Source organism: Mesorhizobium sp. YR577 (assembly GCF_900116595.1).
In the GTDB taxonomy this organism is placed as follows: Bacteria; Pseudomonadota; Alphaproteobacteria; order Rhizobiales; family Rhizobiaceae; genus Mesorhizobium_M.
Map to the genome: position 1 here is coordinate 389136 of NZ_FPBI01000001.1, position 110843 is coordinate 499978.

The 110843-nt window shown below is 61.7% G+C and carries 114 protein-coding genes, 1 tRNA gene and 1 riboswitch; of the genes, 62 read left to right on the plus strand and 53 right to left on the minus strand.

Going from position 1 to position 110843, the window contains the following annotated elements:
* Positions 1-70 precede the first annotated feature (70 nt).
* From BM413_RS01990 to phoB, 6 genes are all read left to right on the plus strand, one after another.
* Positions 71-1108 carry a substrate-binding domain-containing protein gene (locus tag BM413_RS01990; RefSeq protein WP_091909657.1) on the plus strand — a complete coding sequence of 346 codons (1038 nt, stop codon included), beginning with the start codon at positions 71-73 and terminating at the stop codon, positions 1106-1108.
* 66 nt (positions 1109-1174) lie between these two features.
* Positions 1175-2641 (plus strand): phosphate ABC transporter permease subunit PstC, encoded by a 1467-nt coding sequence (gene pstC, locus BM413_RS01995; protein WP_091909660.1) that lies wholly within the window; start codon positions 1175-1177, stop codon positions 2639-2641.
* Positions 2638-3954, plus strand: a complete 1317-nt coding sequence (gene pstA / locus BM413_RS02000; protein ID WP_091909663.1) for a phosphate ABC transporter permease PstA — start codon at positions 2638-2640, stop codon at positions 3952-3954. The genes pstC and pstA overlap by 4 nt, the downstream gene beginning before the upstream one ends.
* A gap of 14 nt (positions 3955-3968) precedes the next feature.
* A complete protein-coding gene (gene pstB, locus BM413_RS02005; RefSeq protein WP_091909666.1) occupies positions 3969-4793 on the plus strand; it encodes a phosphate ABC transporter ATP-binding protein PstB in 825 nt (274 codons plus the stop codon).
* A gap of 33 nt (positions 4794-4826) precedes the next feature.
* Positions 4827-5534: a phosphate signaling complex protein PhoU gene (phoU, locus tag BM413_RS02010; RefSeq protein ID WP_091909672.1), complete on the plus strand. Its 708-nt coding sequence runs from the start codon at positions 4827-4829 to the stop codon at positions 5532-5534.
* 122 nt (positions 5535-5656) lie between these two features.
* Entirely contained in the window at positions 5657-6346 is a 690-nt protein-coding gene (gene phoB, locus BM413_RS02015; protein WP_091909675.1) for a phosphate regulon transcriptional regulator PhoB, read from the plus strand.
* A gap of 18 nt (positions 6347-6364) precedes the next feature.
* Here phoB and BM413_RS02020 read toward each other — a convergent pair whose 3' ends face one another.
* Positions 6365-7606 carry an ROK family protein gene (locus BM413_RS02020; RefSeq protein WP_091909677.1) on the minus strand — a complete coding sequence of 414 codons (1242 nt, stop codon included), beginning with the start codon at positions 7604-7606 and terminating at the stop codon, positions 6365-6367.
* A 277-nt stretch (positions 7607-7883) separates the two neighbouring features.
* Here BM413_RS02020 and xylF point away from each other — a divergent pair, with 277 nt between their 5' ends.
* From xylF to BM413_RS02040, 4 genes are all read left to right on the plus strand, one after another.
* Positions 7884-8927, plus strand: a complete 1044-nt coding sequence (xylF, locus tag BM413_RS02025; protein ID WP_091909680.1) for a D-xylose ABC transporter substrate-binding protein — start codon at positions 7884-7886, stop codon at positions 8925-8927.
* 193 nt (positions 8928-9120) lie between these two features.
* The gene (locus tag BM413_RS02030) at positions 9121-10440 is read left to right on the plus strand and encodes a sugar ABC transporter permease (protein ID WP_091909683.1); all 1320 of its coding nucleotides are present in this window, start codon (positions 9121-9123) and stop codon (positions 10438-10440) included.
* Positions 10441-10463: 23 nt separating this feature from the next.
* Positions 10464-11252, plus strand: a complete 789-nt coding sequence (locus tag BM413_RS02035) for an ATP-binding cassette domain-containing protein (protein ID WP_091909686.1) — start codon at positions 10464-10466, stop codon at positions 11250-11252.
* Positions 11253-11336: 84 nt separating this feature from the next.
* Positions 11337-13001 carry a CHASE domain-containing protein gene (locus BM413_RS02040; protein ID WP_091909689.1) on the plus strand — a complete coding sequence of 555 codons (1665 nt, stop codon included), beginning with the start codon at positions 11337-11339 and terminating at the stop codon, positions 12999-13001.
* A 33-nt stretch (positions 13002-13034) separates the two neighbouring features.
* Here the strand turns inward: BM413_RS02040 and BM413_RS02045 are convergent, their stop codons facing one another.
* From BM413_RS02045 to BM413_RS02060, 4 genes are all read right to left on the minus strand, one after another.
* Entirely contained in the window at positions 13035-13361 is a 327-nt protein-coding gene (locus BM413_RS02045; RefSeq protein WP_091909692.1) for a hypothetical protein, read from the minus strand.
* 71 nt (positions 13362-13432) lie between these two features.
* A complete protein-coding gene (locus tag BM413_RS02050; protein ID WP_091909696.1) occupies positions 13433-14461 on the minus strand; it encodes a sensor histidine kinase in 1029 nt (342 codons plus the stop codon).
* 182 nt (positions 14462-14643) lie between these two features.
* Positions 14644-14808, minus strand: a complete 165-nt coding sequence (locus tag BM413_RS02055) for a DUF1328 domain-containing protein (RefSeq protein WP_018429836.1) — start codon at positions 14806-14808, stop codon at positions 14644-14646.
* A gap of 126 nt (positions 14809-14934) precedes the next feature.
* A complete protein-coding gene (locus BM413_RS02060; protein ID WP_091909699.1) occupies positions 14935-15729 on the minus strand; it encodes a response regulator in 795 nt (264 codons plus the stop codon).
* Positions 15730-15949: 220 nt separating this feature from the next.
* Here BM413_RS02060 and BM413_RS02065 point away from each other — a divergent pair, with 220 nt between their 5' ends.
* Positions 15950-16147 (plus strand): NepR family anti-sigma factor, encoded by a 198-nt coding sequence (locus tag BM413_RS02065; protein WP_162931559.1) that lies wholly within the window; start codon positions 15950-15952, stop codon positions 16145-16147.
* Between the two features lie 5 nt (positions 16148-16152).
* A complete protein-coding gene (locus tag BM413_RS02070; RefSeq protein WP_091910293.1) occupies positions 16153-16701 on the plus strand; it encodes an RNA polymerase sigma factor in 549 nt (182 codons plus the stop codon).
* Here the strand turns inward: BM413_RS02070 and BM413_RS02075 are convergent.
* A complete protein-coding gene (locus BM413_RS02075) occupies positions 16687-17076 on the minus strand; it encodes a response regulator (RefSeq protein WP_244537713.1) in 390 nt (129 codons plus the stop codon). The genes BM413_RS02070 and BM413_RS02075 overlap by 15 nt on opposite strands.
* A 145-nt stretch (positions 17077-17221) precedes the next feature.
* On the opposite strand from BM413_RS02075, the gene BM413_RS02080 reads away from it, so the two are divergent.
* The gene (locus BM413_RS02080) at positions 17222-17983 is read left to right on the plus strand and encodes a Crp/Fnr family transcriptional regulator (protein WP_091909707.1); all 762 of its coding nucleotides are present in this window, start codon (positions 17222-17224) and stop codon (positions 17981-17983) included.
* Positions 17984-18023: 40 nt separating this feature from the next.
* On the opposite strand, the gene BM413_RS02085 is transcribed toward BM413_RS02080, so the two are convergent.
* Positions 18024-19112 carry an AI-2E family transporter gene (locus BM413_RS02085; RefSeq protein ID WP_091909710.1) on the minus strand — a complete coding sequence of 363 codons (1089 nt, stop codon included), beginning with the start codon at positions 19110-19112 and terminating at the stop codon, positions 18024-18026.
* Positions 19113-19231: 119 nt separating this feature from the next.
* On the opposite strand from BM413_RS02085, the gene BM413_RS02090 reads away from it, so the two are divergent.
* A complete protein-coding gene (locus BM413_RS02090) occupies positions 19232-19567 on the plus strand; it encodes an ElaB/YgaM/YqjD family protein (protein ID WP_091909713.1) in 336 nt (111 codons plus the stop codon).
* A 24-nt stretch (positions 19568-19591) separates the two neighbouring features.
* Positions 19592-20056, plus strand: a complete 465-nt coding sequence (locus tag BM413_RS02095; protein WP_091909716.1) for a hypothetical protein — start codon at positions 19592-19594, stop codon at positions 20054-20056.
* 10 nt (positions 20057-20066) lie between these two features.
* Here the strand turns inward: BM413_RS02095 and BM413_RS02100 are convergent, their stop codons facing one another.
* Positions 20067-21611, minus strand: a complete 1545-nt coding sequence (locus BM413_RS02100; protein WP_091909719.1) for a sensor histidine kinase — start codon at positions 21609-21611, stop codon at positions 20067-20069.
* A 122-nt stretch (positions 21612-21733) separates the two neighbouring features.
* Between BM413_RS02100 and BM413_RS32995 the strand changes: the two genes are divergently transcribed.
* Together BM413_RS32995 and BM413_RS02105 are read left to right on the plus strand one after the other, a co-directional pair.
* Positions 21734-21910, plus strand: coding sequence for a hypothetical protein (locus BM413_RS32995; RefSeq protein ID WP_162931560.1), 177 nt, complete (start codon positions 21734-21736; stop codon positions 21908-21910).
* A gap of 427 nt (positions 21911-22337) precedes the next feature.
* Positions 22338-23291, plus strand: coding sequence for a PRC-barrel domain-containing protein (locus BM413_RS02105; protein ID WP_091909721.1), 954 nt, complete (start codon positions 22338-22340; stop codon positions 23289-23291).
* A 60-nt stretch (positions 23292-23351) separates the two neighbouring features.
* Here BM413_RS02105 and BM413_RS02110 read toward each other — a convergent pair whose 3' ends face one another.
* Positions 23352-24896: an alkaline phosphatase family protein gene (locus BM413_RS02110; RefSeq protein ID WP_091909724.1), complete on the minus strand. Its 1545-nt coding sequence runs from the start codon at positions 24894-24896 to the stop codon at positions 23352-23354.
* 218 nt (positions 24897-25114) lie between these two features.
* Here BM413_RS02110 and BM413_RS02115 point away from each other — a divergent pair, with 218 nt between their 5' ends.
* The 4 genes from BM413_RS02115 (at position 25115) to BM413_RS02130 (ending at position 27367) form a co-directional block, all read left to right on the plus strand.
* The gene (locus BM413_RS02115) at positions 25115-26047 is read left to right on the plus strand and encodes a VOC family protein (RefSeq protein ID WP_091909726.1); all 933 of its coding nucleotides are present in this window, start codon (positions 25115-25117) and stop codon (positions 26045-26047) included.
* Positions 26048-26119: 72 nt separating this feature from the next.
* On the plus strand, positions 26120-26761 hold the full coding sequence (locus BM413_RS02120) for an alpha/beta hydrolase (protein WP_091909728.1): 642 nt from the start codon (positions 26120-26122) through the stop codon (positions 26759-26761).
* Positions 26758-27057 (plus strand): GNAT family N-acetyltransferase, encoded by a 300-nt coding sequence (locus tag BM413_RS02125; protein ID WP_091909730.1) that lies wholly within the window; start codon positions 26758-26760, stop codon positions 27055-27057. The genes BM413_RS02120 and BM413_RS02125 overlap by 4 nt, the downstream gene beginning before the upstream one ends.
* Before the next feature lie 7 nt (positions 27058-27064).
* On the plus strand, positions 27065-27367 hold the full coding sequence (locus BM413_RS02130) for a GNAT family N-acetyltransferase (RefSeq protein WP_091909734.1): 303 nt from the start codon (positions 27065-27067) through the stop codon (positions 27365-27367).
* Between the two features lie 166 nt (positions 27368-27533).
* Here the strand turns inward: BM413_RS02130 and BM413_RS02135 are convergent, their stop codons facing one another.
* From BM413_RS02135 to BM413_RS02150, 4 genes are all read right to left on the minus strand, one after another.
* Positions 27534-27779: a hypothetical protein gene (locus BM413_RS02135; protein ID WP_091909737.1), complete on the minus strand. Its 246-nt coding sequence runs from the start codon at positions 27777-27779 to the stop codon at positions 27534-27536.
* A gap of 2 nt (positions 27780-27781) precedes the next feature.
* The gene (locus BM413_RS02140) at positions 27782-28993 is read right to left on the minus strand and encodes an aminomethyl transferase family protein (RefSeq protein ID WP_091910296.1); all 1212 of its coding nucleotides are present in this window, start codon (positions 28991-28993) and stop codon (positions 27782-27784) included.
* Between the two features lie 217 nt (positions 28994-29210).
* On the minus strand, positions 29211-30767 hold the full coding sequence (locus BM413_RS02145; protein ID WP_091909742.1) for a phytoene desaturase family protein: 1557 nt from the start codon (positions 30765-30767) through the stop codon (positions 29211-29213).
* On the minus strand, positions 30754-32373 hold the full coding sequence (locus BM413_RS02150) for a phytoene desaturase family protein (RefSeq protein WP_091909745.1): 1620 nt from the start codon (positions 32371-32373) through the stop codon (positions 30754-30756). The genes BM413_RS02145 and BM413_RS02150 overlap by 14 nt, the downstream gene beginning before the upstream one ends.
* Before the next feature lie 161 nt (positions 32374-32534).
* On the opposite strand from BM413_RS02150, the gene BM413_RS02155 reads away from it, so the two are divergent.
* The 5 genes from BM413_RS02155 to BM413_RS02175 all read left to right on the plus strand — a co-directional run bounded on the left by BM413_RS02155 (position 32535) and on the right by BM413_RS02175 (position 37580).
* Positions 32535-33335, plus strand: a complete 801-nt coding sequence (locus BM413_RS02155; protein ID WP_091909747.1) for a methyltransferase domain-containing protein — start codon at positions 32535-32537, stop codon at positions 33333-33335.
* A 15-nt stretch (positions 33336-33350) separates the two neighbouring features.
* Complete coding sequence (gene betI, locus BM413_RS02160; protein WP_244537714.1) at positions 33351-34049, plus strand: transcriptional regulator BetI; 699 nt, start codon at positions 33351-33353, stop codon at positions 34047-34049.
* Positions 34050-34079: 30 nt separating this feature from the next.
* A complete protein-coding gene (locus BM413_RS02165; protein ID WP_091909753.1) occupies positions 34080-35162 on the plus strand; it encodes an ABC transporter substrate-binding protein in 1083 nt (360 codons plus the stop codon).
* An 85-nt stretch (positions 35163-35247) separates the two neighbouring features.
* Positions 35248-36315: an extracellular solute-binding protein gene (locus BM413_RS02170; protein WP_091910299.1), complete on the plus strand. Its 1068-nt coding sequence runs from the start codon at positions 35248-35250 to the stop codon at positions 36313-36315.
* Positions 36312-37580 carry a flavin monoamine oxidase family protein gene (locus BM413_RS02175; protein ID WP_091909756.1) on the plus strand — a complete coding sequence of 423 codons (1269 nt, stop codon included), beginning with the start codon at positions 36312-36314 and terminating at the stop codon, positions 37578-37580. Before BM413_RS02170 ends, BM413_RS02175 begins: the two co-directional genes overlap by 4 nt.
* Before the next feature lie 251 nt (positions 37581-37831).
* Here BM413_RS02175 and BM413_RS02180 read toward each other — a convergent pair whose 3' ends face one another.
* The 4 genes from BM413_RS02180 to BM413_RS02195 form a co-directional block, all read right to left on the minus strand.
* Complete coding sequence (locus tag BM413_RS02180) at positions 37832-38191, minus strand: VOC family protein (RefSeq protein WP_091909759.1); 360 nt, start codon at positions 38189-38191, stop codon at positions 37832-37834.
* Positions 38192-38318: 127 nt separating this feature from the next.
* Positions 38319-39392, minus strand: coding sequence for an ABC transporter ATP-binding protein (locus tag BM413_RS02185; RefSeq protein WP_091910303.1), 1074 nt, complete (start codon positions 39390-39392; stop codon positions 38319-38321).
* A 22-nt stretch (positions 39393-39414) separates the two neighbouring features.
* The gene (locus BM413_RS02190) at positions 39415-40236 is read right to left on the minus strand and encodes an ABC transporter permease (RefSeq protein ID WP_091909761.1); all 822 of its coding nucleotides are present in this window, start codon (positions 40234-40236) and stop codon (positions 39415-39417) included.
* Entirely contained in the window at positions 40233-41150 is a 918-nt protein-coding gene (locus tag BM413_RS02195; protein ID WP_091909764.1) for an ABC transporter permease, read from the minus strand. Before BM413_RS02195 ends, BM413_RS02190 begins: the two co-directional genes overlap by 4 nt.
* Positions 41151-41394: 244 nt before the next feature.
* Between BM413_RS02195 and BM413_RS02200 the strand changes: the two genes are divergently transcribed.
* Positions 41395-42819: an aminotransferase gene (locus BM413_RS02200; protein ID WP_091909768.1), complete on the plus strand. Its 1425-nt coding sequence runs from the start codon at positions 41395-41397 to the stop codon at positions 42817-42819.
* A gap of 209 nt (positions 42820-43028) precedes the next feature.
* Here the strand turns inward: BM413_RS02200 and BM413_RS02205 are convergent, their stop codons facing one another.
* From BM413_RS02205 to BM413_RS02225, 5 genes are all read right to left on the minus strand, one after another.
* On the minus strand, positions 43029-44228 hold the full coding sequence (locus BM413_RS02205; protein WP_091909771.1) for an aromatic ring-hydroxylating oxygenase subunit alpha: 1200 nt from the start codon (positions 44226-44228) through the stop codon (positions 43029-43031).
* A 234-nt stretch (positions 44229-44462) separates the two neighbouring features.
* Entirely contained in the window at positions 44463-45728 is a 1266-nt protein-coding gene (locus BM413_RS02210) for an ABC transporter substrate-binding protein (protein WP_091909774.1), read from the minus strand.
* A 98-nt stretch (positions 45729-45826) separates the two neighbouring features.
* Positions 45827-46876 (minus strand): aldo/keto reductase, encoded by a 1050-nt coding sequence (locus BM413_RS02215; protein ID WP_091909777.1) that lies wholly within the window; start codon positions 46874-46876, stop codon positions 45827-45829.
* Positions 46877-46880: 4 nt separating this feature from the next.
* Positions 46881-47237 carry a TIGR04076 family protein gene (locus BM413_RS02220; RefSeq protein ID WP_091909781.1) on the minus strand — a complete coding sequence of 119 codons (357 nt, stop codon included), beginning with the start codon at positions 47235-47237 and terminating at the stop codon, positions 46881-46883.
* On the minus strand, positions 47230-47946 hold the full coding sequence (locus BM413_RS02225; RefSeq protein ID WP_091909784.1) for a GntR family transcriptional regulator: 717 nt from the start codon (positions 47944-47946) through the stop codon (positions 47230-47232). The genes BM413_RS02220 and BM413_RS02225 overlap by 8 nt, the downstream gene beginning before the upstream one ends.
* Positions 47947-48161: 215 nt before the next feature.
* Here BM413_RS02225 and BM413_RS02230 point away from each other — a divergent pair, with 215 nt between their 5' ends.
* From BM413_RS02230 to BM413_RS02250, 5 genes are read left to right on the plus strand one after another with little or no spacing between them, the layout of a single operon-like run.
* A complete protein-coding gene (locus BM413_RS02230) occupies positions 48162-48974 on the plus strand; it encodes an ABC transporter ATP-binding protein (protein ID WP_091909786.1) in 813 nt (270 codons plus the stop codon).
* Positions 48971-49726 (plus strand): ABC transporter ATP-binding protein, encoded by a 756-nt coding sequence (locus BM413_RS02235; RefSeq protein WP_091909789.1) that lies wholly within the window; start codon positions 48971-48973, stop codon positions 49724-49726. The genes BM413_RS02230 and BM413_RS02235 overlap by 4 nt, the downstream gene beginning before the upstream one ends.
* Positions 49723-50634, plus strand: a complete 912-nt coding sequence (locus BM413_RS02240) for a branched-chain amino acid ABC transporter permease (protein WP_091909792.1) — start codon at positions 49723-49725, stop codon at positions 50632-50634. The genes BM413_RS02235 and BM413_RS02240 overlap by 4 nt, the downstream gene beginning before the upstream one ends.
* A complete protein-coding gene (locus tag BM413_RS02245; RefSeq protein WP_091909795.1) occupies positions 50631-51647 on the plus strand; it encodes a branched-chain amino acid ABC transporter permease in 1017 nt (338 codons plus the stop codon). Before BM413_RS02240 ends, BM413_RS02245 begins: the two co-directional genes overlap by 4 nt.
* A complete protein-coding gene (locus tag BM413_RS02250; RefSeq protein ID WP_091909797.1) occupies positions 51631-53088 on the plus strand; it encodes an aldo/keto reductase in 1458 nt (485 codons plus the stop codon). Before BM413_RS02245 ends, BM413_RS02250 begins: the two co-directional genes overlap by 17 nt.
* On the opposite strand, the gene BM413_RS02255 is transcribed toward BM413_RS02250, so the two are convergent.
* Entirely contained in the window at positions 53052-53639 is a 588-nt protein-coding gene (locus BM413_RS02255) for a DNA-3-methyladenine glycosylase (protein WP_091910306.1), read from the minus strand. The two genes, BM413_RS02250 and BM413_RS02255, sit on opposite strands and share 37 nt — an antisense overlap.
* Before the next feature lie 263 nt (positions 53640-53902).
* Between BM413_RS02255 and BM413_RS02260 the strand changes: the two genes are divergently transcribed.
* Positions 53903-54808: a prohibitin family protein gene (locus tag BM413_RS02260; RefSeq protein ID WP_091909800.1), complete on the plus strand. Its 906-nt coding sequence runs from the start codon at positions 53903-53905 to the stop codon at positions 54806-54808.
* A 358-nt stretch (positions 54809-55166) separates the two neighbouring features.
* Here BM413_RS02260 and BM413_RS02265 read toward each other — a convergent pair whose 3' ends face one another.
* Positions 55167-55844 carry a TetR/AcrR family transcriptional regulator gene (locus BM413_RS02265; RefSeq protein WP_091909803.1) on the minus strand — a complete coding sequence of 226 codons (678 nt, stop codon included), beginning with the start codon at positions 55842-55844 and terminating at the stop codon, positions 55167-55169.
* A 308-nt stretch (positions 55845-56152) separates the two neighbouring features.
* On the opposite strand from BM413_RS02265, the gene BM413_RS02270 reads away from it, so the two are divergent.
* The 6 genes from BM413_RS02270 (at position 56153) to BM413_RS02295 (ending at position 62880) form a co-directional block, all read left to right on the plus strand.
* Positions 56153-57208, plus strand: a complete 1056-nt coding sequence (locus BM413_RS02270) for an ABC transporter substrate-binding protein (RefSeq protein WP_175544227.1) — start codon at positions 56153-56155, stop codon at positions 57206-57208.
* Between the two features lie 166 nt (positions 57209-57374).
* Positions 57375-59144, plus strand: a complete 1770-nt coding sequence (locus BM413_RS02275) for an ABC transporter permease (RefSeq protein WP_091909809.1) — start codon at positions 57375-57377, stop codon at positions 59142-59144.
* Between the two features lie 9 nt (positions 59145-59153).
* Positions 59154-60254, plus strand: coding sequence for an ABC transporter ATP-binding protein (locus BM413_RS02280; RefSeq protein ID WP_175544228.1), 1101 nt, complete (start codon positions 59154-59156; stop codon positions 60252-60254).
* 47 nt (positions 60255-60301) lie between these two features.
* The gene (locus tag BM413_RS02285; protein WP_091909812.1) at positions 60302-61555 is read left to right on the plus strand and encodes an LVIVD repeat-containing protein; all 1254 of its coding nucleotides are present in this window, start codon (positions 60302-60304) and stop codon (positions 61553-61555) included.
* A gap of 24 nt (positions 61556-61579) precedes the next feature.
* The gene (locus tag BM413_RS02290) at positions 61580-62449 is read left to right on the plus strand and encodes an MBL fold metallo-hydrolase (RefSeq protein WP_091909815.1); all 870 of its coding nucleotides are present in this window, start codon (positions 61580-61582) and stop codon (positions 62447-62449) included.
* A complete protein-coding gene (locus BM413_RS02295; protein WP_091909819.1) occupies positions 62449-62880 on the plus strand; it encodes a PPC domain-containing DNA-binding protein in 432 nt (143 codons plus the stop codon). Before BM413_RS02290 ends, BM413_RS02295 begins: the two co-directional genes overlap by 1 nt.
* 202 nt (positions 62881-63082) lie before the next feature.
* Here BM413_RS02295 and BM413_RS02300 read toward each other — a convergent pair whose 3' ends face one another.
* The gene (locus BM413_RS02300) at positions 63083-64135 is read right to left on the minus strand and encodes a cyclase family protein (protein WP_244537716.1); all 1053 of its coding nucleotides are present in this window, start codon (positions 64133-64135) and stop codon (positions 63083-63085) included.
* A gap of 91 nt (positions 64136-64226) precedes the next feature.
* On the opposite strand from BM413_RS02300, the gene BM413_RS02305 reads away from it, so the two are divergent.
* Complete coding sequence (locus BM413_RS02305) at positions 64227-65102, plus strand: beta-keto acid cleavage family enzyme (protein WP_091909825.1); 876 nt, start codon at positions 64227-64229, stop codon at positions 65100-65102.
* A gap of 327 nt (positions 65103-65429) precedes the next feature.
* Here the strand turns inward: BM413_RS02305 and BM413_RS02310 are convergent, their stop codons facing one another.
* The 7 genes from BM413_RS02310 to BM413_RS02340 form a co-directional block, all read right to left on the minus strand.
* Positions 65430-66635, minus strand: coding sequence for an MFS transporter (locus tag BM413_RS02310; RefSeq protein WP_091909828.1), 1206 nt, complete (start codon positions 66633-66635; stop codon positions 65430-65432).
* A gap of 254 nt (positions 66636-66889) precedes the next feature.
* Positions 66890-68563: a thiamine pyrophosphate-binding protein gene (locus tag BM413_RS02315; protein ID WP_244537717.1), complete on the minus strand. Its 1674-nt coding sequence runs from the start codon at positions 68561-68563 to the stop codon at positions 66890-66892.
* A 78-nt stretch (positions 68564-68641) separates the two neighbouring features.
* A complete protein-coding gene (locus tag BM413_RS02320) occupies positions 68642-69685 on the minus strand; it encodes a ketopantoate reductase family protein (protein WP_139238543.1) in 1044 nt (347 codons plus the stop codon).
* A 110-nt stretch (positions 69686-69795) separates the two neighbouring features.
* A complete protein-coding gene (locus tag BM413_RS02325) occupies positions 69796-71472 on the minus strand; it encodes a thiamine pyrophosphate-binding protein (RefSeq protein ID WP_091909837.1) in 1677 nt (558 codons plus the stop codon).
* A 237-nt stretch (positions 71473-71709) separates the two neighbouring features.
* Complete coding sequence (locus BM413_RS02330) at positions 71710-72804, minus strand: Gfo/Idh/MocA family protein (RefSeq protein WP_091909838.1); 1095 nt, start codon at positions 72802-72804, stop codon at positions 71710-71712.
* Positions 72805-73106: 302 nt separating this feature from the next.
* A tRNA-Arg gene (locus tag BM413_RS02335) sits at positions 73107-73183 on the minus strand.
* A 120-nt stretch (positions 73184-73303) separates the two neighbouring features.
* Positions 73304-74467 carry a M20 aminoacylase family protein gene (locus tag BM413_RS02340; RefSeq protein ID WP_091909840.1) on the minus strand — a complete coding sequence of 388 codons (1164 nt, stop codon included), beginning with the start codon at positions 74465-74467 and terminating at the stop codon, positions 73304-73306.
* Between the two features lie 213 nt (positions 74468-74680).
* Here BM413_RS02340 and BM413_RS02345 point away from each other — a divergent pair, with 213 nt between their 5' ends.
* Together BM413_RS02345 and BM413_RS02350 are read left to right on the plus strand one after the other, a co-directional pair.
* Positions 74681-75826: a D-alanyl-D-alanine carboxypeptidase family protein gene (locus BM413_RS02345; protein WP_091909844.1), complete on the plus strand. Its 1146-nt coding sequence runs from the start codon at positions 74681-74683 to the stop codon at positions 75824-75826.
* A gap of 14 nt (positions 75827-75840) precedes the next feature.
* Positions 75841-76953, plus strand: coding sequence for a CobW family GTP-binding protein (locus tag BM413_RS02350; RefSeq protein WP_091909847.1), 1113 nt, complete (start codon positions 75841-75843; stop codon positions 76951-76953).
* Positions 76954-77091: 138 nt separating this feature from the next.
* Here BM413_RS02350 and BM413_RS02355 read toward each other — a convergent pair whose 3' ends face one another.
* The 5 genes from BM413_RS02355 to BM413_RS02375 all read right to left on the minus strand — a co-directional run bounded on the left by BM413_RS02355 (position 77092) and on the right by BM413_RS02375 (position 80963).
* On the minus strand, positions 77092-77325 hold the full coding sequence (locus tag BM413_RS02355) for a sulfurtransferase TusA family protein (RefSeq protein WP_091909850.1): 234 nt from the start codon (positions 77323-77325) through the stop codon (positions 77092-77094).
* A 6-nt stretch (positions 77326-77331) separates the two neighbouring features.
* The gene (locus BM413_RS02360; protein WP_091910309.1) at positions 77332-78633 is read right to left on the minus strand and encodes a L,D-transpeptidase family protein; all 1302 of its coding nucleotides are present in this window, start codon (positions 78631-78633) and stop codon (positions 77332-77334) included.
* A 211-nt stretch (positions 78634-78844) separates the two neighbouring features.
* On the minus strand, positions 78845-79795 hold the full coding sequence (locus BM413_RS02365; protein ID WP_091909853.1) for an acetyl-CoA carboxylase carboxyltransferase subunit alpha: 951 nt from the start codon (positions 79793-79795) through the stop codon (positions 78845-78847).
* Between the two features lie 89 nt (positions 79796-79884).
* The gene (locus tag BM413_RS02370; RefSeq protein WP_091909856.1) at positions 79885-80808 is read right to left on the minus strand and encodes a site-specific tyrosine recombinase XerD; all 924 of its coding nucleotides are present in this window, start codon (positions 80806-80808) and stop codon (positions 79885-79887) included.
* A 5-nt stretch (positions 80809-80813) separates the two neighbouring features.
* Positions 80814-80963, minus strand: a complete 150-nt coding sequence (locus tag BM413_RS02375; RefSeq protein ID WP_091909859.1) for a histidine kinase — start codon at positions 80961-80963, stop codon at positions 80814-80816.
* Positions 80964-81058: 95 nt separating this feature from the next.
* On the opposite strand from BM413_RS02375, the gene BM413_RS02380 reads away from it, so the two are divergent.
* The 5 genes from BM413_RS02380 to BM413_RS02400 are packed head-to-tail and all read left to right on the plus strand — an operon-like array spanning position 81059 to position 84456.
* Positions 81059-81682 (plus strand): shikimate kinase, encoded by a 624-nt coding sequence (locus BM413_RS02380; protein WP_244537718.1) that lies wholly within the window; start codon positions 81059-81061, stop codon positions 81680-81682.
* Positions 81679-82809, plus strand: coding sequence for a 3-dehydroquinate synthase (gene aroB / locus BM413_RS02385; protein ID WP_091909862.1), 1131 nt, complete (start codon positions 81679-81681; stop codon positions 82807-82809). Before BM413_RS02380 ends, aroB begins: the two co-directional genes overlap by 4 nt.
* Positions 82806-83726 (plus strand): HlyC/CorC family transporter, encoded by a 921-nt coding sequence (locus BM413_RS02390; protein WP_091909865.1) that lies wholly within the window; start codon positions 82806-82808, stop codon positions 83724-83726. The genes aroB and BM413_RS02390 overlap by 4 nt, the downstream gene beginning before the upstream one ends.
* Positions 83727-83776: 50 nt before the next feature.
* The gene (locus BM413_RS02395) at positions 83777-84061 is read left to right on the plus strand and encodes a type II toxin-antitoxin system Phd/YefM family antitoxin (protein WP_244537730.1); all 285 of its coding nucleotides are present in this window, start codon (positions 83777-83779) and stop codon (positions 84059-84061) included.
* A complete protein-coding gene (locus BM413_RS02400) occupies positions 84058-84456 on the plus strand; it encodes a type II toxin-antitoxin system VapC family toxin (protein WP_091909868.1) in 399 nt (132 codons plus the stop codon). The genes BM413_RS02395 and BM413_RS02400 overlap by 4 nt, the downstream gene beginning before the upstream one ends.
* Positions 84457-84465: 9 nt before the next feature.
* On the opposite strand, the gene BM413_RS02405 is transcribed toward BM413_RS02400, so the two are convergent.
* The gene (locus BM413_RS02405) at positions 84466-84768 is read right to left on the minus strand and encodes a BolA family protein (protein ID WP_091909871.1); all 303 of its coding nucleotides are present in this window, start codon (positions 84766-84768) and stop codon (positions 84466-84468) included.
* A 143-nt stretch (positions 84769-84911) separates the two neighbouring features.
* On the opposite strand from BM413_RS02405, the gene BM413_RS02410 reads away from it, so the two are divergent.
* From BM413_RS02410 to BM413_RS02430, 5 genes are all read left to right on the plus strand, one after another.
* Positions 84912-85523 carry a J domain-containing protein gene (locus tag BM413_RS02410; protein WP_091909874.1) on the plus strand — a complete coding sequence of 204 codons (612 nt, stop codon included), beginning with the start codon at positions 84912-84914 and terminating at the stop codon, positions 85521-85523.
* A gap of 117 nt (positions 85524-85640) precedes the next feature.
* Positions 85641-86627 carry a cobaltochelatase subunit CobS gene (cobS, locus tag BM413_RS02415; RefSeq protein WP_091910318.1) on the plus strand — a complete coding sequence of 329 codons (987 nt, stop codon included), beginning with the start codon at positions 85641-85643 and terminating at the stop codon, positions 86625-86627.
* A gap of 13 nt (positions 86628-86640) precedes the next feature.
* Positions 86641-87093 (plus strand): hypothetical protein, encoded by a 453-nt coding sequence (locus BM413_RS02420; protein ID WP_091909877.1) that lies wholly within the window; start codon positions 86641-86643, stop codon positions 87091-87093.
* 6 nt (positions 87094-87099) lie between these two features.
* Entirely contained in the window at positions 87100-89001 is a 1902-nt protein-coding gene (cobT, locus tag BM413_RS02425) for a cobaltochelatase subunit CobT (RefSeq protein WP_091909881.1), read from the plus strand.
* 95 nt (positions 89002-89096) lie between these two features.
* Positions 89097-90227 (plus strand): esterase-like activity of phytase family protein, encoded by a 1131-nt coding sequence (locus BM413_RS02430; protein WP_091909884.1) that lies wholly within the window; start codon positions 89097-89099, stop codon positions 90225-90227.
* A gap of 150 nt (positions 90228-90377) precedes the next feature.
* Here the strand turns inward: BM413_RS02430 and BM413_RS02435 are convergent, their stop codons facing one another.
* Positions 90378-91493 carry a saccharopine dehydrogenase family protein gene (locus BM413_RS02435; RefSeq protein WP_139238544.1) on the minus strand — a complete coding sequence of 372 codons (1116 nt, stop codon included), beginning with the start codon at positions 91491-91493 and terminating at the stop codon, positions 90378-90380.
* A 106-nt stretch (positions 91494-91599) separates the two neighbouring features.
* Here BM413_RS02435 and BM413_RS02440 point away from each other — a divergent pair, with 106 nt between their 5' ends.
* Complete coding sequence (locus BM413_RS02440; RefSeq protein WP_091910321.1) at positions 91600-92028, plus strand: Lrp/AsnC family transcriptional regulator; 429 nt, start codon at positions 91600-91602, stop codon at positions 92026-92028.
* Positions 92029-92036: 8 nt separating this feature from the next.
* On the opposite strand, the gene BM413_RS02445 is transcribed toward BM413_RS02440, so the two are convergent.
* The 5 genes from BM413_RS02445 to BM413_RS02465 form a co-directional block, all read right to left on the minus strand.
* The gene (locus BM413_RS02445; protein ID WP_091909890.1) at positions 92037-92708 is read right to left on the minus strand and encodes a spermidine synthase; all 672 of its coding nucleotides are present in this window, start codon (positions 92706-92708) and stop codon (positions 92037-92039) included.
* Complete coding sequence (locus tag BM413_RS02450; protein WP_091909893.1) at positions 92709-93389, minus strand: queuosine precursor transporter; 681 nt, start codon at positions 93387-93389, stop codon at positions 92709-92711. It lies immediately after the preceding gene.
* Between the two features lie 84 nt (positions 93390-93473).
* Positions 93474-93767 (minus strand): 50S ribosomal protein L28, encoded by a 294-nt coding sequence (rpmB, locus tag BM413_RS02455; protein WP_091909895.1) that lies wholly within the window; start codon positions 93765-93767, stop codon positions 93474-93476.
* A 126-nt stretch (positions 93768-93893) separates the two neighbouring features.
* Entirely contained in the window at positions 93894-94337 is a 444-nt protein-coding gene (locus BM413_RS02460; RefSeq protein WP_091909898.1) for a DUF1284 domain-containing protein, read from the minus strand.
* Positions 94338-94346: 9 nt separating this feature from the next.
* Positions 94347-94934, minus strand: a complete 588-nt coding sequence (locus BM413_RS02465; RefSeq protein WP_091909901.1) for a biotin transporter BioY — start codon at positions 94932-94934, stop codon at positions 94347-94349.
* 224 nt (positions 94935-95158) lie between these two features.
* Between BM413_RS02465 and BM413_RS02470 the strand changes: the two genes are divergently transcribed.
* Genes BM413_RS02470 through BM413_RS02480 form a run of 3 tightly spaced genes read left to right on the plus strand, consistent with a single transcriptional unit; the run spans position 95159 to position 97527 of the window.
* Complete coding sequence (locus tag BM413_RS02470) at positions 95159-95941, plus strand: DUF3108 domain-containing protein (RefSeq protein WP_091909904.1); 783 nt, start codon at positions 95159-95161, stop codon at positions 95939-95941.
* A gap of 27 nt (positions 95942-95968) precedes the next feature.
* Entirely contained in the window at positions 95969-96856 is an 888-nt protein-coding gene (locus tag BM413_RS02475) for an aromatic amino acid exporter YddG (protein WP_091909908.1), read from the plus strand.
* Positions 96853-97527, plus strand: coding sequence for a lysoplasmalogenase (locus BM413_RS02480; RefSeq protein WP_091909910.1), 675 nt, complete (start codon positions 96853-96855; stop codon positions 97525-97527). The genes BM413_RS02475 and BM413_RS02480 overlap by 4 nt, the downstream gene beginning before the upstream one ends.
* Here BM413_RS02480 and BM413_RS02485 read toward each other — a convergent pair.
* Complete coding sequence (locus BM413_RS02485; RefSeq protein ID WP_091909913.1) at positions 97499-97942, minus strand: cupin domain-containing protein; 444 nt, start codon at positions 97940-97942, stop codon at positions 97499-97501. The two genes, BM413_RS02480 and BM413_RS02485, sit on opposite strands and share 29 nt — an antisense overlap.
* Before the next feature lie 2 nt (positions 97943-97944).
* Entirely contained in the window at positions 97945-98712 is a 768-nt protein-coding gene (gene gloB, locus BM413_RS02490; RefSeq protein ID WP_091909918.1) for a hydroxyacylglutathione hydrolase, read from the minus strand.
* A 105-nt stretch (positions 98713-98817) separates the two neighbouring features.
* Here gloB and BM413_RS02495 point away from each other — a divergent pair, with 105 nt between their 5' ends.
* Complete coding sequence (locus BM413_RS02495) at positions 98818-99588, plus strand: class I SAM-dependent methyltransferase (RefSeq protein ID WP_091909921.1); 771 nt, start codon at positions 98818-98820, stop codon at positions 99586-99588.
* Here BM413_RS02495 and BM413_RS02500 read toward each other — a convergent pair.
* Positions 99572-100855: an MFS transporter gene (locus BM413_RS02500; protein ID WP_091909924.1), complete on the minus strand. Its 1284-nt coding sequence runs from the start codon at positions 100853-100855 to the stop codon at positions 99572-99574. The two genes, BM413_RS02495 and BM413_RS02500, sit on opposite strands and share 17 nt — an antisense overlap.
* A 72-nt stretch (positions 100856-100927) precedes the next feature.
* Here BM413_RS02500 and BM413_RS02505 point away from each other — a divergent pair, with 72 nt between their 5' ends.
* Positions 100928-101554 carry a TetR/AcrR family transcriptional regulator gene (locus tag BM413_RS02505; RefSeq protein WP_091909927.1) on the plus strand — a complete coding sequence of 209 codons (627 nt, stop codon included), beginning with the start codon at positions 100928-100930 and terminating at the stop codon, positions 101552-101554.
* A gap of 10 nt (positions 101555-101564) precedes the next feature.
* Here BM413_RS02505 and BM413_RS02510 read toward each other — a convergent pair whose 3' ends face one another.
* From BM413_RS02510 to metA, 4 genes are all read right to left on the minus strand, one after another.
* On the minus strand, positions 101565-102770 hold the full coding sequence (locus BM413_RS02510; RefSeq protein WP_244537731.1) for an AI-2E family transporter: 1206 nt from the start codon (positions 102768-102770) through the stop codon (positions 101565-101567).
* Positions 102771-102988: 218 nt separating this feature from the next.
* Positions 102989-103480: a type II toxin-antitoxin system YhaV family toxin gene (locus BM413_RS02515; protein WP_091909933.1), complete on the minus strand. Its 492-nt coding sequence runs from the start codon at positions 103478-103480 to the stop codon at positions 102989-102991.
* Between the two features lie 3 nt (positions 103481-103483).
* Positions 103484-103810 (minus strand): type II toxin-antitoxin system PrlF family antitoxin, encoded by a 327-nt coding sequence (locus BM413_RS02520; RefSeq protein ID WP_091909936.1) that lies wholly within the window; start codon positions 103808-103810, stop codon positions 103484-103486.
* A 218-nt stretch (positions 103811-104028) separates the two neighbouring features.
* Entirely contained in the window at positions 104029-104949 is a 921-nt protein-coding gene (metA, locus tag BM413_RS02525; protein ID WP_091909939.1) for a homoserine O-acetyltransferase MetA, read from the minus strand.
* Positions 104950-105005: 56 nt separating this feature from the next.
* A riboswitch (SAM riboswitch) is annotated at positions 105006-105084 on the minus strand.
* Positions 105085-105203: 119 nt separating this feature from the next.
* Here metA and hisC point away from each other — a divergent pair.
* Positions 105204-106316 (plus strand): histidinol-phosphate transaminase, encoded by a 1113-nt coding sequence (gene hisC, locus BM413_RS02530; RefSeq protein ID WP_091909942.1) that lies wholly within the window; start codon positions 105204-105206, stop codon positions 106314-106316.
* Positions 106317-106320: 4 nt separating this feature from the next.
* Complete coding sequence (locus BM413_RS02535; protein ID WP_091909945.1) at positions 106321-107259, plus strand: prephenate/arogenate dehydrogenase family protein; 939 nt, start codon at positions 106321-106323, stop codon at positions 107257-107259.
* A 12-nt stretch (positions 107260-107271) separates the two neighbouring features.
* On the opposite strand, the gene BM413_RS02540 is transcribed toward BM413_RS02535, so the two are convergent.
* Entirely contained in the window at positions 107272-108258 is a 987-nt protein-coding gene (locus BM413_RS02540; RefSeq protein WP_091909948.1) for a DUF2125 domain-containing protein, read from the minus strand.
* Positions 108259-108397: 139 nt separating this feature from the next.
* On the opposite strand from BM413_RS02540, the gene BM413_RS02545 reads away from it, so the two are divergent.
* Positions 108398-108916, plus strand: coding sequence for a gamma-glutamylcyclotransferase (locus BM413_RS02545; RefSeq protein WP_091909951.1), 519 nt, complete (start codon positions 108398-108400; stop codon positions 108914-108916).
* A 128-nt stretch (positions 108917-109044) separates the two neighbouring features.
* Positions 109045-109992 (plus strand): aldo/keto reductase, encoded by a 948-nt coding sequence (locus tag BM413_RS02550; RefSeq protein WP_091910323.1) that lies wholly within the window; start codon positions 109045-109047, stop codon positions 109990-109992.
* Here the strand turns inward: BM413_RS02550 and BM413_RS02555 are convergent.
* On the minus strand, positions 109989-110777 hold the full coding sequence (locus tag BM413_RS02555; protein ID WP_091909954.1) for a lysophospholipid acyltransferase family protein: 789 nt from the start codon (positions 110775-110777) through the stop codon (positions 109989-109991). The genes BM413_RS02550 and BM413_RS02555 overlap by 4 nt on opposite strands.
* Between the last annotated feature and the right edge of the window lie 66 nt (positions 110778-110843).

Genomic DNA, 110843 nt, shown 5'->3' on the forward strand with positions numbered 1-110843 from the left:
CGGGCGTTAATGCCTCTCCCGACGCAAAGAAACGCGTTGAAGAAAATTCCCCGACAGGAGTTAGGCCCCAATGACCAAATTCTTTCTTACGGCGTCGGCCGCAGCGATCGCGCTTGCCGCTTCCGCCGGCTACGCCGCAGCCCGCGACCAGATCCAGGTCGCTGGTTCCTCGACCGTTCTGCCCTATGCAAAGATCGTTGCCGAGAACTTCGGCGAGACCTTCACCAACTTCAAGACCCCTGTGGTCGAGTCCGGCGGCAGCGGCGCCGGCATCAAGGAATTCTGCAAGGGCGTCGGCGAGAACACCATCGACATCGCCAATTCCTCGCGCAAGATCAAGGACGACGAAGTGAAGTCCTGCGTCGACGCCGGCGTCAAGGACATCCAGGAAGTCAAGATCGGCTATGACGGCATCGTCTTCGCCACCGACATCAATGGCCCGGATTGGGCGCTGGTGCCGGCTGACGTCTACAAGGCACTTGCTGCCCAGCTCGTCGTCGACGGCAAGCTCGTCAACAACCCGAACACCAAGTGGAACCAGGTCAACCCGAACCTGCCCGACTGGGACATCGCTGCCTACATCCCGGGTGAAAAGCACGGCACCCGCGAAGTGTTCGAAGAAAAGCTGATGACCGAAGGCTGCAAGTCCTCGGGCGCGATCGATGCCATCAAGGCCGCCGGCCAGGATGACAAGGCTGCCGCCAAGACCTGCGTCGCCATCCGCAAGGACGGCAAGGCTGTCGACATCGACGGCGACTACACCGAAACGCTCGCCCGCATCGCATCCAACAAGACCGGCGTCGGCGTGTTCGGCCTCGCCTTCTACGAAAACAACGCCGACAAGCTGAAGGTCGCGACCGTCGAGGGCATCGTTCCTTCGACCGAGACCATCGCCAAGGGCGAATATCCGGTGTCGCGTCCGCTGTACTTCTACGTCAAGAAGGCTCACCTCGGCGTCGTTCCGGGTCTCAAGGAATATGTCGACTTCTTCCTCGACGACCAGATGGTCGGCCCGGAAAGCCCGCTTGCCGATTACGGCCTGGTTTCGGCTCCGGAAGGCGAGCGCAAGGAACAGCGCGAAGCCTTCGACGCCGGCAAGACCATGTAATCAGACGACATTTCGGGGCGCGGGATTATCCTGCGCCCCGAAACGCCTGCCATCCCGGAGTAGTCCATGTCCTTGATGCTCGTCTTCGCGCTCGTATTCGTCATAGGCGCCGTCGCCTTTTTCATCGGACGACAGCGTGCCGCCGCCCACGACAATGGCAAGGTCAAGCCGCACTCCCGTGCTCACTATCATGGTTGGTGGGCCTTCCTGCTCGCCACGCTGCCCGCACTTCTCCTGCTGGCCATCTGGAGCATCGGCTCCAGCGTCTATCTCAACAGCCATATCAATGGGCAGTTGCCGGCACAGACCGCCGAAAGCGCTGTTGCCAGCCGCACATTGGCTGCCAGCCTGACCAAGAGCCTCGCCAACGGCCTGCGCAAGCTTGAGCCGGAAGTGGCCAACAATTTGCCGGCTACCTTCGCCGAACTGCAGCCCATGCTTGCAGCGCGCGGCGTGGCGCTGGCGCCGGACACCCAGGACTACATGATACCGATCGCGGTGGATGCCAACCGCACGCAGGACACGATGCAGCTGATCGGCGGCGTCCTGGTTCTCGCACTTGCCGTCGCTGGTGCCGTCTTCGGCCTGTCGCAGATCAAAGTCAGGGCGCGTGCGCGCAACAATGTCGAAAGGCTCATTCTCTGGGGCCTGCTCGGCGCCTCGACCATCGCCATCCTGACGACGGTCGGCATCGTGCTTTCGATGCTGTTCCAGTCGATCAACTTCTTCGAGCGCGTGCCTTTCTTCAGCTTCTTCTTCGGCACCGTCTGGGACCCGCGCTTTGCTGCCGCCGGCGCTGGCGAGTCGGCTGGTCAGTTCGGCCTTATCCCGCTTCTTGCCGGTACGCTCTATATCGCGCTGGTCGCCATGCTGGTTGCCGTTCCGGTTGGCCTGATGTCGGCGGTCTACATGGCCGAATATGCTTCGCCGAAGGTGCGCGCCGTGGTCAAGCCGGCGCTGGAACTGCTCGCCGGCATCCCGACCATCGTCTACGGCATATTCGCACTGGTGACGCTCGGGCCCTTCCTGCGCGACCTCAGTGCAGCCCTTGCCGGCGGCACCTCCTTCATCCAGGCGCAGAGCATCCTGACAGCTGGCCTCGTCATGGGCGTCATGCTCATCCCGGTCGTATCGTCGCTGTCGGATGACATCATCACCGCGGTGCCGCGCGCTATGCGTGACGGTTCGCTCGGCCTCGGTGCTACGCGCTCGGAGACAATCCGCAAGGTCATCCTGCCTGCCGCGCTGCCGGGCATCGTCGGCGCCATTCTGCTCACTGCCTCGCGCGCCATCGGCGAAACGATGATCGTGGTGCTTGCCGCAGGCGTGGCCGCAAACCTGACGCTCAATCCGTTCGAGGCGATGACCACCATCACCGTCAAAATCGTCAATCAGCTCACCGGCGACCTTGAGTTCAACTCGCCGCAGACGCTGGTCGCCTTCGCGCTGGGTATCACGCTCTTCTTCCTGACGCTGATCATGAACATCTTCGCCCTCTACATCGTGCGCAAGTACCGGGAACAGTACGAATGACCGACATTTCCATGGACACAGTGGCTGGTGCCGTCCCCCGTCCGCGCCGCGATATCGGGCTGAAGCGCCGCTACGCCGCCGAACGCCGCTTTCGCATCTACGGCATGCTGGCGATCTCGGTCGGCCTCGTCTTCCTCGCGATCATGCTGTTTTCGATCGTCTCCAAGGGCTACACGGCGTTCTGGCAGACGACGGTGTCCCTGCCAATCAATTTCGACGAGAAGATCCTCGATCCGGACAACAAGCGCGCCACCGATCCGAGCGTGCTGATCTCCGCCAATTACCCCAAGCTGGCCGAGAATGCGCTGGTCGCAAAGCTCGGCATCAACCCGGACGACAAGGTGACGATCCGCAAGCTCAAGGGCTTCCTGTCGGACGGCGCGCGCACGCAACTGCGTGACGTGGTTGCCGCCGATCCCTCGGTCATCGGCACGACGCGCAATGTCGACATTCTCGCCGCCGCCAATCTCGACTCCGCCTTCAAGGGTCAGATCGATCTCAATGTCGATGAGGCGCGGCGCAAGGTTTCCGACCAGCAGGTCATCTGGATGAAGCAGCTGACGGCCGACGGTTCGATGGCCGAGCATTTCAACAAGGGCCTGTTCACCTTCGGCGCGTCCAGCCGTCCTGAAACCTCGGGCATGGGCGTGGCGATCATCGGCTCCTTCTACATGATGGTGATCGTGCTGCTGCTCGCCCTTCCCATCGGCGTTGCCGCCTCGATCTATCTTGAGGAATTCGCCAAGAAGAGCCGCCTGACCGACCTGATCGAGGTCAACATCAACAATCTGGCCGCGGTGCCGTCGATCGTCTTCGGCCTGCTCGGTCTGTCGGTGTTCATCAACTTCCTCGGCCTGCCGCGTTCGGCGGCCTTTGTCGGCGGCCTCGTGCTGACGCTGATGACCCTGCCGACGATCATCATCGCGACGCGCGCCGCCCTTGCCGCAGTGCCGCCGTCGATCCGTTCGGCAGCGTTGGGTCTCGGCGCATCCAAGATGCAGATGGTGTTCCAGCACATCCTGCCGCTGGCAGCCCCCGGCATCCTGACCGGCACCATCATCGGCCTGGCGCGTGCGCTGGGCGAGACGGCGCCGCTGCTCTTGATCGGCATGGTCGCCTTCGTCGCCAATTATCCGACGACGCCTTTCGAGCCGGCGACGGCCTTGCCGGTGCAGATCTACATGTGGGCCAACGAGGCCGAGCGCGCTTTCGTCGAGCGCATGTCGGGCGCCATCATCATCCTGCTCATCTTCCTGATGGCGATGAACATCACCGCGATCGTGCTGCGCCGCCGCTTCGAACGGCGCTGGTAGAAAAGGACCATGTTATGAACATCATGACCGAGAAAGCACTCGAAAGCGCAGTGAGCGATAAAATGAGCGGCACACCCAACGAAATCATCAAGATGCGCGGCAACAAGGTCGGCGTGTTCTACGGCGAAAAGCAGGCGCTGTTCGATGTCGACCTCGACGTGCGCGAGAACCAGGTGACGGCGCTGATCGGCCCTTCGGGCTGCGGCAAGTCGACCTTCCTGCGCTGCCTCAACCGCATGAACGACACCATCGACAGCGCGCGGGTGACCGGCAAGATCACGCTCGACAATGAAGACATCTACGACAAGAACATCGACGTGGTCGAACTGCGCGCCCGCGTCGGCATGGTCTTCCAGAAGCCGAACCCGTTCCCGAAGTCGATCTACGAGAACGTCGCCTACGGACCGCGCATCCACGGCCTGGCCAAGAAGAAGTCGGAACTCGACCATGTCGTCGAGACCAGCCTGAAGAAGGCCGGCCTGTTCAATGAGGTCAAGGACCGCCTGCTCGAGCCGGGCACCGGCCTTTCCGGCGGCCAGCAGCAGCGCCTGTGCATCGCGCGCGCCATCGCGGTGTCGCCCGAAGTGATCCTGATGGACGAGCCGTGCTCGGCGCTCGATCCGATCGCGACTGCAAGGGTCGAGGAACTGATCGACGAACTGCGCCAGAACTACACGATCGTCATCGTCACCCACTCGATGCAGCAGGCGGCGCGCGTTTCGCAGCGCACGGCGATGTTCCATCTCGGCTATCTCGTCGAAGAAGGTGCGACCGACAAGATGTTCACCAACCCCGACGACAAGCGAACCCAGGACTACATCACCGGCCGCTTCGGCTGACGCGAACACGACGCGGATTGCAAGGACAGCATCATGGGCGAACATACCGTCACCTCTTTCGATGAAGATCTGGGACATATCGACCGTCTCATCCGGGATATGGGCGACCTGGCCGGCTCGATGGTCAGCGCTTCGATCCAGGCGCTGGTCCAGTCGGACAATGCGCTCGGCCAGCGCGTCGTTTCGGACGACGCCATCATGGACGCGCGCCAGCGCGAGCTCGACGAGCGCGCGATCACGCTGATCGCCAAGCGCCAGCCGATGGCGCAGGACCTGCGTGCCGTGGTCGGCGCCATCCGCATGGCCGGCGATCTGGAACGGATCGGCGACCTTGCCAAGAACATCGCCAAGCGCGTCAGCGCTGTCGGCCAGAGCGCCACGCCGCGCGACCTTGCCCATTCGATCGAGGCGATGTCGGGCATGGTGCTGGATCAGGTTCGGGAGGTGGTCGACCACTATGTGTCGCGCCGGCCTGAAGAGTTGCAGGCGTTGCGCGCCGCCGATGAGAAGATCGACGTCAAATACACCGCCGTGTTCCGCGAGCTCCTGACCTACATGATGGAAGACCCGCGCAACATAACCGCTTGCACACATCTCCTGTTCTGCGCCAAGAATCTGGAGCGTATCGGCGACCATGTCACCAACATTGCCGAAAACGCCTATTATGTGATGACCGGCAAGCAGCTTCCGCTCAATCGGCCGAAGCAGGATGAAACTTCGATGACTGCACCGGCCGCCTGAGGCGTGCTGGCCACGAAGCTCTAAAAGGGTAAGCTTGTTCCACCGGCGGTGCGAAACCCGCCGGACACCATGCGAAAGGCGAGGGGGCTCGAACCGGATCGCGTTAACAGGACGGCAAATTGATGATCGCACCCAAAGTCATGGTGGTCGAAGACGAAGAGCCGCTGGGCGTGCTGCTTCGCTACAATCTCGAATCGGAAGGCTATCAGGTCGAGATCGTGCCGCGCGGCGACGAAGCCGAGATCCGGCTTCAGGAAAACGTACCCGATCTTCTGGTGCTGGACTGGATGCTGCCGGCGGTTTCCGGCATCGAGCTTTGCCGACGGCTGAGAATGCGCCCCGAAACCGAGCGCCTGCCGATCATCATGCTGACGGCGCGTGGCGAGGAAAGCGACCGCGTGCGCGGGCTTTCCACCGGGGCTGACGACTATCTGGTCAAGCCGTTCTCGACGCCGGAATTCATGGCGCGGGTGCGCGCACTGCTGCGCCGCGCCAAGCCGGAAGTGCTGTCCAGCGTGCTCAAGGTCGGCGATATCGTGCTCGACCGCGAAGCCCACCGCGTCTATCGCAAGAAGAGCGAGATCAAGCTTGGGCCGACGGAATTCCGCCTGCTCGAATTCATGATGCGCCATCCCGGCCGAGTCTTCTCGCGCAGCCAACTCCTCGACAATGTCTGGGGCGAGACGATCTATATCGACGAGCGCACGGTGGACGTGCATGTCGGCCGGCTGCGCAAGGCCGTCAACACGGGCCGCATGCCCGATGTCATCCGCACCATTCGCGGCTCGGGCTACGCCATCCGCGAGGACTGAGCCGTTGCCTGGCGCTTCTCAGGCAACCTTGTGGCCGACTGTTGCCGGGCTTGCGCCCGGCGCAAAAATCTCCTGATCGACAAAGGTCAGCGCCTGCATGGTGCTGCCCTCGCGGATGAGCGGAAGCTCGTTCGGCTCTGTATCGAAGGAAATCGCCTTGTTGTGCTGGCCGCCGGCGGTCTTGTCGATCGCTTCGCGCAGCGCCGGCTCGATCAGATCGAAAGCGGTCGCGCCGATGCCGACGACAGCCACCGGAGCGGGATCGATCAGCGCGAACAGGCTTCCCAGGCCGAAGCCGATCGCTTCGCCGGCCTTGCGGAACGCTTCGCGCTCGGGGCCGGGCCCTGCACGCGCCACATCTGCCAGCATGCGCATGTCGCCATCGCTGATGTCGGCGAGCGGTGCGTCGTCTTCGCTTGCCTGTTTTGCCTTGCGCCATATTGCGTAGTTGCCGGCATAGGCTTCGACGCAGCCGCGGCGGCCGCAGCGGCAGAGCGCGCCATCGGGCCGGTGGATCATATGGCCGAACTCGCCGCCGGAGGATTGCGTGCCGGTGAAGAGTTCGCCCTTCAGCACCATGCCCATGCCGATGCCGTGCGAAAGCAGCACGGCGATGAAGTCGTTGTGGTAGCGCTCGGGCTTGCGCCATCTCAGCGCCACCGCGATCATGTTGCAGTCGTTCTCGACGGTCACGGGAATGCCGGTTGCTTCCTCGATGATGTCGGCGAACGCAATGTGGGTATGCGCCGTAATCGGCGTCCACAGCATGGCTCGGGAGGTGGAATCGGTGATGCCCTGTACTGCCATGCCGATGCGCATCACGCGCCGGCCGGCCGATCTACGCAGCGCGATCTGCCGGCGCACCATGGCCACGCATTCGCCGATCAAGCCGTCGCGGGACATGGTCAGCGTTTCAAGCTTGCGCTCTTCCTCGGACACGACCTTGCCGGAATAGTCGACGATCGCGACCGAAAGGAAGTTCAGGGAAAGGACGACGGTGACGATTTCGGCGGCATCGGGGTTCAGTTCCAGCGCCACCTGTGGCCGCCCGCGCTTTTGTGACGACGCCTCGGGTCCCTTGGCCTCCAGCAGGATGCCCTCGGCGATGAGGTCCGACGAGATTGCAGAAATGGTCGAGTGGCTGAGGCCGGTCGAGCCGGCGATTTCGGTGCGCGACGGCTGTTGCGCCTGGCGCACGGCGGCAATGACCATGGCGCGGTTGCGCTTGCGCAGATCGTCGTGACGGATCGCGACCGACATGTTTTCGTATTCCTCCCGGGAGCCTGTTCATTCCGCCGAAGCGGAACGGCTCCTGCCTTGTTGTTGGACCGCGATCCCTCCTCGGACGAGGGTTCCTGGCCTTTGCAACCGTTGCGAACCATCCCTTCACCGGACAGGCCCGTCAACAGCGGCACAAGGATATTGACAGAACTCTGCGCATGCGTCATTCTTTTTTTCGAGGCTCGAAAAAAAGAGCTTCTGGGTGGGCCCGAGGGCCAAAGTATCGTTGCGCTGTCATGGCGCCAGGGAGGAAATCATGAAGAAGTTTGCAACCGCCATGCTGGCGGGTGTTGCGCTGTCCATGTCGCTGGGCGCTGTTGCGCATGCGAAGGACAAGATCGTCGGCGTGTCGTGGTCGAATTTCCAGGAAGAGCGCTGGAAGACCGACGAAGCCGCGATCAAGGCTGCTCTCGAAGCATCCGGCGACAAGTACATTTCCGCTGATGCGCAGTCGTCGGCTGCCAAGCAGCTCACCGACGTCGAAAGCCTGATCAGCCAGGGCGCCAACGCGCTCATCATCCTGGCACAGGATTCGAGCGCCATCGGACCGGCCGTCGAAAAGGCCGTTGCCGAAGGCATTCCGGTTGTCGGCTATGACCGCCTGATCGAAAACAAGGACGCCTTCTACCTGACCTTCGACAACAAGGAAGTCGGGCGCATGCAGGCCAAGGGCGTGTTCGACGTCAAGCCGGAAGGCAACTATGTCTTCATCAAGGGCTCGGGTTCCGATCCGAACGCGGACTTCCTGTTCGCTGGCGCCATGGAAGTGCTCAAGGACGCGATCGACAGCGGCAAGATCAAGAATGTCGGCGAGGCCTATACCGATGGCTGGCTGCCCGCCAACGCGCAGAAGAACATGGAGCAGTTCCTGACCGCCAACGACAACAAGGTCGATGCAGTCGTTGCCGCCAATGACGGCACTGCCGGCGGCGCGATTGCCGCGCTCGACGCGCAGGGCCTGGCCGGTTCGGTTCCGGTTTCGGGACAGGATGCCGACCATGCAGCGCTCAACCGCATCGCGCTCGGCACGCAGACCGTTTCGGTGTGGAAGGACTCGCGCGAACTCGGCAAGACGGCAGCCGAGATCGCCTCGCAGCTTGCTGACGGAACCGCGATGGACAAGATCGCGAACGCCGTGAAGTTCGACGGCGGCCCGAACAAGGTCGAGATGACCTCGGTGTTCCTGAAGCCGGTTCCGGTCACCAAGGACAATCTGAACGTCGTCATCGACGCCGGCTGGGTTTCCAAGGACGTCGTCTGCCAGGGCGTGAAGGCAGGTTCGGTTCCGGCCTGCAACTAAGCCATTCGGCTTGAATAGCGACGCCGCGGTTTGATCAGAGCCGCGGCGTTTTCTTAAGGGCTTTTGCAAGAAGGCCCGATGTTTTGAAACGACGCGTGACCCCCTTTGGGAAATCGTTCCGGTTTTCAGGGGCATGCGCTAGGATGAAGTCCGGCTATCGGCGAAAGACCGTAACGGCCGGCGGGAGGAAGTCATGACCGACGTGACAACGAGCGAATCTGCGGATCGGGCTCGAGCATCCGAACTCGGCGCTGTCGCCCGGTTTCTCAAGGCCACAGAACTCGATACCCGCATGCTCGGCATGGTCGGCGCGCTCCTGGTTATCTGGATCGGCTTCCATATCCTGTCGAATGGGCTGTTTCTGACGCCCCGCAACCTGTGGAACCTCTCGGTTCAATCATCATCGGTAGCGGTCATGGCCACCGGCATGGTGCTGGTCATCGTCACGCGCAACATCGACCTTTCCGTCGGCTCGCTCCTCGGCTTCGTCGGCATGATCATGGGTGTCACCCAGGCGGTGTTCCTGCCGCGGGTGATGGGCTTTCCGCTCGGCGATCCGTCCATTTGGGTCATTGCGCTGGCTGCCGGCCTCGTCGTCGGCGTGGTGATCGGCGCATTCCAGGGCTTTCTCATCGCCTATCTCGGCATTCCGGCCTTCATCGTCACGCTCGGCGGCCTGCTCGTCTGGCGCGGTGCGGCGTGGTGGGTCACCAGCGGCCAGACGGTCGCGCCCATGGATGCAACGTTCCGCCTGATGGGCGGCGGGCCTGAGGGCGCAATCGGCGCGACGTGGAGCTGGGTCATCGGCTTGGTCGCGTGTGCTGCCGTCATCCTGATGCTGCTTTCGGGCCGTCGCCAGCGCAAGCGCTTCAAGTTCCCGCTGCGGCCGGTCTGGGCCGAAACGTTCCTTGGCGCTGTTACCTGCGCCGTCATTCTCGGCGCCGTCTGGGTCGCCAATTCCTATCCATGGCCGGCAGGCACGGTGAAGAAATATGCCGAGGCCAACAACATAACCATTCCCGAGGGCGGGCTGTTCATCGCCCATGGTATCGCCATTCCGGTGCTGATGGCGATCGCTGCCGGCATCATCATGACCTTCGTCACAACGCGCACCCGCTTCGGCCGCTACGTCTTCGCCATCGGCGGTAACCCGGAAGCGGCTGAACTCGCCGGCATCAACACGCGCTGGGTGACCATGAAGATCTTCATGGTCATGGGCTTCCTCGCCGCCATCAGCGCCGCGATCTCGACCGCGCGCCTGAACGCGGCGACCAACGCCCAGGGCACGCTCGACGAGCTTCTGGTGATCGCGGCAGCCGTTATCGGCGGTACGTCGCTGGCCGGCGGTGTCGGCACGGTCGCCGGCGCCATGCTGGGTGCTGCGCTGATGCAGTCGCTGCAATCGGGCATGGTGCTGCTTGGCGTCGACACGCCGCTGCAGAATATCGTCGTCGGTTTCGTGCTGGTCGTGGCCGTGTGGCTCGACACGCTCTACCGCCGGCGCGTGCAGTAATCGGTAATCCGGGAGGCAATCATATGGATCAGACAAGCACCCCGCTCGTCGACATGAAGAACATCTCGATCGCCTTCGGCGGCATTCGCGCCGTGGACGATGCGTCGGTCGATCTCCATGCCGGCGAAGTCGTCGCCCTGCTCGGCCACAACGGCGCCGGCAAATCGACGCTCATCAAGATACTGTCGGGCGCCTACAAGCGCGACGGCGGCGCGATCTTCGTCAATGGCGAGGAAGTCTCGATCGGCAACCCGCGCGATGCCAAGAAATACGGCATCGAGACGATCTACCAGACCCTGGCATTGGCCGACAATGTCGATGCCGCCGCCAACCTGTTCCTGGGCCGCGAGCTCAGGACGGCCTGGGGCACGCTCGATGACGTCGCCATGGAAGCCGAGGCGCGCAAGGTGATGGGACGGCTCAATCCGCGCTTCCAGCGCTTCAAGGAGCCGGTGAGCAAGCTTTCGGGCGGCCAGCGCCAGTCGGTGGCGATCGCGCGCGCGATCCTGTTCAACGCCCGCATCCTGATCATGGACGAGCCGACGGCGGCCCTCGGGCCGCAGGAAACCGCGCAGGTCGGCGAACTGGTCAAGCAGCTGAAGGCCGACGGCATCGGCATCTTCCTGATCAGCCACGACATCCATGACGTGTTCGACCTCGCCGACCGAGTCTGCGTCATGAAGAACGGGCAGGTCGTCGGCACCGCGCGCACCCAGGACGTCACCAAGGACGAGGTTCTGGGCATGATCATCCTTGGAAAATGCCCGCCCGGTGCAATCCCGGGACCGGGAGCGATGGCCATCGCTGCTTGAACCTGTTGCGCTGAGGCCACGACCAATCCATCGCATGGGCCTGTGCATTGCATTACCCCCGGCACCCTTTAATAAGGGGCTGGTATGAGCAATTCGCAGGCCCGGCCCTTGAAGAAATTTCTCTCCGTCGCGGTTTTCCTGGCTGTCGCGGCCGCGAGCCTGGCGATGGCTGGCTTTGCCTATCATTCGTCCCAGGAGGCCGCGCGTTTCAAGTTCGCGGCGACGGTGGACGATGCCATGAACCGCATCGAGAGCCGCCTCAATCTCCACCTTTCGCTGCTGCGTTCCACGCAGGCCCTTTTCAAGGTTCGCGGGCGTGAGATCGGGCGAACGGAATTCAAGGCATTCTTCGATGCGCTCGATGTTGAAAACAACTTCAAGGGCCTGAGGGGCATCGGCTTTCTCGAGATAGCCAAGCGCGGCGATGAAGCTCAGCTCCAGCAGGACATCCGCAGGATTGGCGGCACCGAAGGGTCGATCTACCCGCCATCGGAGCTGGAGTGGCGTACGCCGATAGTGCTCTACGAGCCGTTGAGTGAGGCGAACATATCCAGCCTCGGCTACGATATGTTCACGGAGGAAGCGCGTCGCGCTGCCATCGAAATGGCAATGACCAGCGGAGCTCCCCGGGCAACCGCACGGATCGTTCTCGGCGAGAATACCGGTTCGGCAGAAAAGGTGCCCGGGTTCCTGGTGTTCGCAAGCGTGGACGAAGATGAGGCGAATACCGGCACGGGAGGCGTCAAGCCAACCGTCTCGGGACTGGTGTATGTGGCGTTCCGCACGGGCGATTTGTTCGAGGCGGCGCTTGGCTCGGCTCCGCTATTACCGGTTCATGCTGAAGTCTTCGACGGCGACGCCAGCGACGACAATCTGTTCTACCGCTCGCCGACACCCCCGGGCGCGGCCTATAGCGAAGACTTTCGCGTGACGCGCAGCATCGTGCTGGCCGGCCGGCCCTGGACGGTCCGCTTCCGCCCGACCGCGGGGTTCTCTGAGCCGTCCTCGCCGACAATTCCGGTCATGCTCGGCCTGTTCGGGCTTCTGCTCGCCGGCGCGATTGCGATGGTCGCACGCTATCAGGAACGCACCTACGATGCCGTCGCGCGCCTGCATGAGACGACCGAAAAGAGCCTGCTGGAAAAGGATCTGATGCTTCAGGAAATGAAGCATCGCATCAAGAATTCCATCACGCGGGTGCTGGCGATGGCGCGGCAGACGGCGGCACATGCGACCGATGTCAACGAGTTCTCCTCGTCCTTTGCCGCAAGGCTCCAGGCGATGGCCGCCTCGCAGGACATGCTGACACGCTCACGCTGGCAGAAGGCGGATCTCGGCGAACTCCTGCGCATCGAACTCGGGCAGGTCTTCGGCAAGGATCTGCCCGACGACATGCTGTCGGGCCCGGTCGTGCTCCTGAACGAGACCACGACGCAGGCGCTCGGCCTGACATTCCACGAGCTTGCCACCAACGCGCTGAAATATGGCGAGGCCGGCAACACGGTTGCTGCGTTGAAAGTGAAGTGGCGGGTTCATGAAGAAGGCGGCGAACGACGCCTCGGCCTGACCTGGACGGAAAGCGGCAACAAGGCGATCTCGCCGCCGACAAGAACGGGGTTCGGCACCAAGCTCATCGATATGAACATAACCCGGGAACTCTACGGCACCATCGAACGCGATTATCGCGCCGACGGTCTTCTGGTCCAGATCGATATCCCGCTGAAAGGTCTTTCAAAGACCAGGGAGTGACGTCAGCGTCACCCCGTCGAGGATCGCGCGATCCTACTGCTGGCGAACGGAATTCTTATCAGTGCGCGCCGGATTTGAGGCGACGACGACATTCGGTGCGCCGATTTCGGCGACGAGCTTGCCACTAGGGAGGACATCCCAGGTCAGCTCGGCGTCTTCCTCTTCCATGGCTGGATCGACCGGAACGCATGTCGCGAAAGTGCGCGTATGTTTGCCCTTGGCATCACGCAGAGCCATCGGAAGAACGCCCTGGCATTCCTCGGCGGTCTCGAAAATGGTCACAGGCGCCGGCATCTCGGTGCATTGCTTGAGATCGCCTGAGCATCCAATTATCAGCAGCAGTGCAGCAATGTGTTCCATGGCTGGATCCTTTCGCCATGTAAACGAGCGAAGCGCCCTTTAAGTTCCAGAGCGGTGAGGCGTTTGTAGCTCTACTCTATCTCGAAGCTGCCGGCGGGAATCTCGAGCCGGTATTCGAGCGTATCGTCCTTGATCGCTAGGTTCGCCGTGCCGTTCATGGAAGCTGGAACGACGCGCTCAAGTGCCACGCTGCCGAACTTTTTTGCGCCCATATCCCTGACTTCCGGACCGATTGTTTCGGTCCACGAAAAGGATAGGGCAGTGTCGTCCTTTACCGGGCGGGCAGAGACCGTGACGACGCCGCCTGGCCGTGAAAGGGCTCCATAACTTACCGAATTTACCGTCAATTCGTGCAGCGCGAGGCCGATATGAAGTGCTGCATTGGGATTGAGATAGGGATTTACGCCGTCGAAGACGACCGAGCGGGACGCTCCGGGGCTATAGCGCCCGACCTGGCTGGTCACCAGCTCACGCAGATCCGCACCGCGCCAGTTCGACGAGGTTATCAGGTCCTGCGAGGAGGCCAGCGATTGCAGGCGGCCCCGAAAGCGCGACAGAAAGGTGTCGATCGTGCCTGAGTAGCGTCCGGTCTGGGTCGCGATGCTCTGTATGATGGCGAGCAGGTTCTTCGAGCGATGGCTCAGTTCCCGAAGCAGCGTCTTGAGCGTCTGCTCCCGCCGTTTCTGTTCCGTCACTTCCACAACCGTGGTTATGACGCCAAGAACCTCGCCGGTCGCGCCCTTGTCGGCATCAATCCAGATATCGAACCATCGAGATCCTTCCTTGTCGGGAATATCCAGAACGAGTGTTTGAGGATTTGCCGTTGCCACAGCCGAGCGCTTGGCCGAAATCATCCGTTCTGCTTGAAGTGCGGGAAGAAAATCGCTGTCGGTGCGTCCGACGACCTCGCTCGGCGACCAGGGCGCCGGCAGGTTCTGCGTCCAGACGATATTCAGGTTCCGATCCTGGTAGATGACGGAAATTCCGGTGTTGCGCAGCGCATGAAGAAGGCTTCTACCAAGCGGGGAGCTTTCTTCTGCGGAGGAGGCCAAAGAGGCGTTGCCGTCCTTGCCTCCTCTTTGCCCTTCCGTGAAATTCATCGTGCGGTATTCCCACTGGCAAGCTGAACGGTTCAATCTGCGATGAGTTCCCGAAAGGTCTGGCGTTCTCCCAAAAAGGTTCCGCCGAGCGGCGCCCTGTTGGGAAGCGCTGCCCGGCGGCTATCTGGAAACCGTTTGAGGGGTGCGGTTTCCAGCATCCCGTCATTTCTGGCGAATGGTCTCTATGCGCGGCGGAAAAGGCCCGCGATCAGCGAGATCACAAGGAACGCCAGGAAAATGAAGAACAGAATCTGCGCAATACCGGCCGAAGTGCCGGCAATACCGCCAAAGCCGAGCGCGCCGGCAATGATGGCTACGACAAGGAATACAAGGGCCCAGTACAACATGATCTAACTCCCTGAATTTCTATGTTTGAAAAACGCGCTACCGCGTTGTTGGTTCCAGAAACAAGATATTCTTAAAGAAAAAGGCCGCCACAGGGACGACCTTCTTCCCCTAAATCTGCGTCACGACTATGCGGCCGCTTTCGCCTGCCGGTCAAAGAACAGCGCCTGGCTGATCAGTGCCTTGACCATATCAGGATTGAACGGCTTGGTGACGAGGAATGCCGGCTCCGGTCGCTCGCCTGTCAGCAGGCGCTCGGGGAAGGCGGTGATGAAGATGACCGGCACGGCGGCGGTGGTCAGGATTTCGTTGACGGCGTCGATGCCCGAGCTGCCATCGGCCAGCTGGATATCCGCCAGCACCATTTTCGGCCGCGCCTTGTTGAACATCGCCGTAGCCTCGGTGTGCGTGCGTGCGGTGCCGACGACACGGTGGCCAAGGCTCTCGACCATCTCCTCGATGTCCATGGCGATCAGCGGCTCGTCCTCGATGATGAGGATGTCGGTAGCCACCTGCCGCGAAATCTCGTTGCTGGCCTGGGTCAGCAGTTCGACGAACTTCTCCTCGGTAACGCCAAGGATTTCGGCGCTTTCCTCATTGGTGAAGCCTTCGACCGCAACGAGCAGGAAGGCCTGGCGCGGCAATGGCGATAGCGCAGTGAGGTTGGCGGCGGCGCGCTGTTCCCACGCGGAGTTGGTTTCCTCCTGCGGTACGCGGATGGCGATCGACGTGAACAGCTTCGTGAAGACCTTGTAGAGCGCGATGCGATCGTTTGAAGCCTCAGGGAAAATGCTTATATCGGCAATGATCGCCTCTAGAACCGCCGCTACCAGCGCATCGCCGCTCTGCTGCGATCCGGAAACCGCACGGGAAAAACGCCGGAGGAAAGGCAAATGCGGGGCAATTGTTGCAGATAGACTCATGATAGGATGCTTCCCTCAACTGATGGGTCGAAATTGACTTAGTTTGAATGACCAGTCCCTTCAACGAGACTTTGACGAAAAAGTTCCCTCACACAGGGAACGAATTTCGGGCTGCCGCGTTTTTGGGGAAATTTGGGCAACCAGATGCCGATACCGTTCGCCTTGTTTTCTCTACAGCGTGACCGGAAGACGCAAGGCAAAAACAGGACGAATCGATAGCATGACCAAGCAAAAGACCGGGACAGAACCCGTCGATCGGCGCCGAAACGGGTCAGGTGATCCACTCGGAACCAACTCGGAAATTGGCCGCAAACTCAAGCAATATTATGACGAACTGGTCTCCGACGAGGTGCCGGATCGTTTCGCTCAGCTGCTCAGCCAGCTGGAACAGGCTGAACCTCTTCAGAAGAAGGGTTGATCAGCATGGCCGTTTCTCCGGCATTCAAGACGGAACTGCTCGCGACCATCCCGAACCTGCGCGCCTTTGCCGTTTCCCTTACCCAGAGCGCTGACAAGGCCGACGATCTGGTGCAGGAAACGCTCGTTAAGGCATGGGACAAGCATGAGAGTTTCCAGATGGGAACCAATCTCAAGGCCTGGCTCTTCACCATTTTGCGCAACGAATTCTATTCGCAGATGCGCAAGCGCGGACGTGAAGTGCAGGACAGCGACGGTGTGATGACCGAGCGCCTGGCGGTTCACCCCAGCCAGCATGGCATGCTCGATCTCAAGGATTTCCGCGGTGCGCTGGAACAGCTTCCGGAAGACCAGCGCGAGGCGATCATCCTGATCGGCGCGTCGGGTTTCTCCTATGAGGAAGCGGCAGAGATCTGCGGCTGCGCCGTCGGCACCATAAAGAGCCGGGTCAGCCGTGCAAGAAACCGCCTTCAGGAAATCCTGGACATATCCGGTGAGGCCGAATTCGGCCCGGATGCGATCTCGGCGCAGGTCATGGGCTCAAACGCCGCCTGAATCAGGCAGGCGGCCGGCGGTCGCTGCCAGCGCTTCGATCAGGTCGGTGCCGGAATAGGGTTTGCCGACGACGAGGACGCCGGGAAAGGCGGTAAAGATTTCATCGACATCCGCATAGCCCGACGCAAAGATGAACGGCACGCCGTTCTCATGGATTTTTTTCGCGAAAGGCAGTGTCGAGGCACCTCCGAGCATGACGTCGAGGATCGCGGCATCGAAGTCTTTCGATGCCTGCTCCTCGTCGATCTCGTCAAGGTTGCGGGCAATCACTGCATCTGCAGCGCCATTGTCCCGGCACAGCTGTTCGACATCCATCGCAATGAGGAACTCGTCCTCAAGGATCAGGATGCGCATACCGGAAAGCAAATTTGCCAATTCAAATCACCTTGTTGAAAGGCGGCAAGTCATGACGGGTAACACCCGCGCTGTCATTTAAAAAAGACATGTATCCGAATACGCGCAACTTGGAACTCACAGACCTCCAATGCGTTGAAATAAATCGGCTTTTGGGGAGAGTTCCGTGGCAGCACAGCAGGCTAGATCATTTTTGGCACGGCAATTTTCCTGCGAGAAGTGCCCGCTGCGGCCTCTCAAGGTGTTTCGCGAGTTCGAAAAAGAGGAGCTCGCCTTCGTCAGCAAGTTCAAGAAGGGCGAACTGGCGGTAGACAAGGGCGCTACAGTCCTGGTCGAGGGAAACCACAGCGCTCACCTTTATACCGTGCTTTCGGGCTGGGGTTTTCGCTACAAGCTGATGTCGGACGGCCGCCGCCAGATTCTCAACTATCTGATGCCGGGCGATCTGATCGGTCTGCAAGGCAGCCTGATGGGGGAGATGCAGCATTCGGTCGAGGCGCTTTCACCGATGCTGCTGTGTGTGTTCGAGCGCGACCAGCTGCATGAGCTCTATCGCAACTATCCCGGCCTTGCCTACGACATAACCTGGATCGCATCGCGCGAAGAACAGATGCTGGACGAAAACCTGCTGAGCGTCGGACGCCGCACTGCACTTGAACGCGCCGCCTACCTCATCGCCTTCATCGGCAGCCGGGCGAAGACCGTCGGCCTGAACGGCAAGCAGACGATGGAAATACCGATTACGCAGCAGCATATCGCCGACACGCTTGGCCTGTCGCTCGTCCACACCAACAAGACGCTGCGCAAGCTGATGGATCGCGAGTTGATCATCTGGCGGGACGGTGGTTGCGAAATCCTGGAGGTGGACGGCCTGATGACGCTTGCCCGTTGGGAGGGGTTGAACGAAGTGCTTCGCCCTTTGGTGTAGATTCAGGTGATGACGGCCTGACCTGAATCCGGGTGTGTGCTCAGTCCGCGCCCCAGTCCAATCCCGGAACGATATTGCGGAAGATCGCGTAGACGATCAGCAGTGCCGGAATGGCTATGAAGCCGCCAAGGGCGCCCCAAAGCCAGATCCAGAAAATCAGCGCCAGAACCACGAGGAAAGGGTTCAGCGTCATCGTTCGGCCGATCACCATCGGCGTGACGAACTGCGCCTCGATGGTGTTGATGGCAAGGTAGATCGCGACCGGCAAGAAGGCCCCGCCCAGCGAATCGAATTCCGAGAGGCCGATCAGAAACAGGATGACGACCATCACCGCCGGGCCGATGAAGACGACGAAATTCGTCAGTATCGCCAGCGCGCCCCAGAGTAGTGCCGAAGGCACGCCGATAAGATAGAGGCCGATGCCAACGGCCAACCCCTCGCCGATGTTGATGAGGCTGATGGACAGCAGATAGCGCGAGACCATCTGCTCGACGTCGCGGAAGATATGCGCGACGCGCCAGCGCAGCCGGCGATTGAAGCAAAGCGTCAATATGGCAGTTCGCGTCTGGTGGCGGGTGGCGACGAAAAAATAGAGGCTGGCGAAAAAGATCAGGATCTGCCCGAAGACGGCCGGCGCCAGCGTCGCCATGCTTTCCACGCCCATGCCCTCGTCGACCGACACGGTCAGGCCCTTGCCACCAGTCAATTCGCGGAGCTGGTCGCGCATGCCGCGCATGGCGTCGAGAGGCCCCTTCAGCTCGGAAAGCTGATGCTGCAGATTTCCCCAGATCTGGGGCAGCCGCCCGATCCAGAACGAAAGCGGTGCTGCAACCGCAAGCGCAAAGAGACAGGCGACGGCGACGAACAGAAGGACGACCAGGATGGCGGAGAGGCCGGGCAACAGGCCGCGCCGCTCGAGTTTCGAGGCAAGCGGCCCGAGCATCAGGCCGACGACGATGCCGAGCGAAACGGGTGCCAGGATATATTGACCGGCCCACAAGGCGAATATGAAAGCGAGCAGCCCAACGAAGATGACCGACACCTGCGAGGATCGGTTAAGGAAGATCTCGATATTCGACTTTGGCGGCAATCTTACGATTGGCGCCTTCTTGGCCGTTCGTTCGGTCATTCAATAATTCCGGCTGGACTTGACCACGGAAACGCACTTTCATCGCGTTTCGTTCCTTCCCGGCGGAACCTCGCCGCATATGAGGCGTTCTGGACCGTACAAACCCAAGGAGTTGAACCATGGCCGCAGCTGCAGGCAAATCCACCCGGAACGACAATGATACGGTCACGACCTCGGATATCGAGGCTGACATCCGTCAGTTGCGCGCCGATATCGCCAAGCTGACCGAGCAATTGGCCACGACCGGGGAACACTCCTACGGCGCCGCGCGCCGCGCCGCCAAGGAAGGCGTTGAACAGCTTCGGGCCCAGGGCGAAGCGACGATCGAAAGCCTGCGCGGCAATGCCAAGGATATCGAAGACCAGATCACCGCCGCCGTGCGGGAGAAGCCGGTCACATCGCTGGCCATCGCAGCCGGCGTGGGCTTCCTGTTCGCGCTGTTGTCGCGCCGCTAGAACGCGCGGCGGGGGACGCAGAATATGCTCGCATCGCTTATTGCCAGTTTCGCTTCGGGCGAAACATTACATGCCGTGCGCCGCGCCAAGCGCGCGGCAATCGCCTATCTGCTGGCGGGCGTTGCCGCGCTTATCGGCCTCAGCTTCCTGATCGCCGGGGCCTATATCTGGACAGCGCACCACTACGGCTGGACACGAGCAGCCGTCGCGTTCGGTGTCGGCTTTCTCGTTCTTGCCGGGCTCGTTCTCCTCATCAACAAGTTGACATCCGGCGCGCAGCGCCGACGTGAAACGCGCAGGCGCAACAAGGATCTGACGGCGCTTGCCGCTGCTTCGGCTCTTGCTGTGCTGCCAGGGCTGTTTCGTGGCAAGGCCGGCCTGGGCGCGATCGTAGCGCCGGCCTTGGCCGTGGTGGCTTACGAAATCTATCGGGAAAACCGCAAATCGCGCCGCCGGTCGGGCGAACAACCGCTCGACGACGCAGACTGATCGCTACACATCAGTCGGCAAACTGCTCGAGCGGCATCGATATTTTCGCCTTCACGCCGCCCGGCAGGAACTCATGGCTCACTTCGCTTGAGATAATCTTCGACAGGCTGCGCCGGATCAGGATCGACCCGAAGCCAAAGCGTTGCGGCGTTTCGACCGCCGGTCCGCCGGCTTCCTTCCACGTCAGTGTCAGGCGTCGGGACTGGCGGGTTTTCTCGACCTTCCAGCCAAGGTTGACAGTTCCGCCGGGTGTGGAAAGCGAGCCGTATTTCATGGCATTGCTGGCCAGTTCGTGCAGGATGAGGCCGAGCCCAAGCGCCTGATCGGGCGACAGGAAGATATCCTCGCCGGAAATTTTGATGCGTGGCGTTTCTTCGTCGTCGAACGGCTTCACCTCGAGTTGGATCAGTTCGTCGAGCGCTATGCCGCGCCATTCCCTGTCCGACAGCATGCCGTGGGCGAGCCCGAGCGCCTGTAGCCTGGCACTGAAGGCGTCCAGAAACTCGCCGGGCTCGCGCGCGTGGCGCACGGTCTGCGTCGCCAGCGCCTGGACGGTCGCCAGCGTGTTCTTTACGCGATGGTTGAGTTCGCGCAGCAGCAGGCGCTGGCGTTCTTCAGCCAGCTTTCTTTCACTGATATCGTAATTGACGCCGAAGACGAGCGTGGCATTGCCAGCCGTATCGCGTTCGACGACCCGCCCGCGCGCGCCGAGCCATCGTGCCGGTTCGATGCCGGCGATCCGGTATTCGCCGACATAGTCTTCATTGCTCGACAGGGCCTGCCTGAAGCTTCTTTCGGCCTGCCGCACGTCGCGGCGGTCGACGGCGCGGAAAATCTGCCGTGCGGTCAACCGTGTGGTTGGCGCCAGACCGAGCAGGACCGGGAAAAGCGTATCGCATTCGATCGCGCCGGTGCGCACATCCCAGGCCCAGCTTGCCAGCGACGCGGCCTCCACTGCAACGGTGCGGCGTTTTTCTTCACGCTCCAGTTCGGCGCGGGCAAGCGCGCCGGTGCGCGTGCCTTCCTTGAGCGCGAAGAGGCTGGAGGCGAGCCCGGCAAGCATCTTCAACTGGTTGAGTTTTTCCGGCGAGGGACGCTGTCGCGGCTTGCGGTCGATGACGCAGAGCGTGCCGATGCGCTCGCCGGAAACGGTGATCGGCGCTCCGGCATAGAAGCGGATGTGAGGTTCGCCGGTGACGAGGCTGTTCGAGGAAAAGCGCGGGTCGGCGGTGGCGTCCGGGATCACCATCACGTCGTCGCCGGCGGTGATGGCATGGGCGCAGAAAGACAGGCTGACCGGCGTTTCCGTGCCCTCCATGCCGATGCACGACTTGAACCATTGCCGCTCGATATCGACGAGGCTGACAAGCGCGATGGGCACGTCCATGAGTGCGGCGGCAAGGCCGGTGAGGCGATCGAAATCGGGGTCGGAAGACGTATCGAGCGTCTGCAAGCCGTATAGAACCGCGCGCCTGTGTTCGTCGCCAACGATCTGCCTGACGTCTGCCGGCAAGGCGTCCAGCGTTTCCGAATTATCCCGATCTGCTTCGTGCATTTCTAACTGCCCAGGCCCGAACTGAAAAAATCCCGCGAACGTCGTCGTGGGAACCACCCCGGTCTGGACGCATTGACCACAAGGAGAAAAAGGCGTGCCTGCGCGCCGTATGGAGGTTTATCTTGCCCAAGACAATTCCGACCGACAAGGCGCGACAGGGCCGGCGCGGCTGGCATGTCCTGCTGATTTTGATATGCGCGTTGCTGCTTGCGGCTGTGGCCTGGTTTGCGGTCGAGTTTTACGGCAAATCCATCGAGCCGGCAGCCGATCAGCCGGCGCCGGCCAGCCAGACGAACTAGACCTGACGTCTCGTCCGGGATTGCCGATTTCAGGGAATTTCCAGTGTGCTGCGCAGAACTGGCGATTTCGCAAGCCGCACTCATATGCGGCAAAAATCCGCAACAACGCGGAATGCAGATCGTGCTCTCAACCCGGTCGAGCACGGCAACAAAACCATTGGGAATGCTCCAGATACATCGAAGAAACGGCTACCCCACGCGCCGGCATAGATAATTGAAATCGTGGGCGCAACGCGCCGAGCGCTGAATGGTTCCGCCGCTGCGCAAATTTTCTGCTTGTCCAAAAGGACAATGCCGGGCGGCAAATTTCGGAACTCGATGGAAGTAACGGCGTTGTGAGGTTGTGATGCCGCGCCCGAGTTTTCCCTGCGACGGTTCGACCGGGGCGCGGCAGTGCATAAGAGATCACGCACAAGGAGAGACTATCATGTTCCGCAATCTTTTGGCTACGACTGCAATCGCCACCCTGATGGCTACCGCTGCATATGCGCAGGAATCCGCTACCCCGGCTCCTGCCAACCCGGCTCCGATGGCTCAGGAGGCCGCACCTGCCGAGACGCCGGTGACCCGCGCTGACGGTCATCTTGCCAGCAACATCATCGGCGAAACCGTCTACAACGGTACCGGGGAACAGGCTGAGAACATCGGCAAGGTCAACGACATCGTCATCAGCAAGGACGGCGCGATCGAGTCGCTCGTCGTCGGCGTCGGTGGTTTCCTTGGCCTTGGCGCCAAGAACGTTGCCGTCAACTATTCCGAGGTCGATTGGGCCGAGCAGAATGGCGACCGCTGGGCCGTTGTGAATACCACCAAGGAACAGCTCCAGGCACTGCCTGACTTCGATCGCCGCGGCTATGATCCTGCACCGGCGCCTGCCGCTGCTACGGATACGACGGCACCGGCAACCGACAATACTGCGATGGCTCCGGCCACCCCGGCACCGTCGAACGACAACACGGCCGCGGCCCCTGCCACTCCGTCGAACGACAACACTGCGCAGGCTCCGGCAGCGACCGATACCACCGAAACCGCTGCAATCGACAAGTCGCAGCTGACCGAGGTGCCGGTCGGTGAAATCCGTTCGGAAGAGCTGACGGGCACCACCGTTTATGGGGCTGAAGACGCCAATGTCGGCAAGATCGGCGATGTCGTTCTGAAGGACGAAAAGGTCGACGCAGTCATCATCGACGTCGGTGGGTTCCTCGGCGTCGGGGCAAAGGAAGTCGCCGTCGGCATGGATAAGCTGGCCTTCATGACGGACAAGGACGGCAACAAGTATCTCTACACCAACTTCACCAAGGATCAGCTTGAAGCGCAGCCCGCTTACGACAAGGCAACCTTTGGTGACAAGCGTGACGAGCAGCTTCTGAAGATGAACTAACCGTCGATCATTGTATCGGTGATTTTGGCCCGCGCCGGCAACGGCGTGGGCTTCTTTTTGTCACCCGCCATAGGCGATCACACCGTGTTCCGTCAGTTCGACCAAAGCCAGCGACTGGTCGAGATGGCGGGCGCGCCATGAAAGCAGCCGCTCGGCGAATTCGAGCCGGACACCGAGAAAATCGGGCTGATTGGCGAGGTTTTTCAACTCGCCCGGATCCTGGTCAAGGTCGAAGAGAAGCGGTGGCAGGCCGCCGCCGAAATGCACATATTTGAACCGTTCGGAGCGGACTACGGAGAGATTACATTCCTGAGGTCTGAGGCCGAAATGACGCTCCGCCGTGCCCTGCGAGATCGAGCGGAAGTCGAACTCCCAATGCGCCGCGTCGCGCCACGTCTCGGGCGTCTGGCCCTTGAGGAAAGGCTTCAGCGAACGGCCGTCGAGATGTGCTGGGACGCTTTCGCCAAGCAGGTCGATCAGCGTCGGCATGATATCGACCGCCTCGGTGAACTGCGTCACGGTCGTTCCGGCAGCCTTGTTGCGCGCCGGGTCGCGGATGATCAGCGGGATGTGAAAACTCTGGTCGTAAAACCCGCCTTTGCCGAGCATGAAATGGTCGCCCATCATCTCGGCGTGGTCTGAGGTCAGGACGATGATCGTGTCATCCCATGCGCCATCTGCCTTCAGCGCCTGCCAGATGCGGCCGAGCTGGGCGTCCACTTCCGAGATCATGCCGTAGTAAAGCGCGCGGATGCGGCGAAAATTGTCCTCGCCCCAGTCGCGCACCTTGCCCTTCGCGCCGGGAATGAATTTCGAGCGCTTCTGCTGCTCATATTCATAGGCGAGATAGGGATGCGCCTTGGCTTCCTTCTTCCAGTCCCTGGCGCGGTGAAATTCCGGCCCGTCGACTGGGTCGTACATGCTGTTGTAGGGCTCTGGCACGATGAAAGGCGGATGCGGGCTGAGGAAGGAGACATGCGCGAACCATGGCTGTGCCTCCTCCTGCTCGCCAAGCCAGCGGATGAATTCACCCGAAAGAAACGCAGCCGGCGTCTCGTCCTTCGAATAGACCGGCGGCGCGTTGGTGACGTCCTTGCTACCGCGGCTCGCGGGCCGATGGATATCGGGAAAGCCGGCGCTGGAATCGATGCCGCGCGCGGCAAGCCAGGACAGCCATTGCTTCTGGTGTTCGGGCAGAAGCTGGCGTGCCGTGAAGCCCGGCAATACACCTTCATAGGTGCGCAGAAACGGATCGCCCGGCGCATGGAAATCCGGGTCGGGCGCGACGTCTGTGTAGCCGAACAGCGTCGGGTCGTAGCCGAAACGGCGGGCGGCGAGCGCGATGTTGTCGTGGCGCGCGTCGAGCGGCGTGCCGTTGCGGCAAACGCGGTTGTTCATCTGGTAGAGGCCGGTATAGAGGCAGGCGCGCGCCGGGGAACAGGGCGCCGCTCCACCGAAATGCCGGCTGAACAGCACGCCCTCGGCGGCCAGCGCATCGGCGTTGGGCGTTTTCACCGTCGGATGGTCAGCGGCGGAAAGGCACTCACCGCGCCACTGGTCGCAGGTGATCAGAAGGATGTTCGGACGTTTGCCTTTGCCTGCCACGCGCTGTTCCCCCAGAATGATGTTCCGCTCATGGAGCCGAAATTTTGGGGCCGCGCAAGTGTCATCGGATGGCTTCGATGGTGAACAGTCTTCGACCAATCGTTCACAAAACGGATACAGTCCATTCTGTCATTGCCGTCTTTCCCCCGAGCCGGTTTGACCGACATATGGGTGCATGAAGCAGCAAGCGCTGCACGGCGAAAACGGGAGCAAAGAACATGCTTGACCAGATCAAAGGCCTGCACCACGTCACATCGATGGCGAAGGATGCGCGCCAGAACAATGACTTTTTCACCCACAAGCTCGGCCTGCGCCGCGTCAAGAAGACGGTCAATTTCGACGCGCCGGATGTCTATCATCTCTATTATGCCGACGAACTTGGCACTCCGGGTTCGGTGATGACCTATTTCCCCTTCCCGAATATCGGCAAGGGCTGCCACGGCACCGGAGAGGTCGGCACGACGGTCTATTCGGTTCCCGAGGGCACGCTCGGCTACTGGGAAAAGCGCTTTGCCGAGCAGGGCGTTACCGGCCTGAAGCGCGAGACCGTGTTCGGCGAGAACCGGCTGGCCTTCGACGGGCCTGACGGCGACGGCTTTGCACTTGTCGAAGCGAAAAACGACAGCCGCGCGCCCTGGACCAAGGGCGGTGTGCCCGGCGACGAGGCGATCCGCGGGTTCCACTCCGTATCGCTGCGCCTCAAGGATGGCGGCGCGACCGAGGAGCTGCTGAAGTTCATGGGCTACGAGGAGGTCGACACCGCCGGCAATGTGAAGCGGCTGGCAGTAAGGGGCGGCAATGGTGCCGATGTCGTAGACATCGAAAGCCTGCCGGGCGTGGGCTTTGCCAATCTCGGCGCCGGCTCGGTGCATCACGTCGCCTTCGCCGTCGAGAACAGGGCCAAGCAGCTTGAAGTGCGCAAGGCGCTGATGGATACGGGCCACCAGGTGACGCCGGTGATCGATCGCGATTATTTCTGGGCGATCTATTTCCGCACGCCGGGCGGTGTCTTGTTCGAGGTCTCGACCAATGAGCCGGGCTTCGACCGCGACGAGGATACGGCGCATCTCGGCGAGGCGCTGAAACTGCCGAGCCAGCATGCGCATCTGCGCGATTATCTCGAAAAGAACCTGCAGCCGCTTGGCGACTGACGATCGCTTGAAAAAAGTCCGAGCCGGATTTTTCCGGCTCGGTTAGGCTATGCCCATAATGCGAGGAACATCATGTCCAAGGATGCCTATACCTACACCTCATTGCCCGGCACATCGGGCGGGCCGCTCGCCTTTCTGTTCCATGGAACGGGCGGCAACGAAAACCAGATGCTGGGCTTGGCGCTCGACCTGTTGCCCGGCGTGGCAGCGATCTCGCCGCGCGGCGACGTCTCCGAGCTTGGTGCGGCGCGCTTCTTCCGCCGCACCGGCGAGGGCGTCTACGACATGGACGATCTGGCCGAGCGGACCAAGAAAATGGCCGGCTTCGTCAAGGCCCATATCAAGGAAGCCAAACCGTCGTCCGTGATTGGTCTCGGCTTTTCCAATGGCGCGAACATCCTGGCATCGCTGCTGTTTGCCGAACCGAAGCTGTTCGATGCGGTGGTGCTGATGCATCCGCTGATCCCGTTCGAACCCGAAGTGAAGGGCAGTCTGACGGCTAAGCGCGTCCTCATCACCGCCGGTCATCACGACCCGATCTGCCCGCCGAACCTGACCTCGCGGCTCGACAGCTATCTGCGCGCCGACGGCGCCGATGTCACATTGGAGTGGCACGAAGGCGGGCACGAAATGCGGCAGAACGAAATCGTGGCGGCCCGCGCATTTCTCGCACCCTATCGCGCCACGGCAAACACAGCAGGAGCCCGGACATGACCGACCAGACACCCGAAATCCAACTGGAAGAGACCGGCTCCAAGGGCCGCTACTTTTTGCGCGGCCCCGGTGGCGCGGAGGCCGAGATGACCTTCAGCAAAGCCGGCGAGCATCTGATGATCATCGACCATACCGAGGTGCCGGACGCGTTTCGCGGGCAGGGTGCCGGCTTGAGGCTGGTGACGCGCGCGGTCGAGGAAGCACGGGCTTCCGGCAAGAAGATCATTCCGCTTTGCCCGTTCGCCAATGCCCAGTTCAAACGGCATCCGGAATGGGCGGATGTGTTGAAGAGCTGAGGCTGGCATGGACGCGCAACCGGTCGATATCCAGTTCGAGCAGACGGCGAAGGGCGGGCGCTATTTTGTCTCCATGCCCAATGGCGAGGAGTCGCGCCTGACCTATGTCGACAGCGGCCCCGGCCATATCATCGCCGACCATACCTTCGTGCCGGTGCCTTATCGTGGCGATGGCGTTGCCGAGCAGCTTGTCGAAAGGCTGTTTGGCGACGCACGGGCGAAGGGGCTGAAGATCACGCCGGCATGCTGGTTCGTGGCCGACGAGTTCGCGCGACTGAGCCCGGCGTGGGACGATGTGCTGAAGCGTTGATGGTTTGTGTGTCCCTGGAGGGACTGCGCCAATGCCGACGTCATCCCGGAACGCTGCGAAGCGCAGCGGAGCAAGCGTATCCGGGACCCATTCCGTAATCTTGATGCCTCACGGAATGGGTCCCGGCTCTTTCTCGCTTCGCTCGGACGGCCGGGATGACATCCTCTTATGTTTCACCCGCGATCTTCTTCAACCACTCCTTGCCCACCCCGCGGTCGCGGATGATCGGCAGCGGGTCTTCCGCGTCCAGCCGCGCGCAGATGCGATAGACCTCGAGCGTTTCGGCGCTCATGTCGCCGCGCTTGTGGAAATACATCGCCGCCGCATATCGGGTGCGGCCCGACCAGTCCTCGCCGAGCGGCGTGTTGACCAGCGCCCACTGCTCGGCAAGTTCGGCGTCGGGCTCTGCCATGGTCAGAAATCCGCCGGCGGGCTGGCGGTGCGCCGGTCGAGCTTGATGAAGGGCCGCGGCACGATCCTGGCCCGCTTCATCAGCCGCTCATATCTGAGTTCGCGCATGGCATAAATCTCGACCCAGAGGTCGTCGGTGATCATGTCGCCATAGGGTCGCGAAAGGCTCGCCAGCGCAATGTTGCGCTTGGCCATCGGCGACCAGATCGCGGCGCTGACCAGCCCGACCTCCTTCTTCTGCTTGTGATAGACGATGGCGTGCTCGGCTGGAATGTTGCCCTCGATCTCCAGCCCGACCAGCATATGGCGCATCGAGGCCTTGGCGCGCGCCTGCGCAATGGCGCGGCGGCCATTGAAATGGCCCTTTTCCAGATCGACCATGAAACCGAGCCCGATCTCGTCGGGCATGCGCACGCGGTCGGGGCGGATTGCGTGTTCGGCCGTGACGAAATCGGCATTGGCGACGATCAGACCAGCCTCCAGCCTTGCGCGGTTGAGCGCCGTGTAGCCGATGGCGCGGATGCCGCGCAGTTCGCCTGCCTTCCAGAGACGATCCCATAGCGAGAGTGCCAGTTCAGCCGGCGCGAAAAGCTCATAGCCGAGATCGCCGGTGAAGCCGGTGCGCGAGATGGTGATGCGGCTACCCTCATGCGGGAATTCGGCGAGGTCGAAGACCTTCAGCTTTTCGACACCGGCAAAGCCGGCCTCGCGCAGGACGGCAAAGGAAGTCGGGCCTTGCAGAGCCAGCCCGGCGACGGTTTCGGTTTCCTCCGATACCGAAACGTCGAAGCCGATGGCGCTGTCGAGCAGCCAGGGCAGATGCCGCTCCTGGCAGCACAGGCGGAAGCGATCAGGCGCCAGCCGGAACAGCGTGCCGTCGTCGAGCACATGGCCTTCATCATCGCACCATGCTGTGTAATGGACACGGCCGGACTTCAGCTTTGCCACGTCGCGCAAGGTGACGCGGTTGAGGAAGTCTTCCGCGTCCGGCCCCTCGATGTGGTATTTCACCATCGGTGAGATGTCGAAGAGCGCGGCCTGGCTGCGGATGGCGAAATATTCCAGTTCCTCGTCCCAAAGGGACGCCGGTGCGCGATAGCCGCCCCAGTCATACCAGTCGTTGGTCTTCATCAACGCGTCGATGCGCGGCTGGAACGGCGTGCCGAGGCGCAGCGTGCGGAAATGGGATTGGGTGGCGAGGCGTGGATTTGCCATCGCCAGTGTCTTTGGCAGCGTTACGCGGTTCACGATGAAAGACCTCCGTGCTCGGACACAAAAGGTTTGCGCTGCCCCTCATCGCCCTGCCGGGCACTTCTCCCCGTATAGTGACGGGGAGAAGGAGAAGCGGTAACGTTGCGGCCAACCTTCTTCTCTCCGTTTACGGGGAGAAGGTGCCGGCAGGCGGATGAGGGGCAGCGCTGACGTTCCATATCTACCCCCTCATCTGCAAAATCCGCCGCGCCGCGTTCAGCCCCGGCACGCCGGAGATGCCGCCGCCCGGATGCGAACCGGCTCCGCAGAGATAAAGTCCGTCGATCGGCGTGTCATAGCCGGCGGCGCCGAAGGCCGGGCGCGACATCATCATCTGGTCGGCCTGCAGCTCACCATGGTGCCAGTGGCCGCCGGGCATACGGTAGCGTGTCTCGATGTCGGCCGGCGTCAGCAGTTCGGCATGACGCACGAGCTTGCCGATGCCGGATGCGTAGAGCTCAAGCTGCGCCATGATCGCCTTAAGGAATTTCGGCTTGCCGGTCTCCCAACCCTCTTTCAGCGCATACGGCGCATATTGCACGGTGGCCGAAAGCACGCAGGCGCCGTTTGGCGCAAGCGATGTGTCGGCAAGGCTTGGCAGCGTGATCTCCATCACCGGCTCTGGTGAGAACTCACCATATTTCGCCGGGTTGAAAGCGCGTTCGACATGGTCGGACGACGGCGCGATGACGAGGCGGCCGCGGTGGCCGGCTGCATCGACGCCCGTGAATTCGGGCGGCCGGTCGAGCGCCAGATGCAGCTTGGCGACATTGCCCTTCATGCGAATATTTTCTATCCGCCGCACGAAGCCGGTATCGAGCTCGCGGGTGCCGACGAGGTCGACGAAAGTGGTGCGCGGGTTGATCGCCGAGACGATGGTCTTCGCGCGGATTTCCTCGCCACTGTCGAGAACCACGCCGGCGGCGCGGCCCTTGTCGATCAGGATCTTCATGGCCGGCGCATCGGCGCGGACGCTGACGCCGGCTGATTTCGCCGCGCTGAGGATCGCGGCGATGACCGCGCCCATGCCGCCGGCAGGCAATGCGTGAGCGCCGGGCTGGCCGCCGATCTCGCCGGCGAGGCGATAGTAGAGGCCGAGCAATGAGGTCGGCGAACGCGGCCCGAGATGGCTGCCCAGCGTGGCGTCGAAGGCGAGCAGGCCCTTCAGCCGGTCGTCCTCCAGATGTTCGTCGGCGACGTCCGAGACATTCATCAGGAGCATGCGCAGGAAGTCACGCATGTCTTCCTTGCCCAGCCGGCGCAGCGACAGGCCGGTCATGGCGAAGGCCGACGTCTCCATCAACGACATGTTGCCGAGATCGGGCGGACGGCGCGCCAGCAGCGGCTTCAAGATGCCGGCGTAACGCAGAAGCTGCGCGCGGAATTCCTGCCATGCTGCCTGTTCGGAAGCGGACGTGCCGGTGAGCGTTTCGCCATAGGCGCCGTGCAATGTCAGCGGGTGGCGGTCGCGCGACAGCGCCACGTTGGGCACGATCGGGCCGAAGGACAAGCCGTGCCGTTCAAGCTCCAGCGTTTTCACCACCTCCGGGTGCAGCCGGTTCAGCAGATGTGCGGAGGAAACGCGAAAGCCCGGCGCGAATTCTTCAGTACGCGCCGCACCGCCGACTTCGATTGCCGCTTCAAGAACCAGCGTCTTGCGTCCGCTTTTGGCCAGCGTTGCCGCCGCGACCAGCCCATTGTGGCCGCCGCCTATGACGATTGCATCAAATGACGTCATGGGCCGGGCTCATATGTTTGGTGCCGCGTGACAGGTCGCGCAGGATCTCACTGGCTGCGTTGCGGCCCGGTGCGCCCATCACGCCGCCGCCGGGATGGGTGGAGGAGCCGCACATATAGAGCCCGTCGACCGGCGAGCGGTATTGCGCGTAGCCGGGCACCGGGCGGTTGAACAGAAGCTGGTCGAAGGTCAGCTCGCCCTGGAAAATGTTGCCCTCGGTGAGGCCGACTTCAGCCTCGAGTTCGCGTGGGGTGCGCACTTCCATATGCACGATGCGGTCGCGGAAGCCCGGCGAATAATCGGCGATCTGCGAGATCACCGTTTCGCCGAAGGCGTCGCGGTCGGCGTCGGTCCAGTCGCGGCCTTCCACCTTGGGCGGACAATATTGCACGAAGCAGCTCATGAAGTGCTTGCCGGGCGGGGCCATGGTCGGGTCGAGCGTGGTCGGGATGACCATGTCGAGGAAGGGGTCTGCCGACCAGCGCCCGGCCTTCCAGTCATCATAGCCGCGCTCCATGCGCTCGACCGAGTCGGTGAAATGCATGTCGCCGCGATAGCAGGGCGAATCCTTCGGCAGGGCCGGAAATTCGGGAAGCGAATCCAGCGCGATGTTCACCTTGCCCGACGAGCCGCGCATCTTGAAGTTTTTCACGCGCCGCAGGAAGATTTCGGGCAGTTCCTTTTCCTCGACCAGCTTGAGGAAGGTTCGCTTCACATCGGCATTGGAGACGACGAGATCGCCGTAGATCTCCTCGCCGTCGGCCAGCACCAGCCCGCGCGCCTTGCCGTTCCTGACCAGAACCTGCTCGACCTCGGCTCCGGTGCGGATGGTGCCGCCCGAAGCGCGGAACGAGTCCGCCAGCGCCTTGGTCACCGCGCCCATGCCGCCGCGGGCATAGCCCCAGGCGCCGACCGAGCCGTCGACCTCGCCCATATAGTGGTGCAGCAGAACGTAAGCCGTGCCGGGCGACATCGGCCCGAGTGCCGTACCGATGATGCCGGACAGCGCGAAATTGGCCTTGATCACGTCGGTCTCGAAATACTCGTCGAGGAAGTCGGAGATCGACATGGTCCAGAAGCGCAGTGTGTCGGCCATTTCGGCAGCGCCCAGCCCGGCGAATTTCTTGCCGAGATAGAGCAGCTCGGAAATGTCGCGCGGGCGAAAGCTCGTCGGGTCGGGCGCGGTGCGCATCAGCAGTGGCTGGATGAAACGGCATTGCCGCGTCACGTCGCGGGCGTAGCGATCGTAGGCCTCGGCGTCGCGGGCGGAGAAGCGGGCGAATTCGCGGCGATGGGCATGGTGGTCGCGGTAGTTAGCGAGATAGTCACCGTCCTGCGTGAACACCGCGCCGCCCTCATAGGAGATCACCTGAAGGCCGAAGCGCGGCAGTTCCAGGTCGCGCATGATCTCGGGCCGGAACAGCGAGCAGACATAGGAGCAGTTGGAGTAGAGGAAGCCCGGCGTGAGCGACCGGCTGACGGCGGCACCGCCGATCCACTCGTTTTTTTCCACCACCAGCACGTCGAGCCCGGCGCGCTGGAGATAGCAGGCGTTGACCAGTCCGTTGTGCCCCGCGCCCATGACGATGGCGTCCCATTTCTTCATGCAGGTTCCCGCTTTTATTTTCTGCAAATCTGGCACGGAGGTGGCGCCTCTGTCCAGAGATTTTGAATGAATGTTCAACAAATGACATTGCGTTTTGACGCGAGTGGAGTAGGCTTTGGAAAAATTTCGACGTTGAAAACCTTTGGCTTGGATGGGGAGCAATGATCGAGACGGCAGACGCCGCGCCGGAATATGACGACACCGCCATCCGCTTCCTGGAGGCGCTGTGGGGCGAGGGCTATCTGTCACCGGGCGGGCCGGGGGAAGTCGACCGCGTCGTCGAAGGCCTTTCACTGAGAGATCGGAAAATCCTGGACATAGGCTGCGGCGCGGGCGGCATTGCGCTGCACTTCGTCGAGAACCATGACGCCGGTCATGTGACAGGATTCGACGTGGAAGAACCCGTCATCGCCGTCGCCACAAAGCGCGGGGCTGAGCGCGGCCTGTCGGCGCGGACCAAGTTCGTGCAGGCGCCGCCGGGGCCGCTGCCTTTTGCCGATGCCTCCTTCGACATGGTGTTTTCCAAGGATGCGCTTCTGCATGTGCCGGACAAGCATGCCCTGTTTGCCGAAATCTTTCGCGTGCTGAAACCGGGCGGCGTGTTTGCCGCGTCGAACTGGATGATCGGCCATGACGGCGAGCCGTCGCCGGAGATGAAAGCCTATATCGCCGCAGAAGGGCTCTCCTTCACCATGCGCTCGCCGGCGCATTATCGAAAGGCGATGGAGGATGCGGGTTTCCGCGACATTGCGGTTACCGATCGCAATCCCTGGTATCGGGAGGTGGCGCGCGGCGAGTTGGCGCGGCTGAAGGGGCCGCTCTACGAGCCGGTCGCGGCTGCGGTCGGCAGCGATTATGTCGACAAGAACATCAAGACCTGGGAAGCCATGCAGAAGGTTCTTGACAGTGGCGAGCACCGTCCCACTCATCTGCGCGGATGGAAGCCGGACGAGGGACGTTAGCCGGCGATGTGGAGCATGGCAGCAGCAATGAAGACGGCGACAGTCAAGGAAGCAGGCCCCGAAAGAAGCGAGGCCGAAAAGCGTGGGCGCAAGGCGTCCAAGGAAACGCGGCAGTTGCAGCTTATAGAGGCGACGATCGATTCGCTGGCCAAGCGCGGCTATTCCGACACCACGATGGCCGATGTCGCCGATGGCGCCGGCCTGTCGCGCGGCATCGTCAACTTCCATTTCGAGAGCAAGGAAAAGCTGCTGATCGCGACCTTGCAGCATATGTATGACGAGTATTCCGCGCATTGGCGCGCAGCACTCATGAAGGCCGGCGACGATCCGGCGCGCCAGCTTCAGGCGCTGGTCGCCGCCGATTTCGACCGCTCGGTCTGCAACAAGCGCAAGCTGGCCGCATGGTGCGCCTTCTGGGGCGAGGCCAAGTCGCGCCCGACCTATCAGGCGCTCAGCGGCTCGCGCGACAAGGATTATCAGCAGACGGTCGTCGATCTCTGCGTCCGCCTGAAACATGACGGCGGCTATGGCTACGAGCCTGAGGCAACCGCGCTCGGCCTGAGTGCCATGCTGGAAGGCCTGTGGCTGCGCCTGATGATGGCGGCGGAAAACGTCACGCGCGAGACCGCGCATCAGGCGGCCACGGACTATCTCGCTTCGGTCTTTCCGAAGCATTTTTCGCGCGAGGAGGCTGGCGCGCGCAAGATCGCATGACCCCATAATCATAAGACAGAGGATGGAACGATGACGCGACTTATCAGAAGGCTTTCAACCACGCTTGCCCTTGCCGGCGCGCTTTCGGCCTATGCCGTGGGCATGGCCACTGCGGCCGACAAGGACCTGATCATCTTCGACTGGTCCGGCTATGAGGAGCCGTCCTTCCATCCAGGATATGTCGAGAAAAACGGCGATTCGCCGACCTTCACCTTCTTCGGCGACGAGGACGAAGCCTTCGAGAAAGTGCGCGCAGGCTTCAAGGCTGACCTCGGCCATCCCTGCTCGCAAAGCGTGACCAAATGGCGTGAGGCCGGCCTGCTGCAGCCGCTGGATACGTCGAAGATCACCGGCTGGAACGATCTAAACCCCGGCATCATGGCGATGAAGAACCTCGCCACCACCGAGGACGGCAAGGCCTGGTTCATGCCTTGGGACTGGGGCAACACCGCGCTCACCTACAATTCCGAAAAGGTCGACGAGAAGGACGTCCAGTCGCTGAAGGCCTTTGCCGATCCGAAGTTCAAGGATCGCGTCTCGATCGGCGACAATGTCGACGACGCCTATGCGCTGGCGAGCCTTGTCATCGGCCTGAAGGACTGGACGCAGATGACCGACGAGCAGTTCAAGCAGGCGTCCGATTTCCTGCGCGAGGTGCACAAGAACGTCCGCCTCTACTGGACCGACACCACCGAAATTGTGCAGGCGATGAGCGGCGGCGAGGTCGATCTCGCCTGGGCGTGGAATGACGCAGCGGTACAGTCCGCAGCCGCCGGCGCGCCGATCAAGAACAAGCGCGACACGGCGGAGGGCATTTCCACCTGGGTCTGCGGCTATGTCCGCTACAAGGATGCGCCGGGCTCCGAGCAAAAAGCCTATGATTATCTCAACGCGGTGAACGACCCCAAGGTCGCACAGTATATGGTCGGCGACTGGGGATACGGCCAGGCCAATGCCAAGGGCATGGCGACCGTCGATCCCGAAGTGCTGGCGGAAAAAGGCTATGCCGATGTCGACAAGTTCATCGACAAGACGCTGTTCCAGTCGCCCGTGCCGAGCGAACTCAAGCAGAAGATGATCGCCGAGTTCGAGAAGATCAAGGCGGGCTACTGAGCCACCGGATCGTCAGCTTTCCTGTTGACGCCGTCAGCGGGAAAGCATTCTCTGGACGGGACGTTTCAGCGCGGGGGTGTTGGTCATGCAGCCAGTCGTTCGTCGTCTATTCCTTGCCGCGGTTTTCGCGGCGGGGCTGTCCGCCCCGGCCCTGGCGGCGGACGATCCGATCGTCTTCGAATGGTCGGGCTATGAGGACCCGCTGCTCAACCCGGCCTATACGGCCAAATATCCCGAGCCGCCGCAATTCGCCTTCTTCGGCGATGAGGATGAAGCTTTTGAGAAGATGCGCGCCGGCTTCAAGGCCGACATAGGCCATCCCTGTTCGCAGAATGTGGTGAAGTGGCGCGAGGCCGGGCTGCTGCGTCCGCTCGATACCGCCCGCATTCCCGGCTGGAACGATATCCTGCCCGGCATCAAGGGCATGAAGGACCTGATGACCTCGGATGATGGGCAGGCGTGGTTCCTGCCGTTCGACTGGGGCAACACGGCGCTCATCTACCGCACCGACAAGGTCACGCCCGAAGAAGCGCAGTCGCTGCGGATATTCGCCGACCCAAAGTTCAAAGACCGCGTCTCGATCGGCGACAATGTCGACGATGCCTATGCCTTGGCCAGTCTCGTCATCGGCTTGCGAGACTGGACGCAGATGACCGACGAGCAGTTCAAACAGGCGTCCGATTTCCTGCGCGAGGTGCACAAAAACGTCCGCCTCTACTGGACCGACAGCACCGACATCAACCAGGCCTTCGGCAACGACGAAATCGACCTCGCCTGGGGCTGGAACGAGACGGTCGTTTCGGGGAAGAAGGAAGGCGTCGCGATCGACATGAAGCGCGACACCAAGGAAGGGCTTTCCACCTGGGTCTGCGGCTATGTGCTGCTGAAGGACGCGCCGGGCAGCCTCGACAAAGCCTATGATTTCATCAACGCCCGCAACACGCCCGAGGTTTCGAACTACATGGTCGGCGAGTTCGGCTACGGCCACGCCAATGCCAAGGGCATGGCGGCGATCGACCCTGCCGTGCTGACGGAAAAGGGTTTTCAGGACATCGGCAAGTTCCTCGACAAGACGCTGTTCCAGTCGCCTCTGCCCAATGAACTCAAGGCGAAGATGATCGCCGAGTTCGAGAAGATCAAGGCGGGGTATTGAGCAGCAAGCGCTACGATGCCGTCATTGTCGGGGCCGGTTTCACCGGCCTGTCGGCGGCGCTTGCGTTGCGCGGCGCAGGCCGCAGCTTCGTCGTGCTGGAGGCGCGCGACAGGGTGGGCGGGCGCGTCGAGGCCATGGTCAACGGCCTTGGCGAGGCGATTGACACAGGCGGGCAATTCCTGTGCGAAGACATGCCGGAGGTGATGGCGCTGGCGAAGCAGCACGGAAAGACGCTGGTGGAATCCTATGTCCAGGGCGGCATGGCCGTTCAGCCTGGGCCGTCGGGTGAATCCGACTTCGACAATTTGTACGAACGCGTGACGGCGATACGCGATCGCATGAACGGTATCGATCCCGACGATCCCTCCATCGACGGTCTCAGCGTCGGCGCATGGCTGGACAAGCAGCCCGACCGCGCCGATGCGAAAAGCGGCTTCCAGTCCTCCATCGAGGGCCTGTGGTGCCAGCCGATCGAGAATGTTCCGCTATGGTATCTCATCAGCAATGATCGCCGCATCACCAATGAGGTCTTCGAACTCCAATATTTCCTGAAGGAGACGATGCATTCGCTGGCCGCCGATCTGGCGCGGCCGCTGGGAGCGTCGCTGCGGCTTGGTTGTCCGGTCGATCGGATCGAAACCGGAGAAGGTGGCGTGGTCGTGCATGCCGGCGGCGAAAGCTTTTCCGCCCGCGAGGTGATCGTGTCGGTGCCGCCGGTGGTGGCTCGGCGCATCGTCTTCGCGCCGCCTTTGCCCGCCGATACGCATCATGCGCTGGAGGTCTGGAAGAGCGGGACGGTGATAAAACTCCTGCTGCGCTACCGCGAGCCATTCTGGCGTTCGGCGGGTCTCAGCGGCAGTGTGTTCTGGCTGGAGCCGCACGGGCTCTATGCCTGCGATGCCAGCCGTGACGATGACCATGCGGCACTCGTGGTGTTCGTTGGCGGCAGGCTGGCGCTCGAATGGGGCGCGTTGGGCGCGGATGGTTTGCGGCAGGCGTTGCTGGCGAAGCTATCGAAGGCATTGGGGCAGGATGCAGCACAGCCGCTCGACATGATGTCGCGCGACTGGTCGAACGATCGCTGGAGTGGCGGCGCCTATTCCGATGTCGTCGCAGATCCCGCAGCAAGAGATGCGGAAGACGTGTTGCGTCGGGGAGCAGGGCCGGTCAGCTTCGCCTGCTCGGAGCTGTCGCCATCCTTCCCCGGCTATATCGAAGGCGCGATCATTGCGGGGCGGATCGGGGCAAGGGTGGTGGTTGGTTGAAGGAGCGGTTGTGAGGCTCTCTGCCGTTTTCCCAAGGTAGTTGGTGCGTCCTTCGAGGCTCGCTGCGCTCGCACCTCAGGATGAGGAAGGGAGTGCGCTTCAGGATGTGAGGGTTTGCGCGCTTCACCCCAAGGTCGGAAAAGTCTGCTCAACAGGACTTGGTGCAAGGATGGAAGCGCCAACCTCCCTCATCCTGAGGTGCGAGCGTAGCGAGCCTCGAAGGACGCACGGCCATTACAGCCGGCCAGCGTCTACTCCTGGATCAACTCAATTCTGTTGCCGAACGGATCGCTGACGAAGCAGCGCGCGATGCCTTCAAGTGTGTCATCCGGCGTTACCTTACATCCCGCCGCCTCGAGCTTCCTCGACAAGTCAGCAAGATCGTCCACCAGCAATGCCGGATGCGCCTTGCGGGCGGGTCTGAAATCGGCCTCGACGCCGAGGTGGATTTTCACCGTGCCTTGCTCGAACCAGCAACCGCCGCGCGCCGCAAGCGGGGCGGGTTTTGCCACTTCGGGAATGCCGAGCAGTTCGCTGTAGAAATACCGCGCCGCGTTTTCCTCGCCGGCCGGCATGGCAAGCTGGACGTGATCGATGGCGGTTATGGTCATGGGGTGTCCGTCAATGATTGACCGGGTAGCGATCGGAAGCTTTCAGGATCGTCTGTCAGGGACGGTAACGCAACTGGCTGACGGAGATGGGAGCCCGAAGGGCAAAACCGGAAAAGAGAGGCCGCAATCAATCCGCCATCGCCACCAGCGCGTCGGGATCGTAGGCCAGCCTGATCGGCGCACCGACAGGAATGTCGTCGGCGCCGAAATTGTTGGTCTCGGTCACCGACAGCGGCTTTTCCAGCCCCGGTATGTCGACGATGAGGTGGGTGATCTCGCCGAAATAGTGACGGTCGACGACCGTGCCGGCGACCTCATGCTTGTCCTTGGCGTCGTCCCACAGCACCCGCAGGCGCTCCGGGCGGATGCCGAGCGTGGCGGCCTTGCCGTTGCGGACGAAGGCTGCCGGCTTCTCGGTTTTCACGCGGCCGAAGCCGAGCGTGTCGACGGTCATCGACGCGCCGTTCTCCTCGACGATCTCGGCCTTGACGAAGTTCATGCCGCCGAGGAAGTCGGCGACCTGGCGGTTGACCGGGCGCTGGTAGATCTCCTTGGGCGAGGCGACCTGCGCGATCTTTCCGCCGAACATCACGGCGATGCGATCGGACATGGCGAGCGCCTCATACTGGTCGTGGGTGACGAGGATGAAGGTGATGCCGACCGCCTGCTGCAGCCGGCGCAATTCCACCTGCATCTGCTCGCGCAATTTTTTGTCGAGGGCCGACAGTGGCTCGTCGAGCAGCAGCACTTTTGGCCGCATGACAAGGGCGCGGGCCAGCGCCACGCGCTGGCGCTGGCCGCCGGAGAGTTCGGTTGCACCGCGCTTGCCCAGGCCTGTCAGCGACACCTGCGCCAGGGCCTCCTCGACGCGGCGCTTTTCCTCCGTCGCTTCCAGCCGCAGGCGCTTCAGGCCGTAGCCGACATTCTGCTCGACATTGAGATGCGGGAAGATGGCGTAGCTCTGGAACACCATGTTGGTGGGGCGGCGGTTGGCTGGGATGCCCAGCATCTCCTGCCCATCCACCGCAATGCTGCCGCTGGTCGGATTGTCGAAGCCGGCGATCATCCTCAGGAGCGTGGTCTTGCCGCAACCGGAGGGGCCGAGCAGCGAGAAGAACTCGCCTTCCCGGATCGTCAGCGAGGCATCGTCCAGCGCCTTGAAGGCGCCGTAGCTGCGCGTGACATGCGAAATCTCGATCATCGGCCGTTCGGATTTGGAACGTTCAGGCAAAGACGCCTCCCGTGTTCTGGGTGCGTCGCGCGGCGCGGCGGCGCAGGATTTCGGCAAGGGTCAGAAGCACGAAGGAGCCCACCAAAAGCAGCGTGCCGAGCGCCAGCACGCCGGGCAGCTTCGAGGCGAAGCGCAACTGGCCCCAGATATAGACGGGCAAGGTCGATTCCGTGCCGGTGAGGAAAAAAGCCATGATGAATTCGTCGAGCGAGATGGTGAAGGAGACGAGCAGGCTGGAAATGATCGCCGGCGCCACCATCGGCAGCGTCACGCGCCGGAAGGTGCCGAAAGCGGATTCACCGAGGTCGGCGGAAGCTTCCTCGAGGCTGCGGTCGAAACCCTCGAAGCCGGAGGTCAGCACGCTCAGCGAATAGGGGATGCAGACCAGCACATGGCCGAGCACGACCGTCACCAGCGACAGGCTGAGGCCCAGCTGCAGCATCACCAGCAGCATGGAAACCGCGACGATGATTTCCGGCAGCACCAGCGGCGCCATCAGCAGGCCGTTGATGGTGCGCCGGCCGGGAAAGCGGTAGCGCGTGATGGCGCGAGCAGCACAGATGCCAAGAACGGTGGACAGGATGGCGGCGGAAACACCGACCATCAGGCTGTTCCACGCAGCGTCCAACAGCGCCGGCGTGTGCGGCAGTTCTTCGTACCATTTGAGCGTAAAACCGCTCAGCGGGAATTTCGGCGAGGCCGATGTGTTGACCGAGAATATCGGCAGGAAGATCACTGGCAGATAGAGAAAGACGATGTAGAGGAAGGCATAGGCCGGCAGCCAGTTCGACAGGATCTTGCGCAGCCCGCTCATCGCGCCAGCCTCGCTGCCGAGCGGATGATCAGCACGGTGGCAGCCGCCATCAATGTGACGATCGCCATGGTCGTCACCGAAAGGGCGGCCCCCAGCGGCCAGTTTGCGCCCTTGCCGAACTGCGCCTGGATGGCGTTGGCGATCATGACGCCGTCTTTGCCGCCGACGAGGCGCGGGGTGACGAAATCGCCCACCGTCGGGATCATGACGATGAGGATCGCCGAAACAATGCCGGGCACCGACAGCGGCAGCGTCACGCGCATGAAACGGCGCAGCGGGCCGTCGCCGAGATCGGTCGCCGCCTCGATCAGCGTGCGGTCGATCTTTTCCAGCGAGACGAAGATCGGCAGAATGGCGAAGGCTGCCCAGGCATGGGTCAGCGTGATGACGACAGCGCTGGTGTTGTAGAGCAGGGCGGTCGAGGGTTCGTCGATGATGCCAAGGCCGAGCAGGCCGGAATTGAGCACGCCATTGTAGCCGAGGATGACCTTCCACGACATGACGCGCAGCAGGTAGCTCGTCCAGAAGGGTATGGTGATCAGGAACAGCCAAAGGCCCTTGTGCCGTCCGCCGTGGAAGGAAATGTAGAAGGCGATCGGATAGGCCAGCACGACGGTGAAAAAGCTGACCAGCAGCGAGATCCACAGCGAGCGCATCAGCAGGTCGCGGTAGATCGGCTCGGTCAGCGCGATGCGGTAGTTTTCCAGCGTGAAGGTGCGGTCGATGGTGAGGTAGTTCTGCGTCCAGAAACTATGCGCGATCACCACCAGGATCGGCACGACCAGAAGAACCAGCGCGTAGAGGAATGTCGGGCTGATAAGGGCAAAGCCCTGGGCCGATTCCGATTGCAGAAGGGAGGTTCTTCGAGCCCGCGCGGGTTGCAGCGCAGGTGCCCCTTCCGCAGCCGCCGTCATTGCAGGGGCTCACATAAAAATGCTGGCTCTGTGTCCGGCATGGCCATCCCATTTTTGCGCCGGCGTCACATTCCCTCGGTGCGCCGGCTTTCTTTCATCATGAGCCCATCCGTGGATTGAAATCAAGCGCTATTTCTGTGATATTGATTGAACGGACATTCAATATGATCCGAATGAAGGCTTGTTTCTCCATTGATGCCGGACTGCGGCAAATGTGACGGGCAGGCCGGGAAAGCGAGGGAAAATGGCTGCGGTGAAGGACATGTGGAAGGCCGGGGGCGGCATCGAGATGCTGGCAAGCGAGGATGCAGTCGATCTCGCCAAGCGCCATCTGGTTCAGCCATGGCCGCAGGCCGGCGAGATCGGCGCGGAGGCGCGCAGCCTGATCGGCAGCGGCGACGGCATCTACATCACCGACGGCGACGGCAAGCGCCTGATCGACGGGCCCGCGGGCATGTGGTGCGTCAATGTCGGCCACCGCCGCGAGGAGCTTGCCCGCGTCATGTACGACCAGGCGATGCAGCTTTCCTACAACACGCCATGGTACACGATGAACGAGCCTTCGGCGGTGCTGGCCGAGCGCATCGCGGGTCATGCGCCGGGCGATCTCAGCCATGTCTTCTTTACCACCGGCGGCTCGTCGGCGGTGGAAAGCGCGCTGCGCTTCATGCAGTTCTACAACAATGTCCGCGGCCGGACGGAAAAGAAGCTTATCCTGTCGCGCGGGGGCGCCTATCACGGCTCGACCTATCTGTCGGCATCGCTCAACGGCCGCCCGCGCGACCGCGACTGGATGGACGGCGCGGATGAGTTGATCGTCAAACTGTCGTCGCCCGATCCGTTCCGGCGTCCCGCCGGGATGAGCGTTGCGGCCTTCTGCGATCGGCTGGTGGCGGAATTCGAGGAAACGGTGAAGCGCATCGGCGCCGACAGGATCGGCGCTTTCGTCGGCGAGCCGGTGCAGGCCTCAGGCGGTGTCATCGTTCCGCCGGAAGGCTACCTCAGGCGCATCCGAAAAATCTGCCGCGACAACGATATCCTGTTCATCGCTGACGAGGTCGTCACGGCCTTTGGCCGGCTCGGACATGTGTTTGCGTCGGGAGATGTCTTCGGCATCGATCCCGACATCATCACCTTCGCCAAGGGCGTCACCTCGGGCTATTTCCCGCTCGGCGGCATGATCGTATCGGAGCGCCTGCTCGAAGATCTGCGCCGCTCGAACCATCCGACGGCGATGTATGCGCACGGCCTGACCTATACCAGCCATCCCGTCGGCTGCGCCGTGGCGCTCGCCAATCTCGATTTGCTCGAGGGCGGCGTGCTGGCCCATGCGCAAGACGTCGCGCCCTATTTCCAGGCGCAGCTGAAGACGCTGGAGGAGCTGCCGCTGGTCGGAGAGGTACGCGGCGTCGGGCTTATGGCCTGCGTGGAATGCGTCGCCGACCGCGACAGCAAGGATCCGCTGGAGCTCGACCGCAATGTCGGCCAGCGCATCGACGCGCATTGCCACGAACTCGGCCTGCTGGTGCGCCCGCTGATCAACATGTGCGTGATGTCGCCGCCGCTCACCATCACCAAAGAGCAGATCGACGACATGGTCGGCATCCTGCGCGAGGGCATCTCACGGACGATGGACGATTTGCGGAAAGAGGGTGTTTGGCGGGGGTAGTGCTCTTCTCTCCGCAACGTCGGGGCGTTTGAAGCACCCCCACCCCTGACCCCTCCCCACAAGGGGGAGGGGGACGACTTGAGCGCTTTTGCCAGCAAGAACGGTGAATATCCGGGCTGGACGGTTGTGCAGCAGAGTTCCCCTCCCCCTTGTGGGGAGGGGCTAGGGGTGGGGGTGCTTCCGATGCAATTGCCCCCAAGGGGAGCAGCTCAACCCCGCGACCGCAGGGCCTCATTCAGGCCCGCCATTTCCTTCTCGTCGGGCGCTGTCTCCAGATCGAGCACCGGTATCTGCGCGCGCAGGTGGTCGTGGTGGGTGCGCACGCCGTATTCGAGGTCGGAGAGGTAGAAGCCGGCGAAGGCTTCCGACAGCATGGACTCGTTCGACCAGACCGAAAGCTGCACGTCTTCCGACATGGTTTCGCGGTCGATGCGGAAGGAGAGATAGCGGGCAGCTGCCTGTTCGCGCGTCTCGTCGCGGTATTTGTAGATCGCGCCGCGCAGCAGTGTCTCGCCGGTCGAAAGCGGGAATTCCTGATAGAACTGCACCGATTCCGGCATCACCGAAATCACCGCATTGGGAAACAGGCCGTAATAGACCCAGGCCTTCTTCAGCTTGTCCGGCAGGTGTGACGGTTCGGGCGCGATGTGGACGTATTGCTTCACGCTCCAGCGGCGGCCGGCATGTGGATTGTAGGTGGCGAAGGAGCGCGAGACGCCCTTGACGAAGGGCTCGTCGAAATAGGTCGAGCCATAGAGATCCTGCAGCGCCGGGTGCGCCATGGCGACGTGGTAGCCTTCATTGTCGACATCGCGAACGGACTTCCAGTTGACCGGGCTGGTCTGCGTCCAGATGCCGTAGGAAGGCTCCATATCGGCGATGCCGTAGTGGGACAATTCCGCCTCGAAAGGCTTCAACAACTCGGCAACCGACGGCTGCGGCCCTTTGCGGAAACGCACGAAGATCAGGCCCATCCAGATTTCCAGCTCAAGCGGCGTCAGGCCGAATTCGGCCTTGTCGAGTTCGGGGAAGCTGCCGGGGCGGGCGGCACCGCGCAGCGTGCCGTCGAGATTGTAGACCCAGCCGTGGAAGGGGCAGACCAGCGCATTCTTGCAGGTGCCCTGATTGTCGGCGACGACGCGGCTGCCGCGATGACGGCAGATGTTGTGAAAAGCCCGCACGACGCCGTCCTTGCCGCGCACGATCAGCGCGCGCTCGCCAACCACGTCCATGGTCAGGTAATCGCCTCCGTTCGGCACGTCAGAGACATGGCCGGCGATCTGCCAGTGATTGCGGAAGATATGTTCCTTCTCAAGCTCCAGCAGAGCGGGGCTGTGATAGGCCCAGCCGGGTAACCCGCGCCGGTCCCAGTCGTTGGGAACCTTCACGTCACGAATATGCGGGTTCATCGGCGCGCCCCTTTTCTTATTGAATTATCATTCAATAAGATCATATTTCCCATTAAATTGCAATGCTTTACGCAAAATCATAAGGTTTTCGAGGTGACAGATGTAAGCCCTGCAGCCGGAAAAAGCTCGACTTTTCCGCGTCTTAACCGGGCGTCGCGGTCACAAAAGAAATCGCGCCGGCGAGGGGCCGGCGCGATGCCTGATTTCAGCGAAAAAGAGGGACGGCCTGTCGTCCTACTTCTGGATTTCGGCCTTGATCTTGGCGACTTCCTCGGCGCTCATTTCGCCGACGGTCTTCACCTCGCCGCCCTGGATGCGCCACAGCCGGAACGGGCCGGTGATGTCGCCGTACTGGTCGAAGGTGACCGGGCCGATGACACCTTCATATTTGATCGGCTTGCCTTCCTTGATCAGGCCGAGCGCCTTGGCGAACTCTTCCTTGCCGGCATAGATCGGCTCGCCGCCATCAGCCACGACTTCGGGGATTGCGGTCTTGATTGCAGCGGACTCAGGCTTGCCGGCCTTGGCGATGGCAAGGGCCACGATCGCGCCGGCATCGTAGGAGCGGTCGGCAGCCGGTGCGTCGGGCTTGATGCCGCCAGAAAACGCCTCGTAATTGGCATTGAAATATTCCGTCGACTTGGTCGGGCTGGTGCCCGACGAGATGCCATAGGCTTCTTCCAGATATTGGGCGCCGACGCTGGAGATGAATTCGCTCGAATTCATACCGTCGTTGAGCATGAATTTCTGCGGCCCGCCGCCCGAAATCCAGGCGCGAGCGATCGTTGCGCCATCGACCGGGTAGCTGATCAGGTAGAGCGCTTCCGGCTCGCCGGCCATGGCCGCACTTGCCTCGGACGAATAGCTCGCCTGCTTTTCGTTGTAGGGCGTCACCGAGGTGATGGTGCCGCCGAGCTTTTCGTAGACTTCCTTGAATTCGCGCACCAGGTTGACGCCGAAATCGTTGTTGACGTGGATGATGGCGATCTTCTTCAGGCCCTGGCCGAGCGCGTGCTTGGCAGCGGCAACGCTTTGCAGGGCGTCCGAGGTGATGGTGCGGAAGAAGACGCCGTTGGTCTTGCCGTCACGGCCAAGCTGGGTGAGCGTCGGCGACGACGATGCCGGCGAAACCTGCACAACGCCGGCCGGTCCTGTGACCGACGTCAGGATCGGCAGCGACACCGACGAGATGATGCCGCCGATGATGACCGGCACCTTCTTGATGTTGACCAGCTGTGTCGCCTGGTCGACCGCAACCGTTCCCTGGCTCTGGCTGTCGCGCGTGTCGGTCACCAGCTTGCAGCCATTGACGCCGCCGGCTTCGTTGAAATCGCGGAACGCCATGTCGACCGATTTCGCGCCGGCTTGGCCGTATTCGCCAGCAGGTCCCGTCAGTTCCATGACGAGGCCGACGGTGATGTCGCAATCGGCCGCAAGCGCGGGCAGCGCCGAGGCACTGAGTGCCGTCAGCATGCTGGTGAGCAGAAGCATTTTCCTCATGTTCGTATTCCCCTTTTTGTTCGGGCCGGCTCGTTGCACGGCCGCTTGCATCGTTCAGTTTCGGTCGTAGTGTCGCGCCGTCTCCCGAGGCGCGGTGGTCAGGCAGCTCCCTTGTTGAGATTGTATTTCATGATCGCGCCGTGGCGGCCGGTGCGGTCGCGCTCCAGCGTATAGACGTCGCCTTCGAGCGGGTTGGCCTGTGCCAGCACCGCGTCGATTTCGGCCTGATCCTCCGCCGTCAAAGCGAGATCGGAAATCGCCAGATTGGAAGGCAGATGCGTGCGGTTGCGCGCTCCGACGATGACGCCGGCTACGCCCGGCCGCGTCAGCATGGCAGCACTCGCCACTGTGGCGATGTCGGTGCCGTGCCGGTCGGCGATGCCGCGTAGCGTCTTCAGCAAGGTCTGGAACAGATCCCAGCCACCGAAATCGTCGATGATAAGCTTGTATTTGACGAGCGAGCGGTTCTCCAGCGCGTCATCCGGCTCGGCAATGCCCAGCCATTTGTCGCTCAGAAAGCCGCCGGCAACGGTGCCGTAGCACAGCAGCGAGACACCGTTTTCGCCTGCTGCCTTCACCATCCGCTTTGCCGGGCGGCTGTCGAGCAGCGAATACTGCACCTGCATGGAGACCAGCGGCACGCCGCCGCCGATGATGGCCAGCATATGGTCGGTGTCGAAATTGGTGCCGCCGATGTGGCGTATCTTGCCGGCCTTGCGCAGTTCCTCCAGCCATTGCGCGGCTTCCAGCCAGCGCGGCGCTTCATAGTCCCACCAGTGGAACTGGACGAGGTCGAGCCGTTCGAGATTGAGCCGGCGCAGCGACTGGTCGATGACGCTTTCGACATAGGATTTGCTGATGCGCGGCAGCACCTCGAGATCGGGTACGAATTTGGTGTGCACGCCGATGCGGGCCAGCGCCTCTTCGCCGCGCAGGTCGCGGTAGCGCAGGCGGAAGCGGCCGATCAGCTCCTCGACGCCTGTATAGATATCGGCGCAATCGAAATTGGTGATGCCGGCATCGGCAAAGGCGACCATGTCGGCGATCGGGTCTTCGCTGGCCAGCGCGCCATGGCCGCTGGCCATCTGCCAGCCGCCGCGGATCACCCGCGATATCTCATAGCCCGGCGCCAGTCTGGTTCTCTGCATGGGATCAGTCTCGATCGTCTTGAAGCGGCACGGCGGTTGTCTGCGCGTGGCTGAAGCGGCGCAGGCCGGTGCGGATGATGCGGAAGCGCGACGTGCAATTGGGGTCCGGGCAGGCGACCTCGGCGTCGGTCGTCATCCAGTCGTTCTTGTGGGTGGGGCGCTGCTTTGCCGGCAGCAGCGGCAGGAGCGAGGCCAGCGAATAGATGGAAAAGCCCTGGCCCGGCGGCAGATGCAGCATCTCGCCACGCATCTCGAAATAGTCGCCGACCTTGGCGCCGCAATAGATGGCGCCGCCTTCCGGGGCCGTCACCTCGACCCGCAGGTCGTAAAGCTCGAAGGAATCGTCGTGCTCGTCAGCCATGGCGAACGGCCCTTTCCTCGGGATCGTCGACGTCGAGGCGCCCGCGTATCAGGTTGAAGGAGCGGGTGATGTCGTCGGTCAGCGCCTTGATCGAGCCTTTCACATCGCCGCGCTCCAGCGCCTCGATCAGCGCCCAGTGATGATGGGTTGCCGGAATGTCGCGATGCTCGTCGTGGATATGGGCAGCGGCGCGCACATAGGGGCCGGATTGCAGCCACAGGCTTTCGACGATGGGGATCAGCACCGCCGATCGGGCGGCGCGGTAGACGTAGAAATGAAAGGCGTGGTTCAGTTCGGACGTCTTGTGCGCCCTGTCGCCATCCTCGCTGCGAAAGGCCGTCTCGCAGGCGACGGTGAGCTGCTTCAGCTGTTCGAAATCCTCCGCCGAAAGGTTCGGCAGCGCCAGCGCCGTGATCTGCCCTTCGATCAGGCAGCGGGCGCGGGCAAGATCGTCGAGCCGCTCGCGGGTGATGGTGGGAACGCGGACCGAACGGTTGGGCAGTGCTTCCAGCGCCTGTTCCGAAACCAGCCGGCCAAGCGCCTCGCGCACCGGCATGGTGCTGGTCTGCAGCGTCTCGGCCAGATCCTGTATGCGCATCATCTCGCCGGCGTCGAACAGGCCGTGGATCAGCGAGCGGCGCAGCTCGGCATAGACGCGGTCATGCAGGGTTTCGCGCCCGACGGGGGAGAGGGCTCCGCGCCGGCTCATCGCTTCGATCCTTCGAAAATCCTGTCGCGAGGCTCGTCCCGCCCAGCGTTTCCGGGGGCGCGCAGTGCGTGCTGATTTTTCCGATCGGGCATGCTTGTCCGCCGTTCAAAATCGGGGGCCGTCATGCGGCCAACATTGATTTTTTTAGTTGCAATTCTGAAAGATGTAAAGTTTGATCAAACATCACCGATCAAAATATTTCGAATGAGCCCCGGATGCAGCCTCCTGCAAATGCCCCGACCGGTTCGACAGAAACAGGGCGTGCGCCGCTTGTGGAGGCGCACGGTCTGGTCAAGCAGTTTGGCGGTCTGCGCGCGGTCGACGGCATGTCGATCACGTTGCATCGCGGCGAGATGATGGGGCTGATTGGCCCCAATGGCGCGGGCAAGACGACGCTATTCAACCTGCTGGCCGGCAGCCTCAGGCCGACTTCCGGCGAGATCAGGATTGCCGGCGAAGCGGTTTCGCATGAGGGGCCCGAGCGCCGTGTCGCCCGCGGCGTCGGCCGCACCTTCCAGATCCCGCGGCCATTCGCCGAAATGACGGTTCTGGAGAACGTCCTGACCGGCGGCCAGCATCAGGCCGGCGAACACATCTGGAAGAATTTTTTGCAGCCCGGCCGCGTTGCGACGCAGGAGAAGGCTGCCGTCGAGAAGGCCCGTTCGCTGCTGGAATTCGTCACGCTTTCCGGCCTCGAGAGCGAGCCGGCGCGGGTGCTGTCCGGCGGTCAGCGCAAGCTGCTCGAACTCGCCCGCATCCTGATGGCCGACCCCGAAACCATCCTGCTCGACGAGCCGGCTGCCGGCGTCAACCCGACGCTGCTCGAACTCATCATCGACCGCGTGCTGGATCTCAATGCGCGCGGCAAGTCGATCCTGCTGATCGAGCACAATATGGAGATGGTCGCGCGGCTGTGCGGCCGGGTGGTGGTCATGGCGGCGGGAAAACATCTGGCGGAAGGCTCTCCCGCCGAAGTGTCGCGCGACCGCACCGTCATCGAAGCCTATCTCGGCGGGGTGGCGGCATGATCGCAACTGGCCAACCCGTCGCCCTGTCCACCAAAGCGCTGGTCGCCGGCTATGAGCGCGACCTGCCCATCGTGCGCGGGGTCGATTTTTCCATCCGCTCGGGCGAACTCGTCATCGTGCTTGGACCCAACGGCGCCGGCAAATCCACCTTCGTCAGGGCGATCGCCGGGTTGGTGCCGGTCCATTCCGGTGCAGCGTTCCTTGGCGATCGCGACATCACCACTGTGCCGGCCCATGAAAAGATCCGTCATGGCCTGGCGTTCGTGCCGCAGACCGAAAACATCTTCGCGACGCTGTCGATCAACGACAATCTGCTTCTGGCCGCAAACATCCTGCCGAAGGAGAATCGCAGCCGTCGCATCGCCGATCTCTACGCGATGTTTCCCGACCTCGCATCGCGGCCGTCGCTGCGTGCCGGCCAGCTTTCCGGCGGCCAGCGCCAGATGCTGGCGGTGGCGCGCGCGCTGATCGTCGAGCCTTCGGTGCTGATCCTCGACGAGCCGTCAGCCGGCCTGTCGCCCAAGATCGTCTCGGAGGTCTTTTCCAAGCTCAAGGCGATCAACGAAACCGGGGTCACCATCATTCTCGTCGAGCAGAATGTGAAGGCAGCGCTCGCCATCGCCGACCGCGCCGTGATCCTGGTCGAAGGCCTGCTGCGTCATGAAGGGCCGGCCGCGACATTGGCCGACGATCCCATCGTCGCCGAGCTTTATCTCGGCGCGCGGCATGAGCCGAAGGCGGTGGCGCCATGAACCCGCAGGCAATCATGGACGGGCTGATCACCGGCTCGATGATCGGGCTCGGCGCCATCGGCGTGACGCTGACCTATTCGATCCTGCGCTTCGCCAATTTCGCGCACGGCGAATTCATCAGCTGGGGCGCCTATTTCGCGCTGGCCATCAGCGGGGCGCTTGGCTCACTGTCGGGTGGGTTTCTCACGCCGATAGGGCCGTTCTCATTCGGCTGGTCGCTGCCCCTGGCGACCGTGATCGCCGTGGCGCTCACGGGTGGGCTGGCGCTTCTCGTCGACGCTCTTCTGTTCGGCCGCCTGCGCGCCCAGCGCGGCGCGGTCATCATCATGGTGATGGCGAGCTTTGGTGCGGCACTCACCCTGCGCAGCCTGCTCGAATTCATATTCACCTCCAAGCCTGCCTATTTTTCGAAGGCGCTGCAGATCGCATTGCCGCTCGGCGGCGGCTTGCGGGCGACACCCGACCAGCTTCTGTCGCTCGGCATTGCCGTGCTGCTCGTCGTCGCCATCCACCTGCTGCTCACCCGCACTGCGATCGGCCGCTCGATGCGCGCCGTCAGCGAGAACCAGCAGCTTGCCGGCGTCGTCGGCATCGATGTGCGCAAGGTCATCCGCACGGTCTGGGTGCTTGGTGCGGGGCTGGCCTGCGTCGCCGGCGTCATGGCCGGCCTGCTCGTGCAGATCCGCCCCTATATGGGTTTCGATCTCCTGCTGCCGCTGTTTGCGGCGGCGATACTGGGCGGCATCGGCAGTGTGCCCGGCGCCATGCTTGCCGGCCTGATCGTCGGGCTGACGGAGGCCTTTGCCGTCCAGCTCATCGGGGCCGAATGGCGCGCGGCCATCGCCTTCGTCATCCTCGTCGCGGTGCTGCTGCTACGCCCGCAGGGCCTGTTTGGGAGGCCGGAATGAGCGTCGAACTGATCGGCTATGGCGCCTTCTTCCTCACCATGGCGCTCACCTACGCCATCATCTGCCTGGGCCTAAACGTGCAGTGGGGGCAGACCGGCCTGTTCAATGTCGGCATTGCCGGCTTCGTCGCCATCGGCGCCTATGTCTCGGCGATCCTGACGACGCCCGACACTGCCAACCGCTTCGGCGGCTTTGACCTGCCGATCGCCGTCGGCTGGCTCGGGGCAGCGCTCGCCGCCGGCATCATCGCCTTCCTCATCGGCTGGCTGACGATCCGGCTGCGATCGGACTATCTCGCCATCGCCACCTTCGGCGTTGCGGTCGCGGTCCAGCTTTGCGCCCTCAATCTGGAGCGTCTCACCGGCGGACCCTTCGGCATCGGCTTCATCCCGCGTCCCTTCGCCAGCCTGGCCGGCGATCCGCTGGCCTTCAGCCTGCTCAATCTCGGCGTGCTCGTCGTTGTCGTGCTCGTGCTCTATCTCGCGCTGGAACGGCTGGTGCGCAGCCCGTGGGGACGCGTGCTGCGCGCCATTCGCGAGGACGAGACGGCAGCGCTGGCGCTGGGCAAAAGCGCGGTCAGGTTCCGCCTTCAGGCCTTCGCCATCGGCGGCGGCATCATGGGGCTGGCGGGTGCCGCGCAGGCCCATTTCATCGGCTTCATCGCGCCGGAAAACTACCTGCCTATGCTGACCTTCCAGGTCTGGGCGATGCTGATCGTCGGCGGTTCCGGCAACAATCGCGGCGCGATCCTTGGCGCGGTTCTGGTCTGGGGCATCTGGGCTGCTTCGGCGGCGGCTGTATCGGCCATCTTCCCGCCCGACCAGCAGGCGCGCGCCGCCGCACTCCAGATCGTCATGATCGGCGTCGCACTCTGTGCCATCCTGCTCCTGCGCCCACGCGGCATTCTGGGCGAGGTGCGGGTGGTTTCCCGCCATCTCGGCCGCCTCTCACCGCTCAAGCGCGCCACCTCGATCCCGCAAAACGATGAGCCTCAGCATGTCCAGAAGCCCTGACCACATCGCGCTCGGCGACACGCTTTCCATCAGCCGCCTGGTCTGCGGGCTGTGGCAGGTGGCCGATCTCGAAAAGGGCGGCACGCTGCTCGATCCAGAGCGCGCAGCGGATGCGCTTCAGGCCTATGCCGAAACCGGCTTCGACACCTTCGACATGGCCGACCACTATGGCAGCGCCGAAGTGATCACCGGCCGGCTTCTGGCGCGTTATCCCGCCAGCAAGCGTCCCGTCGCCTTCACCAAATGGTGCCCGGAGCCGGGGCCGATGACTGCCGAGATCGTGCGCAAGGGCGTGCAGGAACGACTCGACCGGCTCGGCGTCGACAAGGTCGACCTCCTGCAATTCCACTGGTGGACCTTCGAGCATCCAGCATGGCTCGACGCGCTGAATGAGATGGCGCAGCTCAAAGGCGAGGGGCTGATCGGCGCGATTGGCGTCACCAATTTCGATGCCGCGCATCTGGCGCTGGCGCTGGCCGACGGCGTGCCGATCGCCACCAATCAGGTTTCCTTCTCGCTGATTGACCGGCGGGCAGCGGGCGCGCTTTCCGATCTCTGCAAGAAAACCGGCGTGAAACTGCTGGCCTATGGCACGCTTTGCGGCGGCTTCCTTTCAGAAAAATGGCTGGGCCAGCCGGAACCCTCCGAAATCGCCGACTGGAGCCGCTCGAAATACAAGCGCTTCATCGATACGGCCGGCGGCTGGGCCGGTTTCCAGGGCATTCTCGTAGCTGCCAGCGAGATTGCCAAAAAACACAAGGTTTCGATTTCCAACGTCGCGACGCGCTGGGTACTCGAACATGAGGCGGTAGCGGCGGCCATCATCGGCGCGCGCATCGGCGAGAGCGAGCACCGCTCCGACAACCTCAACATTTTCGGCTTCGCGCTCGATGCCGAGGATAAGGCGCGGCTGGACCAGGCCTTTGCCGCGACGCAACCCATTCCCGGCGATTGCGGCGACGAATATCGCCGCCCGCCCTATCTCACCGCGTCGGGCGACCTCAGCCACCACCTCGACGCGATCCCGTCGGTGTTCAAGGCGGAGCGCATGCCCGGGCGTCCTGATCGCCTGCGTGTTTCCTCGGGAAGCATCTGGGAGCCGATCGCCGGCTACAGCCGCGCCGTGCGGGTGAAGGACATGATCCGCGTTTCCGGCACGACCGCCACCCACGCCGCCGACCGTTGCGTGGCGCCGGGCGATGCCGGCGCGCAGACCACCTACATTCTCGACAAGATCGCTGCCTCCATCACGGCGCTCGGCGGCAAGATGGAGGATGTCGTGCGCACCCGCATCTATCTGCGCGACGCCTCGAAATGGGAGCCGGTGTCCCGCGCCCATGGCCGGGTGTTCGGCGCGGTGCTGCCGGCCAACACATTGATCGAAGCCGGCGATCTGATCGGCGACTACGAGGTCGAGATCGAGGCCGAGGCGATCGTCTGAGGTTCCGCTGCAAAGCGCCGGCTGACGAAGCGTGAGCCGGCAAGCCCGAAGCGCCATGGATAATCGACCGCCTGGCTGATGCCGATGCGTTTTCCGACGAGGATGCCGACATCCGCCGTCCTTGCCGCGATCCGGATTTCCGGACCGTCGAGCGGCAGCCTGTCATGCGAGCGGTCGATGGCAAGCGCCTGGCAAAGCCTGCCGGGGCCAGCGCAAAGCAGGCGAATATCGTCGAGACCGCGCCGTTGCCGCATCAGGTCGATGCCTTCAAGCGGCTCCAGCGCGCGGATCAGCACCGCACTGCCCGGTTCGCAGACCGTGTTCAGGCACCAGTGAATCCCGTAGGACCGATAGACATAGGCGCGTCCGGGCGGCCCGAACATCGCGGCGTTGCGCTCGGTCGGCCCGCGAAAGGCGTGCGAGGCGGGATCGTCGGGGCGATAGGCTTCGGTCTCCACGATGATGCCGCCGACGCCATTGGCATGGATGATTGCGCCGATCAGATCGCGCGCCACAATCACGGCGTCGCGTGCAAAAAATGAGCTGGTCATGCCGGTCCGAAAAGGTTGCGGTTGGTACGTCAGGTGTCCGCGGCTACGCGTATCATTGCAAGGCTTTCCCTTCCACTTCGCAGTCACAAGAACCGGCGTCTCTGAAGTCGTTTCCGTCATGATGATGGCTTGAGCGCCATTCCCCGCACATATCGCCATCTCGATTCTTGCAATCGTCGGTAGAATCATTGCGTGAGTTTTGCGGCCTATGGCTCGCGGTCCTCTCGTACGAGGCCCGGTCCATTTCAAAAAAGGAGCAGATAATGGGAAGCAATCTGAGGCTCGGCGTTCTTGCCGCCGCCGCAATAGTGGCCGTTCTGGTTGTGCTGGGGTCCTGGTACACGATCGACCAGGGCGAGCGCGGCGTCATCCTGCGCTATGGCGCCATTGCCGGCACGGCTGAACCTGGCCTCGGTTTCAAACTGCCGATGATCGACGCCGTCGTGCGCGTTTCCGTCCAGTCCAAGGCTGTCGTCTACGACAAGATGGAGGCCTACAGCCGCGACCAGCAGCCGGCCGACATCAAGCTTTCGGTGAACTATCGGATCCCGGTCGATCAGGTCGATACGGTCTATGAAAAATACGGCTCGGAAGAGGGGCTGTTGTCGCGCCTGGTCGAGCGCAAGGTTTTCGAGGAAACCAAGACGGTTTTCGGCCGCTTCAACGCGGTGACGGCGATTCAGGAGCGCGGCCGCCTCAACCAGGAGATTGCCGAAGCCATTCAGCGAAGCGTTGCCGGGCCGGTGGTGATCGACTCGGTGCAGATCGAGAATATTGATTTCTCGGACGCCTACGAACAATCCATCGAGCAGCGCATGCTGGCCGAAGTCGAAGTGCAGCGTTTGCGCCAGAACGCGGAACGGGAAAAGGTGCAGGCCGAGATAACCGTCACGCAAGCCAATGCGCAAGCCGACGCACAGCGCGCTCAGGCCCAGGCGCAGGCTGATTCCGTACGCCTGCAAGCCCAGGCCGAGGCCGAAGCGATCCAGCTTCGCGGCGATGCAGAAGCTCTTGCAATCAAGGCGCGCGGCGATGCCTTGCGCGACAATCCGGGCCTTGTCGCCCTGACGCAGGCAGAGCGCTGGAACGGCCAGCTTCCCCAGACGATGCTTCCGAATGGCAGCATTCCGATGCTGAACCTGGATACGCGGCCCGTGGCGCAGGATTGATTGCTTTCCACCACGCGGCCGGTTTCGACCGGCCGCGCCGCGCGAAGCATGTTAGAAAAATGCACCTCTCCCTGCCGATGCCGGGAGACGGTCGTTCTTTCACGTCGTCGGAGTCGATCTGCGCTACCTTGCGCATGCACCGCTTCCTTAATCGCGCCCGACGCCACGTCAGACGAAAGATTATGGCTGACGGAAAATTGCTTCGGTGCCAGGAGGCGCGGCCGCAAGAGCGAACTTGAACGCACTAGAATCCAGCCTGGCATTGGAAGCGCTCGACGCATCCAGTGTCGAAGATTGCATCTTCAACTTTACCGACTGCCTCAAGCATCAAGTTCCAGCGCGATAGCCGCATTTAATTCTAATTTTCGTTGAATTTTTTATCCTGCCTGTCAGGGGTGCCATCTCTAAAAATACTTGCAGAGATCGCAACGAGCCGGCGTATTGACTCTTCAACATTGCCAGGGTCGCATTGGCCTTCCGAAAGCGCCTGAATCCGCCCCGAATCTGCCATCGTATAAAACATGGCTCCAATGACGAAATGAAACCGCCAATAGAGTTCGCTGCGCGGTAGTTCCGGCAGCGCTTCGCCAATAGCCTCGATGATGGCTCGGCTCGAAACGTCGAAGGCCGTGCTGAGGATGCGTCGAATTGATTCATGTCGTTCCAGCGCCAGTCGTGCTCGCAGCCGGACGAATGTACTGTTTTGACGTCTGCCTGATGAGAGCGCCGGCCGTAGGAAAGCCTCCAACACGTCCTCGAGTATAGGGCGCCCATCTTCCCTCCGCCTTACATTGCTGAGTAACTCCAGGCGCCATTTCACGATAGGTTGGGAGCTGCGGCTGAACAACTCCTCCAGTAAGGCGTCCTTCGAGCCGAAATGATAGTGAATCGCTGCAAGGTTTACGCCTGCGCGACTGGTAAGTTCGCGCAGGCTCACGGCTTCCACTCCATGCTCGGCGAACAATTCTCGCGCTGCTTCAAGGATTCTGTCGCGAGTAAGCGCTCCGGGTGGACTCGCTTGATTCTTGGCTATCATCGGGAGTCCCTTTTAAAAACTCGTATGAAGCAGGATAGTTAATCCCTTATCTGGGGTCAATACGTTCCTGCACCGTTAGCTTCGGCTTAAGTGGATATGATGAAGTATTTTCAGGCATCTAGGGGTGAGCGAAGCGGTCCGGTATACGCTACAAATCCAACAAAATATGATGATACAGTTTACACGAACGTTTAAATCACATATATGGATTTTCTTAGCTGGACCTAATTTGGGTTGGAGCAATTGGACGGCCTTCATATGCCGTCAGGTTGATGTGTCCGGCGAGCGAATCTGTTGGGAGGATTGGAATGGGTACGTTTTACGGTCGAGGACTGGGATTCACAGCAGCTTTCCTTGCTGCATCCGCCGTTCTGGGCGGTTCTGGATATGCCGCGGAGATCGGCAAAACCCTCGATGAGATCGTCGAACTGGCAAAGAAGGAACCGCCTGTGAAGATCGCTTCCACCTGGAGGGGCGAGATCATCGATGACACGGTGAAGGGGTTCAAAGAAAAATATGGACTGACGATGGAACTCCAGTTCGTCAGCGGCCTGGACGATCGGGAGCGGATCCTGAATGAAGCCCTGACCGGTCTTGTGGATTCCGACCTGGTCAACGTTTCGGGCGAACTGCGCGACAAGTTCATCAGCGCCGGCGTCGTCGAGCCGATCGATTGGAATGCGCTGTTTCCTGCCATAGATTCCAGCGACATCAGCCCGAAAGGCTATTTTCTGGGCACGGGTTTCAACCAGTTCGTTCTGGCTTACAATAAGAATCGCGTAGCCGAGGCCGATGCTCCCAAGGATTGGGAATCATGCCTGGATCCGAAGTGGAAAGGCCAAGTGGGTGTCTATTCGCGTCCGCTTGCGTTCGTCCAGCAGTACCTGAAATGGGGCGCAGAAAAAGGCGATGCCTACCAGAAGGCCCTAGTGGCCAACAATCCGGTATGGATGTCCACCACCAACTCTGCGACATCTCTGCTGGCGGCTGGAGAATACTCGCTGCTCTGCGGCATTCAATACCATGCCGTAAAGACAATCCTCAGAAGCGATCCGAACTCTCCAATCACCATCGTCGTTCCGAAGCTCTTTCCCTATCAGGTCGGCGAAGCGCTTGCCGTGATGAAGGGCGGTGAATCGCCAAACTCTGCCATCCTGCTGGCGGCTTACATGGCCACCGAGGGGTCAAAGGCATACGACGCTTTCGGACAGAGCAATCCCATGAAAAAGGGAACCGACGCCTACAACTATACCCACGCGGTAGGCGCCGAGCCTTTCTGGGCAGGCTGGGAATCGGATGGCAAGGCTCAGAGTGAAGCCAGCAAAGCCATTGTGTCCATCTGGGGCTTTCCCACCGGCCGGTAGACCGAGCAAGGTTTAGCCGGAGGCAGATTGCGACGGTCCAACCACTCTGAAAAAGTCACGGAAATGATAATTCTCGTTCTGGCCGCCTGAGGGCGGCCCGGCGTCCGCCACTTAATTACGTGTTGGGAACGGCCCAAGTCCCTGCGTTGGAAATGACGAGGATACGATGGCGTCTATCGATATTCAGCCCTCCGCATCGGCGCAAGGTCGATCACGGATCTTCGGCTGGCTTTCAAACAACCTCACATTGATTTTTATCACCGCGCTTATTTTGCTGATGGTCGTCTTGCCGGTTATCCGGTTGGTAATTTCCTCATTCCAGGAAGGCCACCCGGCTTTCCCTGATGGCTGGACGCTGGACAATTATGGCTATGCCCTGACACAGCCCAATCTATTGGAAACACTTGGCAGAACCTTCTGGATTGCTGCTATCGGCACTTTGTTTGCCCTCTGCCTTGCGGTTCTTCTGGCATTTCTCGTCGAACGCACAGACATGCCGTTCCGCAACCTTGCCTGGATGGTCATCATCATCCCCATGGCCATGCCGGGCATTCTGTTCGCGATGGGATGGGCCTTACTGCTTTCGCCAAATTCAGGCGCTTTGAATGTGGCCTTGCGCGGGCTGTTGAATCTTGTCGGCCTCGACATCGGCAAAGGCCCCATCGACATCTTCTCCGTGGGTGGACTGATCTTCTTGGACAGCATTCGTGGCGTAACGACCATCTTTCTAATGGTTGTCGGCAGCTTTCGAATGATGGATCCTACCTTGGAAGAAGCGGCAATGACGTCCAAAGCCAACCGGATCAAGACGTTCCTGAAAGTTACACTGCCCGTCTTGGCTCCGGCGATTCTCGCTGCGGGCATGTATTCTTTTATCCTGAGCATGGAGTCGTTCGAATCCGCGCTCGCGGTTGGTCTTCCCGGCGGCGTCTTCGTCCTCAGCACGATGATCTATTTTACGACCCGCGTCCAAGCGCCGATCGACTATGGTCTTGCGGCGGTCTATGGCGTTCTCTTCATGCTGCTGATGATGTTGTTGCTGTTGGTGTACCGGCGGTCCATTCGTCATGCAGAGAGATTCACAACGGTGACGGGCAAAGGTTTTCGTCCGCGCATCATCTCGATCGGCAAGTGGCGTTACGCAGCCCTGGCAGTCGTCGTGGTCTACTTCATTATTTCGACGGTATTGCCATTTGCAATTCTGCTTTGGACCAGTCTGTTGCCGAGTTACCGGCCGCCGTCATGGGAAGCGCTGCAGGTTGTCTCGATCAAGAATTTCGTCACCGTCTTCAGCAATGACCAGATCGTCAGGATCGTCTGGAACACGTTCCTGCTGATGATTATGACCGCGACAATAACAACTCTTCTGTCCTTCTTTGCTTCCTGGATGATTGTACGAAACCACGGCAGCAAGACGATTTCTGCTGTGCTCGACTACACTGTATTCATGCCGCTGGCTGTGCCAGGGATCGTCACCGCAACGGCCCTGATGATGGCCTTCCTGACGCCACCGCTCAATCGGCTCGGCATCTACGGCACGATCTGGATCGTCGTGCTGGGACTGACGATATCCTACCTGCCTTTTTGCACCCGGCTGATGAACGGGGCGATCATGCAAATTCACAAGGAGCTTGAACAGGCCGCCTATGTCTGTGGCGCCACCGTGTTCAAGACGATGATGCGCATAACGCTTCCACTCCTGTTTCCCGCATTCGCAGCGGGGTGGATTTGGGTCGCCGTCCATGCGCTGCGGGCATTTGCAATCCCGCTGATGCTGTCCGGGCGCGATAACAAGGTGTTCGCCGTCTATCTCTGGGAAAACTGGGAGCAGTATGCCCCGGTTGCCGCGGCCATGGGCGTCATCATGGTCATCATCCTGATTCCTCTGACGATGTTGCTGCGCCGTTTCATTTCTCAAATCAGCCGCCAGAACTAAGAGATTATTATGAAAATTACTGTCACCGGACTAGGCAAAGACTTCTCGTCGTTTGGCGGGTCGTCTGTTGCGGCCCTCAAGGACGTAAGCTTCCAGATCGAAAAAGGCGAATTTTATACCTTGCTTGGCCCAAGCGGCTGCGGAAAGAGTACGACTCTTCGCTGCATTGCCGGCCTGGAAACACCCGATCGGGGACGCGTCACGATCGGCGACAAGGTTGTCGCCGCACCGGGCATTTTCGTGCCGCCGCATCAGCGACCGATTGGTATGGTGTTTCAGTCATACGCGATCTGGCCGCATATGACCGTATTTAACAATGTTGCCTTTCCGCTAACCAATGGTGAGCGGAAGGTTTCGAAGGTTGAGTATCGGCGCCGGGTGATGGAGATGCTCGATCTCATGCAGATGGGACATCTCGCCGACAGACCGGCGCCCTATTTGAGCGGCGGTCAGCAGCAACGCGTTGCCTTGGCACGCGCCTTGGTATCGAGTTCTGAAGTTTTGCTACTCGACGAACCGCTCAGCAATCTTGACGCCAAGCTTCGCGAAGACCTTCGCGTAGAGATCAAGGAGCTGACGAAACGACTGGGCATAACGTCGATCTATGTGACGCACGACCAGGTCGAAGCGCTTGCCATGTCGGATCGTATCGCAGTGATGTATGGCGGCAAGATCGTTCAGGAAGCTACGCCTTACGAACTCTACACCAATCCCATCAACGATTTCGTGGCGCAGTTCGTCGGCCGGGTAAACCTGTTCGATGGCATCGTTCTGGAAGAAGCAGCGCAAGGCAAAGGGGTCGTGCAAACCGCGCAGGGCACTTTTCGCTGCGTCATGGCGCCAGGTTTGGCCACGGGGGCCCGGGCCAAGTTGGCTGTACGGCCCGAGACCCTCAGTGTGGCGCAACCGGGCCAGAAGGCCGATGCGAACATTCTGGATGGCGATGTCGAAAAGGTGATGTTTCTTGGCGAGGCCATCGAATGCACCGTCAGGGCGCAGTCGCAGCCAGTTCTGGCCAAGCTCCCAATCACCAGTCTTGTCTCGGTCGGCGAACATATTCGGCTGCAATTCAGTTCGGATACAAGCCGGCTGCTGCCCGCCATTGCCTGATCCATTCAACCAACATTTCGGAATCCAGTAAGCAGGAGGTCATTCCATTGAACAAGCCATATTTTCTCAAGCCGATGCCGGAATCGGAATGCCCGAGCATCCTCACGGAACCGCGGAAAGAGGAGTCGCGCAACGTGCGTCTGGTCGGCCATTCGGATCTAAACGGGTGGGGCGATGCGTTCCAGATCCGGGTCAAAGATGGCATTTGCTATATCGCCGGTGCGGGACTTTACGGCTCTTATGGACTGACTGTCCTCGACGTAGCTGATCCTTCCAATCCGACGGTAATTCACCAGATCAAGCATCCGCCTACGGCGAGAAGCCACAAAGTCCTTCTGGTCGATGATGTTCTGATCATGAATGTCGACAAGAAGCCTGGCGCGGACGATCCCGATGTCAAAGGCGGCCTGCGGCTTTACGACAATAGCAATCCGCGCGAACCAAAATTCATGAAATATGTCGAGACCGAGGGGAACGGCATTCACCGTCCGGTCTACGATCCGCATCGCAAGCTTCTCTATAGCGGCGGGTTCAAGGATGGTTGTAACGGCCGAGTCTTGATCGTGCACGATATGAAGGACCCTTCCAATCCGGAACTGATCGGCGAGGGCTGGGTGCCCGGCCAGAACGAGGCGGCTGGTGAAACCCCGACCTGGGACATGGAACTTCTGAGCAAGAAGAGCATGGACCTTCACGAAGCGCAGCCATTTGGAAACTATGTGACCTGCGCGTGGCGGCGTGGCGGCTTCGGCATTATGGATTTGACAGACCCGACAAAGCCAAGCCTGATGTGGCGGCAAAATCCCTACGAGACGCACAACTGGTCGCCGGCATCGCACACGTTCATTGTTCCCGAAGGATCTGCCTTCGGCATCCTTTTGACCGAGACTCACAGCAACAATTGCGCGCACCCACCGGCATTTGCCACCTTCTATGACATGCGCAACGATCAGAAGCCGATCTCGATCAGCACCTTCAATCCCTATCCGATCGACCCCATCACCATGCGGCCGAAGGATGGGTCCTGGTGCCAGCAGGGCGCCCGCTACGGCGCCCACAACACCTGGCAGTGGATGAAGGCTGACGATCCGCTTTATCTGACCTGGTTCAACGCTGGTGTTCGTATCGTCGACTGGTCCAATCCGTTCGAGCCGAAGGAACTCGGATACTATATTCCAGCCGGAACAAAGGAGCGGTTCTGTCCGCAGACCAACGAGGTGTTCGTCGATCGCCAGACCGGCCTGATCTACATCACCGACCGCTGGGGCCTCGGCCTGCACATTCTTGAGTACACTGGCTGAGACTGGGTTGCGGGAGAACAGGTGATGCAGCAACTAGGAACGAATGTTTTTGTCGAAACTGGCTACGACTGGGCGAATGTCGCGGCAGTTGTTACCAAATCGGGTGCCGTCCTCATCGACTGCCCGGTGCGCCCCTCCGACTCGGCGCATTGGCAGCAAGTGGTTAAGGGACTGCATCCGAAGGGCGGCAGGTATCTTATCACCACCGACTATCACGGCGACCATGTCGCCGGCTCATCCTTCATCGAAGGCATCGGCGATACGGTGAACTTCCTGGCGCCTCAGGTTGCGTTTGACGAAATCCAGAAGAGCGACAATGCCTTCTCCAAGGAGATATTCGTCGAAACGCTGAGGGATCAGGGCCATACGGAAGAGGCCGACAAGATCCAGAATGCCCCAATCCCCTCCCCAACTTTCTGTTGGGAAGAGACGATGCTCCTGCACCTCGAGCCTTACACGTTCAACATTCGCCGTCTCGCGGGCCATTCACCGGCAACGTCGTCCGTCTACCTGCCGGAAGAAGGAATTCTCTTCTCCAGCGATATCGTCAGCCATCATGGCGGAGGCATGCGGGACGCCCATATCGGCGACTGGATCCGCGCTCTCGACTGGATCGAGGCGCTTCCGATCGAAACGATTGTGCCTGGCCACGGCGACATCTGCGGAAAGGACGTCGTTCGCAAGCAGCGTCAGCGGATGGTCGACATTTTGGGTGCGGTCGGCGATCTCGTGAACAAGGGCCTGTCCAAAGACGAAGTGATCGTCGACGAAGCTCTAACCAAGCGCTTCTTCCGCGTCGATACATCCCGTGGCGAATATTGGCTCAACCAGAGGCGGGAAACGTTCCGGGAGGGCATTTCGCGGGTCTATGATGAAATCAAGGGAGTTGCCTGATGTATAAGGCGCAGGAGTTCAGGCTCGGCCGCATATTCCAGATCAAGTGTGACCCAGGCGACGATTACTTCACCCAGATCAATGCCTTCGTCCGCGAGAAAAACATCCGGGCGGGGTCGGTGTTCCTGCTCGGCGCGCTCTCCGAAACCAAGATCGTGTCCGGCTTCAACAGCATGGAAGGCCACGATCTCCGCCATCATCACTTTGTCGATTGGCGCGAACTGGTTGGATATGGAAACATATCCTGGCCAGAAAAGCCGCCGGCAATTCTCGGCGACGTGGTTTGGGACGAGCCGCAGCCATTCGTACATATCCATCTGGGCTTGAGCGGCGGTCCTGGCGCCACGGAGGAGACGCTGATCGGCCATCTCTGCGACGGCACAATCAAAGGCGGACTGACGACCCAGATATATGAGTTGCTTATCGATTAGCCTGCCGTCAGACCTAGCCGGCAATCGGAAACGCCCGCGCGCGGGCGTTTTGCGTTCTGAGCAACTTGCGCAAAGGCGTCGGAAATTTTCGGGCCGCGAATTTGGCGGCGTACTGTCTGGCCAAGCTCCGGGAACCGCAAGCAAAGGCGGACCGGACCGCGAATGGTCCAGCCAGCCATGATGAAACCCAGAAAGGATAGATCTATCGGATTGCCAGCGGGTTGATCGGGGAACCCACGGCGCCGGTGATCGGAAGTGTCGGCGCGACGAACAGGAAGTCGTATGTTTTGTCCTGGGCGCAATCCTTGGCCAGTTCATCCAGTTTGAAGATCTCGCCCATAGTGAGACCCATGATCGGTATGCAGATCCAGTGCCATGGCTGATTGGCGTCTGTCGTCTCGTTCGGCCGCACCTCGACACCCCATGTGTCGGTGGCCACGGCCGCAACCTGTTTTTCCTGCAGCCAATCTAGCGTGTCGAATGCTAGACCTGGAGCGTCGCCGCCTGGATAGCCGTCCCAGCTTCCGGCTTCCCACTTCGCTTCCATATGGCCGGTGCGGATCAGCAGGTAATCGCCCTTGCGCACTTCGACGCCCTGGGCTTTCGCGCATTCGTCCAGCATCTCGCTGGTGATGGCAAAACCGTCGTCCAGCCAGTCGACGCCGAGGTGCCTGGCTATGTCCAGCAGTACGCCACGGCCAACCATCTTTTCCTTAGTATGCTCGATGCCGCATTTGGCCGCGCCGAACGAGGAAACCTCACGGCAGTCATAGCCGTTCCACATATTGTTGCCGTAGAAAATATGCCCGAGACCGTCCCAGTGAGTGGCGGCCTGCAACGGCAGCAGAACAAGGTCGTCGGCCGAACGGATGCCGCGCTTGTCAAGCACGCCGGAATAGGCGTCCGTTCCCGTGCGCAGCATGGTGTGGACTGGATTGAAGCGGCCCACAGGCGGAAATTTGGTCTTGCCGCCTTGAGGGCCGTTGTTGTCGAGGTTGATCGCGAGAGAGATAACGCGACCTTTGCGAACCAGTCCAGCCGCAGAAATGATATCATCCGCCGTTGTGTAATTCAGTGTGCCGACATGATCGCTTTCTCCCCACCGGTTCCAATTCTTGAGCCGGTCTGCCGCGCTTTCAATATCCTTCATCGACAATTTTGCTGGTGCGTTTGGATCGGCATTCAAAGGCATTTCATGCTCCCGATAAAAACAAATTCTTTCATGCATGACCGCCGCGGTCAGTGCTGCGAGCACACTACCCAAATGCCTTGACAGTTTCAAACGTTTGTTTCTATTAGTCGTTCGTTTTCATTATTTAACAGATGTCGGAAGGAATGCAGTGCAAATGGCGGCCAAGACAATTTTGAGCGTTGCGGTGACGGGAAACCAGACGACGCTTTCGCAGCACCCCGGCTTGCCCTGCACACCCAAACAGATTGCTGATGCGGCAATTGAGTCCGCCAAGGCCGGCGCCGCCATCGCCCATCTCCATGTGCGCTATGCAGACGGCCGCCCCAGTATGGAACTCGACCACTATCGCGAGACTGTGGATCGCATTCGGTCGTCTTCGACGGATGTGCTGATCAATCTGACCACCGGCCCGGGACAACGTTTCGTGCCGAGCGCCGACAACCCTGCGGTTGCGGCTCCAGGTACCACGCTGGTGCACCCGCTGCGCCGGGTCGAACACATAACCGCGATCAAGCCCGACATCTGCAGCCTCGATCTTAACACTATGTGGTCCGGGTCCGCAGTCGTGATCAACACCCCCGACAATGTGAAGATCATGGCCGAAGCGATCTATGAGGCAGGTACGATCCCCGAGCTCGAAGTCTTTGACAGCGGCGACATCAATCTCGGCCTTGCCCTGATCGAACAGGGCGTGCTGAAAAGCCCACCCCTATTCCAGATCGTCACTGGCATCCGCTATGGTTTTGCCGGCAATCCGGAGGCCTTGTTCTACGCGCGCTCGATGCTGCCGCCCGATGCCACGTGGGCCTGCTTCGGCATTGGCCGCATGGCCTTCCCGATGGTTGCGCAGTCTTATCTACTCGGCGGCCATGTTCGCGTAGGGCTGGAAGATGCCGTCCAAATCCGAAAGGGCCAGCTCGCCCGGGACAACGCTGAATTGGTCGATAAGGCAGTCACCATCGTTGACGCCCTCGGCGGGGAAATGGCCACAGCGGCAGAGGCCCGCACCATTTTAGGCATTGCGCACTAGTCTCGGAAAGCAACGCTCCATCGTCTCGCGAGACGGCCGGAAATAGAGTCAGAGCCTTGGTCGCGTGCGCAGGATCTTCCGCAGAGACTGCGGATAACGGACACATCATGCATCAGTTTCAATTGTTCATCAGTGCCGAAATAGCTCAGCACTATGCAAATGAGATTGCCCAGCCTTCGAAGGAAGGGTAGCACCGGCGGGCAAAAAGCCAAGCATAGTCATGACGTACCCCGGATAAATTCCTTGGCGGCTTGTTTTGTGACGATATCATTCGCCTGCATGACAAAATGGGCCCAAGCCCAAGACCGCAAGGCACGTCTGTTGCGTTCAGACCTTCAGATTGCGGACTGTGGGTGACCAGATAATAAGTGCCGTGCCGAAGACAATGATCATGGTCGCCATGCCGGCCAGAGCAAACTGCGGCCCGATAAGAGCCGAGAGTATCGCTCCCATCGCGGTTCCCAGCTGTACAAGTCCGCGGTTCAGAAACAGCACGCTAAGCACGCGACCGCGAATTTTGTCATCGACGCTCATCTGCAAAATGGTGTTGTTGGTGGCGTTGTAGGCGATGTGCATGGCTCCGACGCCGACCAGGATAGCGGGAGCTAGAACGAAGACTGGGTTGAGTGCAAAACAGAGCAGCAGCACGCCAAACGCGATCAGAAAGATGATCATGGTCGTCCCGTGCCTGGAGCGCAGCGACATCGAGGCAACCAGTAAACCGCCGAGAATCGATCCGGCTCCGGCACAGGACGTGATGAAGCCTAGCCCAGCCGGGCCTATCTTGAAGACGTCGTGCGCAAAGAGGGTGAGCAGATGGATATAGGGCTGACCGAGAAACGTCGGGACGATTGCGATCAGCACCAGAAGCAGGATGGCGCGGTTTCCGCGCACATAGATAAGGGCTTCGCCGATACCGCGTAAGATCGATAGCTTTTCCTGCCGGACCGGGTCGGCCACGATTCGCATGGCGCCTAGCGACCACAACACGACTAGAAAACTGATTCCGTTTATCAGGAAGCAGCCTGCCGTACCCACCAGGCCGATGAATATGCCAGCGATCGACGGTCCAATGACCTTGGTGAGGTTCAACGTCACCGAGCTGAGAGCGATCGCATTGGGAAGATCTTCCCGTGGCACAATGGTCGATATCAGGGAATGACGTGCGGGCAAGTTGAAGGAAATGACGATGCCGCGGGCGGTGGCAATCATCAAGATCAAACTGATATTGGTCCCGCCGCTGTAGACGATCCCGGCGAGCACGAAGGCCAGCACCATTGCTGTTGCCTGCGTCACCATCATAAGACGCCGACGTTCGAAGTGATCGGCCGCGACCCCGCCAATCAGCGTAAAGATCAGGATCGGCAATCCGCGGCTTAAATTCACCAGACCGAGATAGAAAGATGATCCTGTGGTGACGAGCACGAACCAGTTCAGCGCAACCAGATCCATCCAGTCGCCGGTATTTGAAATAAGGATTCCGAGCCAGAGGAGCCGATAGTTTTTGTGCTTGAGCGCGGAGAACATTTTCATGCCGCGCACCGCGGGGACGGACTGGCAAAAAGGTCAAGGCGTGCAGGGGCATGGGTGGCGGCTTCCAGCTTGTGGCAATCTGTTCCTGAGCTGCAGCTGTCCACGTTCGTCATTTCTAGATGAGCTATTCCTGGTTGGTGATTGCCAGACTGTTGTCTGCTATGTCGGCGGCCGACACAGGAGCCAGGTCAGGAGAGTTGGTGTTCGATAAATACAGGGTGGCGGTAGCAAGCACTGCCGTCACCAAATTGGATTCAGCGGAGACCTTGCGACATCAGCTTCTGCATCAGCGGTGCAACGACCTGATCGGAAATCTGGATGTTCCAGACTTCGGAGCTGTCCTGTTCGATGTAGTCGTCGAACAGTGCTTTTGCTTCACCCAGAGAATTAATCTCGGCTCCGCGCAATCCAAAGCCCTTTGCAATGGCGGCGAAATCGGCCCGGCCAAAAACAGCGCTGCTTTCATCGATACCTTCCGAACGCAGTTTGTGGATTTCCGCGCCGTAAGCCCCATCGTTCAGCACGCAGATCAACAGCTTGATACCCTGCCTGCGAATTGTCTCCAATTCCTGGATGTGCATCAGCAAGCTGCCGTCGCCGTCGATGAGAACAACCTTGTCATTTCCCTTGGCAATCGCCACGCCAATCGCGATGGAAATGCCGTTGCCGATCGCGCCGAATTCGCGCACGACGTGATAATTTTCGGGACGGCGGTTTTTCATCTGCGAATGGAAATAGGCACAGTGCCCGGTCCCGCTGACGATTTCCCAGTCCTTTGGAATTATGCCGTCCAGTTCTTCGATAATAGCGCGGGGATCGACGGTGTCGGGAGCGATGGAAAACTGCCGGCGGTCGACGGATAGGTCTCTGATGCGTTCCGCGTTTGCAGCCGTACGCAGGCGCCGGTCGCGCGTCGCATACTCTTTCAATGCGGTATGAATGGCCTCAGCGGCTTCCTTAGCGTCCGCCCTGACATAGAGGTCAGCCGCTCGCACGCCATCTTTCAGGCCTAGCGGATTGGAGTCGACCTGGATGACGAACGCGTGCGGAAATAAGCTGCCGCCGTCGGAGGTGTAGGAGGTAATGCTGGCACCAAATGTGACGACCAGATCTGCACGGCTGAATGCATCGCGCGCTGCCGGATTGGCGAAACCTCCGGCAATTCCGAGATTGTAGGGGTCGTCGTCGAACAGGCCCCGGCACGGAAGCGTCGTCGAAAGCAGCGCACCGGCCTGCTCGGCAAGTTCCCGGATCGCGTCGCTAGCCCCGGAGTACATAGCTCCGCGACCGGCAATGAAAATCGGGTTCGTTGCACTTCTGATCTTCTCGACAATTTGAGCGACGGCTCGCGGATCGGCAGGGATCGGCGGCAGGTTCGGAAGGAATTTGGACGAAGGGACATAGTCTTCCAAGACACGGCGCTGCTTTTGCAGGTCGAACGGAACGCTGAGGACAACCGGTTTTCGTTCGGTCTGGGCTATGAAGAAAGCCTCGCGGACACTCGGCAGCAGGCGGCCTGCGCTGTGCGGCGCGATATGGTGGGCACCCACGGCAAGCGCCAGCGGCGCGTGTTCGAGACCCTGGTTGTACCACTTGGCATTTTCCGGATTCACCGGCACGTCGCCGGCAAAAAGCACGAGAGGAATGTGTCCACGCGCCGCTGTGGCCAGCGCCGTCATGGTCTGCGTGAAGCCAGGCCCAAGCGTGACAGAAGCCACCCCGACCTTGCCGGTTGCATAGCCATATCCGATCGCCATGCCGCAAGCGCAATGCTCGTGCCTGGCATGGACGGTTTCGACGCCTTCAAGCTGGGACAGCGCGACGGTCCAATGCATATTGGCGTCACCCATCAGGGTGAAGTTAGCCCGCACGCCTTCGGCATGAAACGCTTGTGCGAGAAGCTCATAACCGGGAAGATCGTTCTTCATCTGGCCGCTCATCCTTTCAAGTCTAAAATCAGCTCTTCAAAATCCCCTGGTCGATGCTGAACCAGCGCATGCAGCGCATCAGCCGGCGTCGACTGTTCGTATTCCTGCAAGTTCGATGGCGATGGCCAGATTGGATGGGTTCGGCTCCAGTTCGCCGGCATGAATCCGGCGCGTGACCTCTACCAGCGCTTGGTTCCCTGGTGTCTCAATTCCGAATTTGCGGCCTTCCTCGACGACATAGCCATTGATCATGTCGATCTCGCTCAGACGTCCTTTTCTGTGGTCCTGCAGTGTGGTGTTGGGGCCGCGTCCCGGTCCGATGTCGTGATTGATCTTCTCGATCAGCTTCATCAGCAGATTGTTGCTGCCCTCGACTTCTGCCTGCGTAAGGCCAAATATCGGGACTACGCCGTGGCCAAGCTTTTTGCCGACCGCGAGGGACTCGGTCCCCACCATCATCATCAGTTCGGTCATGCCCTTGGGCTGAACGTCGGTGAGTTCGCCGCCGGTCATGGCCATGGTGGCGAGCGTCATCGTGTTCAGGACGAGCTTCATGTATTTCGCGGAAAGAATATCGTTTACGAGTTCCACCTTGCCTGCGCTGCGCAGCACCGAGGCTACCTCTTCCTCCCGGCCCATGGTTGAGGGGCCGAGACTTCCCAAGCCGAACCATGTCCTGTCTGGAGCGGTGTTTCGCTTGATCTCGCCAGGCGTGAAACAGTAGGAGGACAGTTCGACAGCGCAACCAAGTGTGCGGGAAGGCCCGACGACATCGGCGATGACTTGGGCAGTCATCGCGTTCTGGGCTCCGACCAGAAATCCATCGTCCTTTAGATATGGCTTGATCAGTTCTGCGTGCCAGCGCGTGTCGTAAGATTTGGTGACGAGCAGAACGAGGTCGAATTTCTCGCGCATCGTGGCGACATCGCTCAGATGGAAAGCCCGAACTTTTGAGTGGATCTCACTCTGGCGCATGGTGATGTGCAGGCCGTCGAGCCGCATGGCTTCGACATGCTCATACCATTGGTCGATCAGCACGACGTCCAGACCCGCATTGGTCAGGTCGGCGGCTATGCAGCTGCCGTTTGCACCGGTGCCGAGCACCGCGATCTTCTTGTCCACGCTTGCTCCTATCAATTGCAGCTTGCCGCCCCGGGCATCTTCACAGAAACCGAATCGGCTTTGGACGCTACTTGTCGCAGACCGATTCTATGAGGCATGCAGTTCGGCACCTAGACGACCGCTCCCGGCGCCACGGCTTCGATCTCTGTTACGACGTCGATGATCACCGGACGCTTCGCATCAAGCGCTTTGGCCAAGGCTGCCGGAAACTCGCCCGGCTTCTCAACCCGCAGGCCGACGGCGCCCATCTGCTCGGCAAGTCTTGCGAAATTGACGTCGGTAAAGGTCCACAGTTCGCGCGCCTGCTCGGTCTGCTTTCCTCCGTAGACGCGGTCGAAGCCGCGCATCGACTGATTTCCCGACCGGTTGTTGTTGACGACGGTGACGCTGTTGATACCCCAGCGAACGGCTGTCTCCACTTCCGCGACGTGATACCAGAAACCGGCGTCACCGGTGAATGTGACGATCGGCCGATCGGGATGCGCACATTTTGCGCCCAGACCCGCCGGAAAAGCCCAACCGAGGTGACCGGCGCTCCGGATGTAGCTTTGGCCGGGTGTACGCAGATCGTACATTCCGCCCATCCACATACCGCCATGTCCTGTATCGACGACCACAATGGCATCGTCTGGCATGTGGCGGCTGAGTTCGCTGCAAATCCGCTCCGGCCGTATCGGAACGGCATCGGAGCCCATCAGGCTTGAATATTCCTCGCGCCATTGGCTCTTGATCGCATTGACGCGCTCAATCCAGCCTTTGCGCCGCGCTGCCGATTTGGTGTCAGCGATGTCCAGCATCGCCAGAAGCGCCATCTTCGCATCGGACAGCACGCTGGCCTTGAGGTCGTAGTTGCGTCCGAGGTTTTCCGGGTTGATGTCGATCTGGATCACGGCGCGATCAAGTGTCGGAACCTGCCAGAACGCTGTCGTCATGCTGCCTGTCTCGCTACCGACATAGCAGACAAGATCGGCTTCCTTGACGAGGCGGTTGGCGCTGCCGCGCGAATAGGTTCCAACCACGCCGATCGACAAATCATGCGAGCCCGGGATCGAATCCTTGCCGTTCAGCGATGTTGCGACGGGAATTGAAAGCAGTTCGGCGAGTTTGACGAGTTCGCCGGCGGCGTTCGAAGCGCGCACGCCGCCGCCTGCCACCAGCACGGGCCGTTCCGCCGCCTGAAGCAGTTCCAACGCTGCCTTTACGGCGTCGGGGTCTGGTCGTGGCCGGAAGGGCGGAATTGCCGCGAAGAGCGGCTCCACGTAAGGATTCAAATCTGCTTCGTCCTGGTCGATCTGGCCTTCGTTGCCACGGAACTGAAGGTGAACCGGACCGGGGGTCCCGCTGACCGAAACCTTGAAGGCCTGACGAACCATGTCCGGAATACGCCGTACGTCATCGATCGTGGCGTTGAATTTGGTGACCGGTTCGAACGAGGGAATATCGTCGACCTCCTGGTAGACCTTGCGGAATTTGGTAGCGGGATCGCGCCCGCCGGTCATAGCGATCACCGGCGCGTGCGCCAGATAGGCGTCACGCAGACCGGCCGCCAGATTATGCGCGCCGATGACCTGGGCCATGCATATCGCAGGGCGTCGCGCAGCGCGTGCAAATCCATCCGCCATGTAGGCAGCCGACGCTTCGCCATGCACATGCAGCCGGTGAATGCCGGTGCTTGCCTCTAGTTCGGCCATGGTTCTGCGCAGAACTGCAGGGACCATAAAGACATGCGTTACGCCGTAGCCCTCAAGCATCTTGGCTAGCGCTACCGCGCCGGTCATTTTCGCCATGTGTCAGTCCTCCCGCAATGCCTGGCGCAGCCGGATCAATGATCCGCAGTTTCGCGCTACATCTATCATTCAATCATTCGTTTGCAACAAATATTTAAATCATATGAGACTCTGGTACGGCGCGTGGCTGATGCGCGAGGCGGCGTCATGAAAACGCCTGCCGAACTGCTTCCGGCATATCCGCAACTTCGGATTGGTGCGCTACCGTGAGTTTGGTCGATGCCAGCCGGAATCGGGTCAAATTCCCGGAGTGCCTATGCCCAGCGGCAAGGTTACGGGACGTTTCTCCCTGGCGGCGATTTCAATGGCAGCTGTCAGTTCAAGCGTGGTGCGTGCCTGCTCGGCGGTCGAGTGCGGGCACGGGGTGCCGGTGGAGAGATAGTCCAGCCACGATCTTGTTTCGTCGCCTAGTGGTCCCCAGAAACTGCCGAGGGCCTTGTTTCCCGAGGCGTTGCTGGTCAGCAGCCCATGCTCCATCTTGTGGCCGACATAGCCATGGGTCATGCCCTCCTCGCTATGGACGATGTTCTGCAAATGATCGTGATCGAAAAGGATCGTACCCTTGTCGCCAATGATCTCCATCCGCATCAGCCGCCCGTGGGTGGGATAGTTGGCGGGCAGGGCGTAGTTGATGCCGATATTGACGAGCGAGCCGTTGGAATAGGTGATGATGGCCCAGGTCGCGTCGTCGGTGTCATATCCGAGATCGCGGTAGGCCATGCCGTTGGCGCGCGCGATTACTTCGACGGGGTGGGCATCGTCCATATACCAATTGAAGAGATCGACCAGGTAGGTCAGCGAATCTTTGACAAAGGTCGCTTCCGAAGAACGCTTCAGTATCTGCAGTCCGTGCGATTTCGTGTTGTAGATCCGCCCGACGCCCGAGATGATGCGACCGAATTTTCCGTCGAGCGTTTCCTGTTTGCCGACGATGTAGCTGCGGTTAAAGCGCAGGCTGTAGGCGACATGCAGGCTGGCGCCGCTTCGCTTTGAAGCCGTGATCATTGCGTCGGCGTCCTTCAAAGTCAGGGCTATGGGTTTTTCGACAAGAACTGGCTTTCCAAGATCAAGCGCCTGGATCGTAGCCTCGGCATGATCTGGCTCGCTGGTCGAGACAATGACGGCTGTTACCCTATCGTCGCTGATCACATCGTAATTACTGCCGGAAATGCGGTCGGCCGAAACCTGTCTGCCAACCAGTTCGGCACGATCAGCATCGATGTCGGAAACTGCCACATAGGTCACGGCGGGGTGAGCCGCAGCCATGCCGGCGCGCAGCAGCCCCATGCGTCCGGAGCCTACGATTGCGATCCCCAAATTGTTATGGCGCATTAAGATATTCCTCGCATAGCGCAAATCCCATATACGATAATTTCAAATAACCGTTGCAAACGAACGATTGATTTGACGATAGTGGAGCGACGCATGGCGTGCAAGCGCTTCTCATGGGAATGAGCCTTGGAGTGAAGCCGATGGGTGTCGAGGAGGAGTTGCGGCGTGGTGGGCGGCTCTGACAAGCTCGTAATCTTAACACTACGCGAGCTAACTGAACTCTGTCAGAAAGAGGGGAAAGGCAACACCACGCTTGGTGTCGTCGTGGGAGCGTGGAGACATGGCGTTTTCTGCTAAGTAATTGGTGATCCCGACAGGAATCGAACCTGTGACCTACAGATTAGGAATCTGCCGCTCTATCCTACTGAGCTACGGGACCAACCGAAACGACACATAGCCGCTTCGGCGCGTTTCGCCAACGGTTTTGGGCAGCAAAATTTGCGGCCCTTTGTCGACAGTGCGCAGGCCGGCCCGATGTTGGGCCGGCATTTCCAGGCGCCTATGCCGCCAGCGTGGTCTCGGCCAGGCGCACCCAATAGCTCATGCCGTGCGGGATGACCTCGTCGTTGAAGTCGTAGGCGGGGTGGTGGAGATTGGCGGTGTCGCCATTGCCGATGAAGATGAAGGCGCCGGGGCGGGCTTCCAGCATGTAGGAAAAATCCTCGCCGCCCATCACCGGCTGGATTTCGCGATGGACCTGGTTGCCGCCGGCAATCACCGCCGCGACGTCGCCGGCGATCACGGTTTCCTCGGGATGATTGAAGGTGACGGGATAGTTGGCGTCGTAGTGCACGTTGATCGTTGCACCATAGGCGGCAGCGATGCCTGAACAGATGGTTTCGATGCGCTCGCGGGCGATTGCGGCGACTTCCTTCTTCAGGGTACGCACGGTGCCGGCGAGTTCGACCTGCTCGGGAATAACGTTGTAGGCGTCGCCGCCATGAAATTTGGTCACCGTCACGACGACCGAATCGACTGGGTTGACCGTGCGCGAGGCAATCGTCTGGAAGGCGGTGACGATCTGGCTGCCGATGACCACCGGGTCGATGGCGAGATGGGGCATTGCCGCATGGCCGCCCTTGCCCTTCACGGTAATGGTGAATTCTGCGGTCGCCGCCATGATCGGGCCCGGCCGGATGGCAAACTGGCCAACCGGCAGGCCGGGAATATTGTGCATGCCGAACACTTTTTGGATGCCGAAGCGGTCCATCATGCCGTCATTGACCATGGCGAGGCCGCCGGCGCCGCCTTCTTCGGCCGGCTGGAAGATGACTGCGACGGAACCGGCAAAATTGCGGGTCTCGGCGAGATATTTGGCGGCACCCAGCAGCATTGCCGTGTGGCCGTCATGGCCGCAGGCGTGCATCTTGCCGGGCACGGTCGAGGCATAGGGCTTGCCGGTGATCTCGGTGATCGGCAGCGCATCCATGTCGGCGCGCAGGCCAACGGTCGTGCCGGCACCGAGATTGCCGCGGATGATGCCGACGACGCCGGTTCTGCCGATGCCGGGCACGACCTCGTCGCAGCCGAAGGATTTCAGCTTTTCGCTGACGAACTCGGCCGTCTTGAACACGTCGTAGTTGAGCTCGGGGTTCTGGTGCAGCGTGCGGCGCCAGCCGGCGACTTCGTCCTGCAATTCGGCGGCTCGGTTCAAAATCGGCATGATGAAAGACTTTCGTTGTTCATGGTTTTCCCGGCATTACCCACAATCGTGATCGCAGATGCTTTGCCATCATGAGGTCACATAAGCTAAATAGCACCGCATGAACGTGGGTGCGGGACGATGACGGCCAATGCGTGCTGTCGATTATTGGCCCAGGCCGAAATCTTACGGACCACGGGGCGACCACGGCAAGAGGCGATTTCGGGATTTCTCATGCGGCATAGCTTTTTTCCAAAAGGACTTCTCGCCGGGCTGGTGGCGCTCGGTGCACTGGCGGCGGCGCCGGCATGGGCCAATCCGTCGATCCTTTTCGATCTGAACACCGGCAAGGTGCTGCAGCATCAGGATGCGTTCCAGCGCTGGCATCCCGCCTCGCTGACCAAGCTGATGACCGCCTATGTCACCTTCCGCGCCATCGATGCGGGGGAATTGACCCTGCAATCACCCATCAAGGTGACCAAGAAATCCGCCGCCGAGCCGCCGAGCAAGATGGGCTACAAGCCCGGCTCGGTGATGACGCTCGACAATGCGCTGAAGATGATGCTGATCAAGTCGGCCAACGACATCGCCTATGCCGTGGGCGAAAATGTCGGCGGTACGATCCCGGCCTTTGCCAACCGTATGAACACCGAGGCCGCGCGCCTGGGCATGACCGGCAGCCATTTCACCAATGCCAATGGCCTGCATGACCCGCTGAACTATACGACCGCGCATGATCTCGCGATTCTGGTGCGGGCGATCCGCACCGAATATCCGCAATATGCGCCCTATTTCGCCATCGAGGGCCTCAGCGCCGGCAAGAAGGTGCTGAAGAGCTTCAATCTGCTGGTTGGCCGCTATCCGGGGGCGGATGGCATGAAGACGGGCTTTGTCTGCGCCTCCGGCTTCAACATGATCGGTTCGGCAACCCGCAACGGGCATACGCTGGTCGCAGTCGTGCTGGGCGAGAAAACGGCGGTGAGCCGCGCCGAGACGGCTGCCAATCTGCTCAACCAGGGCTTTGCGACCCCCGATGCCGGCGGCGCAACCGTGGCGACGCTGCCTGTCTATGGCAATCCGACCGCTGCGCCGCTCGATATCCGCGATCAGATTTGCCCGAAGAAGCCGGCTGCGGCAGCCGCCGCGCCGTCCGAGGATGCCGGCGAACAGGCGGCCACGGGTCCGAAGTCGCCTTATCTCGAAAAGCTGGATCACGAGCCGCGCCTCGTCGCGGTCGGTCTCGGCGGTGCCACCGGCCCGGTGCCGAAGGCATTCGCGGCGATCGCTGCCCAAAGCTATGCTGATGTTCCGATCCCGACCTGGCGTCCAGACCGTCCGGCTCCCGGCGGCACGCTGGCGGCCCAGGGCGACAGCCAATAGGCCAGGCGCTGACCATGAGCGAGCTTTATCCCATTCCCGTCTCGGTGCTGACCGGCTTTCTCGGCGCGGGCAAGACGACGCTGCTCAACCGGTTGCTGAAAGACGCCAGCCTTGCCGACACGGCTGTCATCATCAACGAGTTCGGCGACGTGGCGATCGATCATCTGCTGGTCGAGCAGGCATCTGACGGCATCATCCAGCTTTCCGACGGCTGCCTGTGCTGCACGGTGCGTGGCGAGCTGGTCGATACGCTGGCCGATCTCATCGACCGGCTCCAGACCGGCAAGATCGCCAGGCTGAAGCGCGTCATCGTCGAGACCACCGGCCTTGCCGACCCGGCCCCGGTGCTGCAATCGATCATGGGCCACCCGGCCCTGGTGCAGGCGTTCCGGCTCGACGGTGTCATCACACTGGTCGATGCGGTGAACGGCAATGCGACGCTCGACGCCCATGTCGAGGCGGTCAAGCAGGTGGCGGTGGCCGATCGTATCGTCATCACCAAGGCCGACCTTCAGGACGATCGGGAGGCGCTGGCTTCGCTTCACGCCCGGCTGCGCCAGATCAATCCGTCGGCGCCGCTGCTCGACGTGACCGATGAGACGACGGGTGTTGCGGCCCTATTCGAATGCGGCCTCTATGATCCAACGACGAAGACCGCCGATGTCCGCCGCTGGCTCGGCGAGGAAGCGGCGCATGCCGCGCATCACCATCACCCCGGCGGTCACGATCATCACCACGATCATGAGCATCGCCATGACGATCGCGTCCGCGCTTTCACGCTGGTCCATGACGGCCCGGTGCCGTTTTCGACCATCGAGATGTTCCTCGACCTCTTGCGCTCCACCCATGGTGAGAAGCTGCTGAGGCTGAAGGGCATCATCGAGATTGCCGAAGACCCGGGCCGGCCGCTGGTCGTCCATGGCGTGCAGAAGATCCTGCATCCGCCGGCGCGGCTGCCGTTCTGGCCGGACGCTGTTCGCGGCACGCGGCTGGTGCTGATCACGCTCGACATGCCGGAAGACTATGTGCGCCGCCTGTTTGCCGCCTTCACCAACAAGCCGGCAATCGATACGCCGGATCGTGCTGCGCTCGAGGACAATCCGCTGGCGATTGCCGGGATGCGATAGTTTTCAACGGTGCCGCTTTCCCTTCTCCCCGTCACTATACGGGGGAGAAGGTCCCGGCAGGGGGATGAGGGGCGGCGCCAACTTTCGACCGGAATCTAAAAGCAGTCATCTTGCGCACTAGATGCACGCTAGAAACGCCTAAGCCCCGCGCTCCACCAAAAACCGATGCCCGCCGCTCTCCGCCTGCGTTTCGACAAGGCGATGGCCGTTGTCGGCGCAGAAGGCGGGGATGTCGATGACGGCCAGCGGGTCGGTGGTTTCGAGCCACAGCAGGCTGCCGGGAACCATCTCGGACAGGCGCTTGCGCGCTTTCAGGACGGGCAGGGGGCAGTTCAGCCCCTTGAGGTCGTAGACGCCCGCTTCAGCCGACATCGCGCCTCAGCTGCCGAAAATGTTGGTGATGCCGGCGAGGCGCTTGCGCACATTGCCGAGAATGCCAGGCTGTTCGGCGGGCGCACCAGCAGCAGTCGTCGCAGCTTCCGGCGGCACGATGGTGATCTGGCCGGCGTCTGCGGTAGCAGGCTGGGCGGGCGCGGGAGCTGCCTTCTGCGCCTTGGCCAAAGCGATCGCGGCCTTCTTTTCGTCGGCTGCGCGCTGTTTCTCTTCGGCTATCTTCTTCTTTTCTGCCTCGGCGGCTTCAAGGGCTGCCATGCGTTTGCCGGCGGGCGAATCGATGCGGCCCATGCGGGCGGTTTCGACAATCGAACCGTCGGCCTGCAGTGAGGGCGGCTCGATCGGCACGCGCTCGCCGCGCGCCCGCTTGTGGGTCCATTCCTGAACCAGCTTGGCTTCCTTGATGCCGGCAATCGCCGGCTTCGGCGCAATCTTTTCGCTCTTGCCTACGGCGCTGTTGAAAGCTGCGTCATAGCTCGACTGGTAGGACTGGTAAGCCATCTTAAGCGAATCGGGCTGGCTTGAAGCCGGGCAGGCGCTGGTCGGCGAGAAGGCAGCACCCCCCTCGGGTACCTGGTTGAAGACGTAGCGCTTCTCGCAGACATCGACCTTCGGCGGCACTTTGGTAATCTCGAAGTTGTCGTAGCCTTCCTTCAGCATCTTCCAGAACGCGTAGTTCGGGTCGTTGCGGTAGCGCGCCATGTTGGCGGCGGTCATGCGGAAAGGGAAGGCCTGGATCTGGAATTCGGTCTGGCCGCCATTGAAGGCGTCACGGCCGAAGGCATAGATCTGCTCGATCTGCTCGTCGGTCATCGAATAGCAGCCGGAAGACGAGCAGGCGCCGTGCACCATCAGGTTGGTGCCGGTGCGGCCGTTGGCGCGGTCATAGGCGTTGGGGTAGCCGATGTTGAAGGCCAGATGGTACTGCGAATTCGGGTTCATCTGCGCCGGGCGCACCGTATAGAAGCCCTCGGGGGCCTGGCGGTCGCCCTCGATATATTTCGGCCCGAGCTTGCCCGACCATTTGCAGATGTCATAGGTCGCGATGACGTCGTAGCGGCCGTTGGTCTTCTGCTTCCAGATCTCGACCTTGCCTTCTTCCTTGAAGACGCGCGCCATGATCGGCGCGTTGCGCTGCATGCCCTTGGCCTTCATTTCGGCCACGACTTTCGGCGACAACTGTTTGTTGGCCTTGGGCGATAGATCGGTGAATGTTGTCTGCTCATTGCAGCCAGCCACCATCAGCGTGGCAATCAGCAATCCGGCACGTGCGACATTGGCAATCAGCGGCATGAAAATCGTCTTCGTTTCCATCGGTCGCGGTGAGAAGATCGTCTCCCGTCGTCCGGTCATTTCCAGGAACCGGACAATATGCCCGTTAACCTTGAAAATTGATTACCGCAAGGGTTAACAGCCCACTCTCACCACACGCGATACACGAAAAAGTGGCGGCAATTTTGTGGCAGAAATTTGGAACCCTGCCGTAATTCCCCAGCGATCAGAGACTGCGGCCGATGGCGAGGTATTTTTCGCGGCGCTGTTCGCGGAAATCGGTCGGTTTGGCGGCGAAATCGGCGAGCGTCTTGGCAATCAGGTCGCCGGCAGCCTTCATCACCGTTTCCGGTGCGCGGTGGGCGCCGCCGAGCGGTTCGGGAATGATCGCGTCGATCACCTTCAGGTCCAGAAGGTCCTGCGCGGTGATCTTCATGTTGGTCGCGGCGTCCTTGGAACGCGTGGTATCGCGCCACAGGATGGAAGCCGCACCTTCCGGCGAAATCACCGAATAGATGGCGTGTTCGAGCATGAAGACGCGGTTGGCCGTGGCAATGGCGATTGCGCCGCCCGAGCCGCCTTCGCCGATGACCACCGAGATCGACGGCACCTTCAGGCCGAGGCAGGCGGAGGTCGAGCGGGCGATGGCCTCGGCCTGGCCGCGCTCTTCCGCTTCGACGCCGGGAAAGGCGCCGGCGGTGTCGACCAGTGTCACCACGGGAATCGAGAAACGGTCGGCAAGCTCCATGATGCGCACCGCCTTGCGGTAGCCTTCTGGCTTCGCCGAGCCAAAATTATGCTTGATCCGGCTCTTGGTGTCGGAGCCCTTTTCCTGTCCGATGACGGCAACGGGCTCGCCGCGGAAGCGGGCGAAGCCGCCGATGATGGCCTCGTCCTCACCAAAGGCGCGGTCGCCGGCCAGTGTGGTGAAATCGGTGAACAGCGCATCGACATAATCGAGGCAGTGCGGCCGGTCGGGATGGCGGGCCACCTGCACCTTCTGCCACGGCGTCAGCGCCTTGTAGGCGTCGCGCAGCGCATCCTTGGAGCGCTTCTCCAGCCGGGCGATCTCGTCGGCGACATCGACAGCCTCGCCGCTTTCGGCAAGCTTCTTAAGCTCGATGATCTTGCCATCGAGATCCTGCACCGGTTTTTCGAAATCGAGGTAATTGTACATGCGTGAGCGGACCAATACGCCTGAATTAAAACACAGCCAGAACCTTCAAAAGACAGGTTCGGCGCCGCGAAACTCGCCTCCACATAGCGTCAGCTTGTCTTGTCGGCAAGCGGATGATGGTCATTGACCAGTCGCATCAACCGTTCCTCAAGCACATGGGTGTAGATTTGTGTCGTCGATATGTCGGCGTGGCCGAGCAGTTGCTGCACGGCGCGGAGGTCGGCGCCATTCTGCAGGAGATGGCTGGCGAAGGCGTGGCGCAGCACATGCGGCGAGATTTTCGCAGCCGTTATTCCGGTTCTGGCGGCAAGCCCTTTCAGGTCGCGCGCAAACACCTGCCGCGGCAGATGGCCGCTTTCGGAAGCGGCGGGAAACAGGAACGGGCTCTCGGCAAATGCCGGCACCTTCTCACGTTCTGTGAGCCAACTGCGCATCGCTTCGCGCGCCTTGGCAGAGAGCGGCACCATGCGATCCTTGTCGCCCTTGCCGCGCACGATGAAGAAGCGCTCGTCGCGCAGCGCCACCGTCAGCGGCAGGCTGACCAGTTCGGAAACGCGCAGGCCCGTCGCATAAAGCACCTCGACCAGCGCATGCATGCGCCTTGCCGCGATATGAGCGCTGTAGCCCGTCGATGCGTCATTGGCTTCGGTCGCCGCCCGGTCGAGCAGGCGGCCGGTCTCGGCCTCGCTCATGATCTTGGGCAGCGGCCGCTCTTTCTTCGGGCTGTCGAGCGTGCCGGTGGGGTCGTCCGTGCGCAGCCCCTCGGCATAGAGAAACTTGTAGAATTGCCGCAGCACCGAAAGTTTGCGCGCCTGCGAGGTCGGGGCAAAGCCGCGCCCGGCGATGTCGCCGAGATAGGCGCGGATGCTTTCAGTTGCCGCGCCCGCCAGGTCGCCGATGTTTTCGGCGGCGTCTTCCAGGTCGCGGCGGTAGGAGGAGAGCGTGTTGTTGGCAGCGCCCCGCTCGGCGCTCATCATCTCCAGAAAAGCCTCTATCCGCGCGCCGCTTCTCATGGCCGCTATTTCTTCGGATTGATCTTGTCGGCGGGAATGCGGATGGTGATCTCGCCCTTCTTCGGCTCGACATAGGTGACCAGAGCGAACATTGCGCCGTAGGCAATGCCCGCCAGAATGCCCAGCGTCACCAGAAACCGGAATAAGGTCGGCATTGTTTGGTCGTGCCCTCCCTGTGCCGTGCCGTTATGGGACGCCCTTCATGTCATTTCAAGGGCGGGCCCTAACCCTTGACGCGCAAGGGGTTTTGATGTCGAAACGCCGCATGATGAGCGAGGCGCCCGAAAACACGGTTCCGAGACAGGCCGAACTGCTGAAGCAGCTCGGTTCGCGCTCTATCGTGTTCGTCGGTTTGATGGGCGCCGGCAAGACGGCGATCGGCCGGCGGGTGGCGAGCGTTCTGCATCTGCCCTTCACCGACAGCGACCACGAGATCGAAAGCGTCTCGCGCATGACGATCCCCGAGCTGTTCGAGCGCTATGGCGAGCCGGAATTCCGCGCTCTTGAGCAGCGCGTCATCCACCGCGTGCTGGAAAGCGGCCCGCAGGTGCTGTCCACCGGCGGCGGCGCCTTCATGAATGCACAGACGCAAGGCATCATAGCCGACCATGGCGTTTCGGTCTGGCTCAAGGCCGATATCGACACGCTGATGGAGCGGGTCGGAAAGAAGCCGACGCGGCCGCTGCTGCAAAACCCCGACCCGCGCGCGGTCATGGAGCGGCTGATGGCCGAGCGCTATCCCGTCTATGCCAAGGCCGATGTCACCGTGCCGACCCGCGACGAGCGCAAGGAAATCATCGCCGCCGAGGTCATCGAGGAACTCGTGTCCTATCTTTGCGGGCAGGGCCACCCCGCCACGGAGAATGCACAATGAATGACGGCGGCACGAACGGCACGGTCAAGGTTAGCGTCGGGCTCGGCGACAGGGCCTATGACATATTGATCGGCTCCGGCCTGATCGCGCGGGCCGGTGCTGAAATCGCTACACGGCTGCCGGGCATACGCGCGGCGATCGTCACCGACGAGAATGTCGCTGCTGCTCATCTCGAGGCTCTTACCGCCAGTCTTGAAAGCGCAGGCATCGCCTCTACGGCAATCACGCTGCCGGCCGGCGAGAAGACGAAGAGCTTTGCCCATCTGCAGGACGTGGTCGACGGCGTGCTTGCCGCCCGGCTGGAGCGCGGCGACGCGGTTCTGGCGCTCGGCGGCGGGGTCATTGGCGATCTCACCGGCTTCGCCGCCGGCATCGTGCGGCGCGGCATGAATTTCGTGCAATTGCCGACCTCGCTGCTGGCGCAGGTCGATTCGTCCGTCGGCGGCAAGACCGGCATCAACAGCGCCCACGGCAAGAACCTCATCGGCGTCTTCCACCAGCCGCGCGTCGTGCTGGCCGATACCGATGTGCTCGACACCCTGCCCGTCCGCGAATTCCGTGCCGGCTATGCCGAGGTCGCCAAATACGGCCTCATCGACCGCCCCGATTTCTTCGCCTGGCTGGAAAAGAACTGGCGCGAGGTGTTTTCCGGTGGCCCGGCCCGCACTGAAGCGATTGCACAATCCTGCCGCGCCAAGGCCGATGTCGTCGCCCGTGACGAGTTCGAGACCGGCGACCGGGCGCTGCTCAATCTCGGCCACACATTTGGCCACGCGCTGGAGGCCGCCACCGGCTATGACGGCGCGCGGCTCGTCCACGGCGAGGGCGTCGCCATCGGCATGGCGCTTGCCTATCGCTTTTCGGCGCGCATGAACCTTGCCAGCCCGGACGATGCCGCCCGCGTCGAGACGCATCTGCGCGATGTCGGCCTGCCGTGGCGCATGGCCGATATTCCCGGCGAGCTTCCCGATGCCGAGCGGCTGCTTGGCTATATCGCCCAGGACAAGAAAGTGTCGCGCGGCGCACTCACCTTCATCCTGACGCGCGGCATCGGCCAGTCCTTCATTGCCAAGGACGTTCCGGCATCGGAAGTTCTGGCCTTCCTGCGGGAGAATCACCCGGGATGAAAGTCGAAGCGCTTGCCGCCGTCATCTGCGTCCTTCTGGCGCTGATCGCGCTCGCGCTGATGTTTCGCACGCGATTGCTCGCGGCTTTCGGCCTCGAATTGCAAAAGATCGAGCCGCAGCAATCGGCCCATGACGAGCTGCGCGGCACTGTCGCGGACCTCCATCGTGGCGGCGGCGTGGTCAAGCAGGATCGCGACCGCATGGGCGCGCTGCTCGACCTGCACGAACTCGAAGTCTCCGACGTCATGGTCCATCGGCTGAACATGCGCTCAGTCAACGCCGACAATGCGCCCGAGGCTGTGGTTCGCGAAATCCTGCAAAGCCCGCATACGCGCATGCCGCTGTGGCGCGGCGCCACCGACAATATCGTCGGCGTGCTGCACGCCAAGGATCTGCTTCGGGCGCTCAACGATGTCGGCAATGATTTTTCACAGATCGACGTGATGAAAATCGCCTCCAAGCCGTGGTTCGTACCGGACACGACGACGCTTCAGGAACAGCTCAACGCCTTCCTGCGCCGCAAGGCGCATTTCGCCCTCGTCGTGGACGAGTATGGCGAGCTGGAAGGGCTGGTCACGCTCGAAGACATCATCGAGGAAATCGTCGGCGAGATCGCCGACGAGCACGATGTCGACGTGCAGGGCGTGCGCCAGGAATCGGACGGCTCGATCGTGGTCGACGGCTCCGTCCCGATCCGCGATCTCAATCGCGCGCTCGACTGGGAACTGCCCGACGACGAGGCGGTCACCATCGCCGGCCTCGTTATCCACGAGACTCAGTCGATCCCGGAAGAGAAACAGGCCTTCACCTTTCACGGCAAGCGCTTCATCGTCATGAAGCGCGACAAGAACCGCATCACGCGCATCAGGATCAGGCCGGCGCTCGAGGTAACGGAAGCGGTTCCGCGTCAAGCCTGAGATTCAAACTCGTGCCATGTTATGTTCGAAAATGACCATAGTCATTGACCATGGTCATTTTGAAACCTATCTTTGACTGGATAGGAGCCCGGACCATGACGGAGCATGTCTCGAAATCGAAATTCAAGGCGAAGGCGCTTGAGTATTTTCGCCAGGTCGAGGCCAGCGGCGAACCTGTGATCATTACCGATCACGGCAAGCCGACATTGGAGATTCGGCCGATTTCTCCGCAGAAAAAAAGCGACCCGTTGGAAGCCCTCAAAGGGTCGGTGCTTTGGTACGAGGGACCATTCGATCCCGCTGTCGATGAGGATGAGTGGGAAGTCCTCAAGTGATCGTCATCGATACGCACGTGCTTCTCTGGTGGCTGGCAGGGGAGGCGCGGCAGCTCAGCCCGGCCGCGCAGAATGCAATAGAAGCAGAACTGGACGGCGGGACGATATTCGTTTCATCCGCCTCGGCCTGGGAGATCGCCATCCTCGCCTCACGGCGGCGCATTGGTCTCGCGAGCGACGTGTCGGAATGGTTGAAGAAGGTCGGCGAGATCGAGGCGGTGAAATTCGTGCCGATCGACAATGAGATCGCCGTGAAAAGCACGCAGCTGGGCGAGGACTTTCACAAGGATCCCGCCGACCGCTGGATTGTTGCGACCAGCCAGAAGCTAGGCGCACCGCTGGTCACGGCCGACAGCAAGATCACGCAGTATCCGCATGTCGCGACGATCTGGTAGTTCGACGCGCTACCAGCGCGTCGCTTCGCCAGGTGCAGCCGGTTCGATTGCCAGCGCGTGCACGCCGCCATTCAGCTCGTCGGCCAGAAGTGCGTTGACCGAGCGGTGGCGGTCGATGCGGCTCATGCCGGAAAAAACATCGGAGACGATGCGGACGCGAAAATGCGTTTCGCCGGTGCCGTCATAGGTCACATGATGGCCCGAATCCTCGTGATGGTGGCCGGCGTGGAGATGGCTTTCGTTGAGGACGACAAGCCGCTCCGGCGAATATGCCTGTTTCAGCTTGTTTTCCATCGTTGCCTGTATGGACATTGCCGTCTCCTTCACCCAAATATGTCGCACTCATCATAAAAGTGCCGATCTAGCATTTAATCCGCGATTCAGCGGGTTAGGGCGATGATTGCTGAAATGTCAATTCTTGTTCTGTGACCCCAACATCCCCTAAATGGGAATAGATGAAACCCTATCCAAAATATTTCGACAAGATTCGCGTGCGCCCCGACCCGCAGGCCGAGGTGAAAGCGCGCGCGCCGATCTGCCAGTGGGATGGTTGCAACGAAGCCGGCACGCACCGGGCGCCTGTCGGCCGCCTGAAGGAAGGCGAGTATTTCCGCTTCTGCTTCGATCATGTCCGCGAGTACAACAAGGGCTTCAATTATTTCTCCGGCGTGCCGGACAGCGAGGTCGCGCGCTTTCAGAAGGAAGCGATGACCGGCCATCGCCCGACCTGGACCATGGGCACCAATGGCGGTGCGCGCACCTCCTCGCCCGATTTCGCGCAGCAACGTTCGGGCCGCGCCGGCTACTACAAGAATGTGCGCGATCCCTTCGGCATGTTCGGCGAGAAGGCCGCCCCGCGTGAGCGCAAGGCCAAGCCGCTTGAGGCCAAGGCGCTGGAAACGCTTGGCCTTACCACAAAGGCGACTGGCGCCGACATCAAGGCGCGCTATAAGGAGCTTGTGAAACGCCACCATCCCGATGCGAATGGTGGAGACAGGGGTTCGGAAGACCGGTTCCGCGATGTGCTTCAGGCCTATCGCGTGCTCAAGCAGGCAGGCTTGTGTTGAGCATCAGGTCTTAGGCCTTTCCGGAATGGCTTTCGCCCCGCCGGAAAAAGCTCTAAGACCGCTCCCGAACAAAATTGGATTGCCGGCGAAGCACGAGGCTTCGCGCGTGGAGATATGATGAACAAGGTCGATCGCGATATCGCAAACCTGCCCGACACGACGGCGTCGGTGAAAGAGAAATTCGGCTTCGATTCCAAGATGGTCGTGCCGGCCTATTCCGCTGCCACCGAACATGTGCCGGACATCGATCCCGACTATCTGTTCGACCAGCAGACGACGATGGCGATCCTGGCCGGCTTTGCCTACAACCGCCGTGTCATGGTGTCTGGCTATCACGGCACCGGCAAGTCGACCCATATCGAGCAGGTCGCCGCCCGCCTCAACTGGCCTTGCGTGCGCGTCAATCTCGACAGCCATGTCAGCCGTATCGATCTCGTCGGCAAGGATGCGATCGTCGTCAAGGAAGGCATGCAGGTCACGGAATTCCGCGATGGCATCCTGCCCTGGGCCTATCAGCACAATGTCGCGCTCTGCTTCGACGAATATGACGCCGGCCGCCCGGACGTGATGTTCGTCATTCAGCGCGTACTGGAATCGTCTGGCCGCCTGACACTGCTCGACCAGAGCCGCGTCATCCGCCCGCACCCGGCCTTCCGCCTGTTCGCCACCGCCAACACGGTCGGCCTCGGCGACACGACCGGCCTCTATCACGGCACCCAGCAGATCAACCAGGCGCAGATGGACCGCTGGTCGATCGTCACGACGCTGAATTATCTGCCGCATGACAATGAAGTCGCGATCGTGCTGGCCAAGTCCAAGCACTACCGCAACGACAAGGGCCGCGACATCGTCAACAAGATGGTGCGCGTCGCCGACATGACCCGCTCGGCCTTCATCAATGGCGATCTATCGACCGTCATGAGCCCGCGCACGGTCATCACATGGTCGGAAAATGCCGAGATCTTCAACAATGTCGGCCTGGCTTTCCGCCTGACCTTCCTCAACAAGTGCGATGAGCTGGAACGCTCGATCGTTGCCGAATTCTATCAGCGCGCCTTTGGCGAAGAGCTGCCGGAATCCTCGGCCAACGTCGTGCTGGGGTGAGGGGAGGCGCTGGTTGCGGGCATCTGTCTTCCTGGCGGCGACATTTGCCTTGACCAGCATCGGCATGGCGCAAACGACGGAATTCAAGCCCGGCCAAGTCTGGACCTATCGCGGCGCGCTGGTTCCGTCATCGCGCATGATCGTTGGCGCGATAGACAAGCCGGATAATGCAGTCGATACCGAGATCGTTTCGATCTCGATCACGGATGCGCCGATCGATCCGAAGACCGGGGGCGAGAAGACCCAGACGGTGCCCCACCTGCCGGTGGCTGCCGATGCGCTGGAAAAGAGCGTTCTGGAATTACAAGGCACCGCGCAGATACCCGATGGTTTCGACGAGGGTTACCGAATCTGGCGAGAGGCATTCGAGACGGGCCGCGGCGGTTTCTTCACGATAACAGTGGACGAGATCGTCCAGGTTCTTCAAAACTCTCTCTCGTCCCGCGAACCGGAAAACGCAAAGTAGGACTCGATGGCTGGACCCGGCGACAACACACGCGGCAAGCCCAGGACGGGCGGTGAGGCGGACGCTTTCAAGCGTGCCGTGACCGTCTGCATGCGCGCGATTTCCGGCGACAACGAGATGGAAGTCGCCTTCGCCAAGGACAAGCCCGCACTTGCCGGCAACCGGGCGCGCCTGCCGGAACTGCCGAAGAAGGCCTCGAAGACCGACATCGCAGTCACGCGAGGGCTCGGCGATTCCATGGCGCTCAAGCGCGCCTGCCACGATACGCGCATCCACACCAAGCTGGCGCCCGAAGGCAAACAGGCCCGCGCCGTCTATGACGCCGTCGAGCAGGCCCGCGTCGAGGCGATCGGCTCCCGCGCCATGGCCGGCGTTGCCGACAATATCGGCTCGATGCTGGAAGACAAATACGCCAAGGCCAATCTCGCCGACGTGCGCGACCAGGCCGACGCCCCGCTCGAGGAAGCTCTGGCGCTGATGGTGCGCGAGAAGCTGACCGGACGGCCCGCACCGAAGAGCGGTGAAAAACTCGTTTCGCTGTGGCGCAACTGGGTCGAGGAAAAGGCCGGCGCCGATCTTCAGGGCCTGGTCGGAAAACTCGATGACCAGCAGGCCTTTGCCCGTGTCGTGCGCGACATGCTCGCCTCCATGAACATGGCCGAGGAACTCGGCGATGAGGAGCAGAGCGAGGACACCGAGAACAACGACGAAGACCAGCCGCAGGGCGGCGAAAAGAGCGAGGAAGGCGGCGAGGACGACACCGGCGCCGATGACTCGCAGCCCGAGGATTCGGAAGCCTCCGCCGAGGAAGACCAGTCCGGCGAGATGGAGGCGTCCGACGCCACATCGGACGACATGGCCGATGACGACGATGCCGACGCCGAGACGCCGGGCGAGGCGCGCCGCAAGGACGATCCTTTCGCCAACCTGCCGCGCGATATCGACTATAAGGTTTTCACCACCACCTTCGACGAGACGGTGGGGGCCGAAGAACTGTGCGAGGAAGAAGAGCTCGACCGGCTCCGCGCCTTCCTCGACAAGCAGCTCGCTAATCTCCAGGGCGTCGTCGGGCGTCTGGCCAACCGGCTGCAGCGCCGCCTGATGGCGCAGCAGAACCGCTCTTGGGATTTCGATCTGGAAGAGGGTTATCTCGATCCGGCCCGGCTGGTGCGCGTCGTCATCGACCCTATGCAGCCGCTGTCCTTCAAGCAGGAGCGCGACACCAAGTTCCGCGACACCGTCGTCACGCTGGTGCTCGACAATTCCGGCTCGATGCGCGGCCGTCCGATCACGGTGGCTGCGACCTGCGCCGACATTCTGGCGCGCACCCTGGAGCGCTGCGGCGTCTCGGTCGAAATCCTCGGCTTCACCACCCGCGCCTGGAAGGGCGGGCAGGCGCGCGAAAAATGGCTGAAGGACGGCAAGCCGGCCAATCCCGGCCGCCTCAACGACCTGCGCCACATCATCTACAAGAGCGCCGACATGCCGTGGCGTCGCGCAAGGCGCAATCTCGGCCTGATGATGCGCGAAGGGCTGCTGAAGGAAAACATCGACGGCGAAGCGCTGCTGTGGGCGCATCAGCGCCTGATCGCCCGGCCTGAGCAGCGCAAGATCCTGATGATGATCTCCGATGGCGCGCCGGTCGACGATTCGACGCTGTCGGTCAATCCAGGCAATTATCTCGAGCGGCACCTGCGCGCGGTCATCGATCTCATCGAAACCCGTTCTCCGGTCGAGCTTTTGGCCATCGGCATTGGCCACGACGTCACGCGCTATTATCGCCGCGCCGTCACCATCGTCGATGCCGAGGAGCTTGCCGGCGCCATGACCGAGCAGCTTGCCTCGCTGTTCGGCGAGGAGACCGTCCGGGACACCCGCCGCAGCGGCGGCCGCCGGCGGGCGGGATGAGGTCGGTTGAGCTGGACATAGCAGACCCCCTCTCCGTCGCGCTACGCGCGCCCCCTCTCCCCCGCTTTGCGGGGGCGAGGAACCCAAGTCCTGAAATGTCTTGGCCTTGCAGGATCAAGGTTCCTCGCCCCGCTTGCGGGGAGAGGTGGCTCGGCGAAGCCGAGACGGAGAGGGGGAGCTGCCGTGATCGCGCAACCTCCTTCGAGACGGTCTCGGCACTTGCGCGTTCGCTGTTTTGTGCGGTGGCCCTGGCCTTCTCCTTTGCTGGATCGCTTACCGCCCAAGCCGAACCCGCACCCGTCGAGCAGGTCGAAGTCAAATCCCGCCCCATCACCCGCTTCCACATCGGCCGCGACGAAAAGCAGTTCGGCCCGCTGGAGTTCGTTGGCGGGCTGGAGATGACCTCGCGGTCGCGCAATTTTGGTGCGCTGTCGGCCATGCGTTTCCGCAAGCCGGGCAGCGATTTCATCGGTGTCGCCGACACCGGCTTCTGGTTCTTCGGCACGGTGACACGTGATGCCGACCAGCGCCCCACCGGCATTTCCGATTTCCGCATGGTGCAGATGGTCGACGAGGCCGGAAATCCGGCCGACGAAAAATGGCAGGTCGATGCCGAGGGCCTTGCCGTCAAGGACGACGTCGCGACCGTCGGTTTCGAACGCAACCACCGCGTCGCCCAGTTCCACATAAACCCGAACGATATGCGCGCGGCGTTCGGCCAGCTCGATTTCCTCGTGCCGGCGCAGGAGCTGCGCCAGAATCGCGGCTTCGAGACAGTCACTTACGCGCCCGAGGATAGCCCGCTCAAGGGCGCACTGGTCGTCGTTTCGGAAAAGAGCCTGGACAAGCAGGGCAATATCTTTGCCGCCGTGCTTTCAGGCCCGCGCAAGGGTGTCTTCACCGTCCAGCGCAGCGGCGATTTCGACATCACCGACGGGGCGTTCCTGCCCGATGGCGACCTGCTTCTGCTGGAGCGCAGCTATTCCATGGCGCGCGGGGTGCGGATGCGTCTCCGTCGCATCGACGCGGCAACGATCGCCAAGGGCAATGTCGTCGACGGCCCGATCCTTCTCGAAACCGACATGAGCTACCAGATCGACAATATGGAAGCGATGGATGTCTGGCGGCGCGCTGACGGTGCGGTGATGGTGTCGATGTTTTCCGACGACAACCACTCGATCCTGCAGCGGAATCTCTATCTGGAATTTATTCTAAGGGAAGATTGAGGGTTCTTCCCTCTCCCCGTTTACGGGGAGAGGGTGGCCGCGAAGCGGTTGGGTGAGGGGCAGCGCAAGCCTTCAAACATTGGCTCCGACCCTCATCCCCCTGCCGGGACCTTCTCCCCGTATAGTGACGGGGAGAAGGAAGACTTCATCTCAAGCCGCCATGTGCGCCGCGCCGGCCTGCGCATAATTATGCCCGAAGCGATTGGCCAGAAACGCATCCAGCGCGATGTCTTCCTGCCGGATGAAGCCCTTCTGCGGCAGCACACCGGAAGCCAGCATGTCGAGCACGGCGCAGATGCCTGAGGCCGTGGTGATCTGGATGGCGCTGCGGGCGGCATCGCCGTTGCCGCGGCTGTAGATCTTGTTGGCGTAGCTTTCCTGCAGCAGGCGGCCATGCTTGCGGCCGCTGACGGTGACGAAGATCACCACCACGTCCTGCATCGTCGCCGGCAGGGCGTTTTCCAGAATGTCCTTCAGCACCTCGCGGCGATGGCGCAGGCCGAGATCGTTGAGCAGCGCCTTCATGATCGCGGCGTGGCCGGGATAGCGGATGGTGCGGTAGTTGAGCGTGCGCACCTTGCCGGCATAGGTCTCGCACAGCGTGCCGAGCCCGCCCGAGGTGTTGAAGGCCTCGTAGGTGATGCCGTCGAGCGAGAACTCCTCGCGTTCCTCCAGCGGCGGCACGTCGACCAGCTCGCCCTCGACGATCGCCTCGCAGGGCTCGCAATATTCGTTGATGACGCCGTCGGTGCTCCAGGTCAGGTTGTAGTTCAACGCGTTGGACGGGTATTGCGGCAGCGCGCCGACGCGCATGCGCACGCTTTCCAGCGTGTCGAAGCGTTGCGCCAGATCGTTGGCGACGATGGAGATGAAGCCCGGGGCCAGCCCGCATTGCGGAATGAAGGCGCTGGTGGCCGTGGCGGCGAGTTCCTTGACGCGGCGGGTGCTGGCGACATCCTCGGTCAGGTCGAGATAATGCACGCCCGTCTTGGCGGCTGCCTCGGCGATCTTGGTGGTCAGGTGGAAGGGGGCGGCGCTCAGCACCGCGAATTTGCCCGACAGAACGGCCTCAAGCGCACCGTCCTGGCCGATATCGATCTGCCGTGCAGTGATGCCATGGCCGAGGTCCAGCGCATCGAGCTGCGCCTGCGCGCGGTCTACGACGGTGACGGCATAGTCGCCGGTTTCCGCCAGCATGCTTGCAATGGTCGCGCCGATCTTGCCTGCGCCGACAACTACGATCTCTTTCATGGTGGTGCCCCTCAAAATGCTTTCAATGGCAGAATCATAACGCCGGGCAGTGTCGAAAGGCAGTTCCGCTTTGGGCGAAATAGCGGTAGAATTTTACAATTCGCCGAAGGAATATATCATAATGACGACAGACGCTGATCGTGCCCTGATTGCGCTGCTGCGCGAGAACGCCCGCGCCTCGACCGCCGAGCTGGCGCGAAAGCTCGGCGTGTCGCGCACGACCGTGCAAAGCCGCATCGAGCGGCTGGAGAAGCAGGGCATCATCGAGGGTTACGGCGTCAGGCTGGCGGCGGACTACGAGAGGAACCTCGTGCGTGCGCATATTCTGGTGACAGTTCCGCCAAAGCTTTCGGTGGCCGTCGGCGCCGAGCTCCGCCGCATTCCGGAGGTGCGCACGTTGCATTCGGTCAGCGGCAATTTCGACATGATCATCGTCGTCGAAGCGCCTTCCGTGCGCGATCTCGACCTGCTCATCGACCATATCGGCGCACTGGACGGCGTCGAGCGCACGTTGTCGTCGATCATTCTGTCAACGCGGATCGATCGATAGAGCAGAGATCAGCCCGGCTTGACAGCGAGCCAGATGACATGGCGTGCGCCGCGCTTGCCGGTGGCGCGGACGTTCACTTCTTCTGACAAGAAGCCGGCCTGCTTGAGCCGTTTCGTAAAGGCGCGGTCCGGTCCTGACGACCATACGGCCAGCACGCCGCCGGGCCGCAGGGCCGTGCGCGCCTTCTGCAGGCCGGCGAGGTCGTAGAGGGCGTCGTTGGCCTGGCGCGTCAGCCCTTCCGGGCCGTTGTCCACGTCGAGCAGGATGGCGTCGTAGGCGGCTTTTTCGCCAGCTATCAGCAGGCCGACATCTGTTTCCCGGATGATCACGCGGGGATCGTCGAGGCAATCGCCGAACACCTCGGCCATCGGGCCGCGCGCCCATGTCACGACCGACGGGACAAGCTCTGCGACGGTGACTTTCGCGTCGCTGCCAAGTTCGGCGAGTGCGGCACGCAGGGTAAAGCCCATGCCCAGGCCGCCGATCAGGATATGCGGGGATTTGCGGGGGCCGATCTTCTGGCAGGACAGTTTTGCCAGCGCTTCCTCGGAGCCACTGAGGCGGCTGTTCATCAGCTCGTTGGTGCCGAGCATGATCGAGAATTCGGCGCCGCGCCTTTTAAGGCGAAGCTCGCCGCCGCCCGGGGTCGTCGCGGAATCGAGCTGGACCCAGGGAATCAACTAGGCCGCCACAGCCTGCTGGCTCCAGCGCATGGCGATCAGCCGGTAGGGGATCAGCGCGAAGACGGCGATGAGGAGCTTGACGGTCAGGTCGCCCAGCGCCCAGGAAATCCAGCGCGCGGTCTCGACCGGCAGCACGCCAAGCAGCGGTGCAGGCTCAAGCGCGAAGGCGTCGCTCGGGCCGGCGAAGGCGAAGGCAGCCGAGAAGGCAATGGAGAAGAAAATCACCGTGTCGAACACGGAGCCGACCAGCGTGCCGAGGATCGGCGCGCGCCACCAGCTCTGGCGGCGCAGCCAGTTGAACACGGTCACGTCGAGCAGCTGCGCGCAGAGGAAGGCGGCACCCGAAGCCATGGCGATCCGCACCAGCCGGTCAGAGGCGGTCTCGAACTCGATCAGGCCGTACTGGAACAGCAGCGGCGGCACGACGATCGAGCAGGCCACCGCAATCATGAAGCCGACAAAGACCACGCGACGTGCCATTTTCGGGCCGTAGCGGCGGTTTGCCAGGTCGGTGACGAGGAAAGCGAAGGGATAGGTGAACGCCCCCCATGTCAGGATGTCGGCCAGCGCCAACGATCCGAGCTGTCCCTGCATCGGGAACTGCACGAGGATGTTCGATGCCACGACGACAAGCGCCATGGCGGCCACGAAGGGCAAATAACGATATGAAAAATTCATTTTTTTAGCCTGGGTGATGGAACCAGTTAGAGCATGGCGAGCCATGCTCACGGGAAGGCGGTTGTCCCCCGCCTAATTCCGGATTCAGGCGGCTACTTCAGCCGTCTTCTTGGCGATCTGCTTCTTCAGGAGACGCGCGCGCTGCGACAGCTCGGCAACGTCAGCCTTGGCGAGGAAAGCGTCGAGACCGCCGCGATGTTCGACCGAACGAAGCGCGTTGGCCGAAATGCGCAGGCGCACGTTCTGGCTCAGGGCTTCCGAGATCAGCGTCACCTTGACGAGATTCGGCAGGAACTTGCGCCGGGTCTTGTTGTTGGCGTGGCTCACATTGTTGCCGGACATAACGGCCTTGCCGGTCAGTTCACAAGCGCGGGACATTTTTTACTTACCTTCGATTCTAGAACGGGCCATATGATCGCGACGCACCAAAAAGCGGATGGGCGCAGTCTTATCAAGCGGCCGCATGGAAAAGTTGGCGTTCCATAGTGGCATTTGGCCGAGGCGTCAAGAGTGGTGCGCCCGCGGATCGAGCGCAAGACGCGTGTTCGCGTAGCCTTTGCCGGCTATTCCTGTGCACAGGTCGAACCATTCGCAGCCGCCACAGGCCTGCCGCACCGTTCCGGCCTGAAAAGCCGAGCGCATCTGCGACAGCCGGCTGGCGTCGAGGATAAAAACCTCTCCGGGGCGAACCGCACTGCCGGTAAGCGCTTCGACAGCTGCGGCGGCGCGCCCGTCGCGCTCGATCACGCTTTCGCGCCGGCAATGCGCGTCATCGTCGCCCAGCAACGGCTGGCAGATGTCGTCAGGCCCGGCGACGAGGAGCATGTCCTCGCCCTTGCCGAGCCTTTCGACGATCCCATTGTAATTGGCCGTAAATGCCGCGCTATAGCCCTTGCCGGCGTAGGTCAGCATGCAAAGGAGATGGTGCGCGCGAATACGGACAGTCATGGCCGTGGCTCAGGCTTTCTGCTTGGCGCGGCGCGTTGCCTCGACGCTTGCGGTGGCGAGCGCCGACTTGACGATCGCGCCGATGATGAAGGGCGTCACGCCGTAGGTGATGGCATCGCTGACGCCGATCATGGCTGCCAGAACTGCTCCGCCGATGGCGAGGATCAGCGCATTGCCGATGAGCATGGCAATCACGCTGGTGACGAGGTTGCCGTTGGTCCAGCCGCGCTCTGCCAGGAAGCCGACAAGGGCTGCGGCGATCGGGAAGGCGAAGAGGTAGCCTGCCGTCGGACCAGCGAAGTGAACGAGGCCGCCGCCACCGCCGGCCAGCACCGGCAGACCGAGCGCACCCTCGCCAAGCCATGCGATCACGGTGATTGCGCCGAGACGCCAGCCATAGAGCGCGCCGATGAGCGTCACCGCAAAGGTCTGCATGGTCATCGGCACCGGAAACATCGGCACTTCTATCCACGACGATGCGGCAAGGAACAGGGTGCCCAGAAGCACTGCGGCGGCCTGCAGAGCGAGCGGGCGATCGGTCAGCCGCAGCGGCACGAAAGCGCCCTGAACGGTCGCGGTGGAAGAGGGATTGGTCATGAATGTTTCTCCGGTTCTGGCTGCCCTGTGGCGCCGGCGGCTTCTTTTGGCGCGGCAGCTATTCCACAAGCCTATGGTGCCGTGCAACATGGGCCGGTACCAAATCTGGTGCTCCGCAGGGCTTCCTCGGTCGGGCGGTTCACACAATCGCCGGATTTTCAGGGTTGAAGATATTTTTGGGGACGTCGCATCGAATCCGATCCGAAAGGGCAAGGGCGCCATTGATGGCAGGCATTTTTTACGCAATTCCGATCGTTCTCGCGCTTGCTGGCCTGTCGATCGGCGATGCCGCCGCGCAAGCTTTCCGCAGCGAATACACGGTCTCCCTGCTCGGCTTCACCATAGCGCGTTCCAGCTTCGACAGCAGTTTTCAGGGCGACAAGTTTTCCGTGCGCGGCACCGTGGCGAGCGCCGGTCTTGCCCAGATATTCGACAGCACCAAGGGTAGCATCTCGTCCTCGGGCCGCTTCTCCGGCAACGACCCCCGGCCCGCCGCCTATGTCACGGACTACACGTCAGGCCGCAAGAAACAGAAGACCCAGATCAGCTTTGCCGGCGGCAACGTCGCCAAGACGGTCAACATCCCACCGCTCAAGAAGCGCGGCGACGAGTGGGTTCCCGTCGGTCCCGGCGATCTTCGCGACGTTACCGACCCGATCTCGGCGACCCTGGTGCGCGCCGATCGCATCAAGGATGTGTGCCGCCGCACGGTGAAGATGTTCGATGGTGAAATGCGCGTCAATCTGGTGCTCGACTACGTGTCGACAGATCCGGTGACCTTGCCGGGCTACAGTGGCGACGCCGTCACCTGCAGCGCCCGTTTCGTGCCCGTCGCCGGCTACAAGAAAGACCACAAGTCGATCGCCTATCTCAGGAACAGCAGCAAGATCACGGTGATGTTTGCACCGGTCGGCACAACCGGGATATATGCACCCGTCTACGCCACGGTTGGCACGCAGATCGGCACGATCACCATCCGCGCGAAGAAGTTCGAAGCAGTCGATTAAGGGGTGACGACCCCTTGCGGGGGACAAATGGGGCGCGCAACACTCATCGGCTTTTCGGCAGTTGCCATGTGGGCGCTGCTGGCACTTCTCACCGACGCTTCGGGACAAGTGCCGCCCTTCCTGCTGTCGGCGATGACCTTTTCCATAGGCACGGCTGTCGGCCTCGTTGCCCGCCTGTTCATGACACCGCCCGCCCAGCCGGTCAAAATCCCGCCGCAGGTCTGGGTCATCGGCATTGCCGGCCTGTTCGGCTACCACTTCTTCTATTTCACTGCCCTGCGCAACGCGCCGGCGGTCGAGGCGAGCCTGATCGCCTATCTCTGGCCATTGCTGATCGTGCTCGGCTCGGCGCTGATGCCGGGCGAGAAGCTGCGCTGGAACCATATTGCCGGCGCTCTGCTCGGCCTTGCCGGCACGGTTCTTATCGTCACCAAGGGCGGCGCGCTGGATTTCGACAGCCGCTATGCCTTCGGCTATGCCATGGCCGCCGTCTGCGCGTTCCTGTGGTCGGGTTATTCGCTGCTGTCGCGGCGTTTTCCGGCGGTGCCGACCAGCATCGTCACATGGTTCTGCGCCGCCACCGCGATCCTTTCCTTCCTCTGCCATCTGGCACTTGAGGAAACCGTGCTACCCGCCACCACCGGCCAGTGGCTGGCGGTCGTCGGTCTCGGGCTGATGCCGGTGGGGGCTGCCTTCTATGCCTGGGATCACGGCGTCAAGCGCGGCAACATCCAGGTGCTGGGTGCGGCGAGCTATGCCGCCCCGCTACTTTCCACATTGGTGCTGATTGTCGCCGGTTTCGCGCAGCCGTCGCTCAATATCATCGCTGCCTGTGTGTTGATCACCGGTGGCGCGGTGCTGGCGGCCAAGTCGCTGCTGTTCGGCAAGTCTCAAGCGGCGAGGGCGCAGGCATGATGCCCTTTCCCGGCGGTATCGAAGCGACAGCCAACGGCACGCTGTTCTTCTCGGCAATGTCGGCGCTGGTCTATTGCATGATGCTCGACGCGCCGCCGGCGATCCGGCGCACCGGCGTGAAAACTGCGGCGGTCGCTCTGCTGGCCTTGCTCGCTTTCCAGCAGGGCGGGCCGTTCCTGCTCGTCGGCGCGCTGGCGCTGAGTGCTGTCGGCGACGCCTTTCTGTCGCGCGATGGCGACAAGGCGTTTCTCGGCGGGCTCTGCGCCTTTCTTGCCGGGCATCTGCTCTACATCGTCCTGTTCGTCGTTTCCGGCAGCACGATTGCAGCGTTTCTGTCGTCGCCCTTGCGCATCGCCGGCGCTCTGGCCATGGGCGTCTTCGCCTTCGGCATGCTCAAGACGCTATGGCCGCGCGTCGATGCCGGCCTGCGGCTGCCGATCGCGGTCTATGTCCTGGCGATCCTCGCCATGGGCGTCACGTCGCTGACGCTGGATTATTCCTGGGCGATTGCGGGTGCCGTGCTGTTCATGGCCTCCGACGCGCTGCTGGCCACGGAAAAGTTCCTGCTGCCCGCCGGCTCTCCGCGCGGCGTCTGGATGCGCTATGTCGTCTGGGTGCTTTATTATGCAGGGCAGGCGCTGATTACGCTCGGGTTTCTGCTGGGGCGGTAGGCTCCCAGCCCTTCTCCGCCAGCTCGAACTGCGCGAACTCAAATCCCGGCGCTACGGTGCAGCCGACCAGCGTCCAGTCGCCAAGGCTTTGCGCCGTTTGCCACCAGCCGGCGGGCACGACATGCTGCGGACGCTCGCCTGCCGCAAGATCCGGCCCGAGGCGATGCTCGCTCACGCTAGCGCCTTCCTGATGCATGCGCAGCGTCAAGGCCGCGCCGGCGTGATAGTGCCAGACCTCGACGGCGTCCCGGACCCGGTGCCAGGCCGAAACATCACCCTTTTCAAGCAGGAAATAGATCGCCGTCGAATGGCCGCGCGGATTGCTCGCCGTCGCGTCGCGAAAGGTCTCGGCATACCAGCCGCCTTCCGGGTGACGCTTCATGCCCAGCGTCTCGATGATCGACGCGGCATCCATCGTCAGAACACGTCCTTGCGCTTGCGGATCTCGGCGAAGACCTCGACGTCGGAAGCCTTTTCCAGCCCAAGATTCTTGCGGATCGCCGGGTCGTGCCAGCGCAGGAAGGGATTGGTCGCCAGTTCCTCGCCGATCGTCGTCGGCAGCGTCGGCTTGTCGTCGGCACGCAGCTTTTCGATCCTGGCCGCACGTTCCTTCAAGGCCGAATTGGTCGGGTCGACCGACAGCGCGAAGCGGGCATTGGCCAGCGTGTATTCGTGGCCGCAATAGACCTTGGTTTCCGGCGGCAGTGCGGCGAGCTTCTTCAGCGATTCGAACATGGCCGCCGCCGGCTTCTCGAACAGCCGCCCACAGCCCAGCGCAAACAGCGTATCGGCGGTGAACACCACCTTGGCGTCCGGAAAATAATAGCAGACATGGCCGGCCGTATGCCCCGGCGTTTCGATGACATGGACCTGCTGGCTGCCGAAGCTGAAAACCGAGCCGTCTTCCACAGTCTCGTCGATGCCGGGGATTTTTGCCGCTTCCGCCTCCGGCCCGATGATGCGCAGGCCGAATCGCTCCTTCAGCGCCAGATTGGCCTCGACATGGTCGGCATGGTGATGCGTGGTCAGGATCACGTTCGGCGTCCAGCCGGTGCGGCGCACCGCGGCGAGGATAGGCGCCTGTTCCGGCGCGTCGATGAGCGCGGTCTGCCCGGTTTCGCCGTCATGCACGAGAACGCCGAAATTGTCGCTCCGGCACATGAATTGTTCGATCCTCAGCGTCATCGGCAGTCTCCTTGTTTTCGCGGCGACGATAGGGCGCGGCCTTGCCGCTGTCACCCCGCAAATGCCTTTGTTGTGCTTGTGCGGCAAGGCCGCTACCGTCGCGCCATGAATTCGGACATTGTCGATCTTCGTTCCTTCTACAGCACCACGCTCGGGCGCGTCGCCGAGCAGTCGATCGGCATGGCGCTGGCCTCGGTCTGGGCCGGCATTCCCAATGAGCGGCTGGTCGGGCTCGGCTATGCGCTGCCATGGCTCGACCGCTTCGGCAGCGATGCCGAGCGGGTCTTTGCCTTCATGCCGGCTACGCAGGGCGCGGTGAACTGGCCGCCGTCGCGGCCGTCTTCCACCGCACTGGTGTTCGACGAGGAATTGCCGCTGGTCGATTCGTCGATCGACCGCATGCTCTTGGTGCATTCGCTGGAGCATGCGGAAAATCCGCGCGAAACGCTGAAGGAGGTCTGGCGCGTGTTGTCCCCTGCCGGCCGTGTCGTCATCGTCGTGCCCAACCGGCGCGGCGTCTGGGCGCGCTTCGAGCATACGCCCTTCGGCACCGGCCGGCCGTTCTCGCGCGGCCAGCTCAACGAACTGCTGCGCGACGCCAATTTCACGCCTTCGGCCTGGTCGGAGGCGCTGATGTTTCCGCCATCGCGCCGCCGTTTCATGCTGCGCTTCCACAATTTACTCGAGCGCTCAGGCCGGCGTTTCTGGCCGATCTTTTCCGGCGTCATCGTGGTTGAGGCACAGAAGCGCCTCTACCAGGGTGTGCCGGTCGCCCAGCGCGCGTCGCGCCGCGTCTTCATGCCGGTGCTGACGCCGCAGGGCGCCGGGCGCCATGCGCGGGAAAGCACGGGTTCTGACCCTAAGCCGGCTGCATGACCTCTCTGCCTCGCGTTTCGGCCGGGTCGATGAGCAGCGAGAGCGCTGCGGCTGCTATTGCCGTCATGCCGGCGATCTGGAAGGCGAGCACGTAGTCGCCCTGCATCTCGCGCAGTGCGCCGCCGAAGAAGGCAGCAGTCGCCGCGCCGACCTGGTGGCCGGCGACGATCCAGCCGAACACCAGCGGGCCGGAGCGGTCGCCGAAGGATTCGTTGGCGAGGCGCAGGGTCGGCGGCACCGTGGCGATCCAGTCGAGCCCGTAGAGGATGGCGAAGATCGTCAGGCTCAGGCCCGAGAAGCCGGAATAGGGCAGGTAGATCAGTGACAGGCCGCGAATGCCGTAATAGACGCCGAGAAGCTTGCGCGGGTCGAAACGGTCGGTGAGCCAGCCCGACAGCGTCGTGCCGATCAGGTCGAACACGCCCATCAGCGCCAGCAGGCCGGCGGCGCGAACCTCGGGAATGCCCATGTCGCCGCAGAATGCGATGAGATGCGTGCCGACGAGGCCGTTGGTGGTGAAGCCGCAGATGAAGAAGGTGGCGAAGAGATACCAGAAAACGCGGGTGCCGGCGGCGCGGCGCAGCGTGCCGAGCGTCGTGGTGAGGAAATTGCTTTGGTTGGCGGGTGCGTCCTGCTCGTTGTCGCCCTCGGCACCATAGCGCGCCAGGCCGATCGAGGAGGGCCGCTCCGGCACCAGGAAATAGACCAGCGGCAGGAGGGCGGCGGTCGCGATCGAAACCGTGATCACCACCGGCCGCCAGCCGCCATACTGGGCAAGAGCCGCCAATGCCGGCAGGAACACCAGCATGCCGGTGGCGCTCGATGCCGACATCAGGCCCATCATCAGGCCGCGATTGGTCTTGAACCAGCGGTTGACGATGGTGGCGCCGAGAACCGAAGCAACGGCGCCAGAGCCGATGCCGGAAAAGATGCCCCATGTGGCGACCAGGTGCCACGGCTCGGTCATGAACAGGCTGAGCGCGGTCGAAGCCGACATCAGCGCGATCGACGCCATCACCGTGCGGCGCAGGCCGACCCGGTCCATCAGTGCGGCCGCGAACGGGCCTGCGAGACCGTAGAGGAAGATGCCGATGGCTGCGGCCAGCGAAATCGCGTCGCGCCGCCAGCCGAAGGCTTCCTCCAGCGGCAGCATCAGCACGCTGGGTGCCGAGCGCATGCCGGCGGCGATCAGCAGCGAAACAAAGATGACCGCGACAACCACGAAAGCATAGCGCTGGCCAAAGGGACGGTTCTGTATTATGTTCATGTTACTGACCGGTACGTTTCAGAATACGCATTGATACGTACCGGTCAGTAACATTGTCAAGCGAGTTTATTCATGTCACCCGAAAAAGCTGCTACGCAACTGTCAGAAACTGCCAATTCAGATGAGGCGACGCCACCGCTACGCGCTGCCGATCGCATATTGGGTGTGGCGCGAAACCTGTTCTATCGCGAGGGCATCCGCGCTATCGGCGTCGACGAGATCGTGCGCCAGGCCGGCGTCACCAAGCCCAGCCTCTACCGCAGCTTCCCGTCGAAGGACGAGCTCGCCGCGTCTTATCTGCGCGCCTATGAGGCCGAGTTTTGGGAGCGCTTCGACGAGGCAGTGGCGGCTCATCCGGGCGATCCGCGCGCGCAGATCAAGGCCTTTCTCACCCGCGTCGGAAAGCGGGCGGTGACGCAGGACTATCGCGGCTGCGGCATGACCAATGCGGCGGTCGAATATCCCGAGCATGACAATCCGGCCCGCCAGGTGGGCGAAAACAACAAGCGTGAATTGCGCCGCCGCCTGCGCGCCATGGCCGCCGAAATGGGCGCCGAGGATGGCGACACGTTGGGCGACGGCCTGCTGCTTCTGCTCGAAGGTGCCTATGTTTCGGGCCAGCTTTTCGGCCCCGGCGGCCCGGCGGCATCCGTTGCCGTCAACGCCGACCGGCTGATCGCGGCGAGTTTGAAGGGATAGGCTTCGGGCTTTATTCCGAGCCCACCAGCCGTCGCGGTTCGCGTTCGGGCAGAAGCTCGCCGGATATCTGTGTGACGTTTTCAGAGGGGCGTGTGTCCGCCTGCTCGACCTCGCGCAGCCATTCGCGCCAGATCGCAACCAGCAGCGCCATCAGCACCGGACCGATGAACAGGCCGAGGAAACCCATTGTCTTCACGCCGCCGATCAGGCCGAAGAAGGTCGGCAGGAAGGGCAGCTTGATCGGCCCGCCGACGAGTTTGGGCCGCAGCGTCTTGTCGACGATGAACAGCTCGATCGCGCCCCAGGCAAACAGGCTGATGCCGGCAATGGGCGAGCCGCGCGCCACCAGATAGGCCGAGACAAGCGTGAACGACAGCGGCGCGCCGCCCGGTATCAACGCCATGACGCCGGTCAGCACGCCGAGCGTCACCGGCGAGGGCACGCCGGCGATCCAGTAGGCGATGCCCAGTACGACGCCTTCGCCGATGGCGATCAGCGTCATGCCGGTCACCGTCGAGCTGATGGTTGCCGGCACCACGCCGGAAATCCGCTCCCAGCGCGTCGGCAATATGCGTTCGCCGAGCCGGCCGATCTGGGCTGCGAAACTCTCGCCGTCGCGATAGACGAAGAACAGCGCAATCAGCATGAAAAGCAGCGTCAAAAGCAGGTTGAACGCCCCACCGCCGGCGGCCAGAACGCCGCGATAGATGCTGCCGATATTGGCGCCGCTGATGATCTGGATAAGTTCGCCAATCGCGCCGGGATGGCCGATATAGCGCGTCCATTGCTGGTCGAACCATTCGCCTGCGATGGGCAGGGCGACTATCCAGGCGGGTGTCGGCGCGCCGTGCTTGTTGGTCTCGACGGCCCAGCCGAACCATTCCCGCACCTCGTTGACGGTGTAGGTTCCGGCCAGCACGATCGGCACGACGAGGAAGGTGACGATGAACAGGATCGCCAGCGTGGCTGCGACTGTCCTGTTGCCGGAAACGGCGTCGAGAAGCCTGCGGTAGAGCGGCCAGCTCGCAAAGGCGATCACCAGCGCCGCCAGAACCGGCACCAGGAAACCGTTGAAGAAATAGATGCCGGCGGCGACGATCAGCACCAGCAGCCAGCGCGCCGCCGTCAGCGGCGGGATCAACGGAATGCGCGAGGGCGTGGAAAGGCCAAGCAGGCGTGGTTCCCGTCTGGACGTTCCGTATTCCGGGTCGCTCAAAAGCTTTTTCTCCTGCGGCAATGGCGCATCTTCATCTTCGTAACCCTTTTGGGTGGAGAGCACCAAGCGTTTTCGCGCGGGCGTCAGCATTTGCCAATCGCGCCTTGGCGATTCGCCGATGTCAGTGCGACCGTAGTCGGAGAATCGTACGTGGTTGTGACAAGCACTGTCGGGCGCGAGGCAAAGAGCGTGAACAGTGGGCTAAGCTGGATTTTATCCTATTCCGCAATGCTCTGAGATGAAACAATGCGCTCCTGTGCCTCCTTAGCGCTTGCAGCTTTCAGCAGGCCTGCCCAGTTATCGGGCGGATTGCCGTCGTCAAGCATGCCTTTGAACACGGCATAGGCGTCCGTCTTTGAACCGTAGGTTCTAAGTGTGGTTTCGTCGTTGACCCAAGCAAAGATGATGACCTTCGCATCACTGTTGTAACGGAAGAAGAGGCGAAATCGCTGGCCGCCGAACTTCGCCCGGAACCAATGCTTGCGATTGTCACCCAGCGTCCCACCTTGCCGATAGATCGCGCGCGTTGGATCGGCTGGAATCGTCTTGAATACCAGATCCGCTAAAGCCGCTAGCAGCTTGGCGTTAGCGGTCTTCTGGTAGTTTTTCGGCTCCTTGGCCTTCGCTCGTTCCACTGCTGAAGTGAGCTTCTCCAGTTGATCGAGGAACAGAGGATGCGCGAGGATGCTCCAGCCATTGACTGCCAGCATGATCTAGAGGTCGATTTCGCCATCGATCGGCGACTCGAGGTCAACCGTCATGCCTTTCGTCAAGCCGGCAATCCGGTCAACCAAAGCGGGTGCAAGGCCCGCGAGCGCCTGCGGATTCTTCTCTATGTCTCTGGCGAGAAAGGCAAGGAAGCTGTCGATTGCCGGATCGGATTCCTCCGTATCCGCGCGCTGCACCGATACGCCGTGTTCGTCGACGCTGAAAACAATCTGGCCGCCATAGTCTACGCCAAGCACCTGACGAACGGATTTCGGCACCGTCGTCTGGCCCTTTGCCGTGATTGTACTAACTTCCTTAAACAGAGCGGTCATGGATACCTCCAATGCCAGCAATGTAATGAAAAATCCTTACCATATCAAGGGAGGTCGTCATAGCGGCGGTGAGGTGCAGCTATAAGAGGCTAACAAAGCAGCCCCTACAGCCGCAGCAAGAACACCGCCTGCTGGCAAACGAATTCCAGAACCACCACGGCAACGAGAAGCCGATCGTGTCGTCCGCTTGGCCTCGCGGAGCATGACATGTCAGCTGGCTACGCCCCTCCAACATCTTCCAGATTGAAAGACGTCGTCTGATAGACCTGGTTGATCCAGTTGCCGAAGAGCAGGTGGGCGTGCGAGCGCCAGCGGTTGAGCGGCGGGCGGGCGGGGTCGTTGTCGGGGTAATAGCCGTGCGGGACTTCGATCGGCGTGCCGGCGGCGACGTCGCGGTCGTATTCGTCCTTGAGCGAGGTGGAATCGTATTCGATGTGGTTGAACATATAGAGCCGGTTGCCGGCCGTTTCAGCCAGCAGGCATGCGCCGGTCGCGTCCGATTCCATCAGCAGGTCGAGGCCCGTGTCCGCTTTTATGTCGGCGCTGCGCACCTCCGTCCAGCGGGAAACGGGGATGGCGAAATCGTCCGAAAAGCCGGCGAGATAAGGCGAGGCGGGCGCATGGTTGCGATGGCGGAAGACGCCGAAGGCCTTCTTGTCGAGCGTGTATTTGGGAACCTGGTGGAAATGCCAGGCGGCGGCCATCGCCCCCCAGCAGATGAAGAAGGAGGAATGGACGTTGGTCGCCGTCCAATCGAGGATACGCTGGAGCTCGTTCCAGTAGGTGACATCTTCGAAGTCCAGCAACTCTATCGGCGCGCCGGTGATGATGAAACCGTCGAACTTGCGGTGCCTGACTTCCTCCCAGGTCCGGTAGAAGGAAATCAGATGCTCCTCGGGCGTATTCTTTGCCACATGATTGCCGATGCGCACCAGCGTCAGCTCCACCTGAAGCGGCGAGGCGCCGATCAGCCGCGCGAACTGCGTTTCCGTGCGGATCTTGTTGGGCATGAGGTTGAGCAGGGCGATCTGCAGCGGACGGATGTCCTGGCGCAGCGCCGTGCGCTCGTCCATCACGGACACGCCTTCGCGTACAAGCACCTCACGGGCGGGGAGCTGATCGGGAATCTTGATCGGCATCGCACAAACTCCAAAACAAAAAAGACCGGCGGCGAAATCGCTACCGGTCCGAACGAATTGAGTCGTTATCGGTCCCTTTAGCGACTTATTTAACGTGGCTGCAAGCCGACCGGCCAAATCACCACGGAACGTGACAGTCTTTTACGACTGCGCCGGAGCGCCGTCAACGGGCAAGCTTTTTCTCGACAAGCGCACCGGCGACTTGTATTTCGCTTGCGTCTCGAAATTCCCCAAAAACCCGGACAATTCCCGCGATGACGAAAGCCAATGAGCCCAGCCGCCCCCAGCCGAAACCCGGCGTCATGGACATTGCGGCTTATATCCCCGGCAAGAGTGCTGCGCCGGCGGGGGTCACCAAGGTCTACAAGCTGTCGTCCAACGAGAACCCGCTCGGTGCATCGCCGGCAGCGATCGAAGCGGTGCGCGAGGTCGCGGGCAAGCTCGAATTCTATCCCGACGGCTCGGCTTCGAAGCTGCGCCAGGCGATTGCCGAGGCGCATGGCTTGAACCCGGCCAACATCGTCTGCTCCAACGGCTCCGACGAGATCATCGGCCTGCTCGCCCAGACCTATCTTCAGCCGGGTGACGAGGGCGTCTACACCGAGCACGGTTTTCTCGTCTACCAGAACTACATCAAGGCTGCCGGTGCTGTGCCGGTGGTGGCGAAGGAGACCGATGAGCGCGCCGATGTCGACGCCATCCTCGCCGTTGTGACGCCGAAGACGAAGGTCGTGTTCCTCGCCAATCCGAACAATCCGACCGGCACCTACATTCCGTTCGAAGAGGTGCGCCGCCTGCACGCGGCCCTGCCCAAGAACGTGCTCTTGGTGCTGGATGCGGCCTACGCCGAATATGTGCGCCGCAACGATTACGAGGCGGGCGTCGAGCTCGTGGCCGGCGCGCAGAACGTCGTCATGACCCGCACCTTCTCCAAGATCCACGGCCTTGGTGGCGCGCGCATCGGCTGGGTCTATGCGCCCACGCACATCATTGAGGCGATGGAGCGCATGCGCGGGCCGTTCAACGTCAATGCCGTTGCCATCGCGGCCGGCGTGGCGGCGATGGGCGACCGCGCCCATGTCGAGCGCACGGTGGCGCATAACGAGAAGTGGCTCGGCTGGCTGAGCGAAGAGCTTTCCGGGCTCGGCCTGAGGGTCACGCCCAGCGTCGGCAATTTCGTGCTGATCCATTTCCCGGACGATGCCAGGCATTCGGCGGCAGCGGCGGACGATTATCTGAGTGCGCGGGGCTATATCCTGCGGCGCGTTGCCGGCTACGGTTTTCCCAACGCGCTGCGGATGACAGTCGGAACCGAAGACGCCAATCGCGGCGTAGTCGCCGCACTCACCGAATTCCTGAAAAGTTGAAGAAATGTCCGAACCCCTATTTGAAAAGATAGCCCTTGTCGGCATCGGCCTCATCGGCTCGTCGCTGGCGCGCGTCATCCGCCGCGAGAACCTTGCCGGCCACGTTTCCATCGCCACCCGCAGCCCTGAAACACTCGCCCGCGCCGAGGAACTGAAGCTCGGCGACAGCTACACCACCAGCGCTGCCGAGGCCGTGAAGGATGCCGATCTCGTCATCATCTCGGTGCCGGTCGGCTCCTCCGGCGCGGTCGCTGCCGAAATCGCACCCGCGCTGAAGGCTGGCGCGATCGTCACCGATGTCGGCTCGACCAAGGGCTCGGTGATTGCGCAGATGGCCCCGCATATGCCGGCCAATGTGCATTTCATTCCCGGCCACCCGCTGGCGGGCACGGAAAAATCCGGTCCCGATGCCGGCTTTGCCGACCTGTTCGAAAACCGCTGGTGCATCTTCACGCCGCTGCCGGGCACCGACCCGGAAGCGCTCGAAAAGCTGTCGGAGTTCTGGCGGCGCTGCGGCTCCAACATCGACACGATGGACCCCGAGCATCACGACATGGTGCTGGCGATCGTCTCGCATTTGCCGCACATCATCGCCTACAACATCGTCGGTACGGCGGACGATCTGGAGGCGGTCACCAAGTCGGAAGTGATCAAGTATTCAGCGTCCGGTTTCCGCGACTTCACCCGCCTTGCCGCCTCGGACCCGACCATGTGGCGCGACGTGTGCCTGCACAATAAGGACGCGATCCTGGAAATGCTGGCGCGGTTCTCGGAAGACCTGGCGTCGCTGCAGCGGGCGATCCGCTGGGGCGATGGCGAAAAGTTGTTCGACATGTTCACGCGCACCCGTGCCGTGCGCCGTTCGATCATCGAGGCCGGCCAGGAAATCGACGCGCCTGACTTCGGCCGTCAGGCGATCGAGCATCCAGCCAAAACGTCGTAAAGGCGCGCCGCGTTACTTCAGCGGCGGGACGTTCCCGAGCTTGATGAAGCCAAATGAAGCCCTGCCCTTGCTGATCTTCAGGGGCAGGGACGGCGCACTGCCGAGCATGGAAAGAGCTGCAAACCCCTGCTGAATCTGCTCGCTCTTTTCCGGGATCGCCTCGCTGAGCGCCATCGCCAACCCCTGCGGGTCGCGGACGGTGAGCTTGAACTGCGCATCCAGCAACCCGTCTTCGCCCACCGAGAAGGGTCCGCTCAGGGAGAGGCCGGCCGTTTCGCTGGTGGAAAGATCAAGCGAGCGGATCGTGCCGGACTGGCCGCGCAGCGACTGGGCTTTCTGGGCGATAAGCGTCACGCCGTTCTTGACGGTGAGGTCGGTGTCGCCTGAGAGCAGGGGCAGGGTTCTGCCCTCGACCAGCGAGGAATCCAGCGCCAGTCCGGCGAAGCTGCCGGCGAGGTCGAGGTCCTGGCCATTCGGGCGCACATGGCCTTCGAATGTATCGGCGGCGAGCAGAGGGGCGCCGGCATCAGTCGCCGCCTTCAGCATCTTGCCTTCCACCGAAACGCGTTCCGGCAAAGGCTGCGCCAGACGCACGCTGGCGCGCAGATTGTCCCAGGTCAGCGCAAGCGGCTGGCTCTGGGGCACATCGATGCGCGCGGGGCTGTCGATTTCAGCAATCAGGTGGGTCGGATCGTAGATCTGGCCCGCCGAGCGGAAGTTGCCCGCCGAAACGCTGACGCCGCGGCCGGCATCTTCGAAGGCGACGCGATCGCAGAAAAGGCCGAGGCGGAAAGGATAGCCGCGTGCTACCGGATTGGTGCATTCGGCAACCATGCCGTCGCGGTTCAGCGAGGCGATCTCCGCCTTGGCCTTGGCCTCGACCTTGCCGGCCAGATAAAACCAGCCGACGCTGTAGCCGCCGAACAGCAGCACGACGAAGGCCGCCAGCCAGAGGATGCGGCGGTTGTAGTTCGGCTTCGAAAGTTCGGTTGCAGTCATTGGCGCGTCGATCCCTTTATCTGCGCACTATCTTTTCCGGTCCATGTGACATGTGAGCAAAAAGCGGCTTCCCTTTTTGCCATCATGCTCTACCCATGACCCGAAGCGCAGTGCTTCGATTACGACTTGGCTTGGCGATATGGGCGATTTTTGGGTTTTTGGCTATGGCTCGCTGATCTGGCGGCCCGGTTTTGCACATACGGAGACCAGACGCGCCCATCTTTATGGCTATCGTCGCTCGCTTTGTGTCCGCTCTTTCGTTCATCGCGGCACGCCTCAGCGTCCCGGCCTGGTGCTTGGCCTCGACCGCGGAGGTTCCTGTGTCGGGCTCGCCTTTCGCGTGCCGGGCGAATTGCGCGACGAAGTGATCGCCTATCTGCGCGAGCGCGAGCTGGTCACGAATGTCTATCTTGAACGCACGCAAACCGTGCGTCTTGATGGCGGCGAGAAGGTCGACGCTGTCTGCTACGTCGTCGACCGCGCGCATGAACAATATGCCGGCAATCTCGACGAGGCCGAGGCGGCGAGGATCGTTCTGGGCGCGGTCGGCCAGTCGGGCGCGAACGAGGATTATGTGCTGAGCACGCTGGAGCATCTGGAAGCCCTCGGCATCAGGGATCACTGGCTGGAGGATGTCGGGCGTCGGCTGGCCGTTTGACCGGCATGCTCGCATTTATGTGAGGATAAAAAAGGCCTTCCGGGTTTGAACCTGCCTGCTGCAAGGTTTAGCTTTCAGGGATGGCCGTGCGGTTCTCGCGCTGGCCCGGAAATCACGGAGTATCGATCTTGCAAAAACGTCGCCTTGGTCGCACGGACCTTTCAATCGCGCCGCTGGTTTTCGGCGGCAATGTCTTTGGCTGGACCGCTGACGAAAAGACCTCCTTCGACTTGCTCGACCGATTCACGGATGCGGGGCTGAACACCATCGACACGGCCGATGTCTATTCGCGTTGGGTGCCCGGCAATTCGGGCGGCGACTCCGAAACGATCATCGGCAAGTGGATGAAGGCGCGCGGCAACCGCGACAAGGTCGTTGTGATCACCAAGGTCGGCGCGGATATGGGGCAGGGCAAGCGCGATCTCTCGGCTGGCTATATCGAGAAGGCGGTCGATGCATCGCTGAAGCGGCTCCAGACCGACGTCATCGACCTTTATCTTTCGCACTGGCCCGACGATGCGACACCCTATGAGGAGACGCTCGGCGCATACCAGAAGCTTATCGCTGCCGGAAAAGTCCGCCATATCGGCGCATCGAACCTCGACGCCGAGCAGCTTGGCGAGGCCCTGAAAGTCTCGAAGGAAAAGAACCTGCCGCGCTACGATGTGCTGCAGCCGGAATACAATCTCTACGACCGCCCGAGCTATGACGGCGCGTTGCGTGATCTTTGTATGGCCGAGGATATCGGCGTCATCACCTATTACAGCCTCGCCAGCGGCTTCCTCTCCGGCAAGTACCGCAGCGAAGCCGACCTCGCCAAAAGCGCGCGCGGCGGTGGTGTGAAGAAATATCTCGATGCGCGGGGCCTGGGCATCCTTGCTGCACTGGACGCCGTTTCGGCCCGCCATTCGGCCACGCCGGCCGAGGTGGCCTTGGCGTGGATCATCGCCCGCCCGGGCGTCACCGCGCCGATTGCCAGCGCAACTTCCGTGGCGCAAGTCGACAGCCTGATCAAGTCGGTGTCGCTGAAGCTCGACCAGACCGATATTGCAGAACTGGATAAGGCCAGCGCCTAAACCTCGACGCCCAGCTCCTTCAGCCGCTTCACCGCCGTTGGCGGCAGAGCCGGCGGGTTGGGCGAGGTCGCGGCCTCGATCAGATACTGGTCGCAGGCCGCTTCCGTTTCGCTGATCAGGCTGCGCATGAATTCTTCCTTGCTTAAGCCCGGCGGGATCGGCGGCAGGTATCGCGCCTTTATCGTGCCGGGATAGCGCATGAACTTGCGGCGCGGCCAATAGAGCCCGGCCACATGCGCCACCGGCACGACCGGCACGCCAAGCTGGTTGTAGAGCTCGACGATGCCCCATTTATAGGCCGGCTCGTCGCCGGGCGCGCGCCGCGTGCCTTCCGGATAGATGATCAACTGGCGGGGGTTGCGCGCCATTTCCGCCTTGGTGGCGGCAACGACGGCTTTCAGCGCCTTGGAGCGGCTGCCGCGATTGACCGGGATCATCCGCATCTTGAGGATGTACCAGCCGAAGAACGGTATCCAGGTCAGCTCGCGCTTCAGGATGTAGAGGCCGTCGGGAATGTCCGGGAGGAAGGCGATGGCGTCCCAGAAGGACTGGTGCTTGGGCGCCAATATGTAGGAGCCCTCCGGCAGGTTTTCCTGGCCGGTGATCTCGCTTTTCGTGCCGGCGATCTTGTCCTGCAGCCACAGGCTGGTGCGGCTCCAGAATTTCGGCACGAACCAGGCGCGGTGACGCGGCGACAGGAAATAGTACGGCGTCCAGAAAATCATCTGGACGATCAGATTGGCGTAGAAGAGGACGTTGAACGCCAGCGAGCGGATTTGGACCATGGGTGAAAGCCTGAGGAGGATGTCAGCGCTGGTTACACCAACTGCCCGGAAAAGGAAAACCGGACA

Bases quoted from the DNA above. Each gene is read 5' to 3' on its own strand.
- BM413_RS02050 (WP_091909696.1), bottom strand. From the start codon at position 14,461: ATGAATTTCACGGAAGGGCAAAGAGGAGGCAAGGACGGCAACGCCTCT.
- BM413_RS02150 (WP_091909745.1), bottom strand. From the start codon at position 32,373: ATGAAGAAATGGGACGCCATCGTCATGGGCGCGGGGCACAACGGACTG.
- xylF (WP_091909680.1), top strand. From the start codon at position 7,884: ATGAAGAAGTTTGCAACCGCCATGCTGGCGGGTGTTGCGCTGTCCATG.
- BM413_RS02215 (WP_091909777.1), bottom strand. From the start codon at position 46,876: ATGCAGAGAACCAGACTGGCGCCGGGCTATGAGATATCGCGGGTGATC.
- BM413_RS02310 (WP_091909828.1), bottom strand. From the start codon at position 66,635: ATGAAAATGTTCTCCGCGCTCAAGCACAAAAACTATCGGCTCCTCTGG.
- BM413_RS02410 (WP_091909874.1), top strand. From the start codon at position 84,912: ATGAAACCCTATCCAAAATATTTCGACAAGATTCGCGTGCGCCCCGAC.
- BM413_RS02220 (WP_091909781.1), bottom strand. From the start codon at position 47,237: ATGGCTGACGAGCACGACGATTCCTTCGAGCTTTACGACCTGCGGGTC.
- BM413_RS02060 (WP_091909699.1), bottom strand. From the start codon at position 15,729: ATGAGTCTATCTGCAACAATTGCCCCGCATTTGCCTTTCCTCCGGCGT.
- BM413_RS02265 (WP_091909803.1), bottom strand. From the start codon at position 55,844: ATGATAGCCAAGAATCAAGCGAGTCCACCCGGAGCGCTTACTCGCGAC.
- BM413_RS02140 (WP_091910296.1), bottom strand. From the start codon at position 28,993: ATGGCAAATCCACGCCTCGCCACCCAATCCCATTTCCGCACGCTGCGC.
- BM413_RS02020 (WP_091909677.1), bottom strand. From the start codon at position 7,606: ATGTCGGTCGCGATCCGTCACGACGATCTGCGCAAGCGCAACCGCGCC.
- metA (WP_091909939.1), bottom strand. From the start codon at position 104,949: ATGCCGATCAAGATTCCCGATCAGCTCCCCGCCCGTGAGGTGCTTGTA.
- BM413_RS02505 (WP_091909927.1), top strand. From the start codon at position 100,928: ATGTCACCCGAAAAAGCTGCTACGCAACTGTCAGAAACTGCCAATTCA.
- BM413_RS02105 (WP_091909721.1), top strand. From the start codon at position 22,338: ATGTTCCGCAATCTTTTGGCTACGACTGCAATCGCCACCCTGATGGCT.
- BM413_RS02280 (WP_175544228.1), top strand. From the start codon at position 59,154: ATGAAAATTACTGTCACCGGACTAGGCAAAGACTTCTCGTCGTTTGGC.
- BM413_RS02340 (WP_091909840.1), bottom strand. From the start codon at position 74,467: ATGCCGATTTTGAACCGAGCCGCCGAATTGCAGGACGAAGTCGCCGGC.
- BM413_RS02315 (WP_244537717.1), bottom strand. From the start codon at position 68,563: ATGAAGAACGATCTTCCCGGTTATGAGCTTCTCGCACAAGCGTTTCAT.
- BM413_RS02195 (WP_091909764.1), bottom strand. From the start codon at position 41,150: ATGACGGCGGCTGCGGAAGGGGCACCTGCGCTGCAACCCGCGCGGGCT.
- BM413_RS02405 (WP_091909871.1), bottom strand. From the start codon at position 84,768: ATGTCCATACAGGCAACGATGGAAAACAAGCTGAAACAGGCATATTCG.
- BM413_RS02070 (WP_091910293.1), top strand. From the start codon at position 16,153: ATGGCCGTTTCTCCGGCATTCAAGACGGAACTGCTCGCGACCATCCCG.
- BM413_RS02365 (WP_091909853.1), bottom strand. From the start codon at position 79,795: ATGTACAATTACCTCGATTTCGAAAAACCGGTGCAGGATCTCGATGGC.
- pstA (WP_091909663.1), top strand. From the start codon at position 2,638: ATGACCGACATTTCCATGGACACAGTGGCTGGTGCCGTCCCCCGTCCG.
- phoB (WP_091909675.1), top strand. From the start codon at position 5,657: ATGATCGCACCCAAAGTCATGGTGGTCGAAGACGAAGAGCCGCTGGGC.
- betI (WP_244537714.1), top strand. From the start codon at position 33,351: ATGGCAGCAGCAATGAAGACGGCGACAGTCAAGGAAGCAGGCCCCGAA.
- BM413_RS02180 (WP_091909759.1), bottom strand. From the start codon at position 38,191: ATGACCATAACCGCCATCGATCACGTCCAGCTTGCCATGCCGGCCGGC.
- cobS (WP_091910318.1), top strand. From the start codon at position 85,641: ATGAACAAGGTCGATCGCGATATCGCAAACCTGCCCGACACGACGGCG.
- BM413_RS02235 (WP_091909789.1), top strand. From the start codon at position 48,971: ATGATCGCAACTGGCCAACCCGTCGCCCTGTCCACCAAAGCGCTGGTC.
- BM413_RS02035 (WP_091909686.1), top strand. From the start codon at position 10,464: ATGGATCAGACAAGCACCCCGCTCGTCGACATGAAGAACATCTCGATC.
- BM413_RS02165 (WP_091909753.1), top strand. From the start codon at position 34,080: ATGACGCGACTTATCAGAAGGCTTTCAACCACGCTTGCCCTTGCCGGC.
- BM413_RS02545 (WP_091909951.1), top strand. From the start codon at position 108,398: ATGGGCGATTTTTGGGTTTTTGGCTATGGCTCGCTGATCTGGCGGCCC.
- BM413_RS02090 (WP_091909713.1), top strand. From the start codon at position 19,232: ATGGCCGCAGCTGCAGGCAAATCCACCCGGAACGACAATGATACGGTC.
- BM413_RS02190 (WP_091909761.1), bottom strand. From the start codon at position 40,236: ATGAGCGGGCTGCGCAAGATCCTGTCGAACTGGCTGCCGGCCTATGCC.
- BM413_RS02170 (WP_091910299.1), top strand. From the start codon at position 35,248: ATGCAGCCAGTCGTTCGTCGTCTATTCCTTGCCGCGGTTTTCGCGGCG.
- BM413_RS02475 (WP_091909908.1), top strand. From the start codon at position 95,969: ATGGGGCGCGCAACACTCATCGGCTTTTCGGCAGTTGCCATGTGGGCG.
- cobT (WP_091909881.1), top strand. From the start codon at position 87,100: ATGGCTGGACCCGGCGACAACACACGCGGCAAGCCCAGGACGGGCGGT.
- BM413_RS01990 (WP_091909657.1), top strand. From the start codon at position 71: ATGACCAAATTCTTTCTTACGGCGTCGGCCGCAGCGATCGCGCTTGCC.
- BM413_RS02085 (WP_091909710.1), bottom strand. From the start codon at position 19,112: ATGACCGAACGAACGGCCAAGAAGGCGCCAATCGTAAGATTGCCGCCA.
- BM413_RS02210 (WP_091909774.1), bottom strand. From the start codon at position 45,728: ATGAGGAAAATGCTTCTGCTCACCAGCATGCTGACGGCACTCAGTGCC.
- BM413_RS02485 (WP_091909913.1), bottom strand. From the start codon at position 97,942: ATGGATGCCGCGTCGATCATCGAGACGCTGGGCATGAAGCGTCACCCG.
- BM413_RS02465 (WP_091909901.1), bottom strand. From the start codon at position 94,934: ATGACCAATCCCTCTTCCACCGCGACCGTTCAGGGCGCTTTCGTGCCG.
- BM413_RS02305 (WP_091909825.1), top strand. From the start codon at position 64,227: ATGGCGGCCAAGACAATTTTGAGCGTTGCGGTGACGGGAAACCAGACG.
- BM413_RS02130 (WP_091909734.1), top strand. From the start codon at position 27,065: ATGGACGCGCAACCGGTCGATATCCAGTTCGAGCAGACGGCGAAGGGC.
- BM413_RS02430 (WP_091909884.1), top strand. From the start codon at position 89,097: ATGTCTTGGCCTTGCAGGATCAAGGTTCCTCGCCCCGCTTGCGGGGAG.
- BM413_RS02200 (WP_091909768.1), top strand. From the start codon at position 41,395: ATGGCTGCGGTGAAGGACATGTGGAAGGCCGGGGGCGGCATCGAGATG.
- BM413_RS02030 (WP_091909683.1), top strand. From the start codon at position 9,121: ATGACCGACGTGACAACGAGCGAATCTGCGGATCGGGCTCGAGCATCC.
- rpmB (WP_091909895.1), bottom strand. From the start codon at position 93,767: ATGTCCCGCGCTTGTGAACTGACCGGCAAGGCCGTTATGTCCGGCAAC.
- BM413_RS02350 (WP_091909847.1), top strand. From the start codon at position 75,841: ATGAGCGAGCTTTATCCCATTCCCGTCTCGGTGCTGACCGGCTTTCTC.
- BM413_RS02555 (WP_091909954.1), bottom strand. From the start codon at position 110,777: ATGGTCCAAATCCGCTCGCTGGCGTTCAACGTCCTCTTCTACGCCAAT.
- BM413_RS02355 (WP_091909850.1), bottom strand. From the start codon at position 77,325: ATGTCGGCTGAAGCGGGCGTCTACGACCTCAAGGGGCTGAACTGCCCC.
- BM413_RS02225 (WP_091909784.1), bottom strand. From the start codon at position 47,946: ATGAGCCGGCGCGGAGCCCTCTCCCCCGTCGGGCGCGAAACCCTGCAT.
- BM413_RS02460 (WP_091909898.1), bottom strand. From the start codon at position 94,337: ATGACTGTCCGTATTCGCGCGCACCATCTCCTTTGCATGCTGACCTAC.
- BM413_RS02185 (WP_091910303.1), bottom strand. From the start codon at position 39,392: ATGATCGAGATTTCGCATGTCACGCGCAGCTACGGCGCCTTCAAGGCG.
- BM413_RS02390 (WP_091909865.1), top strand. From the start codon at position 82,806: ATGAAAGTCGAAGCGCTTGCCGCCGTCATCTGCGTCCTTCTGGCGCTG.
- BM413_RS02515 (WP_091909933.1), bottom strand. From the start codon at position 103,480: ATGCTGGCAGTCAATGGCTGGAGCATCCTCGCGCATCCTCTGTTCCTC.
- BM413_RS02205 (WP_091909771.1), bottom strand. From the start codon at position 44,228: ATGAACCCGCATATTCGTGACGTGAAGGTTCCCAACGACTGGGACCGG.
- BM413_RS02540 (WP_091909948.1), bottom strand. From the start codon at position 108,258: ATGACTGCAACCGAACTTTCGAAGCCGAACTACAACCGCCGCATCCTC.
- BM413_RS02255 (WP_091910306.1), bottom strand. From the start codon at position 53,639: ATGACCAGCTCATTTTTTGCACGCGACGCCGTGATTGTGGCGCGCGAT.
- BM413_RS02480 (WP_091909910.1), top strand. From the start codon at position 96,853: ATGATGCCCTTTCCCGGCGGTATCGAAGCGACAGCCAACGGCACGCTG.
- BM413_RS02295 (WP_091909819.1), top strand. From the start codon at position 62,449: ATGTATAAGGCGCAGGAGTTCAGGCTCGGCCGCATATTCCAGATCAAG.
- BM413_RS02045 (WP_091909692.1), bottom strand. From the start codon at position 13,361: ATGGAACACATTGCTGCACTGCTGCTGATAATTGGATGCTCAGGCGAT.
- BM413_RS02135 (WP_091909737.1), bottom strand. From the start codon at position 27,779: ATGGCAGAGCCCGACGCCGAACTTGCCGAGCAGTGGGCGCTGGTCAAC.
- BM413_RS02330 (WP_091909838.1), bottom strand. From the start codon at position 72,804: ATGCGCCATAACAATTTGGGGATCGCAATCGTAGGCTCCGGACGCATG.
- BM413_RS02535 (WP_091909945.1), top strand. From the start codon at position 106,321: ATGTCCGAACCCCTATTTGAAAAGATAGCCCTTGTCGGCATCGGCCTC.
- BM413_RS02370 (WP_091909856.1), bottom strand. From the start codon at position 80,808: ATGAGAAGCGGCGCGCGGATAGAGGCTTTTCTGGAGATGATGAGCGCC.
- BM413_RS02395 (WP_244537730.1), top strand. From the start codon at position 83,777: ATGGTCATTTTGAAACCTATCTTTGACTGGATAGGAGCCCGGACCATG.
- BM413_RS02345 (WP_091909844.1), top strand. From the start codon at position 74,681: ATGCGGCATAGCTTTTTTCCAAAAGGACTTCTCGCCGGGCTGGTGGCG.
- BM413_RS02115 (WP_091909726.1), top strand. From the start codon at position 25,115: ATGCTTGACCAGATCAAAGGCCTGCACCACGTCACATCGATGGCGAAG.
- BM413_RS02055 (WP_018429836.1), bottom strand. From the start codon at position 14,808: ATGTTGTACTGGGCCCTTGTATTCCTTGTCGTAGCCATCATTGCCGGC.
- BM413_RS02440 (WP_091910321.1), top strand. From the start codon at position 91,600: ATGACGACAGACGCTGATCGTGCCCTGATTGCGCTGCTGCGCGAGAAC.
- BM413_RS02450 (WP_091909893.1), bottom strand. From the start codon at position 93,389: ATGAATTTTTCATATCGTTATTTGCCCTTCGTGGCCGCCATGGCGCTT.
- BM413_RS02040 (WP_091909689.1), top strand. From the start codon at position 11,337: ATGAGCAATTCGCAGGCCCGGCCCTTGAAGAAATTTCTCTCCGTCGCG.
- BM413_RS02275 (WP_091909809.1), top strand. From the start codon at position 57,375: ATGGCGTCTATCGATATTCAGCCCTCCGCATCGGCGCAAGGTCGATCA.
- BM413_RS02245 (WP_091909795.1), top strand. From the start codon at position 50,631: ATGAGCGTCGAACTGATCGGCTATGGCGCCTTCTTCCTCACCATGGCG.
- BM413_RS02375 (WP_091909859.1), bottom strand. From the start codon at position 80,963: ATGCCGACCTTATTCCGGTTTCTGGTGACGCTGGGCATTCTGGCGGGC.
- BM413_RS02125 (WP_091909730.1), top strand. From the start codon at position 26,758: ATGACCGACCAGACACCCGAAATCCAACTGGAAGAGACCGGCTCCAAG.
- BM413_RS02120 (WP_091909728.1), top strand. From the start codon at position 26,120: ATGTCCAAGGATGCCTATACCTACACCTCATTGCCCGGCACATCGGGC.
- BM413_RS02270 (WP_175544227.1), top strand. From the start codon at position 56,153: ATGGGTACGTTTTACGGTCGAGGACTGGGATTCACAGCAGCTTTCCTT.
- BM413_RS02155 (WP_091909747.1), top strand. From the start codon at position 32,535: ATGATCGAGACGGCAGACGCCGCGCCGGAATATGACGACACCGCCATC.
- BM413_RS02065 (WP_162931559.1), top strand. From the start codon at position 15,950: ATGACCAAGCAAAAGACCGGGACAGAACCCGTCGATCGGCGCCGAAAC.
- BM413_RS02230 (WP_091909786.1), top strand. From the start codon at position 48,162: ATGCAGCCTCCTGCAAATGCCCCGACCGGTTCGACAGAAACAGGGCGT.
- BM413_RS02500 (WP_091909924.1), bottom strand. From the start codon at position 100,855: ATGAACATAATACAGAACCGTCCCTTTGGCCAGCGCTATGCTTTCGTG.
- BM413_RS02520 (WP_091909936.1), bottom strand. From the start codon at position 103,810: ATGACCGCTCTGTTTAAGGAAGTTAGTACAATCACGGCAAAGGGCCAG.
- BM413_RS02380 (WP_244537718.1), top strand. From the start codon at position 81,059: ATGTCGAAACGCCGCATGATGAGCGAGGCGCCCGAAAACACGGTTCCG.
- BM413_RS02290 (WP_091909815.1), top strand. From the start codon at position 61,580: ATGCAGCAACTAGGAACGAATGTTTTTGTCGAAACTGGCTACGACTGG.
- BM413_RS02240 (WP_091909792.1), top strand. From the start codon at position 49,723: ATGAACCCGCAGGCAATCATGGACGGGCTGATCACCGGCTCGATGATC.
- BM413_RS02250 (WP_091909797.1), top strand. From the start codon at position 51,631: ATGTCCAGAAGCCCTGACCACATCGCGCTCGGCGACACGCTTTCCATC.
- BM413_RS02095 (WP_091909716.1), top strand. From the start codon at position 19,592: ATGCTCGCATCGCTTATTGCCAGTTTCGCTTCGGGCGAAACATTACAT.
- BM413_RS02470 (WP_091909904.1), top strand. From the start codon at position 95,159: ATGGCAGGCATTTTTTACGCAATTCCGATCGTTCTCGCGCTTGCTGGC.
- BM413_RS02495 (WP_091909921.1), top strand. From the start codon at position 98,818: ATGAATTCGGACATTGTCGATCTTCGTTCCTTCTACAGCACCACGCTC.
- pstC (WP_091909660.1), top strand. From the start codon at position 1,175: ATGTCCTTGATGCTCGTCTTCGCGCTCGTATTCGTCATAGGCGCCGTC.
- hisC (WP_091909942.1), top strand. From the start codon at position 105,204: ATGACGAAAGCCAATGAGCCCAGCCGCCCCCAGCCGAAACCCGGCGTC.
- aroB (WP_091909862.1), top strand. From the start codon at position 81,679: ATGAATGACGGCGGCACGAACGGCACGGTCAAGGTTAGCGTCGGGCTC.
- BM413_RS02260 (WP_091909800.1), top strand. From the start codon at position 53,903: ATGGGAAGCAATCTGAGGCTCGGCGTTCTTGCCGCCGCCGCAATAGTG.
- BM413_RS02145 (WP_091909742.1), bottom strand. From the start codon at position 30,767: ATGACGTCATTTGATGCAATCGTCATAGGCGGCGGCCACAATGGGCTG.
- gloB (WP_091909918.1), bottom strand. From the start codon at position 98,712: ATGACGCTGAGGATCGAACAATTCATGTGCCGGAGCGACAATTTCGGC.
- pstB (WP_091909666.1), top strand. From the start codon at position 3,969: ATGAACATCATGACCGAGAAAGCACTCGAAAGCGCAGTGAGCGATAAA.
- BM413_RS02325 (WP_091909837.1), bottom strand. From the start codon at position 71,472: ATGGCGAAAATGACCGGCGCGGTAGCGCTAGCCAAGATGCTTGAGGGC.
- BM413_RS02100 (WP_091909719.1), bottom strand. From the start codon at position 21,611: ATGCACGAAGCAGATCGGGATAATTCGGAAACGCTGGACGCCTTGCCG.
- phoU (WP_091909672.1), top strand. From the start codon at position 4,827: ATGGGCGAACATACCGTCACCTCTTTCGATGAAGATCTGGGACATATC.